The organism is Pelagibacterium halotolerans (genome assembly GCF_044811015.1).
GTDB lineage: Bacteria > Pseudomonadota > Alphaproteobacteria > Rhizobiales > Devosiaceae > Pelagibacterium > Pelagibacterium halotolerans_A.
Window position 1 is genome coordinate 2,447,335 of record NZ_CP085243.1, and the last position, 114,271, is coordinate 2,561,605.

Below are 114,271 nucleotides of genomic sequence, written 5' to 3' on the forward strand. Positions count from 1 at the left end.
CCTAAGCCGGCATGGTTAATCTAGAATTAGCGGGCGGGGGAAATTTGCGGGGTTAGTGTGGTGCCCGATCTACCGCCTAAACCAGCTTACGCTGGCACCCCCACCGCTAACCCCTCCCCTTGACGGGGAGGGACCAAGGGTGGGGTGGAGCAAAGAGTGCAAACGCCGATGTTTCGTGCGGTCCTGATGGCGAGGAACCCAAAAGCAAAGCCCCGCATGGATGCGGGGCCCTGGCTATTCCATCTCTCCCAGAGGGGATGCAGCCCATATCGTTTGCGAGTGGGAAGGCCTCAAGATGTGGGGTCAAGAGGGATATGGGCTGCATGCCGCCTGGGAGCGGGATGGCGCGGAGACCGCGCCATCGGAGTTCGGTGGTCCTGATCGGATCAGGAGAATTCGGGGTAGGCTTCGACGCCGATTTCGGCCTTGTCGAGTCCCAGCGCCTCGTCGTCCTCGGAGGGGCGCAGGCCGACCGTGGCCTTGAGGATCGCCCAGACAATGAGGCTCACCACGAAGACGAAGATGCCGACGATGATGATCGAAATCAGCTGGTTGACATAGCTGCCGTCCGGATTGGTCAGCGGCACAATGAGCGTGCCCCAAATGCCGGCGAAGAGGTGGACCGGGATGGCGCCCACAACGTCGTCGATCTTGAGCCGGTCGAGCAGCGGCACGGCGAAGACCACGATCACGCCGCCGACGGCGCCGATAAGGGTGGCGGTGCCGATACCAGGGGTGAGCGGTTCGGCCGTGATCGAAACCAGGCCGGCCAGAGCCCCGTTGAGGACGAAGGTCAGATCGACCTTCTTGTAGATGATCGCCGTGAGAATCAGTGCCGCAAGCGCGCCACCGGCGGCAGCGGTATTGGTGTTGACCATGATGCGGCCGACATCGGCGACGTCACCCACCGAGCCCATGGCGAGCTGGGAGGCGCCGTTGAAGCCGAACCAGCCCATCCACAGGATGAAGGTGCCGAGCGCGGCAAGCGGCATGTTGGAGCCGGGCATGGCGTTGACCGTGCCGTCGGCATTGTACTTGCCCTTGCGCGCGCCCAAGAGAAGAACACCCGCGAGCGCGGCCCAGCCACCGACCGAATGCACGACAGTCGAACCGGCGAAATCGAGGAAGCCCAATTGGCTGTCGAGGAAGCCGCCGCCCCACTTCCAGGACGCCTGGATCGGATAGATGAAGGCGGTCAGGACGAAGGTGAAGACCAGGAACGGCAAAAGCTTGATGCGTTCCGCCAGCGTGCCCGAAACGATCGAGGCGGTGGTGGCGCAGAACATCACCTGGAAGAAGAAGTCCGAGCTGGTCGCCGCATAGGAGAAATCGTCCGCGCCGTCCGCGGTGACGCCCACCGCTTCGAGAACGCCGATGCCGAAAGCCCCGAGGAAGCCGCCGGTCTCGTCAGCGCCGATCGACCAGTTGCCGAGCGGATACATGAGGTTGTAGCCCACGATGTAGTAGGCGACAGCAGCGATCGAAAAGAGCGCAATGTTCTTCAAAAGCTGCATTGAGACGTTCTTGGTGCGGACAAGGCCTGCCTCGAGCATCGCAAAGCCCGCGGCCATCCACATGACGAGTACGCCGCCAAAGATCATAAGGAACGAATTGAGGATGAAAACGACGTCGGCGGATACGCCTTCGGAAACCGTTTCCACGACCTCTTCGGTGGCCGCTGCGTCCTGGCCCAGCGCCGGCAGCGCGACGAGCAGGGACGCGAGCGCCGCCGTGCCGAGAAGTTTGGTTGTTCTGTTGGTCATAATGTTTCCCCTAAAAGTACGCCGGGCGATCAGAGCGCGTCCGTGCCGGTTTCGCCGGTACGGATGCGGATCGCCTGTTCGAGGTCGAGGATGAAGATCTTGCCGTCGCCGATCCGGCCGGTCTGTGCGGCGTCCTTGATCGCGGCGGCGACCGCGTCGACCTGTGCGGCGTCCACGGCGATCTCAACCTTCAATTTGGGCAGGAAGTGAACGGCGTATTCGGTCCCGCGATAGATCTCGGAATGACCCTTCTGACGCCCGTATCCCTTAACTTCGGTCACGGTCATGCCGTGCACGTCCAGCGAGTTCAATGCCTGACGCACTTCCTCAAGCCGTGACGGCTTTATGATTGCAGTAAGCAGTTTCATGGGTGCTCCTTTCCGATTCCGCACCTGACACGGGGTTTCTGGACTCAAAACTCGTGCCAAACCGTCCGAAATCCTCATAAGTCTTTGAAACAACGGGTATATGTCGGGATGCCCTTGCCTTGCCCAAGTCCTGACACATTCCTGAATGCACAAAAATTGTGCACGAAGATTCCTATCTTTAACAAGGGGTGAACAAATTTGCGGCGCTTGGGATGGTGCCCGACGCGCCTGCGGCCAAATGCGGCTTGCCCGTCCGGGCGGGGAGGTGCACTCTTGGAACCTCATCTCAGAGCCCGTCCGGCCCCGAAGGGCCGGACAAGCGAATTATCGGTTGGGCTCTCATGCGTGGACGGAACACGGCGAGGCGCTGACGGGAATGGCTGAAAAAACGGCACAGGGGACCCGGAGGGGTCATGATATCATCATCGTGGGCGGGGGACCGGCGGGGCTGACGCTGGCGGTCGCGCTGGTGCGCTCGGTGCCGGGGATCGACGTTGCGCTCGTCGACCGCCGCCCGCTTTCCGTGCCCAGGGACGCGCGGGCCTCGGCGATTGCCGCGGGAGTACGGCGGGTGTTCGAGGCGATCGACGTATGGCCGGGTATGGCGGACGCGGCCAATCCGATCCGGGCGATGAAGATCACCGATTCGGGGACGGGTGATATCGCGCGGCCCTTGTTCTTAAGCTTTGAGGGCGAGGTGGGGCCGGGCGAGGCGTTCGCGCATATGGTGCCCAATACCGCGAGCGCCGTGGCGCTGCTCGCAGCCGCCGAGGGACAGGTGACGCTTTATGCGCCGGTGGCGATATCAGGGTTTTCAGGACATGGCGCGCGGGCGGAGCTGACGCTCGAGGACGGACGCGTGCTGACAGCGCCTTTGGCGGTGGCGGCGGATGGGGGCAACTCGGCACTGCGCGGGATGGCGAAGATCGGGGTCTTCTCCCATGACTACAAGCAGTCGGGGATCGTCACGACCATCGGACATGAAATGCCGCATGAGGATACGGCCTACGAGCATTTCCGGCCCGCCGGGCCATTCGCGTCGCTGCCGCTGAAGGGCAATTTCTCATCGCTCGTCTGGACCGAAACACCCGACCGCGCGCAGGCGCTGGTTGCGATGGACGCTGCGGCGCTTGCGGGGGAAATCGAGGCGGCGATGGGCGCGAGCCTTGGGGCGGTCCATGTCGCCGATACGGTGCAGGCGTTTCCGCTGGGGTTGAAACTGGCGCGACAGTTCGTAGGCGCGCGGGTCGCGCTTATCGGGGATGCGGCGCATGTGATTCACCCGATTGCGGGGCAGGGGCTCAATCTGGGGTTGAAGGACGTGGCAGTGCTCGCCGAGGTGCTGGTCGATGCCATGCGGCTGGGGGAAGACCACGGCGCGGCGGATGTTCTGGCGCGCTACGAGCGGTTCAGGCGGTTCGATACCGCGTTGATGGCGGGGATGACCGACGGGCTCAACCGGCTGTTTTCCAATGACCTGGCGCCGGTGCGCGCGTTGCGGGATTTCGGGCTGTCGGTGGTCGACCGGCTCGGGCCGGTCAAGGAGGGGCTCATCCATCATGCCGCGGGGGCGGATGGCGCGAAGCTTTTGCGCGGCGTGGCACTCTAGGGTCCAGACCCCAGCCCGCATTTCGTTGGCACGGTCCTTCGGGTCTCACACTGGCTATGCCCTGCGCCGGTCCAAAAGGCGAGAGGGCAGGAAGAGCGCGCAGTGCGTATGGATATATGTACAAGCTCTCTGACGCACTCTGTCGCCATATTCGACCTCGCCAAAATCCGACGCAGGGCGCAAGGCGTGCGAGACCCGAAGGACCGTGCCAACGAAATGCAGGCTAGCGCAGCCTATCGATCTCGTCTTCCTCCACCACCCGTGCGGCGTCCTCGACCAACAGGGGTACACCCCTGACGATGGGGAAGGCGCGGCGGGCGACGGTGGAGATGAGTTCGGTCTTGTCCTCGGAGAGGACCAGCCGTGTTTTGGTGATCGGGCAGACCAGCATTTCGAGGGTTCGGGGGTCGAGTTGGTGACGCGGGTCTGCCGGCATGGCGGTTATTGCAGCACGGCGCCCTGGCGGGCGCGCGCCATTTCCATTTCGGCGAGCGCGATCAGGGTTTCGGCGCGCTCGAACTGGGTAGGGGCCTCCAGAAGCGCCTGCTTTTCCTTAGGCCCGTAAGGGCTGAGCATGGCGGCGAGGTTGACCAGTTCGCCCGTTCCTGTCTGTTCGACTTCTTCCCAATCGACCTCGATATCGGAAAATTCGGCGTATTCACGCAAGACAGCGAGGAGCCGGTCGCGGTCGATGCGGTCGACGCCGAGTTCGGGGTCGAAATCGTCGGCAAAGCGGGCGGTGGAGATTTTGGCTTGCCGGTAGGGGGTCGCGGTGGTCAGCTCCTCGACCAGATCGAAGCGGCAGAGGCCTTCAAGCACGATGAAATAGCGGTTTTCCGCCTGTTCTTCGAAATGAATGATGCGGCCGACGCAGCCGACCTCCTCGATGCCGACAGGGCCGCGCGGGGCTTCCTCGTCGGTGTGTTCGGTGGGCTGGATGAGCCCGATCAGGCGGTTGCCGGCGATTGCGTCGTCGATCATCTCGACGAAGCGCGGCTCGAAAATGTTGAGCGGGCGCTGCGCGCCAGGCAGCAGAAGGGCCTTGGAAAGCGGAAAGAGCGCCAGAAGGTCGGGCAGATCGGATATCGAACGGGGGTGGCGCATGAACAATCCTCGGTGGTCCGGCGTACGGCCAGTTTAGAGCATTTTTTGTTTCATCGCGTTTTTCGAACCGAAAAAGCCTATCAACTTTTCGCTTACACGGACCTACGGTTCCTGAAAACGCTCTGGTGAAGCGGGGCGCTAGCGGAAAAGCAGGCCCGAGAGCATGCGGCGGCCCTTGACCGTGGCGGGATCCTTTGGACCCCAGGCTTCGAACAGTTCGAGGAGCTTCAGCCGCGCGCCGTCTTCGCGCCATTCGCGGTCGCGCCGCATGATCTCGATGAGCGCCTCGGCGGCCTTGAGCTTTTCGCCGCGGGCGTTGAGGATCATCGCCAGATCGAAACGGGCGTCGTGATCGTCGGGGTTTTCGTAAAGCCGGGCCTCGAGCGGGACGGGATCTCCGAGTTTTTCGGCTTCCTCGGCGAGCGCTATGGCCTTTGCGAGAGCCCCGGCGTCAGCGTTCGCGGCGTCATCGGGCAGCATGGCCAGGGTCTGTTTGGCGGCGTCGATATCGCCGGTTTTGAACTGGACGGTCGCAATACCGACGAGCGCAGCCTGATTGTCCGGCATGTGCTGGAGGACGAGGGCGTAAATCTGGTAGGCGCGTTCGTAATCCTCGGCCTCGAGCGCCTGCCTGGCGCCTTCGAGCGCGGCTTCGATCTGGGCTTCGCCTTCGGACTGGTTTTTGACCCCGGACCGCGCCGCGCCGTCGATGAGTTTTTGACAGAACTTGACGATCTCGGATTCGGGGATGGCGCCCATGAACCCGTCAACCGGACGGCCACCGACAAAGCCGAAGACGGTGGGGATGGACTGAACGCCGATCTGGCCGGCGAGCGCCTGGTTCTCATCGACATTAATCTTGACGAGCCTGACCTTGCCCTTAAGCGCGGTGACGACTCGTTCGAGCGCCGGGGTCAGCGTCTTGCACGGACCGCACCAGGGGGCCCAGAAGTCGACGAGGACCGGCCCGGTGCGCGATGCGTCGATGACGTCGGCCTGAAAGCTTGCGGTCGACGATTCGACGATCAGTGCGGTTTGGGCGCCGGGATTGGCGTTCGCGTTCATCGTGAGGTCCATGGTCCGCCTGTCCTTTTGTTACGCAGTCGCGCCAAAGCGTTTCGCCAGACCCTTACACCATGGCCATGGGCTGTGCAAAGCGGTGCGGAACCGGGCGCATTAACCGAAGTTCGGTGCGCTTATCAAAACGCATAAAATATGGGTTGCAATTGGTCGCACGGTTGGGCATATAGGCGCCCATCGCGTCGCTGCCAAGGGCGCGCGACCATTATGGAGTGCGGGCGTAGCTCAGGGGTAGAGCACAACCTTGCCAAGGTTGGGGTCGTGAGTTCGAATCTCATCGCCCGCTCCAGTTTTCCGAGGCGCAAGCGCTCGGTTCAGAGGGTCCGCAAGGGCCCTTTTTGTTTGCGCGAAATTCCAGGTTGAGTGGGCCGGATAGCCAGACGGACCGGAAGCGCGTACACTCGGGCGCAAGACATATCCTCCAAACCCGCCAGCCAGAAAAAAGCGGGATCGGGGACGAGGTCTTGGACGTTTGGTCCGGGTTAGCTTTGCCGATGAGAAAGAGGGCCCGCTCTTTTGCTTACCGCGTTGGAGAAATTCCCGTTTCGGCGGGATTGAAGCGGGTGTTCGGGCTTTTCGGTTTGGTGTTGAAAAACGCTCACGGAGGAGAGAGATGTTCAAAGACTGGAAAGCGCACGCAGGCGCGATCGGAATGGCCATGGCGATGTTCGCGCCGGGTACGGCGATGGGACAGGAGGTTTCGGGCGACCCGGCGGCGGGCGAGCGGGTTTTCGCCCGATGCATGGCCTGCCACAAGGTGGGGCCGGGTGCGGCCAATGCGATCGGGCCCATGCTCAATGGCATCGTGGACCGGCCCGCGGGCAGCCTTCCGGATTTCAACTATTCGGACGCGATGAAGACTTCCGATCTTGTCTGGGACGTCGAGACGCTGATGGTGTTCCTCGAATCCCCCCAGCAATTCCTGCCGGGCACCCGAATGGCGTTTCCCGGGCTGCCCGACGAAGAGGACCGGGCGAATGTCATTGCGTATCTCGCGCAGTTCGATGCGGAGGGCAATCCGGTCGAGCCGTAGCGCGGATCTGCGGGCCCGGAGGCGGTTCCGCCTCCGGATCCGGTTGGACGGAGCTGAGTTGACACCCGTCCAAACCAATGAGATTATTGGTTAATCTAAAGTTCTTTCCATTCCGCTCGGGTGGGTAGGGAAGAATTGAGACGTTTCTTTCGCGTTTTCGCGTGCAAAGACCTTCGGGTCGAAAAGCAAAAGCTGCATTTCGTTTGCGTGCAGCATGCCCGACAGCGCCGGGTTTTTGCGCTGAATTAAAAATTGCGTCGAGTCTGTTCCAAGCATTCAGGTCACCGGGAGGGGTGATGCGCGGAGCGTGGCCATGCATACGACCACATCGCGACATCCGGGTGTCGCCCGCATTCCGCTCTCCGGAAACAAGGTGAGGGCACGATGGTTGTTGCATGGGTGATGGTTCTTGTCGTCGTGGGATCGATCGCGTTCCACCTTCTGAGCCCGTGGTGGTTCCCGCCATTGGCCTCGAATTGGGGCTATATCGACGATACGACGATCCTGACCTTCTGGATCACGGGGATCGTCTTTGCCGCCGTCATCCTTTTCATGGCCTATTGCCTCTTCCGCTTCCGCCATCGCGAGGGGGGCAAGGCGCGCTATGAGCCGGAGAACAAGCGGCTGGAAACCTGGCTCGTGACGCTGACGGCGGCGGGCGTGATCGCGATGCTCACGCCGGGGCTCTTCGTCTGGGCGCAATATGTCTCGGTGCCCGAGGACGCCATGGAAGTCGAGGTCATCGGCCAGCAATGGCTGTGGAACTACAGACTGCCCGGCGCGGACGGGCAGTTGGGGCGCGCGGACAACCGGTTCGTTACCTTCGACAATCCTTTGGGGATCGATCCGGACGATCCGGCAGGGCAGGACGATTATATGATCGTTGGCGGGGAATTGGTTCTGCCCACCGAGCGGCCGGTGCGTTTCGCGCTGCGTTCGGTCGATGTGCTGCACAATTTCTACGTGCCGGAACTCCGCGCGAAGATGGACATGATCCCCGGCTCGGTCACCTATTTCTGGGCCACGCTCACCGAACCGGGAACCTATGAGGTTTTGTGCGCCGAGCTCTGCGGTACTGGGCATTCGTATATGCGCGGCGGCTTCCGGGCCGTTACCCAGGAAGAGTACGACGAATGGCTGGGCGGCCAGATGACGTTCGCGGAGTTTTCGTCGTAAGCCGCTCCGAAACGGAGCAGCAAGGAGGAGGTAAATGGCCGATATCCATGATGCGAGCGCGTCGGCGCCGGCCGCCGAGCTCGGGGAAATGGAACTCTACCATCCGAAAAGCTGGTGGACGAAATACGTCTTCTCCCAGGATGCCAAGGTGATCGCGATCCAATATGCGGTGACCGCCTTTGCGATCGGGTTCGTGGCGCTTGTGCTTTCCTGGCTGATCAGGCTGCAGCTGGGGTTTCCCGGCACGTTCAATTTCATCAGTCCGGAAGCCTATTACCAGTTCATCACCATGCACGGGATGATCATGGTGGTGTACCTCTTGACGGCGCTGTTTCTGGGCGGGTTCGGCAATTATCTCATCCCGCTGATGGTCGGCGCGCGGGACATGGTGTTCCCCTACGCCAACATGCTCAGCTACTGGATCTATCTCCTCGCGGTCCTCGTGCTCGTCGCGAGCTTCTTCGTGCCGGGCGGGCCGACGGGGGCGGGGTGGACGCTCTATCCGCCGCAGGCCATCATGTCCAATACGCCAGGGCAGCAGGGCGGTATCATCCTGATGCTGGTTTCGCTCGCGCTCTTTATCGTCGGCTTCACGATGGGCGGGCTCAATTATACCGTCACGGTTTTGCAGGCGCGCACGCGCGGGATGACGCTGATGCGGATGCCCCTGACGGTGTGGGGGATTTTCGTTGCCACCGTCATGGCGCTTCTGGCGTTCCCCGCGCTCTTCGTTGCCGCGGTGATGATGCTTTTCGACAAAGTGCTGGGGACGAGTTTCTTCATGCCCACGCTCGTCGAATTCGGCCAGCAATTGAGCTATGGCGGGGGCAGCCCGATCCTCTTCCAGCACCTTTTCTGGTTTTTCGGGCATCCGGAGGTCTATATCGTCGCGCTGCCGGCGTTCGGGATCGTGTCGGACCTGATTTCCACCCATGCGCGGCGCAACATCTTCGGCTACCGGATGATGGTCTGGGCCATCGTCATCATCGGGGCGCTGAGTTTCGTCGTGTGGGCGCACCATATGTATGTGAGCGGGATGAACCCCTATTTCGGGTTCTTCTTTGCCACGACGACGCTCATCATCGCGGTGCCGACGGCGATCAAGGTCTATAACTGGGTTCTGACGCTCTGGCGGGGAGACATTCATTTCACGACGCCCATGCTGTTCGCGCTGGGGTTCATCGTCACCTTCGTCAATGGCGGACTATCCGGGCTGTTCCTGGGCAATGTGGTCGTCGACGTGCCGCTGTCGGACACGATGTTCGTCGTCGCGCATTTCCATATGGTGATGGGGGTGGCGCCGATCCTCGTCATTTTCGGGGCGATCTACCACTGGTATCCCAAGGTGACCGGTCGCATGCTGTCCGAGGGGTTGGGCAAGTTCCACTTCTGGGTGACCTTCCTGGGCGCCTATCTTATCTTCTTCCCGATGCATTATGTGGGGCTGACCGGGGCACCGCGGCGGTATTTCGAGACCACCGATATCGCGGTCGTCCCCGAATCGGCGATGGGGCTCAACGCGTTCATCTCGGTGATGGCGTTCATCGTGGGGTTCGCGCAGCTCGTTTTCATCTTCAACCTCGTCTGGAGCCTCAAGAACGGCAAGGAGGCGGGCGGTAATCCGTGGCGGGCCACCTCGCTCGAATGGCAGACACCCAAGACGCCGCCCGAGCACGGCAATTGGGGCAAGGAGCTGCCGGTCGTCTACCGCTGGGCCTATGATTATTCCGTGCCCGGCGCGGCCGAGGATTTCATTCCGCAGAACCAGCCCGCGGTCGCCGGGCGGGAGGCGACGACGTGATCGCCATCCTGGCCTTTCTCGCCGTCATTGCCCTCTTGGCGCTCTGGTGGATCTCGCGGCAGGGGCTGATGGCCAAGCCGTGGCTTGAAACCGACAGCGTGGCGACGCTCGCCGGGCCGGGAGACCCCAAGCTGCCGGCGGCGCAGATCGGCCTGGGGATCTTCATGGCGGTGGTGGGGGCGCTGTTTGCGCTCCTCGTTTCAGCCTATGTGCTGCGCGCCCAGCTTGGCGACTGGCGCGGGTTTCCGCTGCCCGGGATCGTCTGGGCCAATACGCTGCCGCTTCTCGCCGCTAGCCTCGCGCTCGAATGGGCGCGTGCCGGAGCGCGGCGCGGGGATATGGCGCGCGCGCAGGCCGGGGTGATCGGCGGGGCGGGCGCGGCGGCGGTCTTTATCGCCGGGCAGCTCTGGGCGTGGTCGATCCTCGTCTCGAACGGTTATGCGATCACTTCGGGGCCGGCGGGGAGCTTTTTCTATCTGATGACGGCGGCGCACGGGGTGCATGTGATTGGCGGGATTGTGGCTTTGGCGCGGCCGATCACGAAGATCCGGCGCAGGGACGAGATCGCCGCAATCCGGCTGAGCATCGATCTTGCGGCAACGTACTGGCTTTTCATGCTGCTCGTCTGGGTGGTTCTGCTGCTTGTGCTTTCGGGCTGGGCGGCTGCGTTCCTGGCGCTGTGCGGGCAGATCATAGCGGGGAGTGGCGTAAGATGAGTGAGACAACGACCGGTCGGCCCCAGCCGACCCTCGAGCCCGGCTTTAGGGGTGCGGTCAAGGATTGGTCCTCCGATCAGCGCTCGTTCAAGACCGCGTCCTGGGGCAAGGCGATGATGTGGATCTTCCTTGTTTCGGACACCTTCGTCTTCGGGTCGTTTCTTATCGGCTATATGACGGCGCGGTTGTCGACGACGACGCCCTGGCCCAACCCGTCCGAAGTGTTCGCGCTCGAGATTTTCGGTGCGCATGTGCCGCTCTTGCTGATCGCGATCATGACGTTCGTTCTGATCACCTCGAGCGGCACGATGGCGATGGCGGTCAATTTCGCCTATGCGCGGGACAAGGTGAAAACCACCGTGCTGCTGCTCGTCACTGCGCTCTTCGGCGCGACCTTCGTGGGGATGCAGGCCTTCGAATGGACCAAGCTGATCTCCGAGGGTGTACGTCCCTGGGGCAATCCGTTCGGAGCCGAGCAGTTCGGCGCGAGCTTTTTCATGATCACCGGGTTTCACGGCACGCACGTGACCTTTGGGGTGATCTTTTTATTGATTATGGCGCGCAAGGCCTGGCGGGGCGATTTCGACACCGTCCGGCCTGGCTTCTTTACGGCGCGCAAGGGCCGCTACGAGATGATCGAGATCATGGGCCTTTACTGGCACTTCGTCGATCTCGTTTGGGTTTTCATTTTCGCCTTTTTCTACCTGTGGTGAGCCACTCCAACCATGAGCAATGACAGGCCCCAAAATGGTACAAGCTGAAGCAGACATGGACACGCATGCCTCCAATCAATCCCACGCCGAAGGCCAGCAACACCCGATCCGGCTCTATATCACCGTCTGGATCTGGCTCTTCATCCTTTCGGTGGGCTCGTACATGGTCGATATCCTGCACGTCCAGGGCTATCTGCGCTGGGGGCTGGTGGCGACGCTGATGATGCTCAAGGCGGGGCTCATCGTTGCGGTGTTCATGCATGTCGCATGGGAGCGGCTGGCGCTCACCTACGTCATCCTGGTCCCACCGCTGCTCCTGATGGTTTTCGTCGCCATCATGGCGCTCGAGGGTAGCTACACCGAGTGGATGCGGCTTATCTTCATGTAGCCGCCCGCCGCGTACGGACGGTTCTGTCGGGCGGTGGGACGACCATCTTGCGGTAGAGGTGCCAGGAAGCGTGTCCGAGCGCGGGCATGATGATGACGAGGCCCAAAAACAGCGTCGCCATGCCGACGGCGATGAGGATGGCGATCAGCACCCCCCAGACGAGGATGGGCCAGGTGTTGAGCGATGTCGCCTTGATCGAGGTTTCGATGGCGGTACCGGCACCGACGTGCCGGTCGAGCATCAGGGGGAAGCTCACCACCGAAATCGAGAGCACCGCGAGCGCGAACGCCGCGCCGGCGAGATTGCCCACGACGATCAACGTCCAGCCTTCGCCGGTGGTGAGAATGCGCCAGAGCATGGCGGTGAGCGAGGCCGGGGGTTCGGGGCCGAGAAGCGTGGTGAAGAGGATTTGGGCCACGATCAGCCAGGCGATGAACAGCACGCACAGGACGAGACCCACGCCCAGCATGGCGGGCAAAGCCGGCGAGCGCAGCGCCTCGAAGCCGTATTTCCATGAGGTGTCGAGCCCGAGTTCGGCCCTGCGGCTGATTTCGTAGAAAATGAGCGCGACGAATGGGCCGATGAGCGCAAAGCCGGAGGCCAGCGGGTAGAGCAGGGGCAAAACGTTCTGGCCCGAGACCCAGAGCCCGACGACGATCATCACGACCGGATAGATCATTGCCGCAAAGGCGTAGTGCGAAGGGTGTTCCCAGAAATCCTCGAAGCCGTGACGCAGGGCGTCCATGACGTCGACGACGGTGATGTCGCGGATTTTGAGATTGGCGGCATCGTCCCCGATGGCAGTCGAAGCGCGGGCCTGGGCCATAATCGTTCCTCCCTGACGTGGCCGAAGCCGTCAGTTGCAGGAAACGCCAGGCAGCCGGCCCGGCATTGCAACCGCGGCCTATCGGGAGCGAGCATAACCCGATTTGGGTCTGTGCGGCCAGTCTTTGGTATCAGCGGTCCGGCTTGGTCGAAGGTGCGATTGTTCTTTTGAGGCTTTTCGGCTAGCAAACATTTTACCGCCCCGCCCGGGAGCGGTTGCGTCGTTTCTCCAGCCGCCTGGTCTTCGATATGGATTTCGCCACGCTCGCCATCGTGTTCGCCGCCATCGGCGCGGGGTCGATTTCCAAGGGCGCGACGGGGATGGGGATGCCGCTCATTGCCATTCCGTTTCTTGCGTCGGTTTTCGGGTTGCAGCACGCGGTGGCGGTGCTGGTGGTGCCGACGCTGGTTACCAATATCTGGCAGATCTGGCACTTCCGCGCCTATCGGCGGGACATCCGGATGCGGTTTCTGGCGCCGATGCTGCCGGCGGTGGTGGTCGGGGTGGCGATTGGAACATGGCTCCTGGATAGCATGCCCGAACGCGGGTTGACGCTGGCGCTGGGGCTGTTGCTCGTGGGATATGTCGTCTTCCGGCTGGCGCGGCCGAGTTTCATCGTCGAGGGCAGGGGTGCGTTTTACGGTGCGGTGCCAGCGGGGCTCGGGGCGGGCGTCCTGCACGGGGCGACGGGGATTTCCGCGCCGATCGGGGTGACGTTCATCCACGCCATGCGCTTCGAGCGGGGTCCGCACGTCTATGCGGTGTCGGCGATGTTTTTGACCCTTGTGTGCACGCAGGGTCCGGCGCTCTGGGTCGCGGGGATCATGCGGCCCGAATGGCTTTTGCAAGGGACGCTGGCCTTGGTGCCGATCACCTTGTGCATGCCGATTGGGCAGTGGCTGGCCTCGAAGCTGAGCCCGCAGGCGTTCGACAGGCTGATCCTGGCATTCCTGGGGGTGATCGGGCTCAAGATGGCGGTGGGAGTTTAGGGCACGCCGCGTAGAGCCACATACAAAAAGGGCGGCCTTTCAGCCGCCCTTCGTTTTGCTTTGCAGTCCAGCGCCCTAAGCCGCCACGAGGTTCCGCAGCACATAGTGCAGGATGCCGCCGTTCCTGTAGTATTCGAGCTCGTCGAGCGTATCGATGCGCAGGAGGACCGGGACGGTTTTGGTCTCGCCGTTGGCGTAGGTGATCTCGACGTCGAGCGTCTGGCGCGGCTCGAGTTCGGTGAGGCCCTTGATCGAGATGGTTTCATCCCCTGTGATGCCGAGGGATTGCCAGCTCGTGCCCTCCTCGAACATCAGCGGCAGGACGCCCATGCCCACGAGGTTGGAGCGGTGGATGCGCTCGAAGCTTTGGGCGATGACGGCGCGGACGCCCAATAGGCGCGTGCCCTTGGCCGCCCAGTCGCGCGAGGAGCCGGTGCCGTATTCCTTGCCCGCGAAGACGACGAGCGGGGTGCCCTGGGCCTTATACTCCATCGCCGCGTCGTAGATCGGCACGGTTTCGCCCTTGGGATCCTTGGTGAAACCGCCTTCGGTGCCCGGCACCATCTGGTTCTTGATACGGATGTTGGCGAAGGTGCCGCGCATCATCACTTCGTGGTTGCCACGGCGGGCGCCGTAGGAGTTGAAATCGACGGGCTTCACTTGCCGGTCGACGAGATATTGGCCCGCCGGGGTCGAGGGCTTGAACGAACCGGCCGGGGAGATGTGGTCGGTCGTGATCGAGTCGAGGAAGAGCGAGAGGATTTTCGCGCCCTCGATGTCGGTGATGGGCTCGGGTTCGGTGCCCATGCCTTCGAAATAGGGCGGGTTCTGGACGTAGGTCGAGGACGAATTCCACTTATAGGTTTCGCCGCCTTCGACCTTGATCTCCTGCCAGCGCTTGTCGCCCTTGAAGACGTCGCCATAGCGGCGCTTGAACATGTCGGTGGAGATCGCCGTGCGCAGCACTTCGGCAACCTCGCTCGAGCTCGGCCAAACGTCTTTGAGATAGACCGGCCTGCCGTCCGAGCCCGTTCCGAGCGGCTCGGTGGTGATGTCGCTGGTCATCGAACCCAAAAGCGCATAGGCCACCACGAGCGGGGGCGAAGCGAGGTAGTTGGCGCGGACGTCTGGGTTCACCCGGCCCTCGAAATTGCGGTTGCCCGAGAGCACCGAGACCGCGACGAGGTCGTTCTCGTTGATGGTGCGCGAGATGTTCTCGTCGAGCGGGCCCGAATTGCCGATACAGGTCGTGCAGCCATAGCCGACGGTGTTGAAGCCCATGGCGTCGAGCTCTTCCTGGAGCCCGGACTTTTCGAGATATTCGGTCACCACCTGGCTGCCGGGGGCGAGCGAGGTCTTGACCCAGGGTTTGACCTTCAAACCCAGTTCGCGGGCTTTCTTGGCGACCAGGCCGGCAGCGATCAGAACCGAAGGGTTGGACGTGTTGGTGCACGAGGTGATCGCGGCGATCACCACGTCGCCATCGGCGATGCGGTAGTCAGCGCCGTTGACCGGGTAGCCGTGATTGTCGTGATCCTCGGGGGTGTCGTGGGCGCCGGTAGCGCCTTCATCGACATAGCGGGATTCACCGCGCGAATCGGGGACGGCACCGTTCTTGCGGCCGCCGGTGATCTCGTCGAGCGCCTTGGCGAAGGCGGTGGCGGCGTCGGTCAGGGCGACGCGGTCCTGCGGGCGCTTGGGGCCGGCGAGCGAGGGCACGACGGTCGAAAGGTCGAGCTCGAGGGTGTCGGTGAAGACCGGGTCCTCGTCATTGTCGGCGCGGAACATGCCCTGCGCCTTGGCGTAGGCCTCGACAAGCGCAACGCGGTCGGGCTCGCGGCCGGTTTCCTTCAAATAGGTGATGGTTTCGCTATCGATGGGGAAGAAGCCGCAGGTGGCGCCATATTCGGGCGCCATGTTGGCGATGGTCGCCTTGTCTTCGAGCGAGAGCGAGGAGAGCCCCGCGCCATAAAATTCGACGAATTTGCCGACGACGCCCTTTTTGCGGAGCATTTCGGTGACGTAGAGCACGAGGTCGGTCGCGGTGGTGCCTTCGGGCATCTCGCCGTTGAATTTAAAGCCGATCACCTCGGGGATGAGCATGGAAATGGGCTGGCCGAGCATGGCGGCTTCCGCCTCGATGCCGCCGACGCCCCAGCCGAGGACGGCAAGGCCGTTGACCATTGTGGTGTGGCTGTCGGTGCCCACAAGCGTATCGGGATAGGCGATCTCTTCGCCGTCGACGGTCTTGGTCCAGACGGTCTGGGCGAGGTATTCGAGGTTCACCTGGTGGCAGATGCCGGTGCCGGGGGGGACGACGCGGAAGTTTTCAAACGCGGACTGGCCCCAGCGCAGGAATTCATAGCGCTCGCCATTGCGCTCGTATTCGCGGGCGACGTTCTGCTCGAAGGCCGTGGGAGAGCCGAAATAATCCACCATCACCGAGTGGTCGATGACGAGGTCGACGGGGACCTGCGGGTTGATCTTCTGGGGGTCGGCGCCGAGCGTCCGGGTCGCGTCGCGCATGGCGGCGAGGTCGACGACGGCGGGGACACCGGTAAAGTCCTGCATCAGCACGCGCGCGGGGCGGTAGGAAATCTCGTGGCCGGCCTTACCCTTGTCGTCGAGCCAGTTCTTGACCGCGGTGATGTCGTCTTTATTGACAGTGCGGTTGTCTTCGAAGCGCAGCAGGTTTTCGAGCACCACTTTGAGGGATTTCGGCAGGCGGGCGATGCCATCGAGCCCGTTCTTTTCGGCCTCGGCGAGCGAGAAAATCGTATAGGCCTTGTTGCCCACATTGAGCGTGGTCTTGGCTTTGAAGCTGTCGGGATGATCTGTCACGGGTCCGCCTATCGGGTTGTGAGGTGAATTCTTTGCTTTGTCGCGTTTCAGAACCAAAGAGCCGGTATCCACTTCGTTCTGGAAACGCTCCAATCCCCCCGCGTGTGCGGCCACCGGGCGCCACCGGGGTGGTTGCTCCCTCTATAATGAATCGCGTTCGGACTTGCCAGAGCCGAACCCGGTCCCATAGGAAGGTTCCTATGAGCCCGACCGTTCCATCTTCTCCGCTCAAATTAACCGTTTCGGACCTTGCCATCGCGCGGGGCGGGGTGGACGTTGTCGCGGGGTTTTCGGTGGATGTTTCGGGGGGTGAAGCGCTCGTCCTGCGCGGGCCCAACGGGTCGGGCAAGAGCACGACGCTTCTGGCTCTTGCTGGGCATCTGGCGAAAAAGACCGGTGTAATTCAATGGGTTGGACTTGATCCCGAGATGCGGGAACAGGCGCAGATGCACTTCTTGGGGCATTTGTCGGCGGTGCAGAAGGGACTGACGGTGCGCGAAAATCTCACCTTCTGGACGCGGGTCGGCGGGGGTGAGACCAGGGCGGTGGACGATGCACTGGACGCCGCCGGGCTTGGTGGTCTCGCGTCGGTATCGGCGGCCGTCCTCTCGGCCGGGCAAACCCGGCGTCTCGCATTGGCAAGGCTGATCGCGGCGAAAAAACCGGTGTGGCTCCTGGATGAGCCGACCGGTGCGCTCGATGCCGAGGGAAGCGATTGGGTCAATACGCTGATCGGTGCACATCTGGATGCGGGCGGGATGGCGATCATTGCAACGCATCTGCCGTTGGGGATCGAGGCGGATGCGCGGGCGCGGACCGTGACGCTTGAGAGGCATCTCCATTGAGCGCGTTCCTTGCCGTTATCGCGCGCGACCTCAAGCTGAGCCTGCGGCTCGGTGGAGATGTACTGACGCTGTTGCTGTTCTTTTTGAGCATCGGCGTCGTCGTGCCCTTTGCAGTGGGACCGGACCGGGTGCTTTTGTCGGCGATTGCGCCGGCGATGATCTGGGTCGCGGCGCTTCTGGCACAGCTTTTGAGCCATGACCGGCTGTTCCGGTCCGATTTCGAGGACGGCTCGCTCATTGCCTTCCGGCATGGGTCACTTTCGCTTGAAGCCGTTGTCTTTGCCAAGCTCGTGGCGCATTGGCTGCTTTCAGGCTTGCCGCTGATCGCCGCCACCCCGGTTCTGGCGCTTTTGTTCGGCATGGACGGGGCGATGCTGGGCGCGGCGCTTTTGGGGCTTTTGCTCGGCACGCCGGCGCTGGCGGCTTTCGTGGCGCTCTCGGCGGCGGTGACGGTGGGACTGAAACGCGGCGGACTTGTCGCACCCGTCCTTATCTTGCCGCTGACGCTGCCTGTGCTAATTTTCGGGGCCGGTACGATGAGCCGGTCGGCGTTTGCAGCGGCGGACCAGGCGATGCTGTTCCTTGCGGCGTTGAGTTTGTTGAGTGTGGCGCTCGTCCCCTTCGCGGCGGCGCTGGCGCTCAAGATATCTGGAGAATAGGCCCTGATGAGCGGGATCGATAACCCGGCGACCAATGTGGGGTGGTTCACGCGGATCGCGCATCCGGGGCTGTTTTTGAAATGGTCCCGGCATCTGGTGATCCCGCTGGCCGTTTTGACTGCGGTGCTGTTCGCCATCGGGCTCTATTACGGGTTCGCCGCCTCGCCGGGTGAGCGCTATATGGGCGATACCGTGCGCATCATGTATGTGCACGTGCCGACGGCGTGGCTGAGCCAGTTCTGCTATGCGGTGATGTTCATTTCCGCCATCGGCACGCTCGTTTGGCGGCATCCGATGGCCGATGTGAGCCAGAAGGCCGCCGCGCCGCTGGGGGCCGTGTTCACGGCGGTGGCGCTTTTTACCGGTTCGATGTGGGGGCGGCCGACCTGGGGGACGTTCTGGGAATGGGACGGGCGGATGACCTCGACGCTCGTGCTTCTGTTCATCTATCTGGGGATCATCGCGCTCTGGCGGGCGTTCGACGATCAACTCAAAGCCGCGCGGATCGTTGCGGTCTTTACGCTTGTCGGGGCGGTCAACATTCCGGTCATCAAGTTCTCGGTCGATTGGTGGCAGACGCTGCACCAGCCAGCGTCGGTGTTCCGGGTCGAGGGGCCCTCGATCGACGCGGCAATCCTCGTGCCGCTGTTCATCATGACGTTTTCGTTTTCGTTCCTGTTCCTGACCCTGCATCTTGTGCGCATGCGCACCGAGATCGGCAAGCGGCGGGTTCACGCGCTCGAGCGCGCGGCGGCGCGAGCGGCGGGAGGCGCGCAATGATCGCACTTGGAGCCCATTGGGAATTCATCGTCGCGGCTTATCTGGGAACGGCATTGGTCGTTGCTGCACTCATCGGCTGGACGGCCTTTGACGCACGGCGGACGCGGGCGCGGATCGCGCAACTCGAAGCGGCACGGCCGAAGCGGGGCGCGCAATGAGCCGCAAGGCGCGTCTGGTTCTGGCGCTCGCCCCGCTTTTCGTGCTGGTCGCTCTGGTCGGAATTTTCGCAACGCAGATGGGGCGGGATACCTCGCTGGTGCCTTCGGCATTGATCAACAAGCCGGTGCCCGAATTCGACCTGCCGCCAGTCGAGGGGCTGGATTTGCCCGGATTCGCGACGGCGGATCTTTCGGGCAATGGGGTCACGGTGGTCAATGTCTTTGCGAGCTGGTGCGTGCCGTGCCGCGCCGAGCATCCCTATCTGATGGAATTGGCTGAACGCGGGGAGGTCGCGCTTTACGGGATGAATTACGATGACCCGGCGGAAAGCGCACGCGCGTTCCTCTCCGAGCTCGGTAACCCCTACGACCGTGTCGGCGCCGACCGCGACCGGCGGGTCGGGATCGATTGGGGCGTTTATGGCGTGCCCGAGACGTTCGTGGTCAATAATGAGGGTGTGATCGTCTTCAAGCATACCGGGCCACTGGATGAGCGGAGCTATCGCGAGCGGCTGCTGCCGGCGATCGCGGCGGCGCGGGGGTAGACTACTTTTGGATGTTTGCTATAGAATATCCATACATGCAGGAAAGGGATATCCCCATGCCGCTCTATGTTCGAGACGATGAAGTGGACGCGCTTGCGGTTGAACTGCAAAAGCTTACGAAAGCACGGAACAAGACCGAGGCCGTGAGGCAAGCGCTCAAGCACGAGATCGGCCGTGCCAAGGCCGACATACCGCTGCGGGAGCGGCTCGAAGCGGCGAAGGCCATCGTGCGGAACATTGGGCCGACCGACCCGGATTTCGACATGAAGGCTTATACCGATGAGATGTGGGGCGGGAATTAGTGTTCATCGATGCCTCTGTCATTGTCGCTATTCTTTTGGGAGAATCCGACGCTGCCGCCTTCGAAACCCGCCTTGAGGAGGCTGGTGGTCCCTTCTTCATTTCGCCGCTTGTTCGATATGAGGCGACGGTTTCGATTGCACGCGCCAAAGCGATCGCAGGAAATCCTGATCGCGCAGCCAGTGCTGAAATAATGGTGGAAGTCCGTAGGGGCGTCGAAACGCTAATTGATACGTTGCAGGCGCGCGAAATTGCGATTTCGAGCGATATCGGACGATTGGCACTCGATGCCGCAGCACTCTACGGCAAGGCGGTGGGTCATCGCGCGCGCCTCAATTTCGGGGACTGCTACAGCTATGCCTGCGCGAAGGCGTATAGGCTTGAGCTTTTGTATAAGGGTGACGATTTCGCTCACACCGATCTGGCTTAGTGGTATCGCACAGAGATTATGACGGGTTGGCGCACTTGTTTGAGGCATGGCCTTTCCGTTCGCACGGCTTTCGTTCTCCCCTTGAGGGAGAAGGTGGGCCTCGCGAAGCGAGGGTCGGATGAGGGGTGCGCGTCGCAGCAAAGCTCGGCTTTTGTGCGGTTCGAGGTGCCGCAGGCACCCCTCATCCGACTGCTTCGCGGCCACCTTCTCCCCTTGAGGGAGAAGGAAAGCCGTGCTTGTGACCCGACCGGTACGCCACCGACACCCGCGTAAACCTGTCAAATCCCCTGCGCAGAGGGACTAGACGCTCATGTTTCCGTCTGCGCCGCCTCAACTGCGGCTTTTGCCGGGCTTTCGACTTCCTTGGGATCGGGCGCGTATCTGGTGAGGAGCGGGACTTGCGCCATGGCGAAGACCATGGTGATGGGCATGATGCCCCAGACCTTGAAGGCGACCCAGAAATCGTCGGAGAAATTGCGCCAGACGATCTCGTTGAGCGCGGCGAGGACGAAGAAGAAGAGGCCCCAGCGCAGGGTCATCAGATACCAGCCGCGGTCTTTGAGATGATAGACCTCGCCAAAAACGTAGCGCAGCAGCGATTGGCCGAACATAAGCCCGCCCAGAAGCACCGAACCGAAGAGCACATTGGTGATGGTGGGCTTTAGCTTGATGAACGTGCTGTCCTGGAAATAGAGCGTCAGCGAGCCGAAGATCAGGACGACGACGCCGGTTACCAGTGGCATGACGGGCACGCGCTTCATGATCAGTTTCGAGAGCACCAGCGAAATCAGCATGGCGACCATGAAGACCGCCGTGGCGAGGATGATGCCCTGGGAGAACCACGCCTGAAGCGCCGGGAACGCGCCGAGGATATTTTCGGCCTGCGCGTTGACGATGAAGAAGACGACAAGCGGGCCGAGCTCGAGCGCAAGTTTGGTGATCTGGGGCTTTAAGGTTTCCCAATCGGCTTCGGTCTGCCTGGTGTGGCTCTCTACCATCGTTTGTTTGGTTCCTATTGTTCGGCGAGGCCCGATATGGCCCGCGCGAAATCGTCTGCCTGGAACGGTTCGAGATCGCCGATGGCTTCGCCCACGCCGATGAAATGGATCGGCAGGCCGAACTTCCGCGCGATGGCAACGAGAATGCCGCCGCGCGCCGTGCCGTCGAGCTTGGTCATCACGAGGCCGGTGACACCGGCTTTCTGGCCAAAGATCTCAACCTGATTGAGTGCATTTTGACCCGTAGTGGCGTCGAGTGTCAAAAGCGTGGCGTGGGGCGCGGTTTCGTCGCGCTTTTTGATGACGCGGATCACCTTTTCGAGTTCATCCATCAATTCGGTGCGGTTCTGGAGCCGCCCGGCGGTATCGATGATGACGATGTCGGTGCCTTCGTCCTGCGCCTTTTTGACCGCATCGAAGGCGAGGCCCGAGGCGTCGGCACCGGTGGGGCGGGTCACCACCTCGACATCGTTGCGCTGGCCCCAGACCTGGAGTTGCTCGACGGCCGCCGCGCGGAAGGTGTCGCCGGCGGCCAGAAGCACGGACTTGCCCTCGGCCTTGTATTTGGCGGTCAGCTTGCCGATTGTCGTGGTCTTGCCCGAGCCGTTGACCCCGACCATGAGGATGACGAAGGGTTTTTTGGTGGTGTCGATTTCGAGCGGGGTCGCGACGGGAGCGAGCACGGACTGGACTTCTAAAGCCAGCGCGGCGCGGACCTCCTCGGGGGCGACGTCCTTGTCGAACTTTTCCGCGCGCAGTTTTTCCGTGATCGCCATCGCGGTGTCGATGCCGAGGTCGGCGGCGATCAGCGTATCCTCGAGATCCTGCAGCGTCGCATCGTCGAGCTTGCGCTTGGTGAAGATCGCGCCGATGGAATTGGTGAGATTGTCCGAGGAGCGTTTGAGGCCGTCCGAGAGGCGGCGGAACCAGCTTTTCTTTTCCGGCTCGGCGGGGGCGGGCGCCGCATCCGGGGTGACCGGGATGGGTTCGGCTTTCGCCTCGGCAGGCGTTTCAACCTCGGGCTCGTCGGCGGGGGCTTCGGGGTCGGCGGGCAGCCGGTCCTCGATCGCATCGGGCTTATCGAGCGGGTTCCAGATGTCGCCGGGGACGGGCGGCTCGTGCTCGGGCGGGTTGGGGTGACCGGCCTTGACCCATTCGGCCTGCATCTCGGGCGGGGCGGCATCGCGGGGGTCGGTCTCCTCGCTTTGCCGCTTGGCCTCGCGCTGCTCGCGCAGGGCGTCGAGCGTTTCGGTTTCGCCGCGTGGCTCATGGGTGGCGCGTTCGAGGGCGTCTTCAGCCTCGGATTTGCGCTTATCGGGCGAGACACCGAAGAGACGGCCCCAGATGCTTTTCTTGCCCGTCTCGCTCATGCCGCTGCCTTTTCGCGCTTTGCCACCAGCGTCTCGGCGGTGGCGCTTTCGATCTCCAGCCTGACGATCTCGCCGGGCTGGCCGACGGGCGTTTCGACCATGACGAACTGCTCGGTGCGCCCGAGGCCCTCGCGCTCGACGAGCACGGTTTCGGTGAGGCCGACGCGGGAGGCGCAGAGCTTGGCGAGCTGCGCATCGCCGGTGGCGCGCAAGCGGGCGGCGCGGGTCTTGGCGACGCGCTTTGCCACCTGCGGCATCTTCGCCGCCGGAGTGCCTTCGCGCGGGGAGAAGGGGAAGACGTGGAGATAGGTCAGGTCGGCCTCGGTGACGAAACTCAGGGTGTTTTCGAACATGGCGTCGGTTTCGGTGGGGAAGCCGGCGATGATATCGGCGCCGAAGACCATGTCGGGGCGCAAGCTCCGCAGCTTTTGGACGATACCGAGCGCGTCGGCGCGCAGGTGGCGGCGCTTCATGCGCTTTAGGATCATGTCGTCGCCCGACTGCAGCGAGAGATGCAGGTGCGGCATCAGGCGCGGGTCGGTGACCGCTTCGTAAAGCGCGGGATCGGCCTCGATGGAGTCGATTGAGGAGATGCGCAGGCGCGGCAGATCGGGGACGTGCTTCAAGATCGACTGGGTAAGCTTGCCCAGCGTCGGGGCGCCGGGGAGATCGCCGCCATAGGAGGTGATATCGACACCGGTCAAGACGACTTCGCGGTAGCCGTTCTCTACCAGCCGCTTGATCTGGTCGACGACGACGCCCATAGGCACCGAGCGCGAGGGGCCGCGGCCATAGGGGATGATGCAGAAGGTGCAGCGGTGATCGCAGCCGTTCTGGACCTGCACGAAGGCCCGCGCGCGGCCATCGAGCCCGTCGATCAGATGCCCGGCGGTCTCGGTCACGCTCATGATGTCGTTGACCTGAACCTTGTCGTTCAAGGGCACGCCGAAGGCGATGGGCTGATAGCTTTCGGCCTTCAATTTATCGTTGTTGCCGATGACGAGGTCGACCTCGGCCATGTCGCCGAAATCGCGCGCGCCCGTCTGCGCGGCGCAGCCGGTGACGATGATCTTCTTGCCCGGGTGTTCGCGATGGGCTTTGCGGATCGACTGCTTGGCCTGGCGGACGGCCTCGGCGGTCACCGCGCAGGTGTTGACGATGATGGCGTCGGACAAGCCCGACTTTGCGGCCTCGGCCTTCATCACTTCGGATTCATAGGCGTTCAATCGGCAGCCGAAGGTGATGGTTTCGATGCTCATGCGGCGGTCTCCCCCAGAAGGCCGGGGGCGATGATGCCCTCGCCATCGAGCGTCCATGGGCCGGTCATGAGGATATGATCGTCGGTTTCGCGCCAATCCATCCCAAGCGGGCCGCCGGGAAGTTCGATTGTGACCTTGCGGCCCGTGAGCCCTTTGCGCGCGGCGGCGACCGCGGTGGCGCAGGCGGCGGTGCCGCAGGCCTTGGTGAGTCCGGCGCCGCGTTCCCAGACGACCACCTCTATATAGTCGGGCGCCATCACCTGGGCGATGGTGATGTTGGCGCGCTCGGGGAAAATGGGGTGGTTTTCGAGGAGCGGTCCGAAACGCCCGAGGTCATGCGCTGCGAGGTCCTCGACCCAGAAGATCGCGTGGGGGTTGCCGACATTGACGACCGATGGGGTGTGCAGGACCGGGGCGTCGATGGGGCCGATCTGGAGTTCGATGCCGGTGGTGTCGGCGAAGGGCTCGGCGAGCGGGATCTGGTCCCAGGCGAACTTCGGGACGCCCATATCGGCGGTGACGCGGTCGCCGTCGATCGTTGCTACCAGAATGCCTGCATTGGTGCGGATGGTGACGGCGTCCTTGCCGGTTTCCCCCGCGATGAGCCCGGCGATGCAGCGCGTGGCGTTGCCGCAGGCGTCGACCTCGCCGCCTTCGGCGTTATAGATGCGCATGAAGAGATCGACGCCGTCGATGGTGTCTGGTTCCATGACGATGAGCTGATCGCAGCCGATGCCTGTGGCGCGGTCTGAGATGGCGCGGACCTGCTCGCGGGTGAGCTTTATGGCGCGCGCGCGGGCGTCGAGGACGACGAAATCGTTCCCGAGGCCGTTCATCTTGAGATAGGGTAGCGGCGCGGTCATGGTGGCTTTCGCGATACTCGTTTACATGTCTATCCGGCCTATATGGCGCAAAAGCGTTGCGATTTCCACCACCCGGCGATGCATGTGGCAATTGACTCCCGCGCACGGCGCTCCTATAAGCCGCCTCGACCTTCTGTCAGGAATTGATGGATTTCGAGTCACTGGGTTGCCCGAGAGGCAATCGGTCAACATCCGCCAGCGCGTTGCGCCCGCGGGTGCGTTTTGCATTTGGCCGTGCTTCTCGGTGGTCGCGCTCACGAACCGAAAAAGTGGTGCCCACTTTTTCTGAGAGCGCTCCGAACCCATATTCGACCCTCTACCCCCGACACGAGACAAACGAGCGAACGCCATATGTTTGAAAGCCTTTCCGATCGCCTTGGCGCCATATTCAACGGCCTGACGGGCCGTGGTGCGCTGAGCGAAGCCGATGTCGAGGCCGCGCTGCGGGAGGTCCGCCGCGCGCTCATCGAGGCCGACGTGTCGCTCGAAGTGGTGCGGGCGTTTACCGAGCAGGTACGCGCGCGGGCCGTGGGGGCCGAAGTCACGCGCTCGGTCAAGCCCGGCCAGCAGGTGGTCAAGATCGTCCATGACGAGCTTGTCGCCGTGCTGGGGGAAGAGGCGACGCCGATTTCTTTGAATGCGCCCGCGCCGGTGCCGTTCCTGATGGTCGGTCTGCAGGGTTCGGGTAAGACCACGACGACCGGCAAAATCGCCAAGCGGCTCAAGGACAAGGAGAACAAGCGCGTTCTTCTCGCCTCGCTCGACACGCGGCGCCCCGCGGCGATGGAACAGCTGGCGACGCTCGGGACGCAGATCGGGGTGGATACGCTGCCGATCGTTCCGGGGCAGTCCGCCGTCGATATCGCCAGGCGCGCGCTCACCGAAGCGAAACGCGGCGGGTATGACGTCGTCATGCTCGATACGGCGGGCCGGACGCATATCGATGAAGAATTGATGGCGGAGACGGCCGAGATCAAAAAGGTCTCGGACCCGCATGAAATCCTGCTCGTTGCCGACAGTTTGACCGGTCAGGACGCGGTCAATCTCGCGCGGTCGTTCGATGAGCGCGTGGATATTACCGGTATCGTTCTGACCCGCGTGGATGGCGATGGGCGTGGCGGTGCGGCGCTCTCGATGCGGGCGGCGACCGGCAAGCCGATCAAATTGATCGGTGTCGGGGAAAAGATGGACGCGCTTGAGGATTTCCATCCCAAGCGCATCGCCGACCGGATCCTTGGGATGGGCGACATCGTCTCGCTCGTCGAAAAGGCGGCGGCGAACGTCACCGCCGAAGACGCCGAGAAGATGGCCAAGAAGATGAAGAAGGGTCAGTTCGACCTGGACGATCTCAAAGGCCAGCTCCAGCAGATGAAGAAGATGGGCGGCATGGCCGCGCTCATGAACCTGATGCCGGGCATGGGCGCGATGAAGAAGAACCTGCCCGACGGACGAATGGACGACAAGATTTTCGACCGGCAGGTCGCGATCATCCAGTCCATGACGAAAAAAGAGCGCGCCAAGCCCGAGCTTCTGAACGCTTCGCGGCGCAAGCGCATCGCCAGGGGCGCGGGTGTCGAGGTTTCCGAGATCAACAAGCTCATCAAGATGCACCGCCAGATGGCGGACATGATGAAAAAGGTCTCGAAAAACGGTGCCGGCGGGCTTGCCGGCATGTTTGGCGGGGTGGGCAAGAAGATGCTTTCGGGCGGCGGTATGCCCGATATGGATCCGGCCCAGATCGAGGACATGGCCAAGAAAATGGGCGCCGACCCCTCGAAACTTCCCGACGATTTCTCGAAACTCGCCAAGCAAAGCGGTGGGCCGTCGCTCCCCGGGCTCGGCGGCAATCAGAAATTCCCCGGCTTGCCGGGGCTGCCCGGACTTCCGGGCAAAAAGAAATAGACCAATCCAACTTACGACAGCTGAGAAAGACCAAAAGCACATGGCCATTAAAATTCGTCTCGCCCGCGGCGGCTCCAAGAAGCGCCCCTACTACCACATCGTCGTCGCCGACGCGCGTTCGCCGCGCGACGGGCGGGTGATCGAGCGCATCGGCGCCTATAACCCGATGCTGCCCAAGGAGCGCGAAGACCGCGTGACCTTCGACGTCGAGCGCGCCAAGCACTGGCTCGAAGTGGGTGCCCAGCCGACCGACCGCGTCGAGCGGTTCTTCGATGCCGCAGGGCTTTTGAAGCGCACGCCCAAGACCAACCCCAATAAGGGCAAGCCCGGCGCCAAGGCGCTTGAGCGCCTCGAGGAAAAGAAGGCCGCTGAAGAGGCTGCCAAGGAAGCCGCCGCGGCTCCGGCTGAGGAAGCCCCTGCTGAAGAGGCTCCTGCCGCTGAGGAAGCGCAGGCCGAGTAAGGGCTTTTTGAGGTGGTCTTGCACGCTGGGGCGTGTGGGACTATCTTAATGGAGTGGCCGCCGGGCTTTTGCCCGACGACCTGAGCTTTAGATCAGAAACGAGACCCGGAAGTGCAGTTGCCAGCTGGTCCGGGTCTTTTTCATTCTAAAGCTGACGGTAATGGGTATGAACCACATTATCGTCCCTCCATTGAACGGCGAGGCTGTCGCCACAGCCGGGAGAGCCTATCTCTCCCGGTCACGCCTGCTGGCAAGACGCTGCTGCTTGTGCCGCTCACGCTCACCATAAACATTGACGCATCTTGATGGCTACAGCATAACCGCGCGCGGAGACATCCACGCATGTGCGTGGACGAAGTGATCTGTATGACAAGCAATCGCATCCTTCTCGGCAAAATCGGCGCGGCCCACGGGATCAAGGGCGAGGTGCGCGTGATGTCCTATACCGAAGACCCGCTCGCCATTGCCGACTACGACCCGCTCGAGACCGACAAGCCGGGGCTTTCGATCTCCATCACCAAGGCGCGCGTGAGCAAGAACCTGGTGATTGCAAGCGTGAAGGGCGTAACCGACCGGAACGCGGCCGAAAAGCTCAATGGCGTTTCGCTTTACGTCTCCCGCGACCGGCTTGAGGCGCCGGGGGAGGATGAGTTCTATCATGCCGATCTCATCGGGCTTGCGGTGCGGCTTGAGGACGGGTCGGAGCTGGGGACCGTCACGGCTGTGACCAATTTCGGTGCGGACGATCTTCTGGACGTGCGGCTTACGGGCACGCGGCGGTCCGTGTTCTTGCCGTTTACCCGGGCGGTGGTGCCCGAGGTGAAGCTTGCCGAGGGCTATGTTGTGGCCATTCCACCCGAGGGGTGGCTCGAGGAGACGCCGCGCGATCCCGAAGACGTCGATCCGGATGACGCGCAATGAGCTGGCGCGCGTCGGTTATCACGCTTTTTCCCGATATTTTTCCCGGTCCGCTCGGCGCTTCGGTGATCGGGCGCGGGCTCGCAACGGGGGCGTGGTCGCTCGATACGCATTTTCTGCGCGATTATGCGCACGACAAGCATCGCACGGTTGACGATACACCCGCCGGTGGTGGGGCGGGGATGGTTCTCAAGCCCGATATTCTCGCCGCGGCCATTGACGATGTCGCACCGGAAGACGATCCGCGCCCGAAGCTGGTGATGAGCCCGCGCGGGGTGCCGCTTACGCAGGCGCGCGTACGTGCGCTCGCGCAAGGGCCGGGTGCGGTGATCGTTTGCGGGCGGTTCGAGGGGATCGACCAGCGGGTCATCGATGCGCGGGGGCTCGAAGAGGTTTCTATCGGGGATTACGTACTCGCGGGCGGCGAAGTGGCCGCCATGGTGCTGCTCGAAGCGGTGGCGCGGCTCCTGCCGGGCGTGCTGGGCGCGCAAGAAAGCCACGAGGATGAGAGTTTCGAGGCTGGGCTTCTGGAGTATCCGCAGTATACCCGGCCGCAGGTATTCGAGGGCCGCGAGATTCCTGCCGTGCTGACATCGGGCGATCATGGCAAGGTCGAGAAATGGCGGCGGGCGCAGGCCGAGGCGCTGACACAGGCGCGGCGGCCCGATCTCTGGTCGAAATATAAGGGTGAAAAGCCCTAGACTCGGGGGCTTTTCCGGTTTATATGCGCCGCTTGACGAAAGTTCCGTCCAACCAAGACCGGGCACCTCAAGGTGCCCCAGTGAAAAGATCAGAACGGATAGATACGATGAACATCATCCAGCAGCTCGAAAAAGAGCAGCTCGACGCGCTTGTTGCCAAGCGTTCGATCCCCGAATTTTCCCATGGCGACACCGTCAAGGTGTGGGTGAAGATCCGCGAAGGCGAAAAAGAACGTCTTCAGGCCTATGAAGGCGTCGTGATCGCGCGCTCGGGCAGCGGCATCATGGAAAGCTTCACGGTGCGCAAGATCTCCTATGGTGAAGGCGTGGAACGTGTGTTCCCGGTCCACTCGCCGATGATCGACCGCATCGAAGTTCTCAAGCGCGGCAAGGTCCGGCGCGCGAAGCTCTACTACCTGCGCGATCGCCGCGGTAAGTCGGCCCGTATCTTTGAATCGACCAATGCGCGCACCAAGCGCATCGAGGCCGACGAGCGTCAGGCCGCCGCCGAAGCCCGCGCCGCCCGCGAGGCTGAGAAGGTCGCCGCCGCCGAGGCCCTTGCCGCCGAAAAGGCAGCCGAGGAAGCCGCCGCTGCAGAGGCTGCCGCCGCCGAAGCCGCACAGGCCGAAGCCGAGGCGCCCGCCGAAGAGAACAAGGGCGAATAAGCCGCCTTTCGTTTGGCTTTACAGAATTTGCGAAAACCCGGTTGCCTTTGGCTGCCGGGTTTTTTGATGCACCGAGGGGAATAAAAACGCTCCCCGCGGTGTCTTACGTCCCATGGCCGGGCATTCCGTCTCGTGCCATCATGCAAAACGAGGGAGAATTCGCATGCTGAGGAAATCGATTTCGTGCGTCGCGCTTGCCGCTGGCGCTCTTTTTGCCGCAACCGGGCTGGCCTTTGCCGCACCCGACGTCACCACCATCGAAACGGATCTGGGCCCTGTCCTTGCCGATGCCGAGGGCATGGTGCTCTATACTTTCCGCAATGACGAAGAGGGCGTTTCGAACTGCTACGACCAGTGCGCCGTCAACTGGCCGCCCTTCTATGCGGAGGAAGGCGCCATGGCCGAGGGGGCCTATACCCTGGTCGAACGCAATGACGGCACGGTGATGTGGGCCAAGGACGGCATGCCGCTCTACTACTGGATCAACGACACCGAACCGGGAATGACGTCCGGCGATGGGGTCGGCGGTGTCTGGGACGTGGCGCGGCCTTGATATAGGCTGGCCGAACATGGTTTTCGCGCGGGGGATGCCAATATGCCCTGCGCGGAACCCGGCCGAAGAGGGAGCGGGAATTGCGGGCTGAGCTCATGACCCATTTGCCCGCCTTAAGGCGCTATGCCTATGGGCTTACGGGTGATCGGGACGCGGCCGAGGATTTGTTCCAGGCCTCGGTGGCGCGCGCGCTCGAGCAGCAGCGGTCGTGGCGCGGGGTCAATCTCAGGGGTTGGCTTTTCACCATCATGACCAATCTCAACCGCAACACTCTCCGCAGCGGACGGCGCGCCCCCCAAAGCGTCCCGCTCGAGGGCGCACCGGCGGTCGCGGCGGACGGGGACGGCATAGACGGTGTGCCCGATCCCCTCTTGCAAAGGCGGCTGCTCGCGGCGCTCGAAACGCTTTCGCCGGATATGCGCGCGGTGCTGCTTCTCATCGTCCTCGAAGGCTACAGCTACGGAGAGGTTGCAGGCATCCTCGAGATCCCCATGGGAACAGTGATGTCGCGGCTTTCGCGGGCGCGGCGGGGGCTGGCTGCGGCGCTCAGGCAGGACAATATCGTTTCGATGACACAGCGATAACCACGATGACGGACAGGGATCAAATCGGGATTACAGAAGACGATCTGCACGCCTATCTCGACGGGCAGCTCGATCCTGCGCGCCGTCTTGCAGTCGAACGGCACCTTGAATCCCATCCCGCCATGTTGGCCGACCTGGAAGCCTGGCGCGCCAACGACGCTGCGCTGCGCGAGGTATTCGCGCCGTTCGCGACGGTACAGGGCGTGGACATGCCCGAGCCCCGGCGCGCTGCCCGGCGCTTATTGCCGGGCGCACTGATGGCGGCGGGCCTTGCGTTGGCGTTCGTTCTGGGTGGGGGGGCCGGCTATTTTCTCAACGACGCGTTGCGGGCGGAGGCGCCGCAGGCCGGGCTGAGTCTCGCCGATGGCGGGTGGCTTGCGCGCGAGGCCAGCGACGTCTTTTTGACCTATGTGCGCGAGGTGCGCCATCCGGTCGAAGTGGGGGCGGACGAGCAGGATCATCTTGTTGCCTGGCTGGGTAACCGGATCGACAAGCCGTTTACCGCGCCGCATCTGGAAGCGCTGGGGTTCACGCTTGTGGGCGGGCGGCTCTTGCCCATTGGCGGGGTGCCCGGCGCGATGCTGATGTACGAGAACGCGCAAGGGGAACGCGCGACGGTACTTCTGGCGCGCAATATCGGCGCGCGCGACACGGCGTTCCAGTTCTCTCAAGGTGACGGTGTCAACACATTCCGCTGGGTGGACGGTCCCTTGGCCTATGCGATCTCGGGTTTTATCGAGCGCCCACAGCTCGAGGCGCTCTCCCGGGCGGTTTACGATCATTTCGAAAGCACCTAGCCTGCACCTCCAATCTGCAGGACTGTCAGTGCCCAACGCCAAGTTTGAAACCATCCATGAGAGCCTCGGGCCGGATTTCTTCGATCCGGTCGAAGCCGCCGACTTTCCCAAGGCCATCCTGCGCTACCGCAATCAGCGCTGGGCCGAACGTGTGGGGCTTTCCGATCTTAGAGACGATGAATGGGTCGCCCGGTTCGGGCGGTTCGAGCCTTTTCCCGAAAGCTTCAGGACCCCGTTGGCGTTGCGCTATCACGGGCATCAGTTCCAGGTTTACAATCCCGATCTGGGCGACGGGCGGGGGTTCTTGTTCGCGCAGTTGCGCGATCTTGAGGACAACCGGCTGCTCGATCTTGGAACCAAAGGCTCGGGACAGACCCCGTGGTCGCGCGGCGGGGACGGGCGGTTGACGCTCAAAGGCGGCGTGCGCGAGGTGCTCGCGACCGAAATGCTCGAAGCGCTGGGGGTCGATACGTCGAAAAGCTTTTCGCTGATCGAAACCGGCGAATCCCTGATGCGCAACGACGAACCGTCCCCGACACGGTCCTCGGTGCTCGTGCGGCTGTCGCATTCCCATATCCGGATCGGGACGTTCCAGCGGCTCGCGTTTCTCGAGGAGACCGAGACTATAAGGCGGCTCGTCGACCATGCGGTTGCGCACTACTACCCGCATCTTGGCGATCTTGTGCAAGATGAGAAGGTGCCCGCTTTTCTGGGCGCAGTCGCCGAGGCGGTGGCGAAAACCGGTGCGCGTATGATCGCGGCGGGGTTTGTCCACGGTGTGCTCAATTCGGACAATATCAACATCACCGGCGAGGCCTTCGACTATGGCCCATGGCGGTTTCTCGACCGGTACGAAGCGGGATTTACCGCGGCCTATTTCGACCAGAGCGGGCTTTACGCCTTCGGACGGCAGCCCGACGCACTTGCGTGGAACCTGACGCGGCTTGCCGAGTGCTTGGTTCCTTTAAGCGAAATCGCCAAGCTCGAATCCGCGCTCAACCGGTTCTGGCCGGCCTTTCAGAGCGGGCTTGCGGCGGCGGTTCTCGACCGGCTGGCGCTTGTCCCGCAAGGCGAAAAGGCGGATCTGGAGGTCACGGCGGCATTCTTCAAATTCCTCGGGGCAGTCAATCCGCCGTTCGAGCGGGTTTTTTTCGATCTGCGCGGCGGGGTCGACGCGGATCGGCTGACGGCGAGCCCGGCCGCTTCAGCCTATGCCGCGCCGGAATTTCAGCCGGTGAGAACCGCGCTTTCAGGTTACGAGGCGCGGTCCGGCGCCCGCGCGCATCCCTATTTCGACCGCGCCGGTCCCCGCACCATGGTGATCGCGGAAATGGAGGCGCTCTGGGCGAGAATCGCGGAGGCGGACGACTGGTCAGCGTTCGCGGCGATGCTTGAAGAGATCGGGGAATTGAGGGCGGCTTACGCGCAATAGGTATTTTCTTAACCCCAAGCCTGTCAGTTTCACCGCGAATTGACTGGCTCGTGCACAATCGATTGCTTAGAACATTGCCATGATCGCGACCCGCCCCTTTAGCCCGCATTTCTCTCGCTCCTTGCGCCCTGCGTCGGATTTTGGCGAGTCGGATACGGGTGCGGAGCGAAAAAGCGTATTCGACATACGGTTTTCTCGCGCCGTGCCTGGAGGCGGCCGCCAAAATCCGACCCGGAGGGCCGGTCGAAAATGGCGACAGGGGGCGTCAGAGAGCTTGCACGTATGTCCAATACGCGCTGCGCTCTCTTCCTGCCCTGATCGCCATTTTGGACCGGCGCAGGGCGCAAGGAGCGAGAGAAATGCGGGCTAGAGCGCTCCTTGCAGCGTTATGGTTTGTCTTGGCCGCTCCGGCGGCTATGGCTTCGGAGATGAAATTGCGGTCAAGCCCGATCGCGGTCGTCGAGCTTTTTACAAGCCAGGGCTGTTCCTCGTGCCCGCCGGCCGATGCGCTTCTGGCGCGGCTGGGCGCGCGCGAAGACCTTATCGTGCTCGCTTATCACGTCGACTATTGGAATTATGTGGGCTGGGAAGACACGTTTGCGAGCCCGGCCAACACCGAATTGCAGCGCGCCTATGCCCAGAGTTGGGGCAAGAGCCGCGTCTATACCCCGCAAATGGTGATCAACGGCGCCCATGGACTGCCCGGCACCCACGAGGCCGAGGTTCGGGCGTTGCTCGGACAATCCTCCTTGCCGATCACTATCGATCTGGTCGTCAGTGAGAATGACGGCGAAGTCATCACGGCTTCGGCGGAGCCGCACGCGACGGGCAAAAATGCCATTATCTGGCTCGTCACCTACAGGGCCGCCGCGACCGTCGATATCGAACGGGGCGAGAACGGGGGGCGGGCGCTGAGCTATTCCTATATCGTTACCGGACGGCAGCCTATTGGCATGTGGTCGGGTGAAACGGGCATGGAAATCACCATTCCTTGCGACGAGGTGCTCGGCACCGAAAACGACGGTGCGGTCATCCTGATTCAGGAAAAGAACGGGGAGTTGCCCGGGGCCGTGCTCGGCGCGGCGGCGTTCGAGGAGATGTGATCTCCGTCCCAGCGCTGAATAAAAAAGCCCTCCGCCCGGCGCGGGGGCGAAGGGCATTGGCAATTGGAGGTCATGCTTCCAAAAAATGGAAACCCTCTCGAAAGGAGAGGGGGGCCGACCAACCAGGGTCAAGGTTTGGGGGCTCGGTGATCCTGGCGGCCGGCTACTGGAGGCAATGATCGGACGCTAGACGCGCAATGGGGCGCGAGAGCGGACAGATTGTGGCTCAATTTCGAAAATTTGGCGGAGATTTTGGGCCGGCTCGCTCACAGGGTTGCGCTCGGCAACGAACGCGGCAATCATGGTCTGTGACATTGTCATGACAGCGAGGGGCACGGGCTTGAATGAATTTGTGAGCGCAGGTGGTCTTGCCGGATATGATGGCACAAGGACCGGACACCCCAGTCGCGGTACTGGGGTTGTGAGTTTCGACCGGCGCGAACTGGCGCTCATCCTCAACGTTTACGGCAAAAAGGTTTCCGCCGGAGAATGGCGGGACTACGCAGTCGACATGCTGCGCGAACGGGCGCTGTTTTCGATCTACCAGCGCGCCTCCGAGCGCCCGCTCTATGTGGTGGAAAAGAACCCCAGGCTGGCGCGCAAGCAGGGCCAGTACATGGTTTTCGGCACGGACGGGCGGGTTCTAAAGCGCGGGCATGACCTCGCGAACGTCCTCAAGGTGCTCGACCCGCATCTTTACGTCGTGCGCTGAGAGGCGCGGCACCAGGACATGCAAAAAGGCCGCGGAGAGTATCCGCGGCCTTTTTTTGTTGTCTGGATGGCCCTGCGAGCACAGTGCTCCGGGCGTTCACCCCTCTGGAAGCTCCAATTGAGCTTACAGCCGAGACGGGGTTCACTACTCGCGGTTGCCGAAGAGCCGCAGCAGCATCAGGAAGAGGTTGATGAAGTCGAGATAGAGGCGCAGCGCGCCCATAAGGGCGAGCTTGCCGAGGCTTTCGTGGCCCATGCCCTCGACATAGGCTTCCTTGATCTTCTGCGTGTCATAGGCGGTCAGGCCCACGAAGATCAGCACGCCGATCGCCGAGATGGCGAAATCGAGCATGCTGCTCTGGAGGAAGATATTGACCACCATCGCGATGATCAGGCCAATCAGGCCCATCATCAGGAACGAGCCCATACCGGTGAGGTCGCGCTTGGTGGTGTAGCCGTAAAGGCTCATCGTGCCGAACGTGGCGGCGGTGATGAAGAACACCTTGGCGATCGAGGCGTCGGTATAGACCAGGAAGATCGAGGAGAGCGAAAGCCCCATGGCGGCGGCGAAGCCCCAGAATACGCCCTGGGCGGCGCTAAAGGAGAGCTTGTTGATCCCGAAGCTCAAGACCAGCACGAAAGCGAGCGGCGAGAGCGCCACGACCCACATCAGCGGGCTGCCATAAAGCAGCGCGCCCCACTGGGTGACGAGCGTGCCGTCGGCAAGCTGACCGGCGGCGGTTGCCTGGCTGTCGGCGATCGCGAGCTGGTTGGCAAAGAAAGCGATGACGCCGGTCACCACGAGACCGATGCCCATATAGTTGTAGACGCGCAGCATGTGCGCGCGCAGGCCCTCGTCTATGGCGGCGGCCGTGCCTACGCGACCGGCGTTGACGGTCTGACGGTCGTATTGTGCCATTTTCGTTCCATCCTCGTGAAATGTATCGTTCCGGCGGGACATATCCCACACCCGTTGGGTGACAATATGGAGACGGAGGGCTGAAATTACAAGCGAAACCGGCCTGGTGCACATGCGGTCAGCGTTTTGATACATCGAAAGGCTAAAGCTGTGTTACGCTTTGATTCGGAAGGCGTCCGCGGGCTGCCGGTTGGCGCGCGGAGAGTGCCAACAGGTTTCTTGTGGGGGGTGCGTTATGCCCAGGCTTTTTACCGGCCTTGAAATTCCTTCCGATATCGGTTTTGCGCTCTCCTTGAAGCGCGGCGGGGTTCCCGGGGCCCGCTGGATCGATCCGGCCAATTATCACATCACCCTGCGCTATATCGGAGACGTCGATCACCGCACTGCCGAGGAGGTGGACGACGTGTTGGGACGATTCGCTTATGCCGAGCCTTTCACCCTTACAATCGATCATCTTGGGGTGTTCGGGGGCAACAAGCCCCGGGCGCTCTATGCGGGGCTCGCCCCGAGCGAGGCACTTTCTCGCCTGCAGGCGAGCCAGGAGCGCATGCTGCAACGGGCGGGACTCGTGCCGGACGGGCGCAAATTCGTTCCGCACGTGACGCTCGCGCGTCTGAGGGACACGCAACCCGAGGAACTCGCTCATCATCTTTCACAGGCGGGCCGGTTTCCGCCCCTAAGCTTCACGGTCGATCACTTCGTTCTGTTTTCGAGCAAGGAGTCGGTCGGCGGCGGGCCTTATGTGGTCGAGCAGGATTATCCGCTGGCGGCGTGAAAGAACCCGTTCAGCGTGCATTCAGCCGTCAGCGATTACATCCTGGTTTCACTGGTGATCCGGACTAAGCCCAATTGGTGCCAAATTTGTTTCTCTTTATAACAAGTTGACCGGGTTTGGGCGATCTTTGCTCCCTTGAGCGTGTCCAGAAAAAGCGGGGACCGCTTTTTCGGTTCGGACGCGCGACAAAGCAAAGACTCTGGTAACCATAACGGTGCACACTCTCGCACCGGCAAAGACATTGTTTCGTATTGAGTAGAAGGAAGGGTTTGGCGATGACGTCAAGGATCGGCCGTTCATTGGGCCGCATTTTGGCTGGGGCGCTTGCCGCCACGAGTGTCGGCCTCTATGCCGGCGGGGCAATGGCGGCGGAAAATCTGGGGGTATTCGACTATTGGACTGCGTGGACCGATGATGCCGATAACGGCAAGATCTGCTACGTTTCCTCCACGCCGCGCTCCAGCGAGCCCACCAATGTGAACCGGGGGGCCATTCATTTTATCGTGACCATAAGGCCGACCAACCGCAACGAGGTTGCCACCATGGTGGGTTATCCGCTCCACCAGACCAATCCCAACGCATCGGCGAGCGTCGACGGACGGTCCTACCCGATGGTGACGCAGGGCGAATCGGCATGGCTGGCCTCGATCGAGGACGAGCCGGGATTTGTCGAGGCGATGAAGGCAGGGGCGACGCTTGTCGTTCGGGCGACCTCGCAGCGGGGCACCAACACGGTGGATACCTATTCGCTCGTCGGCGTCACTGCGGCGCTCAATCGGGCCGCCGAGGAATGTCCGCAATAGGCGGGCCGCTTGCCTTGGGATGGAGAGTTTGGCAAAGGTCGGAGGTTTCCGGCCTTTGTTTCATTTGAGTGATTGGTGACCCATGTCCTTCCTCCGCGCGCTTTTGGTCCTTCCGATGATGTTCGGCGCCGGGCTGGCGCCGGTCGCAGCCGCCGCGCAGTCGGTGCGGGTGCTGGGGGATCATAACGCCTGGTCGGCCTATGCGACGACCGAAAGCGCGGGGCAGATCTGTTTCGTCCTGTCCAAGCCGACGGCTACCGAGCCGGTGCCCGAGGGGTTCACCGAGGGGTATTTCTATATCACCCACCGGCCCAATGCCGGTGTCCGGTCGGAAATCAACCTTGTGGCCGGGTATGATTTTGCGCCCGATAGCCAAGCCGTGATGCGGGTCGGGGGTGAGGAATTTCCGATGTTCACGCAAGCCGACGCGGCGTGGCTTGCAGACCCCTCGCAATCGGATACGGCAGCCCGCGCGATCCGGGCCGGTTCGACCATGACGATCGTGGGCACGAGTCTGCGGGGCATCAAGGTGACGCAAACCTTCTCGCTTTCGGGCGCGACGGCGGCTTCGCGCGAGATCGATAGCGCGTGTTAGAGCGTGTCCAGAAAAAGTGGTTACCACTCTTTCGGTTCGGACACGCGACATCCTCTAGCGGCTTTGCGCGGACGCTCCAATATGGTATGGACGCGCCGCGCTTGACGCTTGGCGAAGCGGCGCGCACTGTCCAAATTCCAAAACAGCACTGGAGCGAGAGGCCCGATGAGCCTTGCGCTGAACATCGATCATTCCTCCGCGCCCCGCCCTGCCCCGAGCGGGCGGACGCCCATCGTCGGGCTTTCGAAGGCCGAGATCGCGGGCAAGCTCGGCGAGATGGGGCTTTCCGAGCGCGACCAGCGTATGCGCGCAAGCCAGCTCTGGAACTGGGTCTATGTCAATGGCGTCACCGATTTCGACCGGATGGCGAATATCTCGAAGGGGCTGAGAGCCGAGCTTGCCGCGGCCTTCGATGTGTCGCGGCCCGAAATCGTCTCCGAGCAGGTCTCCAACGACGGTACGCGCAAATGGCTTTTCCGCTTCCGCGACCCCGAGCATCCCAATATGCCGCCGGTCGAGGTCGAAACCGTTTATATCCCGGAATCCGACCGAGGGACGCTCTGCGTTTCCTCGCAGGTCGGATGCACGCTCACCTGTTCGTTCTGCCATACGGGCACGCAGAAGCTGGTGCGTAACCTTACGGCGGGGGAAATTCTCGCCCAGGTGATGATGGCGCGCGAGCGGCTGGGGGATTTTCCCGGCGGCGTACGGCCCACCGATGGGCTGGTGCCGGCGGGGGAAAGCCGGGCGATCACCAATATCGTCATGATGGGGATGGGCGAGCCGCTCTATAATTACGACAACGTCAAAAAGGCGCTGCTGATCGCCTCGGACGGGGCGGGGCTTTCGATCTCCAAGCGCCGGATCACGCTTTCGACCTCGGGGGTGGTGCCCAAGATCGGCCCGACGGGCGACGAGATCGGCGTGATGCTCGCGATTTCGCTCCACGCGGTCAGGGACGATCTGCGCGACGTGCTCGTGCCGATCAACAAGAAATGGCCGCTTAAAGAGCTGCTCGAGGCGTGCCGGACCTATCCGGGCGTTTCGAACGCCAAGCGCATCACGTTCGAATATGTGATGCTCAAGGACATCAACGATTCCGACGCGGACGCCAAGGAACTGGTGCGGCTCTTGGCAAAAATCCCCGCCAAGATCAATCTCATCCCGTTCAACCCGTGGCCGGGGTCGAACTATCAGTGCTCGGACTGGGACCGGATCGAGAGCTTTGCCGATATCGTCAACCGCGCGGGCTATGCCTCCCCGGTGCGGACGCCCCGCGGGCGCGATATCCTCGCGGCCTGCGGGCAACTGAAAAGCGAGACCGAGCGGCTCAAGAAGAAAGACCGCGACGCGTTTATGCTGTGATGGCGTGGGTTTCGGCGAAAACTAACGCTGCTGTTCGGCTTCAAGCTCCTGTTCGGCGTGAAACCGTGTCACCCATTCTTGGTTGGTGCTATCGGCCAGCTTTTTGACGCCGGGCGATACACCGTCCGCTGCAGTGCGGTCGAGGCCCAATCGGTCAAGGATGTCGCTCAATGTTCCAATGGGGTCGGCGGAAAGGCCGTCATATGTAATACGAACCGGTTTGACTCGTTCCTGCGTGAACCAGTCGTTCCAGTCTCGATCATATGCGGTCATGGTTTCAACGCAGGATCGGAGTTCCTCGCCGTCATAGAGCGGCTCGCGATGAGGTGCGAGACGCTCCAGTTCGGAGCCGTCCGGTGCCACATGCCATAGTCCGGTTTGCTGCGCCTTGAGGTAGGATACGGCTTGCTTGACCTTGTCAGCGCGCGTCAGATGCACAAACAGCGTTCTCCCGAAGGTGCGTTCGATCCGTTCGCAGTCGGTCAGATTGCCAGGGTGGAGAACAACCAGATTTTGGCAGAAGAACCTGAAGCTGTGCATCTGCATTCGCAGCCCGAACACGTCGGTTCCATCGCGTCCTTTGCGCTGCGCGGTCTTAAAGACCGCTTTGAGGATTTCGGGCTCTTTAGCTGTCTCATCGGGCGCGATGCCCAAATCATCCATCCACTCCTGGAGTGAATTCCCGAAAAAATAGGATTCCGGCTGTCCTGCAATGCCAGTCGCTGCGAGCATATGGCACAGCAATGTGCTGCCGCTACGCGGGGAGGTGCAGATCATGTAGGAATCATATTTCATAGTGCTGACTGCAATAGGCGTCTTATGTGATGGTCGGATGGCAGCTGGCAGAAGCCCACGTAACGCATATAGGCATGATCGGGCTATCCCGCATATTCAGGCTAATGCCGCGCCTGCGCGGTCAGGATCGTCGCTGCGAAAGCCGCAAAGACCGCGGCGAAGCTCCAGTTCAAGGCCTTCTGCACGGTTTCGCTTTTCATCAGCGTGTCGGTGAGCCAGCGCGCGCCGAGGACGATGGCGATGACGATGGGCAGCGAGACGATGACGAATTCGAGGCCGAGGAAGACGAGCTTGGCGCTGGCCGCCGGATCGCCGGGGGAGACGAATTGCGGCAGGAAGGTCACGAAAAACAGCGCTACCTTGGGATTGGTGAGGTTGATGCCCAGCCCGGTCAAATAGCTGGCTTTGAGCGAGGGCACTTTTGCGCCCGGCTTGGAAAGCCGCAAGCCAGCGCCCGAGCGGACGGCCTGGATGGCAAGCCAGATGAGATAGCCGGCGCCCAGGATCTTGAGCGCCATGAAGGCGGCGGGTGCGGCGATGATCAGGAGCGATATGCCGAAGGCGGCAAGCATGGTGTGGACCGCGATGCCCGTCAGCGCGCCGAGCACCGTCGCAAAGCCGTGTTTGGTGCCGAAATTGACCGTGCGCGAGATAAAGAGCGCCATGTCGGGCCCCGGGGTGATCGCAAGCACGATGGCCGCGAGCGCGAAAGCGAGGATGATGGTCAGGTCGGGCAGGAATTCCGGCATCGTCAGGTCTCCTCAAAGGGCACCGCTATGTTGATCGAAATTTGGCGCGCGTCCACCCGAAAACGGCGGTCTTTTCGCTCCGTGTTGCCAGCGCACGTCCGATCTGCTTAGTGTCGCGCGACAAAATTGTAATTTTGACTCTCTACCGCGGACGCCGCGCCGCATGAGCACAACGAAAAGCGTACATAATGAGCAAAGACATCAAAAAGGTCGTGCTGGGCTATTCGGGTGGCCTCGACACGTCCGTCATCCTCAAATGGCTGCGCAATACCTATAATTGCGAAGTCGTCACCTTTACCGCCGATCTGGGGCAGGGGGACGAACTCGAAGAAGCGCGCCGCAAGGCCGAACTCGTCGGGATCAAGGAGATCTATATCGAGGATCTGCGCGAAGAGTTCGTGCGCGATTTCGTCTTCCCGATGTTCCGCGCCAACGCGGTCTATGAAGGCGTTTATCTGCTCGGTACGTCCATCGCGCGGCCGCTGATTGCCAAGCGTATGGTCGAGATCGCTGAGCAGACCGGTGCGGATGCCATCGCACACGGCGCTACGGGCAAGGGTAACGACCAGGTGCGGTTCGAACTCTGCGCCTATGCGCTTAATCCTTCGATCCGGGTCATCGCCCCCTGGCGCGAATGGGACCTGCAGAGCCGGACGCGGCTCATCGAATACGCTGAGCAGAACCAGATTCCCGTGCCCAAGGACAAGCGCGGCGAGGCGCCGTTCTCGGTGGATGCGAACCTCCTGCACACCTCGTCCGAGGGCAAGGTGCTCGAGGATCCGGCGGTCGAGGCGCCCGACTATGTCTACCAGCGCACCGTCGATCCCGAGAAGGCGCCGGACACGCCCGAATACATCACCATCGGGTTCGAGAAGGGCGACGGGGTTTCGGTCAATGGCGAAAAGCTCTCGCCCGCCGCGTTCCTCGAAAAGCTCAACGCACTGGGCGGCAAGCACGGTATCGGGCGGCTCGATCTGGTCGAGAACCGGTTTGTCGGCATGAAGAGCCGCGGGATTTACGAAACGCCGGGCGGGACGATCCTTCTGGCGGCGCATCGGGGGATCGAATCGATCACGCTCGACCGTGGCGCGGCGCATTTGAAGGACGAAATCATGCCGCGCTATGCCGAACTCATTTATAACGGGTTCTGGTACGCGCCCGAACGCGAGATGCTGCAGGCGCTGATCGACAAGAGCCAGGAGTTCGTCACCGGCGAGGTTCGGATGAAGCTCTATAAGGGGTCCGCGCAGGTGGTGGGGCGCTCCTCGCCCTATTCGCTTTATTCGGAAGACCTCGTGACCTTCGAGGAGGGCACGGGCACCTACGACCATCACGACGCCGAAGGGTTCATCAAGCTCAACGGGCTGCGTTTGAAGACCTACGGCGCGCGCAAGCTCAGGACCGGAGCGTAAACGATTTCGCCGCCACCGCATAAAAGAAAGAAAAGCCCGGGAAACCGGGCTTTTTTATGTGTTTGCACTTTAAAACCCTGTTAAGTGCCCCGCCGCTACACTTTGCCGCAGCGACCAGAAGGGGGGTCCGGATCGCCTGAGTGGCGGGTTTGCGGGGCTTGCACTTTCGTCCGGTTGCGGGTGGTGCAAACACGGGGAATTTTGCGATCATGATGCAGGCGGAGACCGTCTCACCGCGCTCGGGCGAAGCGCTGTTGCTCGATGCGGCATTGCAGACGATTCCTTTCGGGTTCTGCGTCTGGAGCGGCGATTTCACGCTGGTTCTGTGGAACCAGCATTATCTCGACATTTACGGGTTTCCACGCTCGAAGATCCGGCGCGGCATGAGCCTTTATGAGGTGGTCGAGCTCTCGTGCGCGCTGGGTAATCATCCCGGCCTCGACCCGCGGGAATTTTACGAAGCCTATACCGCCGAACTGCTTTCGAATCGTTCGGGGCTGCGCGCGATCAGCCATGAACAGGCGGAGGGCAACCGCACGCTCGAGACCGCGCATGTCTATGCGGTGGGGCTTGGCTGGGTGGTGACGCACGAGGATGTCACCGACGAGATCGCGCGCTCGGACATGATGGCCGAGCGCAAGGCCGAACTCGAACGCCAATACGCGCTGATCGACGCGGCGATCAATAATATCAGCCACGGCGTCTCGATGTTCGACAGCAAGTTCAAGCTGGTCACCTGCAACAAGGCGTTCAAGGAAATGTACGGGCTGCCCGACCACCTCGCGGCGCCCGGGACATCCTTTGAAAAGGTGCTCGACCACCGGATTGACACCGGTCTGCATGCACCCACCGACCGCGAGGCCTATTACGCCGAGCGCAAGGCGATCATGAAGGGCGGGGCCTTTGTGCGCGAGGTCGTCAAGATGGCCAATGGCACCTATCTGACCTTGCGCCACCAGCCGCTCAAGGGTGGCGGGATGGTGACCACGCATGAGGACATCACCGAACAGCTCGCCGCCGAGGCGCGCATGCGCCATATGGCGACCCACGACGCGCTCACGGACTTGCCCAACCGCACGCTGTTCCGCGAATTGCTGGAAAAGGCGCTTGCAGGTACGGCGGACAAGAGCGCGTTCGCGCTCTTGTCGATCAACCTCGACTTCTTCAAATCGATCAACGACAGTTACGGGCACGCAACGGGCGATCAGGTGCTCTGCCAGGTCGCCGACCGTTTGCGCCGCGTTGTCGGGGGGCAGGGCGACGCAGCGCGGCTGGGCGGAGACGAATTCGCGGTGCTGACGCGCGCGCTCGAGGAACCCCGCGCGGCGGCGGATCTCGCGCGCACCATCGTCAAGGCCCTTTCCGAACCCTTCAGGTTCGGCCGCAAGGCAGTTGCGCTTTCCGCGTCCATCGGAATCGCCGTGGCACCGGGAGACGGGCGGTCCGCCGACACGCTGATGAGCAATGCCGACCTTGCGCTTTTGCGCGCCAAACGGGAAGGCCGGTCGACCTATCACTTCTTCGAAACGGGTATGGATGCGAGCCTGCAGCGGCGCCGGACCCTGGAAGCGGGGCTGCGCGACGCGATTGCGGTGCGGGCGCTCGATCTCGCATTCCAGCCGCTCGTCGATCTTGCCTCGGGCCGTATCGTGACGGGCGAAGCGCTGTTGCGCTGGACGCATCCCGAGCTCGGGCCGGTGCCGCCTTCGGAATTCATTTCCATCGCGGAGGAAACCGGCCTGATCGGGGATATCGGCGCATGGGTCATCGGCGAGGCCGCGCAGCGTGCTGCGGAGTGGCCCGGGGACGTCCATGTCGCGGTGAATCTCTCGCCTCTGCAGTTCAGGCGTCCGATGCTCGTCGACGTGGTCCGCAACGCATTGCGGAGTTCGGGGCTTGCGCCGGGGCGGCTCGAGCTCGAGATCACCGAGTCGCTTTTGCTCGAGGACAGCCAGACCAATCTCGATATTCTCCATACGCTCAAGGACATGGGTGTCCGGATCGCGATGGACGATTTCGGGACGGGGTATTCCGCGCTCTCCTATCTGCGTGCGTTCCCGTTCGACAAGATCAAGATCGACCGCTCGTTCATGACCGACATCGCCACGAAATCCGATAGCCGGGCGATCCTCAAGGCGATGATCGGGCTGGGCACGAGCCTCGGGATGACGACGGTGGCCGAAGGGGTGGAAACCGAAGCCCAGCTTGCCGTGGTGCGGGCGGAAGGCTGCACGCAGGTGCAAGGTTATGTTTTTTCCAAGCCGGTCGATGCGGCGTGTTTCGCCACGATGCTCGACGGGGGCATCGGGCAGATGGACAGAAAGACGGGCTGACCGGTCAGCATACCAGCATCCCGCGCATGGCACGGTTGCGCCGTTTTTCCTTGTTTGACCCGCCTCTCTGGGGTATGGGCTGGCGCAACGCCCAATTCCGAAATCTTTGGCGCACCCCAAATGCCCCGTCGGTCCATCCTGCGAGAGGGGCCCTGCTTTGGGCGCGCCGCAACGCATAGCGGCCCTTTTTATGACCCTGCGCAATATCGCGATCATCGCCCACGTCGACCATGGCAAGACGACGCTTATCGACGTCCTGCTGCGCCAGTCCGGCACCTTCCGGGAGAACCAGCGCGTCGACGAACGCGTGATGGATTCCAACGACCTCGAAAAAGAACGCGGCATCACCATTCTCGCCAAGGTGACGTCGCTCAACTGGAAAGACACCCGCATCAACATCGTCGATACGCCGGGCCACGCCGATTTCGGCGGCGAAGTCGAGCGTATCCTTTCGATGGTCGATGGCGCGGTAATCCTTGTGGACGCCGCCGAAGGCCCGATGCCGCAGACCAAGTTCGTGCTCTCCAAAGCGCTGGCGCTGGGGCTTCGGCCCATCGTTGCGATCAACAAGATCGACAAGCCCGAAGAGCGGCACAACGAGGTGCTCGACGAGATTTTCGATCTGTTCGTCTCGCTCGACGCGACCCCCGAACAGCTCGACTTTCCGGTGCTTTACGGTTCAGCCAAACAGGGCTGGATGGCCGACGAGCCGGAAGGGCCGAAAGACAGTGTCGGGCCGCTGCTCGACAAGGTGGTTGAACACTTCTCCGAGCCGGCGGTCGAAGAGGGGCCGTTCCGTATGCTGGTCACGACCATCGAGCGCAATCCGTTCCTCGGGCGCATTCTGACGGGCCGGATCGTTTCGGGATCGGTCAAGCCCGGCGAATCCGTCCATGCGCTGGGGCGTGACGGCAAGACGGTCGAAAAGGGCCGCATCTCGAAGGTTCTCGGTTTCCGCGGGCTTGAGCGCGAGCCTATCGAAGAGGGCAAGGCGGGCGATATCGTTGCGCTGGCGGGGCTTGAAACCGCGACGGTGGCCAACACCATCGCGGTGCCGTCCGTCACCGATCCGCTCGAAGCCAAGCCCATCGATCCGCCGACGATCTCGGTCACCTTCCGCATCAATGATGGCCCCCTGGCAGGCCGTGAAGGCGACAAGGTGCAGTCGCGCGTCATCCGCGAGCGGTTGATGCGCGAGGCCGAAGGCAATATCGCGATCCGGATCACGCCGGGGGACGACAACGATTCCTTCGATGTCGCGGGCCGGGGCGAGCTCCAGCTCGGGGTTCTGATCGAGACCATGCGGCGCGAGGGGTTCGAACTCTGCCTCGGGCGCCCCAAGGTGTTGTTCCGCGAGGAAAACGGGCAGAAACTCGAGCCTATCGAGGAGGTCATCATCGATGTCGACGATGAATACGCCTCGACGGTTGTCCAGAAGCTCACCGAACGGCGCGGCGATCTCGTCGAGATGCGCCCCTCGGGCACCGGACGCACCCGCGTGCGGCTGCATGTGCCCACGCGCGGGCTTATCGGCTATCAGGCTGAATTGCTGTCGGATACGCGCGGCACGGCGGTCTTCAACCGCGTGTTCCACGAATACGCGACGTTCAAGGGCCCGCTGCCCACGCGCCGCACGGGCGTTTTGATTTCCAACGGTACGGGAACCTCGGTCGCCTATGCGCTGTTTAACCTCGAAGACCGCGGGCCGATGCTGATCGAAGCGGGTGTCGACGTCTATGAAGGCATGATCGTGGGCGAGCACAACCGCGAGAACGATCTCGAGGTGAACGTGCTTAAAGGCAAGCAATTGACCAATATCCGCACGACTTCCAAGGACGAAGCTGTGCGGCTGACGCCGCCCAAGCGGCTGAGCCTCGAGCAGGCGCTCAGCTACATCGCGGATGATGAGTACGTGGAAGTCACGCCGCAATCGGTGCGCTTGCGCAAGATTCATCTCGATCCGCACGACCGCAAGCGGGCCATGCGGGCGGCGCAGGCCGAGGCAGGCTAACAAAAAGCCAAATGTGATCGTCAGGACGCTCACCCCGGTGGTCACGTCCTGCCGGCCACGCTATAGTGGTTTTGTCCTACGCGAAAATCCGCAGGCTTTTTGAACGGAGCCGGACGCATGAGCGATACATCCACCGAAAAACGCACGAAAACGATCACCAAGCCGGAAAAGCCGCGGCTGCATAAGGTGATCCTGGTCAATGACGATTTCACACCGCGCGAATTCGTCGTGACGGTTCTAAAGAAGGTCTTCGGGCTTTCCGAGGACGAGGCCTATGCGCGGATGATGACCGCGCATACCCAAGGGGTCTGCACCATAGCGGTCTATACCCGCGAGGTCGCCGAAACCAAGGCCGAAGACGCGATTGAAGCCGGCCAGCGCGCGGGCTTTCCCCTGATGGTCACCACCGAACCAGAGGAATAGGGCGCGTTGGGCCTTGCCCAGCTGACGAAGCCGAATAGTGTCGGGAGCGGCGCGAATGCGGTGGAAGAGTCCTTTTGCGCGCGGGATAGCGTGTGGCTGGATTCAAGGAACGAGTCCTGGAATGAGAGCGGTAGGGACGGGACGATGTCCACCCCACGCCCGATGACTATCCATACCAGGGGCCCCTGACGACCTCGGTCTCCACACTCTCCTCACCCAGCAGCGCTTCGAACAGGCCGAGATCGCTGCCCCTGTAGTGGTAGGGATAGACCACCGTGGGCGCGAAGGCGCCGACGCCTGCGGCGGCTTGGGCTTCGTCCATCGTATAGGGCAGGTTCATGGGTACGAAGGCGATGTCGATATTCTCGAGCGCCCGCATTTCGGGGATATCCTCGGTGTCTCCGGCGATATAGACCCGCTTGCCGTCGATTGTGAGGATATAGCCGTTGTCCCGGCCTTCGGGGTGGTATTGGAGGCGGTCTTCGGTGGTGTTGTAGGCCGGGATCGCGTCGATGCCGACCGCGCCGAAGCTGGTGCTCTCGCCGTTTCCAATCGCCTCGGCCTGCGCGGCGAGCGCTTCGGGCAGCATGTCGAAAACCGCAGGGTTGGCGACGATGTGGGTTTCGGGGCCGGCAAGCGCCGTGAGCGTGTCGGGATCGTAATGGTCGCCGTGCTCGTGGGTGATGAGGACGAGGTCGGGTGTTGGATGGTCCTCGTAAAGGGCCGCGCCACCCACAGGATCGGCATAGATCACCGCCGAGGGCGCGGCGAGGACGAGCGAGGCGTGGGAGATCGGGTAGACGGTCAACCTACCGTTGTCGGTCTGATATTCGTCGCCCATTGCATCCTGCGCAAATGCCATGCGCGGCATGATGGTGGAAAGGCCCAGCCCGGCCAGCGTCGTTGCACCCAGCCCAAGCGTGGTGCGTCTGGACATTGTCATGGAAATCCCTCCGTGCGAAAGCGATTGAGCGCGCCAAGAATGGCCCTCCGGCGCGATGGCGCAACGTCCGGCTTGCCCGTTCGATGCGTGCGGCGCGATCACCTTTGCGTTAGCGGGCGGGCAGCGGCGGTGTGAAAGGCCTCGATTTCGCCCGCTTGTCGCTGTTAACCCGGACTTCTCGCACTGGCTACGCTCTGCGTCGGATTTTGGCGAGTCGGATACGGGTGCGGCGCGAAAAAGCGTATCGGGCATACGGTTTTCTCGCGCCGTGCCCGGAGGCGGCCGCCAACATCCGACCCGAAGGGCTGGTTGAAAGTGGCGACAGTGTGCGCCGGAGAGCTTGCACGTATGTCCAATACGCACGGCGCTCTCCGCCTACCCTGACGCCACTTTGAACCAGCGCAGGGCATAGCCAGTGTGAGAAGTCCGGGTTAAGCTGCCGTCAACTTTCCCCTCTTTGGAGCCCGATGGACGCCCATGCCCAATCTCACCCCCGCCCTGAGGATCGGCCAGACGCTTTCGGGGCTCGAAACCACGACACGCTTTGCCCTGGCCGTTCTGGCGCTGGCGAGCGGTGTTTATACCTATCTTGGCGTGCGCGGACTTCTGGACGGCGACGCCAATTTCGTCTTTTTCGCCGCGATCATCTATTCGGCTGCGGTCTCGGTGGGGATCTATGTTTTCTGGAGTTATATGATGCGGCTTTTGCCGCTCATGACCGAGGTGGGCCAGCGGCTCGTCCTTGCCGCGGTGATGGCCTTGGGGTCGGTGATGATCATCGCCATGAGTTCCTGGCTCAATGCCGCCGCGCTGGCCGGTTCGGCGGCGCTCGAGCAGCATATGGCGGTGACGCTCGAAGACTATGCGGGCGATCTCGATGCGGCACACGCCAATGCGCTGTCCGCGCAATCGCTCATGCCGGACGTCCAGCGCGCCGCCGAGCGGTTCTCCGTGCTCGCCGAACAGGAACGTGAAGCCGGGGCGCTGACGGGATCGTCAGGTTCGGGGTCGGTGGTGCAGCTTCTCTCGCAGATGTCGGCACAGCTCCAGGCGCTGACCGGTTCGATCACGGCGTCGCAGGAGCGGGTGAGCGCGCTTTTCGAGACCGGATCGGAACACCTTTCGACGATGCGCGAACTCGTTTCGGGACCGGGGGAGGTGCAACCGCGCGCTGACCGGTTCGCCGCCGAGATCGTGCAACTGACCGGGGTGATTGCGGCGCTGCAGGAAACCTCGGTGGCGCCATCGGTGCGCCGGGCGGCGGAGGATCTCTCGCTCGGGTTCATCGCGCCGGTGGCCGATGGGCAGAGCGAGAACCTCGTTATCCGCCAGGATCTCGCCATGGCCAATATCCGCGACGCGGTGGCGGCGCAATCGACCGCCCTGGCGGATGCGGCCGATGCGATCCTTAATGAGGAACCCGTCGCGCCCCGGCGCTTCGTGCCGCTCTCGACGGCCGAAGCGGTGCTGCGCTATGCGGGCGACTTCATTCCCTCCTGGGCCGGCGCGATCTCGATCGATCTTTTGCCGGTCGTGCTCGTCCTCATCATGGCGGTCGCCCATAGCGCCATGCGGCGCGATACGGCGCTGCGCGAAGACGCTGAGACGATGACCGCCGGGGAGATGATGCGCGCGGTCGCGCTCCATAACCAGATGCTGGCGACACGGTCCCAGGCGGAGCCCGAACCCGATACGGATGCGGAAATCGCCGAAGGGGCCACCGAACCCGAGGACCGGGCATCGGAGGACGGGGAGGAAAGCGACGATACGGTCACTGCGCTGCCGTCGCGCGGCCAGCGGCGCGGGGACGGCCCGCAACGTCCATGAGCGCCACCGGTCCCCAGCGCGCTGCCAAAGGGCTCCTCGCGCGGCTGGCCGCGATCGAGGATGGCGATATCCTGCGCTTTGCCTTTTTCGCCATGCTCCTGGGCACGGGGTCGGTGCTTGCGATCGACTATATGGCGCTCAATGCCGATGCGCCGGTTCCCGATCCGGCCAATATCGCCAATCCCGTGCTGCCGGCGGTCGACCGGCCCGAGATCGATCCGTCCGACCCTGCGTTCCGCCCGCATGAAACGATCACGACGCCCGAAGCGATGCTCAAGGCGCCGCTCGAGATGGAACTGGGACCCGATGGCGTTCTCGCGCTGACCGGAACCATCGCGCCGGGTGCGGCGGAACGGTTTGCCGCCGAGATCGAGCGGAGGGGCGGGTATATCGAAACGGTCGCGCTCAACTCCCCCGGCGGGTCGCTCGACGACGCGCTCGCGATTGCCGAGGCCATCCGGGCGGAGGGTTACGGCACGTCGGTGCCCGCAGGTGCGCTGTGCGCGTCCTCGTGTCCGCTGATCCTCGCGGCGGGCGGCACGCGTTCGGTGGATATCGGCGCATCCGTGGGTGTGCATCAGATCTATGCGGCGTCGGCCACAGAGGTCGCGGAGATCGGTCCGGCGCAGGCGATGTCGGATGCCCAGACGTTGACGGCGCGGATCACGCGGCATCTGGCTGCGACGGGGGCCGATCCGGCACTCTGGGTTCACGCCATGGAGACCCCGCCGGACAGGCTTTACTATTTCACCCGCGAGGAGCTCGAGCGCTACAGGCTGACTGAGGCCGCTGTCGTCAACTGATCGCTTTGGGGCGGGCAAGTCCCAGCGCCGAGCGGGCCGAAAGGCGAACGCAATTGCCGCCGGCGTGCCGGGCTTCCTCAAGCGCCCAGTCGGCGCGCAGGATCATGTCCGAAAGCGCGTCGCCACGCTCTTTTTCGGTAATGCCGAAGCTCGCGGTGACGAAAACGCCGGGGGAGTTTTCCGCCTCGGCGATCTTGCGCCGGAGGGCCTCAGCGGTCTTACGCGCGCCGAGCAGGTTGGTTTCGGGCATGAGAATGGCGAACTGGGCCGGGCCCAGCCGGCCGATGCACAGCTCCGGCGGATCGAGCGCGTGGAGCAGCCCGGCGAAGGGGAGGATGCGTGTACTCCGCGCATCGTTCTCGATATTGACGTCGAGAGCGGCCAGGATCAGCGCAGCCTCGCTGGCGCCACCGTTGCCGAGTTGCCGCAACAGCGCGTCGCCGTGGTTCATGAAGCCGTTGCGGTTGAGAAAACCGGTGGCGCTGTCGCGCTCGGATTGGCGGATCAGCCGCGCCGCGGTCTCGCGCGCGAGCATTATGAGGATCAGCATCCCCACCATAAGAACGAGGATCGCGCCGGAGGATTGCGAGATCATCGCATAGACGGTCCGCGCGTAATCTTGCGCTTCGCTCCCGACACCGCCCACCATATTGGCGATGATCGATTTGCCGATGAAGACCACGGCGGCAAGGAGTAAAAGCACCATAAGGCACCAGTCGAGCACGGCGCGGCATTTTGAGCGCCAGACATGGCTCAGGGCCAAAAGGCTCACCAGCGCATAAGGCAGCTGATAGAGGACCTGGCGGACGGGATCGTTGCGCGGCATATCGAGGGTTAGTGCGTAAAGCATTGCCGAAGCGACGAAAATAACGCTCAGGCTCGCCCAGTCCTGGGCGGTGTTGTAATAGCGCGAAAGCGCCACGGTGACGCCGAGCATGGCTGCGAGGAAGGCCGTGGCGGTGGTCATGCGCGCGAGGGTGACGAAAATATCCGCGCTGATAATGAACTCGGCGGCAACGCTCAGCCCACCGAGCAGGAAGGCGAGCGCCATCCAGCGCGCGGCGGTATTTTGAGCGTCGAAACGGGCAACGGCGAAAAAGCCCGCGGCCATGACGAGCGCGAGCGTGAGGTTGATCGAAAAGATGAACAGCGCACCGCTCATAAAAGACCGTCGTTGGAGCGTGTCCAGGAAAAGTGGTTCCCACGTTTTCGGTTCGGACACGCGATAAAACACATGCTGGGGCCGAAGGCCCGGGGCCGGACGACGTTAGAAAAATCGTCCATAAGAATGGGTTAAAATCATCTAAAAGGCTTGCCAACCCCGGTCAATCGCGGCGTGAACCGGTAGCGGGCATCCGGCGTTGTTTCCTGAGTGTATATAAACTGAGGATAGAACCGCGATGGCTCGAATCTTAAGGGACGAAGAGGCGATTCGGCAGTGGACGGAGGCGCGCGGCGGGGCGCCGGTGATGATGGATGTGCCCGAGCCGGGCGGCGGCACCAGCCAGCTTTTACAGCTTACTTTCGGCCAGCATGCGCTCAACGCCGATCATAACGAAGGCGCCGACCGGCCCGTGCCGGGGTTCGAGCTTGCCGAATGGGGCGACTGGATCGACGCGCTGCGGCGGCAGGACCTGGTGCTTGTGGTGGATGACGATATGGATGAGGGCCGGCAGATCGATTATCGCTTCATGTCCTCGAGCGAAGCCCAGACGCTCGATCTCAACGGAGGGGATTAATCCCGTTCGTCGTCTATGGCGTACATCTCTTCGTCTGAAAGCCCGAAATGGTGGCCGATCTCGTGCACCAATACATGGGTGACGATAGCGTCGAGCGTGTCGGTGTGTTCGGCCCAATAGTCGAGAATGGGGCGGCGGTAGAGCCAGACGCGATTGGGCATCTGCCCGGTAAAGGCAGTGGCGCCGTTGTCGGTCATACCGATGCCTTCGAACAGACCCAGGAGGTCGAAGGGGCTTTCGATGCCCATCTCTTCGAGCACGGCGTCGTCAGGAAACTCCGCGACCCGGCACTCGACTTCCGCTGCGAGCGAGCGGAAAGGCTCGGGCAGGGCTTTTAGCGCCTTTGCGGCCAGGGCCTCGATGTCGTCGAGAGAGGGCGCCTCGCGGCGCCCCCAGAATTCTGGATCCTGCGGATCGCCCGCGGGGCTCACCCGCGCGGCCACTCGCGGATGTCGACGAAGTGCCCGCGGATCGCCGCGGCGGCGGCCATGATCGGGGAGACGAGGTGCGTGCGGCCTTTAAAGCCCTGGCGGCCCTCGAAATTGCGGTTCGAGGTCGAGGCGCAACGCTCACCCGGCGCGAGCTTGTCGGCGTTCATCGCCAGGCACATCGAGCAGCCGGGCTCGCGCCAGTCGAAGCCCGCTTCGATGAAAATCTTGTCGAGTCCCTCGGCCTCGGCCTGCGCCTTGACCAGCCCTGAGCCGGGAACGACCATGGCGTTGACCCGCTCGTGGACCTTGTGGCCCTTGACGATGGCGGCGGCGGCGCGCAAATCCTCGATGCGGCCATTGGTGCACGAGCCGAGGAACACGCGGTCGAGTTCGATATCGGTGATCTTGGTGCCCGGGACGAGGCCCATATATTCGAGGGCACGCTTTTTCGAGGCGCGGCGGTTGGCGTCCGGGATCGCGTCGGGGTCGGGGACGACGCCGGTCACCGAGACGACGTCCTCGGGCGAGGAGCCCCAGCTTACGATCGGGGGCAGGTTCGCCGCGTCGAGCCGCACTTCCTTGTCGAAATGGGCGTCGGGGTCCGAATAGAGCGTCTTCCAATAGTCGAGCGCCATGTCGTAGGCCGTGCCCTTGGGCGCGCGTGGGCGGTCCTTGACGTATTGGAAGGTCTTTTCGTCCGGCGCGATCAGGCCGGCGCGGGCGCCGCCCTCGATGGTCATGTTGCAGACCGTCATACGGCCTTCCATCGAGAGTTCGCGGATTGCCTCGCCGGCAAATTCGATGACGTGGCCGTTGCCGCCGGCGGTGCCGATCTCGCCGATGATGGCGAGGATGATGTCCTTTGCGGTGACGCCCTCGGGCAATTTGCCGTCGACGGTCACCCGCATGTTCCTGGCCTTGGACTGGATCAGCGTCTGGGTTGCCAGAACGTGCTCGACTTCGGAGGTGCCGATGCCGTGGGCGAGCGCGCCGAAGGCGCCGTGGGTCGAGGTGTGGCTGTCGCCGCACACAATGGTCATGCCCGGCAGCGTGAAGCCCTGCTCAGGGCCCACGATGTGGACGATGCCCTGGCGCATATCGAGTTCGTTATAATATTCGACGCCGAAATCCGCGGCGTTCTTGGCCAGCGTATCGACCTGGATTTTCGATTCCGGGTCGTCGATGCCATGGCTGCGGTCGGTCGTCGGGACGTTGTGGTCGACAACGGCGAGCGTGCGCTCGGGGGCGCGAACCTTGCGGCCGGCAAGGCGAAGACCTTCGAACGCCTGGGGGCTCGTCACTTCGTGAACGAGGTGACGATCGATATAAATAAGCGAGGTGCCATCCTCATTGTTGGCAACCAAGTGATCGTCCCAGATCTTGTCGTAAAGCGTCTTGCTCATGTCTCGTCGCGTTTCCCGTAAAGCCGGTAAAGTGAAGCCGGGCACGTTCTACGCCTGTGCCCGGCCATAGGTCAAGTAAACCGAGGGTGTGGAGTGCATGACAGAGGCGCCGGGATGCCCATTCACAAACGGGCATCTCATCGATCGCGTCTGGTGATCCATACTCTGAATAGTGCCACGAACAGCACAAGGCGAGAAACGATCTTGCCGCAATCGCCATCGCACGGTCTCGCATCTGGACGCGGGCTTACGTGTCCTCACCCCGGCGCGGCAGATCTGATGGCCCTGTGCTGGGCGGTGACTCAATGAAAAAACCAGGGTTTACAAAAGTAATACTATATGCAAATTTTAGCACCGCGACCGGAGAGGGAGGCTCGGCCGGCGCACAGAGGAGGAATATGCATGAGACTTGTCAAACAGCTCGGTCTGAGCGTGAGTACGCTTGTCATCATGGGCTCGACTGCCATGGCGCAAAGCGGCCTTGAAGGTATGACCATCGGCTTCTCGCAGATCGGATCGGAGTCCGGCTGGCGCGCCGCCGAAACGTCGGTCACGCGTCAACAGGCTGAAGAATGGGGCGTCAACCTGCAGTTTTCCGACGCCCAGCAGCGTCAGGAAAACCAGATCCGCGCCATACGCAGCTTTATCGCCCAGGGTGTTGACGCCATTCTCCTGGCGCCCGTCGTCGCGACCGGCTGGGAAGAAGTTCTCTCTGAAGCCAAGGATGCCGAAATCCCCGTGGTGCTGCTCGACCGTGGTATTGAAGCCCCCGAAGATCTCTATCTCACCTCCGTTGCCTCGGATCAGGTGCTGGAAGGCCGGGTTGCCGGCGAATGGCTGGTCGGGGAAGTGGACGGTGAGGATTGCCGCGTCGTCGAACTGCAGGGCACCGTGGGCTCGTCCCCGGCCATCAACCGCAAGCAGGGCTTCGAAGAGGCCATCGCTGGCGCCGACAACATCGAGATCGTGCGCAGCCAGACTGGCGACTTTACGCGCGCCCAGGGCAAGCAGGTGATGGAAGGCTTCTTGCGCGCCGAAAATGGCGGCCAGGACATCTGCGCTCTTTATGCCCACAATGACGACATGGCCGTTGGCGCCATCCAGGCCATCAGCGAAGCCGGACTGAACCCGGGCGAAGACATTCTCGTTGTCTCGATCGATGCCGTGCCGGATATCTTCACCGCTATCGCCGCGGGCGACGCCAACGCTACGGTTGAGCTGACCCCGAACATGGCCGGCCCTGCATTCGAAGCGTTGGATGCGTATCTCAACGATGGTGTCGAACCCGAAAAGTTCATCATCACCGAATCCAAGCTATACACCGCCGAAGACGATCCCGAAGGCGAGGCGGAACGCCGCCGCGATCTCGGCTACTAGCGCCGAATGGCCACCGGGTACCCGGTGGCGTCGTAACCCGGGGGCGCGGCTGCAGGACGGTCGCTCCCCCACCAGGGGCCTCAAGCCCATTTGCTCCAGCGGCGATGAGAGACGTTCCATGCCCGAGCCGGTCCTTAAAGCCGACCATATCGAAAAGTCGTTTCTCGACAACAAGGTGCTCGACGATGTCGGCATCGAGCTGTTTCCCGGCGAAATTCACGCTTTGCTGGGCGAGAACGGCGCTGGAAAATCGACGCTCATCAAAATCCTCACCGGCGCCTACACTCACGACGCCGGGACGATCACGGTCGATGGAACCCCCGTTCATCCGCGCGATACCAAGCACGCTCAGGAGATGGGCATCGGCACGGTTTATCAGGAGGTCAATCTCCTGCCCAACATGAGTGTCGCGGAGAACCTCTATATCGGCCGCCAGCCTATGAAATTAGGTTTCCTCGACAACCGGAGGATGGAGCGCGCCGCGCGCGAACTTCTCGCCAGCTATCAGCTCAAGATCGACGTCGGCGCGCAACTCGACACGTTTTCCGTTGCCGTGCAGCAGATCGTCGCTATCGCCCGCGCAGTCGACATCTCCGGCAAGGTCTTGATCCTGGACGAGCCGACGGCCAGCCTCGATCAGCATGAGGTCGACATTCTTTTCTCCATCCTCCGCCAGCTCAAGTCGGACGGGATGGCCATTGTCTTCATCACCCATTTCCTCGACCAGGTCTATGAGATCGCCGACCGCGTGACGGTTTTGCGCAACGGCCGCCGGGTCGGCTCGCGTCCCATAGCCGATCTTCCCCGCATGGATCTCGTCACGATGATGCTCGGGGAAGCTCTTGAACATGACGAGGCCATGCGCATCGGCGTCGGCAGACAGCCCGGCGAACTCTACGCTGCGTTCAGGAATTATGCCCTCGCCGGGAAGGCTGCCCCTTTCGATCTCGACCTGCATAAGGGCGAAATCGTCGGCGTGGCCGGTCTCTTGGGGTCAGGCAGAACCGAAATGGCACGCTTATTGTTCGGCATCGACCGGCCCGATAGCGGCGAGCTCGCCGTGGCCGGGCAAAACGCCACACTGCGCGAGCCGCGCGATGCGGTGGCACTGGGTTTTGCCTTTGCGCCCGAAGATCGCAAGGTCGACGGTATCGTCGGCGATCTCACAATACGCGAAAACATCGTGCTGGCCCTCCAGGCACACAGAGGCTGGACACGTCCCATCGGCCGCAGCGAACAGATCGAACTGGCCGAGCATTTCGTCAAGGCACTCGATATTCGGACCACGGGCATCGAGCAACCGGTCAAATTCCTCTCCGGCGGCAATCAGCAAAAGGTCGTTCTGGCGCGGTGGCTCGCCACCAATCCCAAACTTCTGATCCTCGATGAGCCCACGCGCGGAATCGATGTCGGCGCCCACGCCGAAATCATTCGCATGATCAACCGGCTTTGCGATGACGGCATGAGCCTCTTCGTCATTTCGTCTGAACTCGACGAGATCGTCGCCTACTCCTCGCGCGTGCTGGTTCTGCGCGACAGGGCCATCGCCGGGGAACTGCGTGGCGAAGAGATTACGACCGGCGCCATTATGGAAATGATCGCCCACGAGCCGGAGGCCAAAAACGCATGACCCGCCCCCTGCTTTCGATCGTCAAGCCGCAATTCATTGCGCTTGCCCTGATCCTGTTGCTCAACTGGATTCTGTTTCCAGGCTTTTTCAACCTCTTCATCCGTGACGGCCGCGTCTACGGGTCGCTCATCGACGTGCTCAACCGCGGGGCGCCGGTCGCCATTCTTGCCATTGGCATGACCGCAGTGATCGCCACGCGCGGTATCGACCTGTCCGTGGGCGCGGTCATGGCTATCGCAGGTGCCGTTGCGGCCACAATGGTGCAAGGCGATGGCAATGCGTTGGCGGTTGTTCTTCTTGCCGCCCTGGGCGTGGGGCTGCTGTGCGGGCTATGGAACGGCGTGCTCGTCGCGGTGCTCGACCTGCAGCCCATCATTGCCACCCTCATTCTCATGGTGGCAGGGCGTGGCATCGCCCAAACCATTACCGAAGGGTTTATCGTCACCTTCAACGACCCGGGGCTGATCTTCATCGGGTCGGGGTCAATCCTGGGCTTGCCGACGCCGATTCTCATCATGCTCGCGCTGGCCGCGGTTGCCACGCTCGTCTTCCGTCTCACGGCGCTGGGGCTGTTCATCGAATCCATTGGCGTCAATCGCTCTGCCTCCTCTTATGCAGGCCTGCGGGCCCGAGCCCTCTTGATCGGTGTCTACGCCTTTGCCGGCTTCTGCGCCGCAACCTCGGGCATCATCGCCGCCGCCGACATCCGGGGCGCGGATGCCAATAATGTGGGGCTCTGGCTCGAACTCGACGCCATTCTCGCTGTGGTGATAGGCGGAACTTCGCTGATGGGGGGACGGTTTTCCATTCCCATGTCGGTCGTCGGCGCCCTCATCATCCAGGCCATGAATACCGGTATCCTCGTTTCGGGCTTCCCGCCCGAATTCAATCTCCTGGTGAAAGCGGCGCTGATCATCGTCATCCTCGTGGTCCAGTCGCCGCTGGCCAACCGCATATGGCAATTCGCGGTATCGGCCCGGCGCCGCCCGCCGCATGTTTCTTCCGCAGCTTCCACAAACCGCGCCGGAGGCACGTCGAAATGAACCCGCGTTACTGGCCCCTCATCGCAACCGTCACGATATTCGTCGTCGCCTATGCGCTCGCCGTCATGCAGTTCCCGGCGCTGTTCTCCACCCGCGTTCTGGGCAACCTTCTGACCGACAACGCTTTCCTGGGGATTACCGCTGTTGGTATGACGTTCGTTATTCTTTCGGGCGGCATCGATCTTTCGGTCGGCTCGGTGATCGCCTTTTCCGGCGTTCTCGTCGCCGTGCTGGTCAGCCAGTTCGGACTGCATCCCCTGCCTGCCTTTGCCATTACCCTGGTTATCTGTACCTGCTTTGGCGGCACGATGGGGGCCATGATTCACTATCTCGAAGTGCCTGCCTTCATCGTCACCCTGGCCGGCATGTTTCTCGCGCGCGGGGTCACCTTTCTGCTCACCCAGGATTCCATCCCCATCGATCATGCCTTTTACGACTGGATCCGCCAGTTCTATTACGTCATGCCCGGTGGCGGGCGCCTGACCTTCAATGGCGGCCTGATGCTGGTTGTCTTCGTTATCGGCATCATCGTTGCTCACCGCACACGGTTCGGTTCGTATGTCTATGCCCTGGGCGGCAACGCCCAATCGGCGGCCCTGCTCGGTGTGCCCGTGGCCCGCACGACCATAGGCATTTACGCGGTGTCGAGCTTTCTGGCCGGGCTCGCGGGTATCGTATATTCGCTCTATACCTCGTCGGGTTACCCCCTTGCCGCCGTTGGCGTCGAACTGGAAACCATAGCCGCCGTCGTTATCGGTGGAACGCTGCTTTCGGGTGGTTTCGGCTTTGTGTTCGGCTCGCTCGTCGGGGTTTCGATTCAGGGGATGATCCAGACCTACATCGTCTTCGACGGTACGTTGTCGAGCTGGTGGACCAAGATCGTCATCGGCGGCCTGCTGTTCGGCTTCATCGTCATGCAACGATTCATCATCGCGGCCTCACGCCGTGATTGGCGCAAAAAGATAGCACCCCCGGCGCCCGCTCAATGAAACAGAGTGCGATCCGATCGTTTGTTATGTCCCCGCGGGCGTAAGGCATACCCAACCGCGCCGCTTGCCGGTTTTCGCGCATCGGCAATCGTAGGCCCGTGACAAAACAAAGATTTAGCGCCCGATTCTGATTTCATCAAAACCGGCAGGTCTAGGGCGTGCCCCTATCCATAACTGATGACACGCCCTAGTGCAGCTTGCGCGACACCTCTTCACCCAGCATCTGGTCATTGGCGATGCCGAACGATGAATGAAGCTGGACCAGTTTCCAGTCTCCGTTCTCGCGGTGGAATACGCCGCTCCAGCGCGGGGTGACCGTCTTGTGGTCGGGCAGAAGCTCGATCTCAGGCATGGCGAACGCCCATCCGTAATCGCCGTCGCTATAGGCTTCGCAATCCTTGATGCTGATTGAGCACATGTCCTTCATGGCCATGGCTTCGCGCTTCATGAAGTCGTGCGCGGCCTTGCCATGCAACATCTCCTCGGGATCCGAGCCGACGAGACAGAGGTCGGGGTCGGAGCTCATATGCGTATCGAGATAACGCGCGTCGCCATGGGCGACGGCGGCGAACCAGTCTTCTACGACGTGACGAAGTCCTTCATCCTTGTGCATTTCCTCCTCCTTCCATTGGCGACGGTCTTCCAACCGCACCAACAGGTTGTGGTCCGCGGGCCGAATTGGCGCGCAGACCGGTAGAAGAAGGCTAGGACTGGCCCCCGAGAGTGTCAAATCAAGTTCGCGCGCCTCAAGAGGGTGCGCACCCGATTATTTTTCGGCTTTTGCCCGCTCAATGGAGTCCAGGATCACCGTACGCGCGTCCTCGATGCCGCCGATCCGGTCGATCTTGGCCCATTTGCCCGGCTCGAGGTCCTTGTAATGGGTGAAGAAGTGCTTGACGCGCTCGACCTGGATTTCCGGCAGATCGCTGACGTCCTGGATCGCGTCATACATGCGGGTGAGCTTTGAGACCGGCACGGCGAGGATCTTTTCATCCTGCCCGCCATCGTCTTCCATAAAGAGCACGCCGACGGGCCGCGAGCGCACGATGGCGCCGGGGACGAGCGGGCGGGAGTTCAGCACGATGACGTCGAGCGGGTCGCCATCGCCGCACAGAGTATGGGGCACGAAGCCGTAATTGCCCGGGTAGCGCATGGGCGTATAGAGGAAGCGGTCGACGAACAGCGCGCCCGAATCCTTGTCGATCTCATATTTGATCGGCTCGCCGCCCAGCGGCACTTCGATGATGACGTTGAGGTCCTCGGGCGGGTTCTTGCCGACCGCGATGGCGTCGATATTCATGTGGTCTTCAATCCATGTGAGTTCGGGAGGAGGGATTGGATCGGGCGCTTTGTGCCTAGCAGCGCGCGACAATGCAAGTCATATTGACGTGGGAGGCCGCTTGAAGCCAACATCTCCACGCTTAGAGCGATCCCATGAAGTGATGTTCCATCTGCCCGGATGGACGTGTGCTCCGACGCTTCCACCTCCTCCTCGCCGCCCCCGACTTGATCGGGGGCCCATCAGCGCTTTGCCGAGCCGGAATCGTCGTACGACACACGGCAACGCCACCGACCCTTGCCGTGCCGAATGGTGAGGGCATCGGGTGCATTGGGCCGGCAACGCGCCCCTCGCGGCCTCACTATCCGGCACGCACCCGGTTCCCGGCAACGCATTGCACAGCACATCCAATTCGGGCGAGCAAACGCCGATGGGCCCCCGATCAAGTCGGGGGCGGCGAGGGGGAGGTGGGTGCGCCGGAACACATCCGTATGTAGGCAGAGAGAGATCGGACAGCAGTCGGTTGAACCCTTGGCACCGGATATGGGCGAAGCAATTATATCAGCGTTTCCGTCAAGTCGCGCCAATGTGGGTTGTCATGCTCGATCAACTGAATTTTCCAGGTGCGGTTCCAGCGTTTGATACGCCTTTCCCTAGTGTAGGCGGCGTCGACGGTGCCGTGCACCTCGTACCAGACAAGCCGCATCAGGTCATGTTCACGCGAAAAGCTTTTAACCGCCTTCGATCTATGCTCGAAAATTCTACGGGCAAGATCACCGGTCATGCCCGTATAAAGCGTTCCGTACTGCTTGTTGGTCAGGATGTAGACAAAGAACTGCCGGTCCCCGAGCATTTCTTTTCCTCTTGTCGCGCCATCGCCTGTAAATCCTCCTCGCTGTCCCGGCCTCACCCCTTGGCCAGGTCCGAGAGCAACCCGGCGGCTACCGAGAGTCGCGAGATCGTCAGCTCGCCCTCGATCAGATCGCCCACGGTCTCCGCCGTCCGGGCGATGGCGGCCTTGCGGGGCGCTTCCCAGGCTGCGAGTTGGGCTTCGACCGTCTTGCCGTCGGTCGTCAGCACGTCCGAGGTGACGTCGCGCAGGGCGCGCGTCAAATTGGCCATGGCGCGGTCGAGGGCCATGCGGTCGAAGCGTTCGGTGGCCTCGATTGCCGCGCCCTGTTCGGTGATGCGGCCCAAACGGAACATTTCGATCACCGCGAAGAAGACCTTCGCGGTGTCCGCGACGGGGCGGTTGCACCGGTTTGCGACGTAGACGACGTCGGAGGCGAGCGTCAGGACCGAGAGCGCGGCGATCCTGCGGGCGAGATCGGGCGGGGTGCCGGCGGCCTCGAAAGCCCGCTCCTGCTCGGCAATGGCGTTCGCGAGGAAGGGCGAGACGAGCTCGGGGAGCGCGGCGCGGATTTCGGCGACGCCCTTGCCATAGCGCGCGACCATGTCCGAAAGCCCGGTGTCGAATTTCTCGTTGCGCAGGAACCAGAGCGCCTGGGAGACCTGTAGGCGCTGGATTTCCGCATATAGCGCCAGCTGTGCAGCGCCCGAAATCTGGTTGTCGAGCGCCTCGACCGCTGCGTTGAGGTTCTGAAGATCGTATGCATCGCGCGCCGCGGCATAGGCGAAGGCCACTGCGCCCGCATCCGTCGAGGTCATGGTGACGAGCCGCGAGACGAAGGCCGGGCCGCCGCGGTTGATCATGGCGTTGGAGAGGACCGTCGCGATCACCTCGCGGCGCAGGCGGTGGGTTTCGATCTCTCTGGGATAGCGCTCTTTGAGTGTTTGCGGGAAATAGCGGAAGAGTTCCTTGGCAAGATACGGGTCGTCGGGGATCGAGGAGGCGAGGAGGTCCGCAAAGAGTGTATTTTTTGCGTAGGCCAGGAGCACGGAAAGCTCGGGGCGCGTGAGTGTCTGACCCGCCGCCTGACGTTCCGCGAGCGCGTTGGCGTCCGGCAGGTATTCGACCGCGCGGTCGAGCGCGCCTTCAGCTTCGAGCCCGTCCATCAGGTCGATCAGGTCGGGCAATTGCCGGCGCCCGGCGCGCTCGGTCAACGAGAGTGCAAGGGTTTGGAGGTAGTTGTTGCGCAGGCAGAGCCCGGCGACCTCTTCGGTCATTTCGACGAGGAAGGCGTTGCGGTCCTCCATTGCGAGCTGCCCGGAGCGCACGAGGCCCGAGAGCGCGATCTTGATGTTGACCTCAAGGTCGGAGGAATTCACACCGGCCGAATTGTCGATGGCGTCTGTGTTGATACGGCCACCATTGAGCGCGTATTCGATGCGCCCCAATTGTGTGATGCCCAGATTGGCGCCTTCGCCGATCACCTTGGCCCTGACCTGCTTGCCGGTGATGCGGATCGCATCATTGGCGCGGTCGCCCGCCTGTGCGTCGGTTTCGCTCGAGGCGCGGATATAGGTACCGATGCCGCCGAACCAGAGGAGATCAACCGACGCTTTCAGGATCGCGTTCATCACCTCGGAGGGCGTGGCTTTGGCGCCCAGCCCCAGAAGGTCCTGGGCCTGGGGGGACAGTTCGATCGCTTTGAGCGTGCGGGGATAAATGCCACCGCCTTCCGAGAGCTTGGACGTGTCGTAATCCTGCCAGCTCGAGCGGCCCATCCCGAAAAGGCGTTTGCGCTCGGCGAAACTCACCGCCGGGTCCGGATCGGGGTCGATGAAGATGTCGCGGTGGTCGAAGGCGGCGATGAGTTTGATCTTCTCACTCAAGAGCATGCCGTTGCCAAAGACGTCGCCGGACATGTCGCCGACGCCGGCGACCGTGAACTCTTCGGTCTGGATGTCGTGGTCCATCTCGCGGAAGTGCCGCTTGACCGCTTCCCAGCCGCCGCGGGCGGTGATGCCCATCTTTTTATGATCGTACCCCGCAGAGCCGCCCGAGGCGAAGGCGTCGCCGAGCCAGTAGTCGCGGGAGACGGAAATCGCGTTGGCGGTATCCGAAAAGCTCGCCGTGCCCTTGTCGGCGGCGACGACGAGGTAGGGGTCATCGTTATCGCGGCGATGTACCATCGTAGGGGGCACGATGGTGTCATCGTCGAGATTGTCGGTGACATCCAGAAGCGCGCCGATGAAAATCTTGTAGCAGGCGGTGCCTTCGGCAAAAAACGTTTCGCGGTCCGGGTTTACGGGCATCCTGCGCGGCACGAAGCCGCCCTTGGCGCCCACGGGCACGATCACCGCGTTCTTGACCATCTGCGCCTTGACCAGCCCCAGGATCTCGGTGCGGAAGTCCTCAGGCCGGTCCGACCAGCGAATGCCGCCACGCGCGATGGGGCCGCCGCGCATGTGGACGCCCTCAACCCGCGGAGAATAAACGAAAATCTCGCGGAAAGGCCGCGGGCGCGGCATGCCTTCGACGGCGCTCGCGTCGAACTTGATGGCGAGAGCCGGGCGGTCGTCCTGATAGAGGTTGGTACGCAAGGAGACCGCGACAAGATTCAAGAGCCGGCGGATGATCCGGTCCTCGTCGATTGAGGTCACCGCCTCAAGGTGCGTCGCGATATCCTGTTGCAACGCCTCGATCTTTTCTTCACGGGCGGGGTCGTCATGGGGCGTGTGCAGCGTATGGAAAAGCGTCACGAGCGCGCTTGCGAGCAGCGGCTGATTGGCGAGTGCGGTCCAGATATAGCGCTGGGAATAGGCGATACCGACTTGTTTGAGATAATGCGCGAGCGCGCGCAGGATGGTGATATCCGCGTGGCCCATTTCGGTGAGGGCGGTCAGCCGATTGAAGCCGTCATTCTCGATTTCGCCCAATGAGGCCGCGACGATGGCCGCCTCGAGCCGGGGGGCGAGCTTGGGCACGTCGAGCGTTCGTCCATCGGCTGGCACGACCGTCATATCGTGGAGATAGCGCGCTTTCGCCCCGTCGGGGGTGATCAGATAGGTGCGCTCGTCGATGACGCGGAAGCCGAAATTCTCCAGGAGCGGTACGCGGTCCGAAAGGGGAATGGGGTGCTCGCGATGGTAGAATTTGAGCGTCAGCGTCCCGGGTTCGATGCTGCCGGCCGCGAGGTGGACGGCGAGGGTCTTTTGGGGTCCGAGGCTTCTGAGAATGCCGATGTCAGCAAGCGCATCGACATGGGAGTAGGTGTGCTGGTAGTCGGCGGAAAACGCGTTCGCGTAGCTTGCGACCATTGCGGGATCTTCGGCTTCGCCCAGCATGCGGTCGGCAAAGGACCGGGTGATTTCGTTGACCTCGGCTTCGAGGTCGTCACGCTCGGGGCGCGGGGTGGGTCCGCCATTGCGCCCGATGATGAAGTGCACGCGCGCCAGGTCGCCTTCGGGGAAATCCGGGGTAAAGGCCGAGACGCGGCCGTCATAGCGCTCGGCAAGATAGGCTCCGATCTTGCTGCGCACGCTTGAATCGAAGCGGTCGCGCGGGAGGTAGACGAGGATCGAGACGAAATTGTCGAACCTGTCGATGCGCGGGAGGACGCGGACGCGCGGGCGGTCGGGGAGGGTGGCAATCACCGAGGCGAATTCGAAAAGCTCGTCGACCGAGATCTGGAACATCTCCGCGCGCGGGTAATTGTCGAGCGCGTTCATCAGTGCCTTGCCCGCGTGCCCGCGCGGGTCCAGCCCCGAACGCTGCATCACTTCGGTCACCTTGCGGCGGATAAGGGGGACCTCAGTGTGCGGGGTCGCGATCGACATGGAAGTGAAAAGCCCCAGAACGCGCAGTTCGCCAACCGTCTCGCCTGCCGCATCGAAGATCTTGATACCGACATAGTCCATATGCACGCGGCGGTGGACGAGGGCCCGCTTGTTGGCCTTGGTGACCATAAGCGGTTCGTCGCTGGCAAGAAACGCGGCGTGCTGGTCGGTGGTATGGACGTAGTTGGCACCCTGGCGCAGATAAACATAATCGGGGTCGCGCAGGATGCCCAATCCACTGCCTTCGACCGGCGCGAGCTGGCCGTTTTCGCCGGTGAGGCGATATTCGCGCATGCCGAGGAAGGTGAAATTGTGATCCGCGAGCCAGGCGAGGAAATGCATCGCCTCGGCAAGTTCCGGTTCGCGCATGTGGGGCGGATGCTCGCGGTATTCGACGACCACAGTGCGTAGCCTTTCGAGCATGTCGCGCCAGTCGATCACGGCGCGGCGCACATGGGTCATTGTCTCCTCGAGCTCGGCGCGGATGGCATCGAGCGTGTCGGCATTTGCGGGCGGGTCGATATGAACCTGAAGCACCGATTCGTTGCGCGATTCCGGGGTGGGCTTGTCCAGGATGTTCCAAGGGCTTTGGCTGGTATCGACCGGCACGACGGGGTGCGTCATGAAACGGATGACACCGCCGGCGGCGCGGATGGCGGCGAGCGCCGAATCGACGATAAACGGCGTGTCGGCGGAATAGATATCGACAACGATCACGCCATGCGCGCCGGGGGCGTCCGGGGTCCAGATGCGGATGTCGGCGGTGCCGGGCTTGCGCTCGCCGATATGGCTTGCCGTGCGGCTCAACAGGACTTCGAGGGTATCGACGTCGTAGATCAGGAGATCGTTTTCATCCGCCGATTTGAGCGCTCTTGAGATGAAGGTGGCGTCCCGGGGGGTTTTCGAAGCCAGCGTCGCAAGCCGGTCCTCCCAGGCGCTCATCAGGGTTTCGATAGTACGCGTCATTGAATTTTCGCCCTCGGCTGCGATCGGTACTCAGCGTTGCGGCCAGCGTAGGGCCTGTTAACACGAATGGATAGGGGTTTGACGGGTCATAGTCCGAGCACCTTTCGTGGAAAATGCGCCGCCGTAGGCTGATGCCTGCAAGGCGGATTTTTCGCGACAAGGGGCCGGACTATGCCCCGCCCGGAGGGTTTTGCATAAATCAAACCCCTATCCATTCGTGTTAACAGGCCCTGAACCCGGCCCCGTGCAATGTCCAATATCATGCTTAAGATTCAATGACATACGACTTTATACCAGTCAGCAATACTGACACTTTTACGGTACGAAAAAGCCGGCCCCGACCGGGCCGGCTTTCCAAAGTGCCTTCGTTTGATGATCAGTGCAGCACCGCGAGCAACAAGAGCGCGATGATGTTGGTGATCTTGATCATCGGGTTGACTGCGGGACCTGCCGTGTCCTTGTAAGGATCGCCGACGGTATCGCCGGTCACCGAGGCTTTGTGGGCTTCCGAGCCCTTATGGTGCACCTGGCCAGTGGAATCGGTGAACCCGTCTTCGAAGCTCTTTTTGGCATTATCCCAGGCGCCGCCGCCCGCGGTCATCGAAATGGCGACGAAGAGGCCGGTAACGATGACGCCCAGGAGCATGGCACCCAACGCCGCAAAGGCTGCGGCCTTGCCTGCGATCAGAAGGATCACGAGGAAGACGACGATCGGCGAGAGCACCGGCAGCAGCGAGGGCACGATCATTTCCCGGATCGCGGCCTTGGTCAGCATGTCGACCGCGCGGCCGTAGTCGGGCTTTTCCGTGCCCTCCATGATGCCCGGCTTCTCCTTGAATTGGCGGCGCACCTCGACGACGACCGACTGCGCCGCGCGTCCGACTGCGGTCATACTCATGCCGCCGAAGAGGAAAGGCAGAAGCCCGCCAAAGAGCAGCCCGACGACGACATAGGGGTCGGCGAGCGAGAAGCTGACCTGGCCGACACCGAAATAGAAGTCGCCCTCGGTGGCCTCGCCGATGAAGAAGGAAAGATCCTGCGTGTAGGCGGCAAAGAGCACCAGTGCGCCAAGGCCCGCCGAGCCGATGGCGTAGCCTTTGGTCACGGCCTTGGTGGTATTGCCGACGGCATCGAGCGCGTCGGTATTTTTGCGTACCTCGTCGGGCAGGCCAGCCATTTCGGCAATGCCACCAGCGTTGTCGGTCACCGGCCCGAAGGCATCGAGCGCGACGATCATCCCGGCGAGCGCCAGCATGGTGACGACCGCGACGCCGATGCCGAAGAGCCCGGCGAGCGAATAGGTCGCGATGATCCCGGCGATGATGACGAGCGCGGGCAGGGCGGTGGATTCGAGCGAGACCGCGAGGCCCTGGATGACGTTGGTGCCGTGCCCGGTGATCGAAGCCTCGGCGATCGAATTGACCGGACGGCGGCCCGTGCCGGTGTAGTATTCGGTAATCCAGATGATAAGACCTGTGATCACCAGCCCCGCGACGCCGCAGAAATAGAGTGAGAGCGGGGTGAAGGTCGTGGTGCCGACGGTGATCGGCATCATGATGTCGCCGAACATCAGCCAGACCACCGGCAAGAGGGCGGCGAGCGAGAGCACGCCGGTGCCGATGACGCCTTTGTAGAGCGCACCCATGATGTTGCTGCTGGCGCCGAGTTTAACGAAATACGTGCCGATGATCGAGGTGATCACACATGCGCCGCCAATAGCGAGCGGGAGCACCATGCCGACGAGTTTTAGCTCTGCGGGCAGGATGATCGCGGCAAGCACCATGGTGGCAACTATGGTTACGACATAGGTCTCGAAGAGATCCGCCGCCATACCTGCGCAGTCACCGACATTATCGCCCACATTGTCCGCTATGGTCGCAGGGTTGCGCGGGTCGTCCTCAGGGATGCCCGCTTCGACCTTGCCCACCATGTCGCCGCCCACATCGGCGCCCTTGGTGAAGATGCCGCCGCCCAGGCGGGCGAAGATGGAAATCAGCGAAGCGCCGAAGCCGAGCGCGACAAGCGCGTCGATGACGATGCGGTCGGTGGTGTCATAGCCGGCTACGGCGGTGAGGTAGAAGTAGTAGAGCGTGACGCCCAAAAGCCCCAGACCGGCAACGAGCAGGCCAGTCACCGCGCCGGATTTGAACGCGAGATCCAGCCCGCCGCCGAGCGATTTCGTTGCCGCCTGGGCGACGCGGACATTGGCACGGACCGAAACGTTCATGCCGATGAAGCCCGCCGCGCCCGAGAGGACCGCACCGATCAGAAAGCCGATGGCGGCATAGGCGCCGAGCAGAAAAAAGGCGACGATGAAGATGACGACACCGACGATGGCGATGGTCGTATATTGGCGTTTGAGGTAGGCGCTCGCGCCTTCACGGACGGCGGCGGAAATCTCCTGCATGCGGGCTGAGCCAGCATCTGCAGCGAGAACCGTGCGTGTCGTGACGATACCGTAGATGATTGAAAGCACACCGCTTGCAACGATGAGCCAAAGGGCTAGAGACATAGTGTATTCCCCTCAACATTGGTCAGCTATACTGCCCTGGTTACATGCGCACAAAAGCGTCCCCGCTCCCCTTACGCGTGTAATCTCCCCCCAAGGATGTTGAGAGGATAGGCAGATCATCGAGAGGCAAGCAAATGGAATTTATCGACTTTCCGTATTCGGCGTCGATAAGACAATGTTGTTGACGTAATATTTAAGCTGAACTTGAGGCGGTGTTTCTCAGCGCTTTGTCCCAATTGCGTCGAGCGCTACCGCGAGCGCGATGGGATCACCTGCGACGCCGATCGTCTTGAGCCGCGCGGTTGCGCCAGCTTCGATCTCAAGCGTGGATTTGGCGACGCCGAGCGCTTTGGCGAGGAGGGCGATGGCGGCCTTGTTGGCGCGGCCCTTGTCGGGTACGGCGCGGGTCCTGAGTTTGAGAACCGAGGTGCCGTCGGCGCGTTCCTCGATACCTTCGACGGCATCCAGGGACGCATTGGGCGTCACCCGCACGAAAACGAGCACGCCGTTTTTGGTCGGTTTGTACCAGTCCGGCACGTCAGCCGAAGCGGATCTGCGTCATCAACGGGTAGAGGATTACGAGCCGGATGAAGTAGATCACCAGGAACAGGATGATGGGGGAGATATCGAGGCCGCCGAAATTGGGCACGAACTGGCGGATGGGGCGCAGGAGCGGATCGGTGATCTGATAAAGCGCGTTGGCGACCATGGCCACGAACTGGTTGGACATGTTCAGGATGTTGAACGCCAAAAGCCAGCTTACGATGACCTGCCCGATGATGATGAAGATGATCAGGTTCAAGACCAGATCGACAAATTGCAGCAGGCCAAAGAGCATGATCGTAAATCCTTCTTGTCGGCATTCCGACGATATCTAGTCGTTCCCCCGCCCATGGGCAAGACCCGCAAGGGGCCAAGAAAAAAGGCCCGCCTCAGATTACGCGAGGCTGGGCCCAATAGGTCATCCGGTACGCAACACACAAAGATCCGGACAGACCCTATAATGCATGGAGCGTGCCAATTAAGGGTTAATCCAGATTGTGTGGGATCGTCTTGATTTGCATCAAAATGTAGGGAGCGGCGTGGTTAACCGGGCGTTACCGCGTTGCAGGATGCAATGTCCGGGATTTGCAAAATGCGAGGCGAGGGATTCTGTAGGGCCGATACCGCCTCCCATCCTCCCCGCTAGGCTACGGCGTTCACACATCTCCGTTTGTCGCGCCACTCCTTGAACCGTACACGGTTTCCCTTCTCCCCTTGAGGGAGAAGGTGGGCTTTCGCGTTAGCGAAAGGTCGGATGAGGGGTGCGCGGCTGCGGCAAGCGTGGACTCTGTGCTATTTGCAAGGCCGCAGGCACCCCTCATCCGACCGCTTCGCGGCCACCTTCTCCCTCAAGGGGCCTGTTGCACAATTTGCGAATTGTGATTCACTGCTTGTATCTGATTTGGGAGATCGTCATGGCGGTGAAGCGGACAGGTCAGCTTGGGTTTGCGGACGGGGTCGTCGGCGCGACGGCCGGGTCGACGGCGCTGGATCGGCTTTCGGGGCTGGTGAAGTGGTACCGGTTCGAGAAGTTTTTGGCGCCCTTGCGCGACAGCGGACCGGGCCGGGCGGCCTGGCCGCCGCTGGTGTTGTTCAAGGCGCTAATCCTGCAATCGCTCTATGGGCTTTCCGACCGGGAACTGGAGGAGGCGCTTTGCGACCGGCTGTCGTTCCGGCGCTTCTGTGGCCTATCGCTGGAGGAAGGCGTTCCCGACCACACGGTGCTGTGCCGTTTCCGCAACGAACTGTCCGCCGGCGGGCATGTGGAGCGGCTTTTCGGAGAACTCGACCGGCAGTTGGAGAAGGCCGGGCTGATCCTGAAGCGCGGCACGATGCTGGATGCGACGCTGATCGCGTCCGCCTCGGCGCGGCCAGGCGACGGGCGCCCGGCCGTCGACGCGGATGCCCGCTTCGCCAAGCGCCAGGGCAAGGGCGGCTCGGTCTACGGCTACAAGGCCCATGTGGGCGTCGACGAGGGCTCCGGCCTGGTGCGCGCAGTGATCACCACACCGGCCAATGTCAACGACACCACGCCGGCCGACCGGCTGATCCGCGGCGACGAGAAGGCGGTATGGGCGGATGCGGCCTACCACACCCATGCCCGCGAAGCAGCGCTCAAGGCACGTGGCGTCAAGGCACGGCTGGCGAGACGGCCCAACAAGCACCATCCCAAACTGTCACCAAGGCTGAAGCGCTTCAACCGCCTCGTCGCAAGACGCCGGGCGGCGGTGGAAACAACTTTTGCCACATGGAAGAACCGCATGCGCTTGACCCGCATTCGCTATCGCGGTCTCGCCAAGGCAACCGCCCAGGTGCTCCTCGCCGCCATCGCCTTCAACATGCGACGTTGGGCGGCGATCACGCCATAGCTGCGTCCGCCATCCGGCAAAACCGCAACAAAACAGCCGAAACCGCCCAATCAGGCAAACCGAAAACCGCCTCCGTCGCCGTTGCGCCTGCCGCATCAACCTTCCCGTAAACTGCGCAACAGGCCCTCAAGGGGAGAAGGGAAACCGGGCACGGTTCAAGCCCTGCGGTCTCAAACGGAGATGTGTGAATCTCTTTGCCCTTGTGGGGTGGGGGGTGAAACCCCAAACCCTAAATATGAATCGGCCCGTCATTGGCTCCGAGCGCGGCTTCGCGGACGGCTTCGCTCATGGTCGGATGCGCATGGCAGGTGCGGGCGAGATCTTCGGCCGAGCCGCCGAATTCCATCAGCACGGCCGCCTCGTGGATCATCTCGCCGGCGTTCTTGCCCACGATGTGGCAGCCCAGGACGCGATCCGTCGCCTTGTCGGCAAGGATCTTGACGAAGCCCTGGGTCGCCAGCATGGCCTTGGCGCGCCCATTGGCGGTGAAGGGGAATTTCGAGGCCTTGTAGGCGATGCCGTCGGCCTTCAATTCCTCCTCGGTTTTGCCGACCGAGGCGACTTCGGGGCTCGTATAGACCACTGAGGGGATGACGCCGTAATTGACGTGCCCGGCCTGGCCCGCGAGGATTTCGGCGACCGCGATGCCCTCATCCTCGGCTTTATGCGCGAGCATGGGACCGGCGATGACGTCGCCGATGGCGTAGATGCCCTCGACATTGGTCTTGTAGTGCCCGTCGGTCACAACCCGTCCGCGCTCGTCGAGCGCCACGCCGGCTTGATCGAGGCCCAGCCCCTCGGTGAAGGGTTTGCGGCCGATGGAGACGAGCGCGATGTCGGTTTGAAGCGTTTCCGCCTCGCCGCCCTGGGCGGGTTCGAGCGTGGCGGTAAGGCCATCGCCGGACTTTTCGATGCCGGTCACTTTCGTCGAGAGCTTGAATTCGATGCCCTGCTTGGCGAGCATACGCTGGAACTGCTTGGAAACCTCGCCGTCCATGCCGGGCAGGATGCGGTCGAGGAACTCGACGACGGTCACCTTGGCGCCCAGACGCGCCCAGACCGAGCCGAGCTCGAGCCCGATGACGCCGGCGCCGATCACGAGGAGGTTTTCGGGGACCTTTTTCAGTTTAAGCGCGCCGGTCGAGCTGACGATCTTGTCCTCGTCGATCGCGATGCCGGGAAGATCGGTGGAAACCGAGCCGGTGGCGATAACGATGTTTTTGGTCTCGATCTCCTGGGTTGCCCCATCCTCGGCGGTGACGATAACCTTGCCGGCAGCAGGAATCGCGCCGGTGCCGCGGAAGGCGGTGATCTTGTTCTTTTTGAAGAGATATTCGATACCGCCGGTGTTGGACGCAACGGTGTCGTCCTTGTGCGCCATCATGGCCGAAAGGTTCAGTTTGGGTTCGGCGATGTCGATCCCGAGCTGGGGGAAGAGGTGCGTGGCTTCCTCGAACATTTCGGAAGCGTGCAGCAGCGCCTTGGAGGGGATGCAGCCGATATTGAGGCAAGTGCCGCCGAAGGTTGCCCATTTCTCGACGACGGCGACCTTCATCCCGAGCTGCGCCGCGCGGACGGCGCAGACATAGCCCCCCGGGCCGGTTCCGATGATGGTGACGTCAAAACTCTCGGCCATGGCGAAATTTCCTTAAGCTGGGTTTTTGTTTGGTCGCGCTTTCGAACCGGAAAAGCGGTTCCCACTTTTCCTAAAAACGCTCTAGTTGGGCCGCGCTATGGCAACGCGGACGGCAAGTGCAATGAAGGTCAATCCGGTGACGCGGTTGAACCAGCGCCCCAGGCGGAAGAACCCGGCCCGGACCCGGGGCAGGGCGAAAAAGATGGAGACGAGCGCGAACCAGACGAAGAGCTCGATGCTCATGGTGACGACGTAACCGGCCTTGATCGTCGCCGGTGTCGCGGCGCTCACCAATGTGGTGAACAGCGCAACGAAGAACAGGACGGCCTTGGGATTGAGGAGGTTGGTGAGAAACCCCAGGGTAAACGCCGCGCCCCAGTGCATATCCGGTCGCGTAAGGGCATCGGCGATCTCGGGTTCGCGGGGCGGGTCGTCACGGAGCGCGGATACCGCGAGCCAGATCAGATAGGCGGCGCCCACGATCTTGACGATGGTGAAGGCCATGAGCGATTGCGAGATCAAAAGCCCCAGCCCCAGAATGGTGTAGGTTCCGTGCACGAGGATTGCGGTGGCGATGCCCGCGCTCGTGAAGAGCGCTGTGCGCCGGCCATGCGCGATCGACTGGCGCAGCACCATGGCGAAATCGGCGCCCGGGATGACGGCGTTGATGCCGAAGGCGACAAGAAGTGCGAAAAACTCGAATCCGTATTCGGCAGTCATAGCAAAAGCCCCAAAACCATCATGGCGAGCCCGCCGCTGGCAACGATCCAGGTGAGCGTGCGGATATAGGCGACGCCGGCAAGATAGAGCGGGATATAAAGAATGCGAAAACCGAAATAAACGCCCGCGCCCCATTGGGTGAGCCAGTTCGACGTGCCCAGCAATCCGGCTGCAAGCGCGAGACCGACGAAGGCGGGGTAGGTCTCGAGGAAATTATCGAGCATGCGTTTGGCGCGCGCGGCGTAGGGGCCGAGCGGCTTTTGTGCGTCGCGCGGGCTGACATTGTACGCGTGTCCGAGGTCGAGTGTGAGCCAGACCGCCTGAATGGTGATCTGGACGAACAGCAGGACGACGGACCAGACGAGGAGTGTGAGTTCGAGGGGCATGACGGGGCGGACGCAAAAAAGGGGAGGATCGCTGCGACGATCCTCCCCGTGTCTTTAAAGATCGAGCACCAGCCGTTGCGGGTCCTCGAGGCTTTCCTTGACGCGGACGAGGAAGGTGACCGCTTCCTTGCCGTCGACGATGCGGTGGTCGTAGCTCAAGGCCAGATACATCATCGGGCGGATGACGATCTGGCCGTCGACGACCATCGGGCGCTCCTGGATCTTGTGCATGCCGAGGATACCCGACTGGGGCGCGTTGAGGATCGGGGTACTCATCAACGAGCCATAGACGCCGCCATTGGAGATGGTGAAGGTGCCGCCCTGCATGTCGGCCATCGAGAGCTGGCCGTCGCGGGCGGCTTTGCCCAGCCGGCCGATTTCCTTTTCGATCTCGGCGATGGTCATCTGGTCGGCATCGCGCACGACGGGGACGACGAGGCCCTTCTCGGTGCCGACCGCCACGCCGATATGCGCGAAGTTCTTATAGATGATGTCGGTGCCGTCGATCTCGGCGTTGACCGCCGGGATTTCCTTTAAGGCATGGGTCACGGCCTTGGTGAAAAAGCCCATGAAGCCGAGCTTCACGCCGTGCTTTTTCTCAAAGAGATCCTTGTACTGGCTCCGCAGGTCCATCACCGGCTTCATGTCCACCTCGTTAAAGGTGGTAAGCATGGCGGCGGTGCTTTGAGCATCCTTCAGCCGCTTGGCGATGGTCTGGCGTAGGCGGGTCATCTTGACCCGTTCCTCGCGCGGGGCGTCCTCGGCTGGAGACGGGGCACGGGCGGCGGCCGGGGCGGGTGCGGCCTTGGCCTCTCCGCCTGTCTTTTCGAGCGCCTTGAGGACGTCTTCCTTGAGCACCTGACCGCGTTTGCCCGAACCCTCGACCGCATCCGCGGAGACGCCCTTTTCCTCCATCATCTTGGCGGCGGAGGGGGCCGCGGGCATGTCGCTCTTGGCGGCGGGTTGCGCTGCGGCGGCGGGAGCCGGTTCGGGCTTCTTTTCGGCAGCGGCGGGCTTTTCCTCCGCCTTTTTGGCGGGGGCGCCCTCGCCTGCGGCGATGGCGGCGATCAGGGCGCCGACTTCGACGGTGTCGCCTTCGTTGACGTTGACGGCTTCGAGCGTACCGGCCACCGGGGCGGGAACCTCGATGGTCACCTTGTCGGTTTCAAGCTCGACGATGGGTTCATCGGCGGCGACCGTGTCGCCAACCTTCTTGAACCATTGGCCGATGGTGGCTTCGGTGACGCTTTCGCCAAGTGTCGGGACGCGGACTTCGGTGGACATCGTTCTTAAGGTTTCCCTATTGATGTGAGGCGCTTTTCAAGCGGATTTCGGTCGATCTTTGTTTTAGTCGAAGGCTTCGTCGAGGAAGGCCTGGAGCTGGGCGATATGGGTGCGCATCAGCCCCGTGGCCGTGGACGCCGAGGCCGGGCGGCCGACATAGCGCGGACGCCCGCCGGGCTTGCCCATCTGTTCGAGCACCCATTCGATATAGGGCTGGACAAACGCCCAGGCGCCCATGTTTTTGGGTTCTTCCTGGCACCAGACGATCTCGGCATTGGGGAAGCGGGTCAGCTCGTCGATCAGGGCCTTGGCCGGGAACGGATAGAGCTGCTCGAGACGCATCAGATAGACGTCGTTGATGCCGCGCTTCTCGCGGTCTTCGAGAAGGTCGTAATAGACCTTGCCGGTGCAGATGACGACGCGGCGGATTTCGCTGTCGCTCTTGAGGTTGATCTCGGTCTTGGGCGTGCCCGGGGCCTCGGCATCGTCCCAGAGGAGACGATGGAAGAAGCTGTCGGCGCCCATTTCGGCAAGGCCGGAGACCGCCCGCTTGTGACGCAGGAGCGACTTGGGCGTCATGATAATGAGCGGTTTGCGGAAGTCGCGCTTCAACTGTCGGCGCAGGGCGTGGAAATAATTCGCCGGCGTCGTGCAGTTGAGGACTTGCATGTTGTCTTCCGCGCACAGTTGCAGGAAGCGCTCGGGGCGGGCCGAGGAGTGCTCGGGGCCCTGACCTTCATAGCCGTGCGGCAGCAGCATGACGAGGCCGCTCATCCGGAGCCATTTGCGCTCGCCCGCGGCGATGAACTGGTCGATGACGACCTGCGCGCCGTTGACGAAATCGCCGAACTGGGCTTCCCAGATCGTCAATGCGTTCGGTTCCGCGAGCGAATAGCCGTATTCGAAACCCAAGACCGCTTCTTCCGAGAGCATCGAATTGATGACCTCGTAGCGGGCCTGGTTCTCGCTTACATTGTTGAGCGGGGTGTAGGTCTCCTCATTCTCCTGGTCGTAGAGCACAGAGTGGCGCTGAGAGAAGGTGCCGCGTTCGACGTCCTGTCCGGAAAGCCGGACCGGGTGACCTTCGGCGACCAGCGAGGCAAAGGCGAGCGCTTCGGCGGTCGCCCAGTCGACGCCCTCGCCCGAAGCGATGATCTTCCTGCGGTTGTCGAGGAAACGCTGGATGGTGCGGTGGACGTTGAAGCCCTCGGGCACAGCGCAGAGCTTTTCGCCCAGCGCCTTGAGTGTGTCGTGCTCGACACCGGTGATGCCGCGGCGCGGACCGTCGACCTCGGCGAGCTTGATGTTCTTCCACGCACCGTCGAGCCAGTCGGCCTTGTTAGGGCGGTAGTCCTGTCCGGCCTCGTATTCGGCTTCGAGGTGGGCGCGCCAGTCGGCCTTGATCTTGTCGGACTCTTCGGCGCTGAGGACGCCTTGGGAAACGAGCTTTTCCGAATAGATCTCATAGGTCGTCTTGTGCGCGCGGATGGCCTTGTACATCAGCGGCTGGGTGAAGCTCGGCTCGTCGCCTTCGTTGTGGCCGAAGCGACGGTAGCAGAACATGTCGATGACGACGGGTTTGCCGAACTTCTGGCGGTACTCGACAGCGATCTTGGCGGCAAAGACAACCGCTTCGGGGTCGTCGCCGTTCACATGGAAGACCGGGGCCTCGATCATCTTGGCGACGTCGGTGGGGTAGGGCGACGAGCGCGAGAAGTGCGGGCTCGTCGTAAACCCGATCTGGTTGTTGATGACGAAATGGATCGAACCGCCCGTACGGTGGCCCTTCAATCCCGACAGTCCGAAGCATTCGGCGACGACGCCCTGACCGGCGAAGGCCGCGTCGCCGTGCAGAAGCAGCGGCAGTACGGTGGTGCGGTCGGTGTCGCGGGTGTTGAAGACGAAGCGGCCGTCGACAGCAGAGTTCTGGTCCTGCTTGGCGCGAGCCTTGCCCAGCACCACAGGGTCGACGATTTCAAGGTGCGAGGGGTTCGCGGTGAGCGAGAGGTGCACCTTGTTGCCGTCGAACTCGCGGTCCGAGGAGGCGCCCAGGTGGTATTTCACATCGCCCGAACCCTCGACGTCGTCGGGGTAGAAGGCACCGCCCTTGAATTCGTGAAAGAGCGCGCGATGGGGCTTGCCCATCACCTGGGTAAGGACATTGAGCCGGCCGCGGTGGGCCATGCCAAGGACGATGTCCTTGACCCCCAGCGCGCCGCCGCGCTTGATGATCTGTTCGAGCGCCGGAATCACGGCTTCGGCGCCGTCGAGGCCGAACCGCTTGGTGCCGGTATATTTGACGTCGAGGAATTTTTCGAAGCCCTCGGCCTCGGCGAGCTTGGAGAGGATTGCCTTCTTGCCGTTGGCGGTGAAGGTGATTTCCTTATCCGGGCCCTCGATGCGTTCCTGGAGCCAGGATTTGGCCTCGGGGTCGGAGATGTGCATGAACTCGACGCCCATGGTGCCGCAATAGGTACGGCGGAGGATGTCGAGCATTTGCGGGATCGTCGCGTATTCGAGCCCGAGATAGAAGTCGATGAAGATTTCGCGGTCGTAATCGGCTTCGGTGAAGCCGTAATTGGCCGGATCGAGTTCGGGGGCGTCTTCCTGCACTTCGAGCCCGAGCGGGTCGAGCTTGGCGTGCAAATGGCCGCGCATGCGATAGGCGCGGATCATCATGATGGCGTGGATCGAATCCCGGGTCGCCTGCATCACGGATTCGGTGGAAACGGGTGCGCCGGCGGCCTTGGCCTTTTCGGTCGCGGCCTTTTGCGCCTTGACCGCGATCTCGCCCCAGTCGCCGTCGAGCGCGGAAACGAGTTCGCCGTTGGTGACCCGCGGCCAGTCGGTGCGGCGCCAGCTCGGGCCCGAAGCGTTCTTTTTCACATCGTCGGGGCTGTCCGAGAGGTTGGTGAAGAAGTCGGCCCAGCTTGGGTCCACGCCCTTGGGATCGGTCTTAAAGCGGGCGTAGAGGTCCTCGATATAGTCGGCGTTGCCGCCATAGAGGAATGAGGTGAGGAGGAACGCTTCGTTCTGGTCCTGTCGTGCCATTTTTGCTCTCGGGCGGGGGTGCGGTCCCCGTTTTTTGCTGTCAAACCGGCATCCGCGCTGCCAGATGCCGATTGTGGTGCGAACCGTTGCCGGTTTTGTTCGTCCCCGTTTCGGGCGAGAGTGCGGCACAGCTACCGCCCGAAACGCGTTAATCGCCTAGTTTGCCCCGCCGCCCTTTGGGTTTGGTTAACCCTGGAGCCTTCTTTTCGACTGACGTCGAAACGGCTCCAGGTTTTTTTGTTTGTCCCGCTTCCGAACCGAAAAAGTGGTATCCACTTTTTCTGGAAGCGCTCCTAAACCCAAAGGTGGCGCCGGTCGGGGCAAAAGTGAAGGGTCAGCCCTTCAATACTTCCACAAGGGTCGCCCCGATCCGCGCGGGGGATTTCGACACCTTGATGCCAGCGGCTTCCATTGCCGCGATCTTGTCCTCTGCGCCGCCCTTGCCGCCGGAGATGACGGCGCCGGCGTGGCCCATGGTGCGGCCCTTGGGGGCGGTCAGGCCCGCGATGAAGCCGGCCATCGGCTTCTTGCGGCCCTTTTTCGCCTCGTCGATCAGGAACTGGGCGGCGTCTTCTTCCGCCGAGCCGCCGATCTCGCCGATCATGATGATGGATTCGGTGGCGTCGTCGGCAAGGAACATTTCGAGCACGTCGATGAACTCGGTGCCCTTGACCGGATCGCCACCGATGCCGACGGCGGTCGTCTGGCCGAGCTTTTCGTTGGTGGTCTGGAACACGGCTTCATAGGTCAGTGTGCCCGAACGCGAGACGATGCCCACCGAGCCCTTGGAGAAGATATTGCCCGGCATGATGCCGATCTTGCATTCCTCGGGCGTCAGGACGCCGGGGCAGTTGGGGCCGATCAGGCGCGATTTCGACTTTTCGAGCGCGGCCTTGACCTTGACCATGTCGGCGACGGGCACGCCCTCGGTGATGCAGACGATCAGCTCGATCTCCGCTTCGATGGCTTCAAGAATCGCGGCTGCGGCGCCAGCGGGCGGCACGTAGACCACCGAGGCGTTGGCGCCGGTCTTTTCCTTGCCCTCGGCGACCGAGGCGAAGACGGGTAATTCGGTGCCGTCGACGCCCGAGGACCAGGTTTCACCGCCCTTTTTGGGGTGAATACCGCCGACCATCTTGGTGCCGTAATAGGCGAGCGCCTGCTCGGTGTGGAAAGTGCCGGTCTTGCCGGTCAGGCCCTGGACGAGGACCCGTGTGTCTTTGTTGACGAGAATGGACATTGGATGCGGTTGCTCCGGAATTCCTTTGTGTGGCGAGACGGCGGCTTATTTGCCGTCCACTGCAGCGACGATCTTCTGGGCGGCATCGTCGAGATCGTCGGCGGAAATGACGTTCAATCCGCTCTCATCGATGATCTTCTTGCCCTCGGCGACGCGCGTGCCCTCAAGCCGCACGACGAGCGGGACGTTCAAGCCCACCTCCTTGACCGCGGCGATGACGCCCTCGGCGATCACGTCGCAGCGCATGATGCCGCCGAAGATGTTGACGAGGATGCCTTTGACGTTGGGGTCGGCTGTGATGATCTTGAAGGCCGCTGTGACCTTTTCCTTCGACGCGCCGCCGCCGACGTCAAGGAAGTTCGCCGGTTCGGCGCCATAGAGCTTGATGATGTCCATCGTCGCCATGGCAAGGCCTGCACCGTTGACCATGCAGCCGATATTGCCTTCGAGGGCAACATAGGCGAGGTCCCATTTACTGGCCTCGATTTCCTTTTCGTCCTCTTCGGAGAGGTCGCGCAACTCGACGATTTCGGGGTGCCGGAAAAGCGCGTTGCCGTCGAAGGAGACCTTGGCGTCAAGGACGCGAACATCACCGTTTTCCATGACGATGAAGGGGTTGATCTCCAAAAGGCTCATGTCCTTTTCGACGAAGGCTTTATAAAGGAGCTTGAAGACGTCCTTGGCCTGGTCGGCGGTCTTGCCCGAAAGCTCCAGCGCGGAAGCGAGCGTGTCGGCGTCCGCGTCCGTCACGCCGGTGTCGGGGTCGATCGGCAGGGTGAGGATCTTTTCGGGGGTTTCCTCGGCCACCGTTTCGATATCCATGCCGCCCTCGGTCGAGGCGACGAAGGCGACCCGGCCGGTCGAGCGGTCGACCAGGAGCGAGAGGTAAAGCTCGCGCGCGATGTCGGCGCCGTCTTCGATATAGAGGCGGTTGACCTGCTTGCCAGCCTCGCCGGTCTGCTTGGTCACCAGCGTATTGCCGAGCATTTCTTTTGCGTTGGCGACGACCTCTTCAACAGATTTGGCCAGCCGCACGCCGCCCTTGGCGTCGGGGCCGAGTTCCTTGAACTTGCCCTTGCCACGGCCGCCGGCATGGATCTGAGATTTGACCACATAGAGCGGTCCGGGGAGCGATTTGGCGGCGGCTTCGGCCTCGTCGGCCGAAAGGATCGCCACGCCCTGCGCGACGGGAGCGCCAAAGGACTTCAAAAGTTCCTTGGCCTGGTATTCGTGGATGTTCATTCTGTCTTGCCCTCGGGTGGGTTGGGGCGTTTCCGCCGGGGCGGAAACGCGACCGGCGGAATGGGTTTACGCGAGCTTCGGCGCGATCTTCGTGCAGGCCTCGACAAGGCCTTCGACGGCGGCGACGGAGGTGTCGAACATTTTCTTTTCCGCGCCGTTCAATTCGATTTCGACGACTTTTTCAGCACCACCGGCGCCGATCACGACCGGCACGCCGACATAGCGGTCCTTGACCCCGAATTCGCCCGAGAGATAGGCGGCGGCGGGAAGGATGCGCTTTTTGTCCTTCAAATAGCTTTCGGCCATTTCAATCGCCGAGGCGGCAGGCGCATAGAAGGCTGAGCCGGTTTTCAGCAGCCCGACGATCTCGGCGCCGCCATCGCGGGTGCGTTGGATGATCTCGTCGAGCTTTTCTTTGCTCATCCAGCCCATTTTGACCATATCGGGAAGCGGGATACCCGCGACGGTCGAATAGCGCGCGAGCGGCACCATGGTATCGCCGTGTCCGCCCATGACGAAGGCGGTGACGTCCTGGACCGAGACGTTCAATTCGTCGGCGATGAAGTGGCGGAAGCGGGCCGAGTCGAGCACGCCGGCCATGCCGACGACCTTGTTGGTGGGCAGCCCGGAGAATTTCTGGAGCGCCCAGACCATCGCGTCGAGCGGGTTGGTGATGCAGATGACGAAGGCGTCGGGGGCGTATTTGGAAATGCCAGCGCCGACCTGCTCCATCACCTTGAGATTGATTTCGAGAAGGTCGTCGCGGCTCATGCCGGGCTTGCGCGGAACGCCGGCGGTGACGATCACCACGTCAGCGCCTTCGATGTCCTTATATTCGGACGTGCCCTTGAGGCTGGCATTGTAGCCTTCCACCGGGCCGGACTGGGCGAGGTCGAGCGCCTTGCCCTGGGGGACACCGTCGACGATGTCGAACAAAATGACGTCGCCGAGTTCCTTGAGCGCGACCAAATGCGCCAGTGTTCCCCCGATCTGACCGGCACCGATCAGGGCGATTTTCTTCCGCGCCATGAGCAAGTTTCCCTATAGGTAAAGTTGGTTGTTCGTCGCGCTCTCCATAGCCCTTGTGACAAACGGACGCAAGTGAACCCTTCGTATAACCGGCTCGGAATATGCTGTTTTCGATGCAGCGTGGATCTGGCGGTTCCAAAAAAGGTCTGCATTGCTGTCAATTTCCCCGTCAGGGAAAGTAACATTTCAGGAGGAAGCCACCTGCCGCAGCGGCTGGGCAATGTATTCGGCAGACCGCATCTCCTCGAGGCGGGAGAGGCAACGGGCGAATTCGAAGCGGGTTTTGTCGTCCTGGGCGAGATCTTCGAGCGGGGCTTCGAAGCTGGCGGCGAGCTTGACGCCGCGGTCGTAGAGCGTGTCGACAAGAAGGATGAAGCGCTTGGCGGCGTCGGATTTGAGCTTCGAGAATACCGGAACGTGGTCGATGACCAGGGTGTGGAAGGCTTTGGCGAGCTTGAGATAATCCCGCGCGCCCAGGGGCCGTTCGCACAGATCGGCGAAGGAGAAGCGCGCGACGCCCATGGCTTGGGCGGGCACGGTGATGTGGCGTCCTAGGCTTTCAACCTGCATGGGCTGGGGTTCGGCACCGCCCGTCAAATGGGCAAAGAGCGCATCCATCGCTTCATCGATCTCGGGGCCGGTACCGATCCGATAGACGTCCTGGGCGTCAAGGCGTTCGCGGCGATAGTCGGTTTCGGAAGCGAGGTTGAAGACGTCCGTATGGGTCTTCAAAAGATCGATAAACGGGGTGAAAAGCTGGCGGTTGAGGCCGTTCCAATAGAGCCGCTCGGGCGGGATGTTGGAGGTCGCGACGACGACGACACCATCGGCGAAGAGGATTTCGAAGAGCCGCTTCAAAAGCATCGCGTCGGTGATGTCGGAGACAACGAACTCGTCAAAGCACAAGAGCCGCACCGCGCGGGTGATCGGCCGGGCGATGGCGGGGATGGGATCGCGGGCGCCCTTGGTGCCTGGGTTTTCGCTGCGGAATTTCGCGATCCCCTCATGCACCTCGTTCATGAACTCGTGGAAATGAACGCGCCGCTTGGCCTCGACCTGCACGGACGAAAAGAACAGATCCATGAGCATGGTCTTGCCGCGCCCGACATCGCCCCAGATGTAGAGGCCCTTGGGCGCGACGCGCTTGCGCTTAAAGAGCGCCGCGATCACCGAGCCCGATTGCGCCTCAAGTGCCTCAAGCCCACGTGCGACGGCGTCGAGCCGCGCGGCAGCCTCCTGCTGCGCGGGGTCGCGGCGGACCTCGCCGGCAACCACCATATCGGCGTAGCGATCGAGGACGGAGGTGTCCCCGGCGTCTCCGGATGCCAAAATGAATTCTAACCCGTCATCGTGATCGATTGACCACCGGCGAGCGTGCCCACGAGGCGGTTGTCGGGGGACTTGAAGACGGTGCCGATCAATTCGTTGGCGTCGTTGTAGAACTGGATCTGGCTGCCCAGAAGCTGCCAGGAGGTGATGCCCGCAAGCGTCTCCTGCGTACAGCCAGGGGTCGAGGCGCGGTAGCGGCCGGTCGAGCCCTTGGCGGTATAGGTGAGGTTCAAGCGGCATTGCTCGACGCCCGCGGTGACGGTCCAGCCGCCGAGGAGTTTTTCCATGGTCAGCGGCCCGGAGAGGTCGCGTCCGCCGGTCGAAGCGCCCGAAACGTCGTTGAGCGTGGTGAAGTCGCCTGACGCGGTGGTTTGGGTCGAGGGATCGTAGAGCCCGCTATTGGTCGTGCCGCCGATCGGGGGGAGATCGGAGCTCTGGACCGCGCCGGTCTGGACGGGGGTGATGGGCGCGGGTTGAGGCAGCGCGGTCGAGGTCGGACCGGCGCCGCCGAAGCGCTGGCTCGAGCAGGCGCCGAGCGTGGTGCTTGCGAGCAGAACAGCGGCAAGGGCGAGGGCGGTATTACGTTTGACGATCATTTTGTGCGCTCCATGCCGGCGGCGACCGGACATATTCTGGCTAAATCGATAATGGATCGCCGCACTTAACCGGCAGCGAGAGGTAAAGGCAAGATTAACGTCTCTTGTTTTGTGGGCCAAGGCTTTGGGGGTTACCCCGTATCTATCACGTATCGGATGGCATCTTTTTGTCGCTCACGCTCTTTTCATCGCGCTTCGGACGGCTTATCGACGGCGCTAAGAGGCTGACCCGCCAAGCCGGCCCGTCGGACTTTTGGGTCAGCCTCTAAAGCGCAACGAAAGATGAAAACCACATGATCCTCGCGCCATTGCTGATCCTGAGCGCGCTCGGCTGGGCCGGAGCGGAAATCGCCATGCTTGCGACGGGCGGGGTGGGCGCCGTCCCGGGCACTGTCGCGACGCTTGCGCTTTTTCTTCTCGGCGCGGGCATTTTCGCCGCGCGCAGCGAGCCGGATATGGTGCGGGCGGGGCGTGTGGGGATCGTCATGACCGCCTTTGCGGCGCTTTCCTATGGCATGGTGATGATCATCGTCCTGACCTCGGGCACATTGGGGGCCATCGCTGCGGGCGAGATCGGGTATGGCGATGTGGTCTTGACGCCGTTTTACCTTCTGGCGCTGGTTTTTCTTGAAGCCGGGCTCATTGGATTTGCGGTGCACTTCGCCAAAGCCGCGTCGGCACCGCGGTGGCTGGCGCGGGGTTTTGCGGCGCTGGCGATCGCCCATGCGGTGCGGCTGTTTATCCCCGGGGTCTTCTGGTGGCACGCGGCGGCCAATATCGCCCTGGCGCTGATGCTCGCCTATCTCGGCCTCAGGGCGCTCGACCGCGTCAGGCGCCAGAGCGTTCTCAGGAAACGTTGACAGACTTTTCCGGTTCGAGAACGCGACAAAACAAAGAGTTGGAGCATGATGGCGATTCAGCGGATCGCCATCATGCTCCAGGGAGCCCGTTTATCTTCCTTGCAAGCGCGATATCGTTTTCGGTGACGCCACCCTTGGAATGCGTCGAGAGCGCTATATCGACAGTATTGTAGCTGTTGGACCAGTCCGGGTGGTGGCCGGCCTTCTCGGCCAGAAGCGCGACCTGGGTCATGAAGCTGAAGGCTTCGACGAAGGTCTTGAATTTAAAGCTTTTTGTGATCGCGGGGCCTGAAGCCTCGGTCCAGCCCGGGCAATCCTTCAATGCCAGGGTCAGCGTTTCTGCGTCGAGGACGCCGGATGTGGTCTCGCTCATGGCCGTATCTCCTTTATCGCTTGCCGACGCGGGAACGCCGGCGTACGGGCCCGCGTTTCATAAAATGGGCCGCGGGGCATTCATTTCCTCTTTACCAAAGCACAATTTTGCAGGGATTTGGGAGGCTTGCGCGGTTCAAACTTAACTCAATTACAGGAAGACTCTGGTCAAATGCTCCTGGGGCAAAAGGCGCTCCGACCGGCCAGATCGATACTTGCATGATGTTTCACGGAATGCGCAAATCACTGCCAGCGCTCGACTATGTTTCCATCGTCGCGTCGCTTTACAAGGACCGGCGGGGGATGCTGCTGGGGACGCTGGCCAGCGCCGTCGGTGCTGCCGCGTGCGCGTTCAAGGCCGGGTCGCCGGTCCTTTATGTCCACGCCGCGCTGCTTCTCGCTCTGGTCGTCGCGCGCGACTACAATATCCGGGCCTTCTACAAGGCCGATATCGCACCCGACGATGTCGATGCCGCCGAATATTGGGAAGGCAGGGCCGTCTTTTTCGGCTATTTCGCCGCACTGGCCTATGGCAGCTGGTGCTTTTCCTCTGCGGTTTTCGTCGACGATGTCTTTGCCGAGCTGGTGAGCATCACGGTTACGGTTGCTGCCATGGTGGGGATCGTCACGCGCAATTTCGGCTCGGACAAGCTCATGACCGTGCAGGTGCTGGGCATGGGCGGGCCGATGGTGCTGGGGCTTCTGCTTTCAGGGGACATCTATCAGGCCATCCTCGCCTCGCTGTTCCTGCCCATGCTCATCAGTTTCCGGTCCCTTGGCGCGGACGTCCGCAACCACTTGCTCTCGGCGGTGCATGAGCGCGTTGCGGCGAAAAAGCTCGCCGACCAGCTCGATACCGCGCTTGCCACCATGCAGCACGGGCTATGCATGATCGACGAGAACGGGGTGATCGCGCTGGTTAACGGCCGTGCCGAGCAGACCTTTGCCTCGATTGCCGAGGGCGCCTGGGTGGGGCGTACGGTAGCGGAGCTTCTGAGCGAGGCGATTTCCCGCCGGGCGTTACCGCATGCCACGGCAGACCGGTTGCTGCGCATGATCGAGCGGCAGATGGGCGGCAAGGTGATCATGAAGCTGTCCGACGATTTCCACTGTGAGGTGACGATTTCCTCGCGCGGAGACCGCACGGTGCTGCTGCTTGAAAACGTCACCGAGCGCGTCCGGACGCAGGAGCGCATCAATTATATGGCGCGTTACGACCGTCTGACGGGGCTGCCCAACCGCGTGCAGTTCACCGAACTCGTCGAAGCGGATCTCGCGCGTCGCCGCAGCCTGAACCGGCACGAGCCGGCCATGCTGATGATCGTCGATCTCGACGATTTCAAGCACGTCAACGATTCCCTCGGGCATCTGGCGGGCGACAAGGTCCTTGCGGAAACGGCCAGACGCATCGGCTCCGTGATTGGGCGCAAGAGCCATATCGCACGCTTTGGCGGCGATGAATTCGTTATCTACCGATCGGTCAACACCAGCGGGACGAGCGGTGCCACTGAAGCCGAAGAGATCCTCTCGGCGCTCTCGCGGCCGTTTGTGCTCGACGGAGAGAATGTCGACCTCAAGGCAAGCATCGGCTTCGTCCGGCTTATCGAGGATGCATCGGATCTCGACGAGCTGATCAGCCGCGCCGATCTGGCGCTTTACAAGGCCAAGGCGCGTGGCAAGGGGCAGTGGCAAGAGTTCCACGACGCGCTGGACGTCGAGTTCCGCTACCGCCAGCGGCTCAAGGCCGACCTGCGCGAAGCGATTGCGAGCGAACAGATCAAGCTCGTTTATCAGCCCATGGTCTCGCTCAAGGACCGTTCGGTGGTGTGCTGCGAGGCGCTGGCGCGCTGGACGCATCCGGAACTCGGGCCGATCCCGCCCATGGTGTTCATCGAGCTCGCCGAGGAGACCGGCATCGTCGATGAGATCACCCGCCATGTTCTGACCACGGCGACGGCGGAATGCGCGAACTGGCCCGAGACGATTTCGGTTTCGGTCAATGTTTCGGCGCGGGACCTGTTGTCCGATATGCTTGCCAAGGATGTCTCGCGCGCGCTCAAGGCGAGCGCGTTGCCGCCTTCGCGGCTCGAGATCGAAGTGACCGAAACCGCGCTTATCGAAGACAGGGAAATGGCATCACGGCGGCTTCGGGCGCTTGCCGATCAGGGCATAGGCATTGCATTGGACGATTTCGGCACGGGGTATTCGTCGCTCTCCTATCTGCACGAAATGCCGTTCTCCAAGCTCAAGATCGACCGTTCGTTCGTCGCCGATATCACCACCGACGCGCGTTCAGCGCAGCTCATGGCCAATGTGGCGCGGCTGGGCAAGGATCTCGACCTGACGCTCACCGCAGAGGGCGTGGAAACCGAAGAGCAACTCGCGCTTTTGAGCGCCCACACGCAGGTCGACCAGGTCCAGGGCTTCCTCTTTGGCATGCCGCTGCCGGCGGGTGAAATCCGATCGCTTATCGGCTCCATAGGGGCCACGCCGAATGCCGCACCGCAATTACGGTTAACGCGCGGCTAAACTCCTATTTTCCCAAGCAAATTTTTATCTCTGCGCGGCCATACGCGGGGGGCGACGGGCACCGCCATTTCCGTAAATGCAAAAATGCCGTTCAAATTTGGTTAAAAATCGATTAATATCGCCCCTATCAGTCACGGGGACGATAAGTAATGCGTACACAGCAGACTGCGGACCGCAGGCAGGTGACGACGTCTCGTTTTGCGACGACACTTATGGATATCCTCGATCGCGTCGAATACCGCCGCGTGCGGCTCGACGAGGAGCTCGATCCCGTCTATCGGCTGCGCTACGATGCGTATCGACGCGAGGATTTCATTCCCGCCAACAACGAGCATGTTGCGCGCGACGATCTCGATCTCGTGCCTAACGCTATGTGCTATGGTGTTTATATCGACGGCCAGCTCGTGAGTTCGCTGCGGCTTCATCACCTTACTGCCGAGCACCGGTATTCCCCTTCGATGACGGCCTATGCCGATATCTTGCATCCCAAGCTCGATGCCGGCATGCATTTCGTCGATCCTTCGCGGTTCACCGCCGACCGGGATGCCGCGCTCGCCTATCCGGCGCTGCCCTTTTTGACGATCCGGCTCGCGGCGATGGCGTGCGAATATTTCAAGCCCGATTATTGCCTCTCCTCGATCCGCGAGGAGCACGCGGCGTTCTACAAGCGTGTGTTCGGCTCGGTCGAATGGGAAGGCGTGCGGTATCTGGGCGGTGGGCTCAAATTCCCCGTTCGGCTCTATGCGGCAAAATACAGCGAAATCCGCGACCGTGTCGCCGACCGGTTTCCGTTCTTCATGTCAACGCCCGAGGAGCGCGATGCGCTGTTCGCGCCGGGTTCGGAAGCCAATTACGTTGCGGCGATCCACCCGACCGCGCGCAAGGCAGCGATCGCCGAGCACCGGTTCGCACCCACCGAGGCGGCGGAGTAGGGCGAGGCGGGGTTCGCCCGTCTAATGCCAGTGCGGGATGGGCTCGCTGAGCGTCTGGAGGTTCTCGGGCATCTCGCCTTCGATGCGGCGGAGCAGGAGCCGCGTCAGTTCGGTGCCGGCGAAATAGACGTCCTCTTCGAGGCTGTCGACGTCCGGGAAGACCGTGGGCAGGATGTCGGTTGTCTGCTTTGAGATCAGGTCGAACTCGCGCCCGATCCGGAGGCCGCCTTCGTAAAGGCCGCTGATCAGTGCAATGGCCCGGGTTTCGCTGTCGCAGATGATGCCGTCGGGCCGCTCGGGGGACGCAGCGAGCGCGATGCCGAACGCGCGCAATTCGGCGCTGCGGCCGCGTGCGGCGCGCGTATCCATCAGCGTTCCGGAAATCCCCGCGCGGGTCACTTCGCCTTTAAATGTCGTGACGATGTTGTGGTAGTTCGTCGTGGAATCGTCGCCGATCGCGAGCATCAGCTTGCGCCGGCCCTTCGAGACGAGCCGCTCGACGGCGAGCCGGGCGAAGGCCTCCGAATGGAAGTCGTGATAGGCGTGAGGGGTGAAGAACTCCGTGCGCCCGTGGGTGACGAAGGGGAAATCGGCGTCCATCATCAATTGCACGCGGGGGTCCCGCGGAGCGGTGTGGGTGATGATGACGCCGTCGGCTGTGCGATTGTCGAGAATGTAGCGGATCGAGTCCACCGAGGCCGTGCGCTCGAATTCCGGGGTTACGGTCAGATGATAGCGTGTCCCCTTTATGGCGTGCCCGACTCCCTGGATCATGTTCTGCGCGAAATCGATCGAATCGGGGGCGCCGTCGAGCACCAGCGCGATGACATTGGTCTTGCCGGTCCTTAGCCGCACGCCGGCGCGGTCGGGTACATAGCCGACGGCACGCGCGGCCTCCTCCACCTTGCGCCGGGTTTCCTCCTTGAGGCTCGCACCGCCGCGCAGTGAAAGCGAAACGGTCGACAGGCTCAGTCCCGTAATCTCGGCGATGGTGCGTAGCGTCGCACGGCTTTTCGATTTATTCTCGGTTTTGGCGGCGTCCCGCGTATCTCGCATGAATGACCCTTGCTCCCTGGTCCTTTTATCTACACGTGGAAGGGCTGTCGTCAAACTGGTAAATTTATAACGATGCATCGTTGACGAAGAAGCCTCCGCAGTAGCAACATTTTCATTAACATCATGAAATTAATCATGAAATTGTCACTTCAGCTGTGCTATGGCAAGTGTTTTGAGATTTCTATTGCAACGTTGCAATTATTCTGATTTGCTGGCGGTGACGCTGGAGAGGGATTCAGCGCACTTGGAGGAGGAACCGATGCTCAAAAAGAGCCTGGCGGCCAGTGTCGCCGTTCTGGGCATGGCCGGGATGGCCCTGCCTGCCCACGCGGAAGTGTCGATCATGTATGCGGACTGGCTGAGTTCGCTGGTCGAGCCCGGAATTGCGGATTTCGAAGCGGCGACGGGGGAAACCGTCAACGCGATCAAATTGCCTGGCGAGGGTTATGTCGAACGCGTGGCGCTCGATCTCGCCGCCGGTACGGCGGCCGATGTCATCCAACTCGATAGCTTCGTGGTTTCCGAGCTGGCCTCGGCGGGCTATCTGATGCCGCTCGGCGAGATGGGCAGCGGCTGGGATCAGTACCAGCACTATATGCCCGCGCTTCTGGATGTCGTTGCCTATGACGGCGAAGTCTATGCGCTTCCCACCGACACCGACGTGCGCATGCTCTGGTACGACAAGTCGGTCTTTGAAGCCGCTGGCATCGAAATGCCCTGGGAGCCGCAGAGCTGGGATGATGTGCTTGAAACCGCCCGGACCATCAAGGCGGAAACGGGTATCGACAACGCCTTCCTTCTTCCCGCCGGCACCAAGCAGGGTGAAGCGGCGACCATGCAGGGCTTCTATATGGCGCTTTTGGGCGCCGATACGCCCGAGGATGACCGCAACCGGCTGCGCAACTGGGCCGAGGGCAAGTGGATCGGCGACAGCCCGGCGATCCGGCGGACGCTTGAGCTTTATCACGATGTTTACGCCGAGGACGAACTGGCGACCGCTTCGATCAACTATGCGACCGATATCGGCGCCGCGGTGCGCGAGGCCATGGCCAACGACCAGATCGGCATTCTCGCCAGCGGGTCGTGGGAATTCACCTGCCTTTGGGACTGCAATGGCGGTCCGGCACTGCCCAGTGCGGACGAGCGCAACGCATTGATCGGCTGGACGCCGTGGCCGGGTTCGGGCCTGCCGGACACCAAGGCAACGACCAATATCTCGGGCGGCTGGGCGATTGGCGTCAACGAGAACGCTCAGGATCCCGAGCTTGCCTTCCAGCTTCTGACGACGATCTTCGATGCGGGCAATTTTGGCGACTGGACGGTCGAGAACCGCCGCATGGCGGTGCGCACCGACATTGCGGAATCCGAGGCTTATGCGTCCGACCCTTACCTTGCCGAAGCCACGCAGCTTGCCGCCGATACGACCGGCCGCGATACCTATCCCGGTTATCAGGTCGTCTCCGCGCTCGTTCAGCAGATGACGGCGGACATCCTTGACGGGGTGAGCGTCGAAGATGCGATCAGCGAATATCACGCCTCGCTGGTGGACGAGTTCGGGGAAGAAAACGTCATAACCTACGAATAGTCCTCCCTGACTGGATGCGCGGGGAGCTCCACCCGCGCATCCGCTTCTTGTTTCAGATTTTCCCGGGCCCCGCCATGAAGCACCAGCTCCACCCCTGGCTGGCATCCAATCTCTGGCTGCTTGTCGCACTCGCCATCCCGGCGGTTCTTCTGATCGGCGCGCTCTTGTATTTCACAGGCTGGGCGCTGGCGTTCAGCTTCACCGATCTCGAACTGGTGGGGCGCAAGGCGATCAACTGGAGCTGGGTGGGGTTCGACAATTACGAGCGGCTCTTCACCCGGCGCGGATTTCTCGAATCACTCTGGACCACCACCATCTTCTCGTTCTTTTCGGCCATTGTCGGCCAGTCGGTGCTTGGCTTCCTGCTCGCGGCGACGCTGAGGACCCAGCGCTCGGTGCTGCGCGGGGTGATCGAAGCGACGATCATGCTCGGCTGGCTGGTGCCAGACATCGTCGCGGCGTTCCTGTGGTCGGCGACCACGGCGCAAACCGGGCTCATCAACAATCTCATCATCGTGCCCCTGGGGTTCGAGCCGGTCAATTTCATCAACGAATTCGCGCTGCCGGTCGTCATCATCGCCAATATCTGGAAGGGTATGGCGTGGTCGTATCTCTTGTTCTCCGCCGCGCTCGACTCGGTGTCCCGCGAGGTTGTGGAGGCAGCGAAGGTCGACGGCGCGACGGCGTTCCAGCGGGTGTGGCGGGTCATCCTGCCGATCATCCGGCCGCATATCGCGACCAATATGCTCTTCATCACGATCTGGACCTTCACCTATTTCCCGCTCATTTACGCGCTTACGGGCGGCGGTCCGGGGCGGCAGACCGAGGTGCTCGCGATCTTCCTTTATAAGCAGGCCTTTACGGTCGGGAAGCTCGGCTATGGCAGCGCGATTTCAGTGGCGATGCTGGTGATCGTCGGGGTGCTGTCCCTTTTCTATCTGCGTCTTTTGAGGGAGCCCAAATAATGGCCCAGCAAGTGATGGACCAGGACCGGCCCTCGCGATTGACGGCGCTCGCGCTCGCCTTTCTCGCGCTCATCTGGGTCAGCCCGTTCTTCTGGCTTTTGACCAACGCCATCGACCCTGCGGCGACGGGGCAGCTCGCCGTGCCGCAAACGGTCGGGATCGACAATTTCGTCCAGGCGGTGAGCGGGTCGGCGGGCCGCCAGTTCATCAACTCGATGATGATCGCCGCGGGCACGGCGACGCTTACGGTCCTCGTCGCGATCTCGGCGGCCTATCCGCTTTCGCGCATGCGGATCCCAGGGCGCAATGCCTTTTTGTGGGCGCTGGTTCTGTTGCGCATGCTGCCGGCGACCGGCGTCATCGTGCCGATGTATTTCGCCGCGCAGGCTGCCGGGCTTTTGAACATGATGGGCATCATTCTCGCGCTCACCATTTTGAACCTCCCCTTCACGCTCCTCTTGCTCAAGAATTTCTTCGATACGGTGCCCATCGAGCTCGAGGAGGCGGCCTATGTCGAGGGCGCATCGCTCTGGGAAATCCTCATCAAGATCGTCCTGCCGCTCTCGAAAGCGGGGATCGCGGTGGTGTGGTTCTTTTCCTTCACCGGCGCGTGGAACGAATTCCTCCTGCCGCTGATCTTCTCGCGCACCGAGGCGGGGTTCCCCATGTCGATTGGGCTCTATAGCGCGTTCGGCCGGCAGGGCTCGATCGATTACGGGTTCCTGGCGGCTTTTTCCATCATTTACGCAGCGCCGGCGGTCGGCGTCTATTTCCTGTTGCGGCGAAACATGAACACAGGGTTCGCCGGTGTCGGAGTTAAAGGATGACGTATACCAATCCCCTCACCCACAAGCTCGGGCTCTTGACCGACGACCTCAAGGAGGAAGCGAAGCTTTTGCGGCTTTGCGCGGACCTTGAGACCAAGATTCTCTCGCCCGTGCCCGGGGAGATTGCCTGGCACTACAACGAGACGGGGCTTTCGGCGCCCGAGGCGCTCGAGGCGGATTGGTGCGGCTGGCCGGCCTTCACCCAGCGCACGGTCTGGAGCCAGCATCAGGGGCATACATGGTTTGCGGCGGAAATCGAGGTACCGAAGGAGGCTGAGGGCAAGACGTTCCTTTTGCGGTTTTCCTCGCAATGGCAGGAGCGGCCCGGTTCGACCGACCCGCAATGCCTCGCCTATATCGACGGCGCCATCGCGCAGGCGATCGATGGCAACCACACTGAACTCGTCGTCGCGCGCAACGCGGTGCCGGGGGAAAAGCACGTCGTCCACGTCAACGCCTTCACCTTCTTCGACCGCCCGCTGGCGGGGTTCAAGGTCGCGTTCTTCACGCGCAGCGAGCGGGTGGAAAAGCTCTACTATGACCTTATCACCCCGCTCGAAGTCGCTATCCGCCTGCCACAGACCGACGGGCGGCGGCACGCAATCCTCAATTGTGTCGACCGGGCGCTACGCGCGCTCGACCGGCGCGGTGCAAGCGTCTCGGGGCTCGATGAAGCCGAGGCGATCGCTTCGGAAATCTACGGGCTCACCGACACCGAGGTGCAGCCGACGATCACGGCGGTGGGGCATACGCATATCGACGTGGCGTGGCTCTGGCGGGTCACGCACACCCGTGACAAGACCGGGCGCAGCTTTGCGACGGTTTTGAACCTCATGGCCGAATTCCCCGGCTTTATCTTCATGTACAACCAGGCGGTGCTCTTCCACTTTCTCAAATCCGACTATCCGGAGATCTGGGAGGGCGTGAAGCGGGCCGTCGCGCGGGGGCAGTTCGAGATCGAAGGGGCGATGTGGGTCGAGCCGGACGCCAATATCGTTTCGGGCGAATCCATGGTGCGGCAGATCATGCATGGCATGCGGTTCCACCGCGAGGAGTTCGGGGTCACCCCGCGCTGCGTCTGGCTGCCCGACACCTTCGGGTATTCGGCGAACATGCCGCAGATTCTCAGCCGCTCGGGGCTCGAATATTTCATCACCTCGAAACTCAGTTGGAACGATACCGACCGGCACCCCTACGACACTTTCTTCTGGCGCGGCATCGACGGGTCGGAGACCAAGGCGCAGTTGATCACCGCGCAAGCGTTCGAGTCCGAGCAGATTTTCACGACCTATAATTCGGATTTGTCGGTCACCGAGGTCATGGGCGCGTGGAAGCGGTACGAGCCCAAGGCGGTCAATGACGATCTTGTGCTCTGCTATGGCTATGGCGATGGCGGCGGCGGGCCGACCCGCGCGATGATCGAGCGCGGCATGCGCTTGGAGCGCGGTATTCCCGGCGCGCCCAAGGTGAAGCTCGAGGGGCTGGGGAACTTCCTCGACCGGCTGGGGCCGAAAATGGATGCGGAGAAAGACCGTTTCCCGCGCTGGAACGGCGAATTGTACCTGCAATATCACCGGGGCACGCTCACCAACATTGCGGCCAACAAAGCGAACAACCGCCGCGCCGAGCGCGAGATGCGCGAGCTCGAATTTCTCTCGGCGATGGCGAGCGTGCTCGCGGGCGCGGATTATCCACGTGCGACGCTCGACGAGTTTTGGCGCACGGTGCTCATCAACCAGTTCCACGACATCCTGCCGGGCACCTCGATCCCCGAGGTCTATGCGGATTCGGACGCCGAATATGAGGAGCTGTTCGCAACGCTCGCGTCGCAGAACGGCCCGCTCTTGACGGCGGCGCGCGTTGCGACGGGGATCAGCCAGGGCGGCGCGCGGCTCGTGAATTTCACGAGCCAGGACCGGACAGGCGAGCTTGCTGGGTTCGCTGCACCTGCTTTGGCCGGCAAGGCGTTACGGCAGGGCGATGAGGCTCTGGCGTTCCAGGAGATCGCCCGTGCCGATGGGGCGACCGAGCAGGCCGTGCCGGTGACGGTGCCGTCTCTGGGATGGGCCAGCGCAGCGGTTGCCGAAGGCGGCGCGGCGCAGAGCTCAAGCCTGTCGGTGTCGCCGACGCATCTGGAAAACAGCCTCATCCGCGTAAGCTTCGATCAGAAGGGCGAAATCACCTCGGTCTTCGACAAGGCGGGCAACCGAGAGCTGATTGCGCCGGGTGAAACGGCCAATCGGCTGGTGGCTTACGAAGACAAGTCGATGAACTGGGATGCCTGGGATATCGACTGGTATTTCGAGGAGCAGTTCTGGCCACTCGCGGACGGGGTTGCGGACATTACGGTGGTTGAAACCGGACCGTATCGGGCCGCTCTGCGGATCGCGCGGACATATCAATCCTCAAAATTCGTCCAGATCGTCTCGATCACCGAGGGCGCGCGGCAGGTCGAATTCGATACCTTCATCGACTGGCACGAGCAGGCAACGGTGGTCAAAGCGCTGTTCCCGTTCGATCTCAACGTCTCGGAGATCCGTTCGGAGATCCAGTTCGGCCACGTCACGCGCGCCACGCACCGCAATACGTCCTGGGATCAAGCGCGGTTCGAAGCCTCGATGCACCGCTGGGTGGACATGAGCGAGGCCGATTTCGGCGCGGCGCTGCTCAATGACTGTAAATATGGCTATGACGCCCACGAGCAGCTTATCCGCCTGACGCTGGTGCGCGGGTCGACCCATCCGCACCCCGAGGCCGATCAGGGCGAGCACCGGCTGCGTTATGCGCTTTACGTGCATGAGGGCGTATCGGACCTCGAAACGGTCCACCGCGCCGCCGAGCGGTTCAACAATCCCGTCCGGCTCATCGGCGATCTTTCAATTTCCGATGGGCCGGCGGGCGAGCCGTTCAGCCTGGCACGATGCGACGCGGCCAATGTGACCATCGAAACGGTCAAGCTCGCCGAGGCGAGCGACGCGCTGGTGCTCCGGGTTTTCGAAACCGCGAACAAGCGCGCCGAAGCGACGGTGACGTTCGGGGTGCCGGTCAAGTCCGCGAAGCTGGTCAATCTGATGGAACAGGGCGGCGAGGCGGTTCCGGTTACCGACAACGCGATCGCGCTGAAGCTCCGGCCGTTCGAAATCGCAACCGTGATGATCGAAACCTAGGGAGGTCGCCATGTCCAATGTGACGCTCAAGAATGTGCGCAAATCCTATGGCGCGATGGAGGTCATCCACGGGATCGATCTTGATATCCGTTCGGGTGAGTTCGTGGTCTTCGTCGGACCGTCGGGGTGCGGGAAATCGACGCTTCTGCGCATGATCGCCGGGCTCGAAGCCATCTCGGGCGGCGACATAGGGATCGGTGGCAAGATCGTCAACACCGTACCCTCGCCCCAGCGCGGCATCGCGATGGTATTCCAGTCCTACGCGCTTTATCCACATATGACTGTCTACGAGAACATGGCTTTCGGGCTGCGGCTTTCCAAGGCACCGCAGGCGGAGATCGACCGGCGCGTCAACGAGGCGGCGCGCATCCTGCAGATCGAAAGCTATCTTTCGCGCATGCCCAAGGCGCTTTCAGGTGGTCAGCGCCAGCGCGTCGCCATCGGACGGGCCATTGTGCGCGACCCGAAGGTGTTCCTGTTCGATGAGCCTTTGTCGAACCTCGACGCAGCATTGCGCGCGCAAACCCGGGTCGAGATCGCCAAGCTCCATGAAACGCTCGATGCGACGATGATTTACGTTACGCACGATCAGGTCGAGGCGATGACCTTGGCCGATAAGATCGTGGTGCTCAACGCGGGCGTGATCGAACAGGTCGGCTCCCCGCTCGAGCTCTACCGCGCTCCGGCGAACACCTTCGTTGCCGAGTTCATCGGCGGCAACAAGATGAACCTTCTGCCGGTCAAGGGCGACGCGTCGGGCGTGGCTTTGCCCAATGGCAAGATAGTGCCGTTCGTCGGGAGCGATCTATCGCGCGCGGTGACGCTGGGGGTCCGGCCCGAGCATCTTGAGCGTGTTGGCGCGGACAGCGCCCAGCTGTCCGGCGCGGTGGAGGTGATCGAGCAATTGGGCGAATTCGCCATCGTCCATTTCCGCACGCCCCAGGGCGACGAGATGACGATCAAGCTCGGCGGCGCGCCCGACATCGCGCTGCATGAGGATATTCACGTGGCGGTGGATCCTTCGCTGGGACATGTGTTCGATGACGCGGGCCGCGCGCTGCGGGCGCCGGCGGGGTAGAGCGAGGGGAATTCAGCAACAAGCGGAAGCCTTTAGCGCAAACTTATCCCCGCCCCCGAAACCGCGCTTATGATGTTCGTTACGGACCCGCTTGATGGGCGCAGGCGCAACGCACGTTTGGGCGGGACCGGTCCGGGTCCGATGGGAGTCGTCCCAGCGGAGGTCCGAACGTCACCAGAGCCAGTCGCGGCAGCACCGCGGCATACCGGGGAAACCCGGAGGGGATTGGCCCTAGCCTGTTGCGGACGCCAAGCCAAAAATCCCGGGCGTATGCGGCGAGGCTCGCCTCGCATTTATATAATCAGTATGAGGCGCGTCTCGCCGCATACCGTCCACGCTATTTGACACCGGGGCTCGAGGGTCGCCGGATGAACAGGCATGCCTGAAGCGCAAGAAAAAGGCCCACGCGGGGCGGGCCTTTTCCGAATTTTACCGCTTGCCTGTCTGCAGCCAGGCGATGTCTTCGGGGGTCAATTCGATCTCGAGGGCTTCGAGGCTCGAATCGAGTTCCCAGAGGGTGCGCGGGCCGATCAATGGCACCACCGGGAAGGGCTGGTAGAAGCAATAGGCGAGTGCGATGTGGATCGGGTGCTTGCCGAGCTTTTCCGCCATCTCGATGGCCCGGTCGCGGCGGCCGAAATTGTCTTCCGTGTACCAGGTCTCGACCAATTCGGCGTTGTCGGTCTTGTCACGGCCCGCGCGCTCGGTGAAGAACCCGCGACCCTGGCTCGACCAGGCGAAGTTGGGGATCTGCCGATCGGTGAGCCATGTGCGCCATTCGGCATCGGATGAGGCGACGCAGCCCGGCCAGAGCGGCTTTTGCATCTCGGCGAGCGAGAAATTGTTGGAAAGCACGCCTGGCGCGGTCTTGCCGTTCTTTTTGGCGTACGCAATCGCTTCGTCGAAGCGCTCGCGCGTCCAGTTCGAGCCTCCGAAGGGACCACGGATGCGGCCTTTTTTCACCTCGGCGTCCATGGCGTCGACGAATTCGCCCACCGGGATGTCGAGATTGTCGCGGTGCATGAAGTAGACGTCGACATAATCGGTCTTCAACCGGTCGAGCGTCACATCGAGCTGTTTGGCGATGACGTCGGGATAGCAGAGCGGGGAATGCGCGCCCTTGCCGATGATGACGATATCCTCGCGCAGCCCCCGCGAGGTGTGCCAGTCGCCGAGAAGCGTTTCGGTGACGCCGCCGCCATAAATGAAGCCGGTATCAAATGCGTTGCCGCCCTTTTCGTAAAAGGCGTCGAGCAGGATCGAAACGCTCGAAAAGCTGCGGAAATCCTCAAAGCCGATGGCGACCCTGGAGATTTCGCGGGCGAGGCCGGGAATGGTGTGGCGCTTGATGGCGTCGGACCGTTTCTCGAGCGGCTCGCCCTTGAGCGTCATGGTGCGGCGAGCAGGCTTTTCGATCTCGTATTCGAGCCCGATTGCGGCGCGCCATTTGTCCATGACGCGCAGATTGTTAAGGCTGTCGGCGCGGGTCATGCCGGGATAGGCGAATTCCGTGCGGCCCGCCCGGATCGCTTCGCCGGCGGCATCGACCTCGAAGGAATAGAGCCAGCGGTCTTCCTTGACCTCGACGGTCTCGCGGCTGCCATTGGGGCGAACGATCTCGATCAGCCCCGTACCGCCTTCATGGCCCGAGGCGAACCAGAAGTCCTTGACCTCGATGCGGCCCGTGGTGCCGAGGATGCGGAGAATGTTGTCCTGGTTGAGCGAAACCGAGCAGGAGACTTCCGCGACGATCCCGTTTTCGAATTTGAGGACTGCGGACGCCCATTCATCGACGCCGGATTGGCCCAGATGGCCCGAGCCAGAGACTTCGACGGGTTCGGAAACCTCCCTGCCGTCGACCGAGCCGGCGATCAGGCGCGCCATCGAAACCGGGTAGCCGCCGACATCGAGGATGCCGCCGCCGGCGAGGTCGTTGGCGTAAAGCCGGTGTTCGGGGTCGAATTTGGGCATGGCGAAGCCGAAGCTCGACTTGATCATGCGCACTTCGCCAATGGCGCCGGATTTAACGAGGTCGACGATTTTTTGCGTCTGCGGGTGCAGCCGGTACATATAGGCTTCGCCCATGAAGGTCCCCGCCTTGAGCGCGGCATGGAACATGGCGTCGGCTTCGAAAGCGGTGAGCCCGATGGGCTTTTCACACAGAACGTGCTTGCCGGCTTCCGCGGCGCGAATGCCCCATTGGGCGTGGTAGGGGTGCGGCACGGAGATATAGATCGCGTCGATCTCGGGATCGTCGAGGAGCGCCTGATAGCCCTCGACGACACGCACGCCGGGGAACGCTTCGGCGAGCCCGGCGCGACCAGGATTGCGCGTGGCAATCGCAGCCAGTTCGCCGGTTTCCGAATGGAGGACGCCGCCGGCGAAGGCTTTGGCGATAGTGCCGGGTCCGAGGATGCCCCAACGGATCTTCGGTGCTTGGGTCATTTCTATACGTCTTTCCTAAAGCAAGAGGGTTCGGGTGTGTCGATTATCGGACCAGGGCGGCCTGCAAACGGCGGCATTCTGCGCTTCCGGTGCTCACGTACTTAAGTACGCTCCGCTCCGGTTCTCGAAAACCACCGTTTTCGGCGCCCCCTGATCCGATTCTCAACACACCCCTATTTCAGCCGCACCCCGGCGCTATCGAAAAGATAGGCGCGGGCGGACGGAATGGTGACCGTGATCTCCTCACGGCCGAGTTCGGCGCGGGATTCCTCGCGCTCGATGATCAGTTGTTCGGTGGCGGTGTTGGCGTAGATATAGCTCGTCGCGCCAAGGTGTTCGGCAACGTCGATCTTGAGGCTGAGCTTCGAACCTTCGGCATTTTCATCCCCGAAATGCTCGGGGCGCACGCCGAGGGTGATGTCGTCACCGGGTTTGAGTGGGCCGGTCACAGGGACGGTCAGTTGAGCCTTGCCCTGGTTGACCAGTTCGAGGGTCGCGGTGTCCGCGCCGGTTTCAATGACCTTGGCGGCCATGAAGTTCATGCGCGGGGAGCCGACGAAGCCGGCGACGAACTGGTTGGCCGGGTCGTCGTAAAGATCGAGCGGAGCGCCGATCTGCTCGATCCGGCCGTCGCGCAAGACAACGATCTTATCGGCAAGCGTCATCGCCTCGATCTGGTCGTGGGTGACGTAGATCATCGTGGTGCCGAGTTCGGCGTGGAGCCTTGCGATTTCGACGCGCATCTGAACGCGCAACTCGGCATCGAGGTTCGAGAGCGGTTCGTCGAAGAGGAACACCTGCGGCTCGCGCACGATGGCCCGCCCGATGGCGACGCGCTGGCGCTGGCCGCCCGAGAGCTGGCGCGGACGGCGGTCGAGCAGAGATTCGATCTGGAGGATTTCCGCCGCGCGGTCGACGCGGCGTTTGGTATCCGCCTTATCGTTGCCGGTCATGCGCAGCCCGAAGGAGAGGTTCTGCTCGACCGTCATGTGCGGGTAGAGCGCGTAGGACTGGAACACCATGGCGATGCCGCGATCGGCCGGCTCGACGTCGTTGACCGTCGTGCCGCCGATGGCGATCTCACCCTCGGTGATATCCTCGAGCCCGGCGATCATTCTGAGGAGCGTCGACTTTCCGCAGCCCGAGGGCCCCACGAAGACGACGAACTCGCCATCGGTAACGTCCAGATCCGCGCCGTGGATCACTTCGACCGAGCCGAAGCGCTTCTTGACGTCTTTAAGCGTAACGCCTGCCATTGGCACCCTCCCTTATTTGATGGCGCCGGCGGCGATGCCGGCCACGAAATGGCGTTGGAGAAGAACGAAGACGACGAGCATGGGGGCGGTGAGGATCACCGCGCCGGTCATGATGCCGCCCCAGGAGACCCGCGTCACCCCAATGAGCGAACCCAATGCAACCGGCGCGGTCATCATGTCGGGGCGGTTGTTGATGAGCAAGGGCCAGAGATAGTTGTTCCAGCTTGCAAGGAACAGGATGATGCACAGCGCCGCAATCGTCGGGCGCGCCATGGGCAGGGCGACGCGCAGGAAGATCTGCCATTCCTTCACCCCTTCGACCCGCGCGGCGTCGAAGAGCTCGCCCGGCATCATGGAGAAGGATTGGCGCATGAAGAGCACGCCGAGCGCGTTGAAAAGCGGCGGGACGATCAGCGCGAACCACGTATTGGCGAGCCCGAAGGTGCGGGCGACCATGATGAATTGCGGAATCACGACGACGAAATAGGGCAGGGTCAGTGTCCCGAGGATGATGCCGAGCACGACACCCTTGCCCACGAATTGGTAACGCGCGAGCGCCCAGCCGGCCATGGAGGTCAGGAGCACGGAGGTGGCCGTATAAACGAGCGCGACGACAACAGAGACGAAGACCGTTCGCAAAAAGCCGGTATCCTCTTCGAGCAGCACGAAATTGTTCCAGAACTGGTCGGACGGGATGAGGTTGATTGCGGGGGAGAAAATGCCGTTCTCGGGCATGGTGGAAAAGATCACCATCATCCAGATGGGGAAGAGCCAGATGAGCGCAAGTGGCACCAGAACGGCATGAAGCGCGATGGTGCGGTAGAGCGTCGAGGTGGATTTCGATCTCATTTGGGATCCCTCCCGAGCCAGAGATTGAGCACGGAGATGACGACCGCCAGCGCGGCGATGGTGTAGGCGACCGCCGAGGCGTAGCCGAAGTTCAAGACCGTGAAGCCTTGCCGGTAGAGGAAGAGCCCCAGCGTTTCGGTCGCGCCGCCCGGCCCGCCGCGATTGGTGATGAGGAATGGTTCGGCGAAAAGCTGCATGGTGCCGATCACTGACAGGACGACGCAGACGAGGATGATGGGTCTTAAGAGAGGCAGGGTGATGAAGAAGAACTGCTTGGTCTTGGAGACCTTGTCGAGCGTTGCGGCCTCGTAGACGTCCTCGGGGATCGATTGCAGCCCTGAAAGGATGATGATGGCGTTATAGCCGACCCAGCGCCAAGTGACAGCCATGATGATCAGGGCCATCGCGGCGGTGGGGTTGGAAAACCAGGAGACCGGCGGAATACCGAGAGCGCCAATGAGCTTGTTTATGACGCCGAAATCGGTGTTGAACATCAGCCGGAACACTGCGGCGTAAGCCACTTCGCCCACAACGACCGGCGCGAAGAAGGCAAAGCGCATGATGCCCCGGGCGCGCAGGAGGTGCGAATTGAGCAGCACCGCCAGGAGCGTCGCGAGCGCAATCATCACCGGCACCTGAATGAGGAGGATGACGAGTGTATTTTTTAGCGCGTTGGCAAAGGCCGGGTCGATGACCAGCCTGCCCCAGTTGATCGTTGGGTTGAACGTCCAGGGTTGGGCGCGGGTCGAGAGGAAGGAGAGGTAGAACGAATAGATGATCGGCCAGATCCAGAACCCGGCGAAGATCAAGAGATACGGCGCCAGGAATCCGTAAGCCGTCCGCGAACGTACGCGCATCGTTTTGTCCTCCTCCTGCAAAATCCGGCGCGCAGATGCCCCCTCACCCGCGCGCCGAAAAAGCGAGTTTTAGTTCGCGATCGGCAACCCGGTTACCAACGCGATCTGGTTGGCTGCGTCTTCGAGTGCGGCCTGGGCGCTCTCGTACCCACCATTGAGATATTGCGTCTGGACCGACCGCATCACCCCATCGGCGTCGCCGAAGAAGGGCGTACCGCGGCTGGGGACGACGTTTTCGAGCGTGCCGAGGATATCAACCCACACGGCCTGATCGCCCCAGAAGGGCAGAGGTTCGTTGACATAGGGGTCGTCGAGTGCCGAGAGCAGCGAGGGCACGAGGCCGTATTCGCGCAGCATGGTCACCTGACCCTCGTTGGTGCCGAGGGTATAGTTGACATAGGCCCACGCGGCTTCCGGATTGTCCGATGCCGAGGTTATGGCGAGCGAGGAACCGCCCAGGTTCGCGGCGTGCGGACCGTCTTCGGTCATCGAAGGCATGACGTAGACGCCCCAGAGGCCATTCTGATCTTCGGGCGCGGTCGAGCGGATCGTTCCTTCGTACCAGCCGCCATAAAGCTGGGACGCTACGGTGCCGGCATTGTTGGACTGGATCTTTTCGTTCCAGTCGGCCGCTGTGATCAGACCGCCATTGACCATCTCGCCGACCTTTTCGAGTGCGGCGACGCAGCCGGGCTGGGCGACGGTGATGGCCGAGCCGTCCTGCGCGAAGTAGCCGCAGCCCTGCTCGTTGGCGAGCATGCGGAACCATTCGGTGTCGCCGTTCAAATCCGCCTGCGCCATGACGACACCGGGGTTGGCTTCCATCACCGCTTGACCGGCTGCGATGAAGTCGTCCCAGGTCGAGATCGAAGCGGGGTCGACGCCGGCGTTCTCATAGAAATCGCGGCGATAGAACATGACGACCGGGCCGGAATCCCAAGGCATAGCATAGGCGGCGTCGCCGACTTCGAGCTCGGTGCGTTTGAAATCCGGGAAGCCCGAAGCGATCTCGTCGGTGTAGCCGAGGGTTTTGAGATCGACGAAGCAGTCGGGGAACTGAGCCCAGAAGATCTCGGCTTCGTGGTTTTCAATCGAAACGATATCGGGCAGGCCCGAGCCGCCGGCGGCGCAGCCGGCGAGGAGGCGGTCGAAGACCTGCTGGTTGCCCAAATCCTCCACGGTGACGGAGACGTCCGGATATTGGGCGTTGAAGCCTTCAATCACGGATTCGAGCGAGGACGCCGCGATATTCCAGCTCCAGATGGTCAATTCGCCCGATTGGGCGTTCGCACCGGTCGCCGTCATGGCAACGCCAAGCGCCAACCCGGCGCAGATCACTTTCGTGCGCATTCAAAATCCTCCCTTTTTCATTTGCCCGGATGCCGGGCCAAACCTAAACTAGCAGTTCAGGGATCGGCGTCTCGCAGGATGGGAAGGGGGAGTCGTTGGATCGTAAGATAAGTGGCAAGCGGTATTGGAATCCGCGTCTGAGTACGGTTGAGAAAGTGCCCAACCGCCTGATCGTCAGCCACGAACAGCCTGGGATTATGGCAACCGCGCACTGGCACGCGCAGGTCGAAATCAATTACGTCTTTTCGGGCACCGTCGATTATCAGATGCAGGGGCATATGACGCATCTGGCGCCCGGCGATCTGTGCTTGTTCTGGGGCGGACTGCCGCACCGGGTGGTCGATACGAGCGACGATGCGTTCTTCATCGCCATTCATCTTCCGCTTCTGTACTTTTTCCGCCTGCGGCTGCCCGAGGACATCCAGCAGCGGCTGATGACTGGGGCGACGCTTTTAACGCGCCAGCACGATCCGGGTGACGACGCCAATTTCGCGCGCTGGTCGGACTATCTGCGCTCGGAAGATTCTGCACGGGTCGAGCACGCGATTAGCGAGGTGCTCTTGCGTATCGAACGCATCCAGTTCGAGCGCTATTGCCTGCTTGAGGCCGAGGGGGCCACCGATTCTGTCCCGCTGGAAGCGCCCGACAGGCAGAGCTTCCACAATATCGGTCGGATCTGCTCGTTCGTGGCGGCGAATTTCCGGCATGACATCGACTCCAACGCCATCGCATCCTCGGCTGACATCCATCCCAAATACGCCATGAGCGTGTTCAAGAAATCCACCGGCATGACGCTCAACGAATATGTGAGCCTGTTGCGGCTTTCCTATGCCCAGGCGCTTTTGCATTCTGAAGAAATAAGCGTGTTGCAGGTGGCGATGGATAGCGGCTTCGGTTCGCTCTCGGCTTTCAATACGAGCTTCCGGAAGCTCGCAGGCATGAGCCCGAGCGATTTCCGCCGTGCACTGAGGACTCGCCTGCCGCTAGGGGACGATCCGTTGCCCGAGGGGCTGGGCACGGCCCATTGATGTGGGCTGGTTGCAGGTGAAGGCCGGGCGAGAAAAGTGGTGCCGCTTGCGTGACTCGAACACGCGACCCCATCATTACGAATGATGTGCTCTACCAACTGAGCTAAAGCGGCCCAATAGGGCTGCTGGCAGGACGGAAAAGCCAGCCAGCGCGATTGCCCGCGTCTTTTACTGATGCGGGCGGTTTTGCGCAAGGGCCGAGATCGGGCTTGCGTGCACTTTCTTTGCTCCGGCTATGCGGTGGATGCTGAGGGTGAAAGGCTTTGTCGTTCGGCGGGGAGTGCCTCGATGGATTCTTCGGTATCGGCCGATTCGGCGCCCTCTTCAGATGCGCGGGATTCGAGCGCGCGGGCGGTCCGGGTGGTGACGGGGACTTTCCACTCGAATGCGTCGAGCCGTCCGGTGACGGGGGATGCAGGTGCCCATTCGTCGCTCGTGACGCCATCGGCGGTCCAGATGGGGTCGCGGGGGGCGTTGACGGCGCGGGCGAGCCATTCGCGGGCCCTGCCCTGATCGCCCGACTGGCCTTCCTCGATTTCGGCCATCAATAGACAGATCTGCTGGGTCGGTTCAGCGGAGGCGAAGGGGGCGAGCGTGTTGCGGGCGAGCGTCCATTCGTAAGCGTCGATGGCGGCGCGGGCGAGCACTATGGCGGCGGTGCGGTCTTCGCGGGGGGCTTCAACGAGCGCTCGGATGCGCTTCAGGCGCTCGACCGCTGAGGCGCCGGGTTTGACATGGGCATAGAGTGTGGCGATGTGCGGATGGCCCGTCGCCCGCCAGATGCGGCGCAGAAGGCCCGAAGCGCGGCGCGTGTCGCCGCGGTTGATGTAGATGCGGCCTGCAATCAAAGCGGCGGGCGGGAAATCGGGGATCGATTTGAGCGCCGAAAGTGCGTGCTCGAGTGCAGCGTCGGGCTCGGTCTCTTCGAGCGTGCCGGCGAGGGCAGTCTGGAGAACGCCCTGGCGGCGCTTCTTGTCGGCGCGCTGGGCGCGGGTATGGGCAGGAAGCGAGCCGGACATGTCGAGTGCTTCGGCCCATGCGCCTTTGGCAGCGAGGTTCTCGAACACTGCCTGACTGGCCCAATCGAGCGAAGGCGCAAGCACGAGGGCCTTGCGCGCGAAGGTGAGCGCGGCATTGGGGCGGTTCTGCGCGATGGCCTGCTCGTGCAGGCCTGCGAGGGCGGCGACGGCGGTTTTGGGGTTGGAAATCAGCGCCCGGTAGTGCTCGCGGGCGGCGGCGAGGTCCCCCAGCGCCAGTTCGGCACGGGCTTCGAGCAGTTGTGCTGCAGCGTTTTCGGGGAGTTTTGAGCGGGCATCGCGGGCGAGGCTGCGGGCTTTGGTCAATTCGCCGGCCTGAAGTGCGATCAGGCCGTCAGAGAGCGCTTCGACGCCAGCCTCGTGGCGGCGGTGGGCGGCGTGGCGCGCGAGGGTTCGGGGCGCTTCGAGGATACGGCGGACGATGGCCCAGGCGAGAATCGTGAGCACCATGAAGGCAATCACGACGCCGATGGCCGTGCCGAGACCTGGTTCGAGGCGGTAGCTGCCGAAATCGATCAGCACCGTGCCGGGCATGGCAATGAGCCAGGCGATGCCGAGTGCGAGAATGAGGCTCAGGGTGAGGTAGACGACGAGACGGGTCATTGCACGGCCTCTCCGTTGCCGTTGCCGGCGTTGCGCGCGGCGTCGAGCAGGGTCCGTGCTGCGAGTGCGGCATTGACCTTGTCGATAAGCGGGGTGGCTTTGCTCTGCATGGGCTCAGGCAGGGCCGTAAGCGCATTTCGTGTACCCGCCAGATCGCCGTCTTCAAGGGCCGTCTCGGCACGAGCCAAAAGCGCGTCGGCGCCGTTGCCGGAGATTTCACCCGCCGGGCGCAACGCTATCGCCGCTTGCGCCTGGCTCATCAGCGTTTCGAGAAATCCGGCGTCCGGATCGAGCGGCCTTGCGGCAAGAAGTTCTGGCATCAGGGCGCGGAATTCGTGGATCATGGCGTCGGTCGAGGCGATCCCGGTTGCACTGGCGGCACGGAGCGGCGCGGGGATGTCGAGATCGGGCAGGATGGCTTCGAGGTTCGCCAGGGCTGCCGCAAACGGCTCCCCGGCGGCGATCCGGCGCTCAAGGGCCGCGATGGTGCCGGGGATTTGGGCGAAGCGGTCGCGCTCGGCAGTGATTTCGGCGACTTCGGGCTGGTCGGCGAGCGCGGCTTCGAGTTCGGCGATGCGGCTGTCGAGACTTTGGAGATCGCTGGTCGCGGTATCGAGCGTCGGGGCGATCGTGCCCAAATCGTTCTCGACGGCGCCGATACGGTCTTGAAGCGTCGCGATATCGGCGCCGATCTGGGTTGCGTCGCGGCCGGAGGTTCCGGCGCTTACGGCGCTGAGAGCATTGGCGAGTTCGTCCACACGGGCAGTGAGGGCGTCGATGTCGGATTGGGCCGTCGCAGGCGGCGTGTCGCCGAGTGCGGAAATCTCGGTTTCGAGGGTCTGAAGGCGAGTATCGAGATCGCCAAGCTGGGTATTGATTTGGGCACCGCTGCCCGAAATCTCGGAAAATGCGGCTTCGAGATCGGAGATTCTGGATTCGAGCGCTGCCGTGGGGTCGATCTGCGGCTGTGTCGTGGGCCAGAACCCCGTTGCAGCCAGCCCATAAGCGAATGCGAGGCCGAGCGCGGCGCCGCCCAAACCGGTCACAACCAGCGCACCGGTACCGACGGCCGCTGGGCGCGGGGGTTCGGGGGTGGCCGAACCGGTTTTGGGCTTTTGTTCGCCGGCCGCCGCCTGCGCATCATCGATTTTATGCGCGCTGGCGCCGGCTGGCTTGGACGTATCTGATGCTTGGCTGGGGGAGGCCGCCGACGGTTTTCCCTTGTCGGTAGACGGTGTTTCGGCGCGCGTTCTGGTATTGTCCGTATCCTCGGACTGGCGTGCCTTCGCGTCGATGATCGGAGGTTTGACCGGGCCGGTTTTTTTGTCCGCCATTTAGAAAGAGCCTCTTGCAAGCATTACGAACGGGGCCTTGAAGCTTCGGTTCCAACGGTATCGGAATCGAAGCTCCGACTCTTTGTTAGTCGCGTATTCGCTGACGCGGCCCTTCGGGTCGAACCGCAAAAGTGGTTTCCACTTTTTCTGAAAACGCTCTGGCATCATGACCTGATTTGCTCGCGGGCAAAAGCCAGGGCGAGGGTTTCCATCGCCTCGCGATTGGGCTCGTCCGCAAGTGAGATGCGGAGGAAATGATTTGCTACCAGGGGTTCGGCGCAGCTTTCGGACATGCACAGGGCTTCGAGCCGGGCGCGGATCGGCGCAAAATCCTTGCCCCTGCACAAGGATGCGAACACTTGGGCAGTGCGGCGGGAATAAAAGAGTGCGCCGGTGATGGCGCCATCCATCAGGTGCTTCAGGATGCCCGGCGGAAAAGCCGTGGCAGGCACCATTTCGTAGAGCACATGGGTTTCCACCGCTATGCCGGACGCTGCCAGGAGCCCGGCGAGGTCACCGCTTTGGTGGTGGGCGGCGGGATAGAAGATCGGACCATCCAGCCTGTCGTTCGCGATGAGCCGGGCGAGGTCGCGCAGCGTACCGTGGGCGCTCCGGATGTCGGAAAAGCCGGCTCGTCCCGCTTCGAGTGCGGTTTGGTCGCCGACCGTATAGAATGGGCGGGCATTCAGTTTTTCGAACCCGGCGTGGCGCGCGAGGAAGCGGATGGCGTTTGCGCTGGTGGCAGCGGTGGCGGCAAAGGTGGAAAGATCGGGCAGTTCGGCTCCGCTTGGCCGTGCTTCGAGCATAGGGGCGATTGCGCAGTCGATCTCGAGCGCGCGCAGATGCGCGGCAGTTCGGTCGGCATCGGGCTGGGGACGGGTGATGAGCAGGACCGGGGCCATGGGCTCTCCCTTGCCGGCTAGGCGCGCTTGAGCGTTTCGAGAAAATCGGTTCCAGCCTCGGACTTTAGCTTTTCCCCAAGTGTGTGGCCAAGGGCTTCGGCATCGTCGGCGTTGCCGGAGATTTCGTCCTCGAATGCCTCTTTCCCGTCGGGCGAGAGGATTTGGCCAAAAAGCGTTAGCCGACCGCCTTCAAATGCGGAGAGGGCGGCGATAGGGGTCTTGCATGAGCCGTCGAGGGTATCGAGGAAGGCGCGTTCGGCGTGGATGCGCACCGCGGTTTCCGTGTGATTGAGCGCGGCGACGAGTTCGGTCGTGCGGGTGTCGTTTTCGCGGGTTTCCACGCAGATGGCGCCTTGCGCGGGGGCGGGCGGGAAATCCTTGGTGTCGAGCACGAGCGTCGCGCGGTGGGCTTCGCCGAGCCGATTGAGGCCCGCGAGCGCGAGGAGCGTGGCGTCGGCGACCCCGTCGGCAAGCTTTTTGAGCCGGGTCGCGACATTGCCGCGGAAATCGACGATTCGGAAATCGGGGCGGAAGCGCTTAAACTGGGCGCCGCGGCGGAGCGATGAGGTTCCGATCCTAGCGCCTTCGGGCAGGTGGTCGGGACTTTTGGCGATCAGGGAAATGAAGGCGTCGCGGGGGTCTTCGCGTTCGAGGAAGGCCGAGAGCACCATACCGTTCGGCAGATGTGTCGGCATGTCCTTGGACGAATGCACGGCAAGATCGATGTCGCCGTCAAAAAGCGCCTTCTCGATCTCCTTGGTGAAAAGCCCCTTGCCGCCGACTTCGGATAGTGGGCGGTCCTGGATGATGTCGCCGCTCGTCTTGATGACCTTGATCGCGATGGTATCGCGCTCTAGTCCGTGAGCGGCGGCGAGCTTTTTGCGGACCTCTTCGGCTTGGGCGATGGCGAGGGGGGAACCGCGGGTGCCGATGGTGACAGATTGCAAAGTGACCTCGTCCTACTTAAGAGATAAACGCGTAACGCATTAACGCAACAACGGGATTTTCTGATCCCCTTTAGACACCACCCGAGCGCCCAAGGCCAGAGTCAGAACGCCGCAATGGACAGCCCCGCCCTCATCCTCGGCATCGAAACGAGCTGTGACGAGACAGCCGCGGCGGTGGTGCGGCGCGATGCCGGCGGGTCGGGGGCGATCGTCTCGAATATCGTGCGCTCGCAGATCGCGGAGCACAAGGATTTCGGCGGTGTCGTACCGGAACTCGCGGCGCGTAGCCATATTCTCCATCTCGATATGATTATCCAAGCCGCTCTCGATGAGGCGGGAATAGGTTTTGACGAACTCTCGGCGATTGCTGCCACTGCGGGGCCGGGGCTGATCGGGGGCGTGCTTGTGGGGTTGACGACCGCCAAAGCGCTTTCGAGCGCCACGGGTAAGCCTTTGATTGCAGTCAATCATCTGGAGGCGCATGCGTTGACGGCGCGGTTGACGGATGGGGTGGATTTTCCCTATCTGATGCTGCTGGTTTCGGGCGGGCATTCGCAATTCGTGCTGGTCAAGGGCGTCGGGGATTATGAGCGTTGGGGCACGACGATTGATGATGCGCTGGGGGAAGCCTTTGATAAGGCTGCGAAATTGCTCGATCTCGGGTATCCTGGTGGACCTGCTGTAGAAGCTGCTGCTGCATCTGGTGACGGGACACGGTTCGCGCTGCCGCGCCCGCTTTTGAAAGAAGACCGGCTGGATTTCTCGTTTTCGGGGTTGAAGACGGCTTTGCGGCTTGCTGCCGAGTCCGTGGCGCCGGTGAGTTCGGAGGACATCGCGGATCTTTGTGCGAGCTTTCAGGTAGCGGTGACCGATATCGTGGCGGCGCGGTCGGCCAAGGCGCTGGAGCGGTTTTCCGCCCGGTTTCCAAGGGCTCCGGCGCGGTTTGTGGTGGCCGGCGGGGTGGCGGCGAACAAGGCGATCGGGGCGGCGTTGAGGGATGTCGCGGATGCGGCGGGAGCAATGCTGATCGTGCCGCCGCCGGCGCTTTGTACCGACAACGGGGCGATGGTGGCCTGGGCAGGGGCGGAGCGGTTCGCGCTCGGGGTGAGGGACGATTTCTCCGTCATCGCGCGGCCACGATGGCCGCTCGATGAAACAATCGTGGAGGCGCGCGCGTGAGCCGGGTGCATGTGGTCGGAGCGGGTGCGTGGGGGACGGCGCTGGCGCAGGCTGCGGCTTTTGCGGGTCATGAGGTGGCGCTCTTCGGGCGCGATCCCGATTCAGCGCGCGAAGTGACGATGACGCATCGATTGACGCGCTATCTGGGCGATATCGATCTGGCTCCGTCGCTGGTCGCGCATTCGGATTATTCCGCATTCGACGGTGCCGATCTCGTGCTTATGGTCGTCCCCGCGCAAGCGACGCGCGCGACGCTTGAAGCGATCGGGCCGGACCGGCTGGCGGGGGTGCCCGTGATCTTGTGCGCAAAGGGATTCGAGGCGGACACAAACTTGCGGCAGAGTCAGATTTTGGCCGAGGTCGCGCCGGAGGCCGAGCCTTTTGTGCTATCGGGGCCGAGTTTTGCCCATGACGTGGCGAGCGGGCGGCCGACGGCGGTGACGCTGGCCGGGCGCACGATCGAACGGGCGGAGACGGTCGCATCGCTTCTGGCGAGCGGGAGCTTCCGGCCCTATGCGAGCGGCGATCTTGTCGGGGTTGAGCTGTGCGGCGGGCTCAAGAATGTCTATGCGCTTGGGTCCGGGGCCATCGAGGGTGCGGGGCTGGGGCTTTCGGCGCGCTCGGCGTTTCTGGCGCGGGCCTTTGCCGAACTCGGTCGGCTGATTGGGGCGATGGGCGGGCAGGAGGCAACGCTTGGAGGACTGGCGGGGATCGGCGATCTCGCCTTGAGCTGCACGTCGGATGCTTCGCGGAATTACCGGTTCGGCGTTGCGCTTGGGGGTGGCGCGAGCGTTGCCGAGATCCGGGCGCGCGGGATCGGGCTTGCCGAGGGGGTTTATACAGCGCCAGTCGCCGAGGCGCTTGCGAAAGAATTCGGTATCGACGCGCCGCTTGTTCACGCGGTCAATCTGGCGCTTTCGGGAGCGCAGGATATCTCGTCGATCGTCCATATGCTCATGACCCGTCCGCTCAAACGTGAAGGATAATCCAATGTTGTTTGCCGTCAGTGCCCTCGACAAGCCCGATGCACTGGAATTGCGCATGGCGACGCGTCCGGCGCACCTGAAATTCTGGGAAGATAATGACGCCGCACTGGTTCTGGCCGGTCCTTATCTCGATGCGGACGAGAAGCCCTGCGGATCGATGCTCGTCATTCGTGCCGAGAACATCGACACCGCCAAGCTATTGATGGGCAAGGACCCTTACGCGGAGGCGGGGTTGTTTCAATCGATCGATATCCGGCCCTGGAACTGGGCCCTTAAACGTCCGGAGGATATCTGAATTGGCGTACTGGCTTTTTAAGTCCGAGCCCGAGACCTGGGGCTGGCATCATCAGGTGGCAAAAGGCGCGCCCGAGGAATGGAACGGGGTGCGCAACTATCAGGCGCGCAACAATATGCGCGAAATGAAGAAGGGCGAATTGGGGTTCTTCTACCATTCGGTTAAGGAAAAGGCCGTGGTCGGGATCGTGCGCGTGGCCAACGAGGTGCATCCGGATTCAACGACAGATGATCCGCGTTGGGAGTGCGTGGATGTCGAAGCGGTCAAGCCGTTTGAAAGACCCGTGACACTCGACGAGATCAAGGCGCATCCGGAGCTTTCGGACATGGTGCTGGTCAACAATTCGCGGCTTTCGGTGCAGCCGGTTTCCGAAGCCGAATGGAAGATCATCTGCCAGATGGGCGGGGTTGAGGCGTAGCCTGCATTTCTCACACTCCCTGTGCCCTGCGCCGATCCAAAATGGCGAGAGGGCACGAAGAGAGCGCAGCGCGTATTGGAGACATACGTGCAAGCTCTCTGACGCCCCCTGTCGCCATATTCGCTGACGCGGACCTTCGGTTCGACCGGCCCTTCGGGTCGGATTTTGGCGGCCGCCTCCGGGCACAGGCCGAGAAACCGTATGTTGAATACGCTTTCCCGTCCCGCCCCCGTATGCGACTCGCCAAAATCCGACGCAGGGCGCAGGGAGTGTGAGAAATGCAGGCTAGGACCTTCTGACTCCTTGAAAAAATCCCTCGGCAGAGCCGTGCGCTGCGTTACAATGCCGCAGGCGCGAATCACTGGCGTGCGTGGGGTGCGCCGGCGCCTCTGTTGAGGGGAAGTCCTATGGGAATAACGCATTTTGACGTCAATTGGCTCGCCGTCGTCCTGGCGATGGTGGCTTCAATGGCCTTGGGCGCAGCGTGGTACTCGGTTTTATCCAAGCAATGGCTGGCGGCAACGGGAAAGACCATCGAAGATATCCAGGCAGGCTCCGGCGGATCGGTGACGCCGTTTATCTGGGCTGCCGGGTGCCAATTGATCATGGCCTATTTTCTGGCGCTTTTGACGCCTGCCATCATGGGTGGGATGAGCGTTTACAATGCGGTTTTGATCGGCGTGCATATGTGGTTCGGCTTCATGCTGACCGCGATGGTGCTCAATCACCGTTATGAGGGGCAAAAATGGTCGCTCGCCTTTATCAATGGCGGGTATCTGCTCGGGGTTATGATCGTACAAGGAATTGTGCTGGGGCTGCTGGGATAAGCGACGCATTCACGGTCAAAAAAAGGCGACCCTAGTGGCCGCCTCTGAGGCACGTCCTTGCCGTTCGCACTGCTTCCCTTCTCCCTCAAGGGGAGAAGGGGAACCGTGCGCGTGGCCGGTCGGTGCGCTACGATCGCCGTGTGAACCCGTCCCATTCTCTGTGCGGGGCCATCAGTGCCGGAAATGCCGCATACCGGTAAAGACCATGGCGAGACCGGCCTTGTTTGCCGCCGCTATGACGTCCTCGTCGCGGATCGAGCCGCCGGGCTGGATGACGGCGGTGGCGCCGGCTTCGATCAGGGCTTCGAGACCATCAGCGAAGGGGAAGAAGGCGTCCGAGGCGACAACCGAACCTTCGGTCAAAGCGCCCTTGAGCTTTGCGGCCTTTGCGGCGTCTTTGGATTTGCGGTGCGCGATGCGGGCCGAATCGACCCGACTCATCTGGCCTGCGCCGATGCCGACGGTCGCACCGTCCTTGACGTAGACGATGGCGTTGGATTTGACGTGCTTGGCGACTTTCGCCGCGATCAGGAGATCGCGCATTTCCGCCTCAGTCGGCTGGCGCTCGGTGACGACCTTTAACTCGCAATCTTCGGCATTCTTGTTGTCGCGGGTCTGGACCAGAAGCCCGCCAGCGACCGATTTGACGGTCAGTCCATCGGATCTGGGGTCGGGCAAGGCATCGGTCAGGAGCAGACGCAGGTTCTTCTTGGCTTCGATGATGGCGATGGCTTCGTCGGACGCGCCCGGCGCGATGATCACCTCGGTGAAGAGTTTGACGATCTCGGTGGCGACCTCTTCGTCGAGCGGGCGATTGAGTGCGACAATGCCGCCGAAGGCGGAGACGGGGTCGCACACAAGTGCGGCCTTGTACGCTTCGAGAAGCGTCTTGCCTTCGCCCACGCCGCAAGGGTTGGCGTGCTTGATGATGGCGACGGCCGCGGATTTTTTCGGGTCGAATTCGGCAACGAGTTCGAAGGCGGCGTCGGTGTCGTTGATGTTGTTGTAGGAAAGCTGCTTGCCCTGGACCTGGGTGGCGGTGGCGACACCGGGGCGGTCCGAGCCATCGGTATAGAACGCCGCCCATTGATGGGGGTTTTCGCCATAGCGCATTTCCTGGCGGAGCTTGCCGGGAAAGCTGCGCCATGTGAGGTCGGGCATTTCGAGGGTTTGGGCAAACCAGTTGGAGATTGCCGCATCATAGGCGGCGGTGCGCGAGAAGGCCTTTGCGGCGAGCTTCTGACGGGCAGGATAGGGGACTTCGCCCTTGTCCTTCAATTCATCGAGGACGAAGGCGTAGTCTTCGGGGTCGACGATGACGGTGACGTCACCGTGGTTCTTGGCCGCGGCGCGGATCATGGCAGGGCCGCCGATATCGATGTTTTCGATAATTGTGTCGTAGTCGGCACCCGATTTCA

The 114,271-nt window shown here is 62.3% G+C and carries 104 protein-coding genes and 2 tRNA genes (1 of these 106 cut by a window edge); 57 read left to right on the forward strand and 49 right to left on the reverse strand.

Annotated elements, in window-relative coordinates; all coding sequences use genetic code 11:
• Positions 1-386: 386 nt before the first annotated feature.
• The gene (locus LG281_RS12020; protein ID WP_404400986.1) at positions 387-1,763 is read right to left on the reverse strand and encodes an ammonium transporter; all 1,377 of its coding nucleotides are present in this window, start codon (positions 1,761-1,763) and stop codon (positions 387-389) included.
• Positions 1,764-1,792: 29 nt separating this feature from the next.
• Positions 1,793-2,131, reverse strand: coding sequence for a P-II family nitrogen regulator (locus tag LG281_RS12025; RefSeq protein ID WP_404400988.1), 339 nt, complete (start codon positions 2,129-2,131; stop codon positions 1,793-1,795).
• Positions 2,132-2,507: 376 nt separating this feature from the next.
• Between LG281_RS12025 and LG281_RS12030 the strand changes: the two genes are divergently transcribed.
• A complete protein-coding gene (locus LG281_RS12030; protein WP_404400990.1) occupies positions 2,508-3,740 on the forward strand; it encodes an FAD-dependent monooxygenase in 1,233 nt (410 codons plus the stop codon).
• A gap of 223 nt (positions 3,741-3,963) precedes the next feature.
• Here LG281_RS12030 and LG281_RS12035 read toward each other — a convergent pair whose 3' ends face one another.
• From LG281_RS12035 to LG281_RS12045, 3 genes are all read right to left on the reverse strand, one after another.
• The gene (locus LG281_RS12035) at positions 3,964-4,176 is read right to left on the reverse strand and encodes a Trm112 family protein (RefSeq protein WP_404400992.1); all 213 of its coding nucleotides are present in this window, start codon (positions 4,174-4,176) and stop codon (positions 3,964-3,966) included.
• A gap of 5 nt (positions 4,177-4,181) precedes the next feature.
• Positions 4,182-4,844, reverse strand: a complete 663-nt coding sequence (locus LG281_RS12040; RefSeq protein WP_404400994.1) for an LON peptidase substrate-binding domain-containing protein — start codon at positions 4,842-4,844, stop codon at positions 4,182-4,184.
• Between the two features lie 138 nt (positions 4,845-4,982).
• Positions 4,983-5,921 (reverse strand): tetratricopeptide repeat protein, encoded by a 939-nt coding sequence (locus LG281_RS12045; RefSeq protein WP_404400996.1) that lies wholly within the window; start codon positions 5,919-5,921, stop codon positions 4,983-4,985.
• A 217-nt stretch (positions 5,922-6,138) separates the two neighbouring features.
• On the opposite strand from LG281_RS12045, the gene LG281_RS12050 reads away from it, so the two are divergent.
• Positions 6,139-6,213, forward strand: a tRNA-Gly gene (locus tag LG281_RS12050).
• Between the two features lie 324 nt (positions 6,214-6,537).
• Complete coding sequence (locus LG281_RS12055; RefSeq protein ID WP_404400998.1) at positions 6,538-6,957, forward strand: c-type cytochrome; 420 nt, start codon at positions 6,538-6,540, stop codon at positions 6,955-6,957.
• Between the two features lie 90 nt (positions 6,958-7,047).
• On the opposite strand, the gene LG281_RS12060 is transcribed toward LG281_RS12055, so the two are convergent.
• Entirely contained in the window at positions 7,048-7,233 is a 186-nt protein-coding gene (locus LG281_RS12060) for a hypothetical protein (RefSeq protein WP_404401000.1), read from the reverse strand.
• 108 nt (positions 7,234-7,341) lie between these two features.
• On the opposite strand from LG281_RS12060, the gene coxB reads away from it, so the two are divergent.
• The 5 genes from coxB to LG281_RS12085 are packed head-to-tail and all read left to right on the forward strand — an operon-like array spanning position 7,342 to position 11,751.
• Entirely contained in the window at positions 7,342-8,133 is a 792-nt protein-coding gene (gene coxB / locus LG281_RS12065; protein WP_404401002.1) for a cytochrome c oxidase subunit II, read from the forward strand.
• A 34-nt stretch (positions 8,134-8,167) separates the two neighbouring features.
• Positions 8,168-9,934: a cbb3-type cytochrome c oxidase subunit I gene (locus tag LG281_RS12070; RefSeq protein WP_404401004.1), complete on the forward strand. Its 1,767-nt coding sequence runs from the start codon at positions 8,168-8,170 to the stop codon at positions 9,932-9,934.
• Positions 9,931-10,650, forward strand: a complete 720-nt coding sequence (locus LG281_RS12075) for a cytochrome c oxidase subunit 3 (protein WP_404401006.1) — start codon at positions 9,931-9,933, stop codon at positions 10,648-10,650. The genes LG281_RS12070 and LG281_RS12075 overlap by 4 nt, the downstream gene beginning before the upstream one ends.
• Positions 10,647-11,363 carry a heme-copper oxidase subunit III family protein gene (locus tag LG281_RS12080; protein WP_404401008.1) on the forward strand — a complete coding sequence of 239 codons (717 nt, stop codon included), beginning with the start codon at positions 10,647-10,649 and terminating at the stop codon, positions 11,361-11,363. The genes LG281_RS12075 and LG281_RS12080 overlap by 4 nt, the downstream gene beginning before the upstream one ends.
• 55 nt (positions 11,364-11,418) lie before the next feature.
• Positions 11,419-11,751, forward strand: a complete 333-nt coding sequence (locus tag LG281_RS12085) for a cytochrome C oxidase subunit IV family protein (RefSeq protein ID WP_404401010.1) — start codon at positions 11,419-11,421, stop codon at positions 11,749-11,751.
• Here the strand turns inward: LG281_RS12085 and LG281_RS12090 are convergent.
• Complete coding sequence (locus tag LG281_RS12090; protein WP_404401012.1) at positions 11,744-12,577, reverse strand: DUF2189 domain-containing protein; 834 nt, start codon at positions 12,575-12,577, stop codon at positions 11,744-11,746. The genes LG281_RS12085 and LG281_RS12090 overlap by 8 nt on opposite strands.
• 215 nt (positions 12,578-12,792) lie before the next feature.
• Here LG281_RS12090 and LG281_RS12095 point away from each other — a divergent pair, with 215 nt between their 5' ends.
• Entirely contained in the window at positions 12,793-13,566 is a 774-nt protein-coding gene (locus tag LG281_RS12095; RefSeq protein ID WP_404401014.1) for a sulfite exporter TauE/SafE family protein, read from the forward strand.
• A 75-nt stretch (positions 13,567-13,641) separates the two neighbouring features.
• On the opposite strand, the gene acnA is transcribed toward LG281_RS12095, so the two are convergent.
• Positions 13,642-16,407, reverse strand: a complete 2,766-nt coding sequence (gene acnA / locus LG281_RS12100) for an aconitate hydratase AcnA (protein ID WP_404401016.1) — start codon at positions 16,405-16,407, stop codon at positions 13,642-13,644.
• A gap of 200 nt (positions 16,408-16,607) precedes the next feature.
• On the opposite strand from acnA, the gene ccmA reads away from it, so the two are divergent.
• The 7 genes from ccmA to LG281_RS12135 are packed head-to-tail and all read left to right on the forward strand — an operon-like array spanning position 16,608 to position 20,124.
• Entirely contained in the window at positions 16,608-17,252 is a 645-nt protein-coding gene (ccmA, locus tag LG281_RS12105; protein WP_404401017.1) for a heme ABC exporter ATP-binding protein CcmA, read from the forward strand.
• On the forward strand, positions 17,249-17,911 hold the full coding sequence (ccmB, locus tag LG281_RS12110) for a heme exporter protein CcmB (protein ID WP_404401019.1): 663 nt from the start codon (positions 17,249-17,251) through the stop codon (positions 17,909-17,911). Before ccmA ends, ccmB begins: the two co-directional genes overlap by 4 nt.
• A gap of 15 nt (positions 17,912-17,926) precedes the next feature.
• Positions 17,927-18,691 carry a heme ABC transporter permease gene (locus tag LG281_RS12115; RefSeq protein WP_404406723.1) on the forward strand — a complete coding sequence of 255 codons (765 nt, stop codon included), beginning with the start codon at positions 17,927-17,929 and terminating at the stop codon, positions 18,689-18,691.
• Complete coding sequence (gene ccmD / locus LG281_RS12120) at positions 18,688-18,849, forward strand: heme exporter protein CcmD (RefSeq protein ID WP_404401021.1); 162 nt, start codon at positions 18,688-18,690, stop codon at positions 18,847-18,849. The genes LG281_RS12115 and ccmD overlap by 4 nt, the downstream gene beginning before the upstream one ends.
• Positions 18,846-19,394, forward strand: coding sequence for a DsbE family thiol:disulfide interchange protein (locus tag LG281_RS12125; RefSeq protein ID WP_404401024.1), 549 nt, complete (start codon positions 18,846-18,848; stop codon positions 19,392-19,394). The genes ccmD and LG281_RS12125 overlap by 4 nt, the downstream gene beginning before the upstream one ends.
• 56 nt (positions 19,395-19,450) lie before the next feature.
• Positions 19,451-19,696 carry a type II toxin-antitoxin system VapB family antitoxin gene (locus tag LG281_RS12130; RefSeq protein ID WP_404406725.1) on the forward strand — a complete coding sequence of 82 codons (246 nt, stop codon included), beginning with the start codon at positions 19,451-19,453 and terminating at the stop codon, positions 19,694-19,696.
• Positions 19,696-20,124: a type II toxin-antitoxin system VapC family toxin gene (locus tag LG281_RS12135; RefSeq protein WP_404401026.1), complete on the forward strand. Its 429-nt coding sequence runs from the start codon at positions 19,696-19,698 to the stop codon at positions 20,122-20,124. The genes LG281_RS12130 and LG281_RS12135 overlap by 1 nt, the downstream gene beginning before the upstream one ends.
• Before the next feature lie 308 nt (positions 20,125-20,432).
• Here the strand turns inward: LG281_RS12135 and LG281_RS12140 are convergent, their stop codons facing one another.
• Genes LG281_RS12140 through dapF form a run of 4 tightly spaced genes read right to left on the reverse strand, consistent with a single transcriptional unit; the run spans position 20,433 to position 24,614 of the window.
• The gene (locus LG281_RS12140; protein WP_404401028.1) at positions 20,433-21,122 is read right to left on the reverse strand and encodes a septation protein A; all 690 of its coding nucleotides are present in this window, start codon (positions 21,120-21,122) and stop codon (positions 20,433-20,435) included.
• Between the two features lie 14 nt (positions 21,123-21,136).
• Entirely contained in the window at positions 21,137-22,492 is a 1,356-nt protein-coding gene (gene ftsY, locus LG281_RS12145) for a signal recognition particle-docking protein FtsY (protein WP_404401030.1), read from the reverse strand.
• On the reverse strand, positions 22,489-23,751 hold the full coding sequence (gene mtaB / locus LG281_RS12150; protein ID WP_404401032.1) for a tRNA (N(6)-L-threonylcarbamoyladenosine(37)-C(2))-methylthiotransferase MtaB: 1,263 nt from the start codon (positions 23,749-23,751) through the stop codon (positions 22,489-22,491). The genes ftsY and mtaB overlap by 4 nt, the downstream gene beginning before the upstream one ends.
• The gene (gene dapF / locus LG281_RS12155; protein ID WP_404401034.1) at positions 23,748-24,614 is read right to left on the reverse strand and encodes a diaminopimelate epimerase; all 867 of its coding nucleotides are present in this window, start codon (positions 24,612-24,614) and stop codon (positions 23,748-23,750) included. The genes mtaB and dapF overlap by 4 nt, the downstream gene beginning before the upstream one ends.
• Positions 24,615-24,965: 351 nt before the next feature.
• Between dapF and ffh the strand changes: the two genes are divergently transcribed.
• The 11 genes from ffh (at position 24,966) to LG281_RS12210 (ending at position 34,441) form a co-directional block, all read left to right on the forward strand.
• Complete coding sequence (gene ffh, locus LG281_RS12160; protein ID WP_404401036.1) at positions 24,966-26,516, forward strand: signal recognition particle protein; 1,551 nt, start codon at positions 24,966-24,968, stop codon at positions 26,514-26,516.
• A gap of 40 nt (positions 26,517-26,556) precedes the next feature.
• The gene (gene rpsP / locus LG281_RS12165; RefSeq protein ID WP_404401038.1) at positions 26,557-26,976 is read left to right on the forward strand and encodes a 30S ribosomal protein S16; all 420 of its coding nucleotides are present in this window, start codon (positions 26,557-26,559) and stop codon (positions 26,974-26,976) included.
• A 366-nt stretch (positions 26,977-27,342) separates the two neighbouring features.
• The gene (rimM, locus tag LG281_RS12170; RefSeq protein ID WP_404401040.1) at positions 27,343-27,897 is read left to right on the forward strand and encodes a ribosome maturation factor RimM; all 555 of its coding nucleotides are present in this window, start codon (positions 27,343-27,345) and stop codon (positions 27,895-27,897) included.
• Positions 27,894-28,595, forward strand: coding sequence for a tRNA (guanosine(37)-N1)-methyltransferase TrmD (trmD, locus tag LG281_RS12175; protein WP_404401042.1), 702 nt, complete (start codon positions 27,894-27,896; stop codon positions 28,593-28,595). The genes rimM and trmD overlap by 4 nt, the downstream gene beginning before the upstream one ends.
• A 107-nt stretch (positions 28,596-28,702) precedes the next feature.
• Entirely contained in the window at positions 28,703-29,260 is a 558-nt protein-coding gene (rplS, locus tag LG281_RS12180; RefSeq protein WP_404401044.1) for a 50S ribosomal protein L19, read from the forward strand.
• A gap of 178 nt (positions 29,261-29,438) precedes the next feature.
• Positions 29,439-29,813 carry a hypothetical protein gene (locus tag LG281_RS12185; protein WP_404406727.1) on the forward strand — a complete coding sequence of 125 codons (375 nt, stop codon included), beginning with the start codon at positions 29,439-29,441 and terminating at the stop codon, positions 29,811-29,813.
• A gap of 95 nt (positions 29,814-29,908) precedes the next feature.
• Complete coding sequence (locus LG281_RS12190; protein WP_404401046.1) at positions 29,909-30,397, forward strand: RNA polymerase sigma factor; 489 nt, start codon at positions 29,909-29,911, stop codon at positions 30,395-30,397.
• Between the two features lie 5 nt (positions 30,398-30,402).
• Positions 30,403-31,194 (forward strand): anti-sigma factor family protein, encoded by a 792-nt coding sequence (locus tag LG281_RS12195; RefSeq protein ID WP_404401048.1) that lies wholly within the window; start codon positions 30,403-30,405, stop codon positions 31,192-31,194.
• A gap of 28 nt (positions 31,195-31,222) precedes the next feature.
• Positions 31,223-32,626 (forward strand): protein adenylyltransferase SelO family protein, encoded by a 1,404-nt coding sequence (locus LG281_RS12200; RefSeq protein WP_404401050.1) that lies wholly within the window; start codon positions 31,223-31,225, stop codon positions 32,624-32,626.
• Between the two features lie 428 nt (positions 32,627-33,054).
• On the forward strand, positions 33,055-33,729 hold the full coding sequence (locus LG281_RS12205; RefSeq protein WP_404406729.1) for a DUF1223 domain-containing protein: 675 nt from the start codon (positions 33,055-33,057) through the stop codon (positions 33,727-33,729).
• Positions 33,730-34,069: 340 nt separating this feature from the next.
• The gene (locus LG281_RS12210; protein WP_404401052.1) at positions 34,070-34,441 is read left to right on the forward strand and encodes a DUF2794 domain-containing protein; all 372 of its coding nucleotides are present in this window, start codon (positions 34,070-34,072) and stop codon (positions 34,439-34,441) included.
• Between the two features lie 144 nt (positions 34,442-34,585).
• On the opposite strand, the gene LG281_RS12215 is transcribed toward LG281_RS12210, so the two are convergent.
• Positions 34,586-35,359 (reverse strand): Bax inhibitor-1/YccA family protein, encoded by a 774-nt coding sequence (locus tag LG281_RS12215; protein ID WP_404401054.1) that lies wholly within the window; start codon positions 35,357-35,359, stop codon positions 34,586-34,588.
• Positions 35,360-35,594: 235 nt separating this feature from the next.
• Between LG281_RS12215 and thpR the strand changes: the two genes are divergently transcribed.
• The 4 genes from thpR (at position 35,595) to rlmN (ending at position 38,897) form a co-directional block, all read left to right on the forward strand.
• Entirely contained in the window at positions 35,595-36,134 is a 540-nt protein-coding gene (gene thpR / locus LG281_RS12220) for an RNA 2',3'-cyclic phosphodiesterase (protein ID WP_404401056.1), read from the forward strand.
• Between the two features lie 275 nt (positions 36,135-36,409).
• Positions 36,410-36,937 carry an invasion associated locus B family protein gene (locus tag LG281_RS12225; protein ID WP_404401058.1) on the forward strand — a complete coding sequence of 176 codons (528 nt, stop codon included), beginning with the start codon at positions 36,410-36,412 and terminating at the stop codon, positions 36,935-36,937.
• Between the two features lie 82 nt (positions 36,938-37,019).
• Positions 37,020-37,532, forward strand: coding sequence for an invasion associated locus B family protein (locus LG281_RS12230; RefSeq protein WP_404401060.1), 513 nt, complete (start codon positions 37,020-37,022; stop codon positions 37,530-37,532).
• Between the two features lie 165 nt (positions 37,533-37,697).
• Positions 37,698-38,897, forward strand: coding sequence for a 23S rRNA (adenine(2503)-C(2))-methyltransferase RlmN (rlmN, locus tag LG281_RS12235; RefSeq protein WP_404401062.1), 1,200 nt, complete (start codon positions 37,698-37,700; stop codon positions 38,895-38,897).
• Positions 38,898-38,918: 21 nt separating this feature from the next.
• Here rlmN and LG281_RS12240 read toward each other — a convergent pair whose 3' ends face one another.
• Together LG281_RS12240 and LG281_RS12245 are read right to left on the reverse strand one after the other, a co-directional pair.
• Positions 38,919-39,692: a Stf0 family sulfotransferase gene (locus LG281_RS12240; RefSeq protein ID WP_404401064.1), complete on the reverse strand. Its 774-nt coding sequence runs from the start codon at positions 39,690-39,692 to the stop codon at positions 38,919-38,921.
• Between the two features lie 101 nt (positions 39,693-39,793).
• Positions 39,794-40,441, reverse strand: a complete 648-nt coding sequence (locus LG281_RS12245; protein WP_404401066.1) for a LysE family translocator — start codon at positions 40,439-40,441, stop codon at positions 39,794-39,796.
• Positions 40,442-40,629: 188 nt separating this feature from the next.
• Between LG281_RS12245 and LG281_RS12250 the strand changes: the two genes are divergently transcribed.
• The 4 genes from LG281_RS12250 to LG281_RS12265 all read left to right on the forward strand — a co-directional run bounded on the left by LG281_RS12250 (position 40,630) and on the right by LG281_RS12265 (position 46,620).
• Complete coding sequence (locus tag LG281_RS12250) at positions 40,630-41,853, forward strand: argininosuccinate synthase (RefSeq protein ID WP_404401068.1); 1,224 nt, start codon at positions 40,630-40,632, stop codon at positions 41,851-41,853.
• A gap of 209 nt (positions 41,854-42,062) precedes the next feature.
• On the forward strand, positions 42,063-44,186 hold the full coding sequence (locus LG281_RS12255) for an EAL domain-containing protein (protein WP_404401070.1): 2,124 nt from the start codon (positions 42,063-42,065) through the stop codon (positions 44,184-44,186).
• 190 nt (positions 44,187-44,376) lie between these two features.
• Positions 44,377-46,197: a translational GTPase TypA gene (gene typA, locus LG281_RS12260; RefSeq protein ID WP_404401072.1), complete on the forward strand. Its 1,821-nt coding sequence runs from the start codon at positions 44,377-44,379 to the stop codon at positions 46,195-46,197.
• Positions 46,198-46,314: 117 nt separating this feature from the next.
• Positions 46,315-46,620, forward strand: a complete 306-nt coding sequence (locus tag LG281_RS12265; protein WP_404401074.1) for an ATP-dependent Clp protease adaptor ClpS — start codon at positions 46,315-46,317, stop codon at positions 46,618-46,620.
• A gap of 166 nt (positions 46,621-46,786) precedes the next feature.
• On the opposite strand, the gene LG281_RS12270 is transcribed toward LG281_RS12265, so the two are convergent.
• Entirely contained in the window at positions 46,787-47,563 is a 777-nt protein-coding gene (locus LG281_RS12270) for an MBL fold metallo-hydrolase (RefSeq protein ID WP_404401076.1), read from the reverse strand.
• A gap of 477 nt (positions 47,564-48,040) precedes the next feature.
• Here LG281_RS12270 and LG281_RS12275 point away from each other — a divergent pair, with 477 nt between their 5' ends.
• Both LG281_RS12275 and LG281_RS12280 read left to right on the forward strand, forming a co-directional pair.
• A complete protein-coding gene (locus LG281_RS12275; RefSeq protein ID WP_404401078.1) occupies positions 48,041-49,390 on the forward strand; it encodes a hypothetical protein in 1,350 nt (449 codons plus the stop codon).
• Positions 49,387-50,193, forward strand: a complete 807-nt coding sequence (locus tag LG281_RS12280; protein WP_404401080.1) for a hypothetical protein — start codon at positions 49,387-49,389, stop codon at positions 50,191-50,193. The genes LG281_RS12275 and LG281_RS12280 overlap by 4 nt, the downstream gene beginning before the upstream one ends.
• On the opposite strand, the gene LG281_RS12285 is transcribed toward LG281_RS12280, so the two are convergent.
• Positions 50,186-51,355, reverse strand: a complete 1,170-nt coding sequence (locus LG281_RS12285) for a diguanylate cyclase domain-containing protein (protein WP_404401082.1) — start codon at positions 51,353-51,355, stop codon at positions 50,186-50,188. The two genes, LG281_RS12280 and LG281_RS12285, sit on opposite strands and share 8 nt — an antisense overlap.
• 238 nt (positions 51,356-51,593) lie before the next feature.
• On the opposite strand from LG281_RS12285, the gene LG281_RS12290 reads away from it, so the two are divergent.
• Positions 51,594-51,932: a hypothetical protein gene (locus LG281_RS12290; protein ID WP_404401084.1), complete on the forward strand. Its 339-nt coding sequence runs from the start codon at positions 51,594-51,596 to the stop codon at positions 51,930-51,932.
• Here the strand turns inward: LG281_RS12290 and LG281_RS12295 are convergent.
• Both LG281_RS12295 and leuC read right to left on the reverse strand, forming a co-directional pair.
• A complete protein-coding gene (locus tag LG281_RS12295; RefSeq protein ID WP_404401086.1) occupies positions 51,929-52,375 on the reverse strand; it encodes a metallopeptidase family protein in 447 nt (148 codons plus the stop codon). The two genes, LG281_RS12290 and LG281_RS12295, sit on opposite strands and share 4 nt — an antisense overlap.
• Positions 52,360-53,766, reverse strand: coding sequence for a 3-isopropylmalate dehydratase large subunit (gene leuC, locus LG281_RS12300; protein WP_404401088.1), 1,407 nt, complete (start codon positions 53,764-53,766; stop codon positions 52,360-52,362). Before leuC ends, LG281_RS12295 begins: the two co-directional genes overlap by 16 nt.
• Positions 53,767-54,216: 450 nt before the next feature.
• Here leuC and ytfQ point away from each other — a divergent pair, with 450 nt between their 5' ends.
• The 4 genes from ytfQ (at position 54,217) to yjfF (ending at position 58,805) form a co-directional block, all read left to right on the forward strand.
• Positions 54,217-55,143, forward strand: a complete 927-nt coding sequence (gene ytfQ / locus LG281_RS12305) for a galactofuranose ABC transporter, galactofuranose-binding protein YtfQ (protein WP_404406730.1) — start codon at positions 54,217-54,219, stop codon at positions 55,141-55,143.
• A gap of 118 nt (positions 55,144-55,261) precedes the next feature.
• Positions 55,262-56,773 (forward strand): sugar ABC transporter ATP-binding protein, encoded by a 1,512-nt coding sequence (locus tag LG281_RS12310; RefSeq protein WP_404401090.1) that lies wholly within the window; start codon positions 55,262-55,264, stop codon positions 56,771-56,773.
• On the forward strand, positions 56,770-57,816 hold the full coding sequence (locus LG281_RS12315; protein WP_404401092.1) for an ABC transporter permease: 1,047 nt from the start codon (positions 56,770-56,772) through the stop codon (positions 57,814-57,816). The genes LG281_RS12310 and LG281_RS12315 overlap by 4 nt, the downstream gene beginning before the upstream one ends.
• The gene (gene yjfF / locus LG281_RS12320) at positions 57,813-58,805 is read left to right on the forward strand and encodes a galactofuranose ABC transporter, permease protein YjfF (protein WP_404401094.1); all 993 of its coding nucleotides are present in this window, start codon (positions 57,813-57,815) and stop codon (positions 58,803-58,805) included. Before LG281_RS12315 ends, yjfF begins: the two co-directional genes overlap by 4 nt.
• Positions 58,806-58,992: 187 nt before the next feature.
• Here the strand turns inward: yjfF and LG281_RS12325 are convergent, their stop codons facing one another.
• From LG281_RS12325 to LG281_RS12355, 7 genes are all read right to left on the reverse strand, one after another.
• The gene (locus tag LG281_RS12325; protein ID WP_404401096.1) at positions 58,993-59,418 is read right to left on the reverse strand and encodes a nuclear transport factor 2 family protein; all 426 of its coding nucleotides are present in this window, start codon (positions 59,416-59,418) and stop codon (positions 58,993-58,995) included.
• A gap of 153 nt (positions 59,419-59,571) precedes the next feature.
• Complete coding sequence (gene ppa / locus LG281_RS12330) at positions 59,572-60,105, reverse strand: inorganic diphosphatase (protein ID WP_404401098.1); 534 nt, start codon at positions 60,103-60,105, stop codon at positions 59,572-59,574.
• A gap of 535 nt (positions 60,106-60,640) precedes the next feature.
• Positions 60,641-60,937 carry a GIY-YIG nuclease family protein gene (locus LG281_RS12335; RefSeq protein ID WP_404401100.1) on the reverse strand — a complete coding sequence of 99 codons (297 nt, stop codon included), beginning with the start codon at positions 60,935-60,937 and terminating at the stop codon, positions 60,641-60,643.
• 53 nt (positions 60,938-60,990) lie between these two features.
• Entirely contained in the window at positions 60,991-65,733 is a 4,743-nt protein-coding gene (locus LG281_RS12340) for an NAD-glutamate dehydrogenase (RefSeq protein WP_404401102.1), read from the reverse strand.
• A 376-nt stretch (positions 65,734-66,109) separates the two neighbouring features.
• A complete protein-coding gene (locus tag LG281_RS12345; protein ID WP_404401104.1) occupies positions 66,110-68,245 on the reverse strand; it encodes a sodium-translocating pyrophosphatase in 2,136 nt (711 codons plus the stop codon).
• 219 nt (positions 68,246-68,464) lie between these two features.
• The gene (locus LG281_RS12350; protein ID WP_404401106.1) at positions 68,465-68,782 is read right to left on the reverse strand and encodes a DUF167 family protein; all 318 of its coding nucleotides are present in this window, start codon (positions 68,780-68,782) and stop codon (positions 68,465-68,467) included.
• A gap of 1 nt (position 68,783) precedes the next feature.
• Entirely contained in the window at positions 68,784-69,083 is a 300-nt protein-coding gene (locus tag LG281_RS12355; RefSeq protein WP_404401108.1) for a YggT family protein, read from the reverse strand.
• Positions 69,084-69,702: 619 nt separating this feature from the next.
• On the opposite strand from LG281_RS12355, the gene LG281_RS12360 reads away from it, so the two are divergent.
• Entirely contained in the window at positions 69,703-70,656 is a 954-nt protein-coding gene (locus LG281_RS12360) for an IS5 family transposase (protein WP_404400976.1), read from the forward strand.
• 229 nt (positions 70,657-70,885) lie between these two features.
• On the opposite strand, the gene lpdA is transcribed toward LG281_RS12360, so the two are convergent.
• The 10 genes from lpdA to LG281_RS12410 form a co-directional block, all read right to left on the reverse strand.
• Positions 70,886-72,292: a dihydrolipoyl dehydrogenase gene (gene lpdA / locus LG281_RS12365; RefSeq protein WP_404401110.1), complete on the reverse strand. Its 1,407-nt coding sequence runs from the start codon at positions 72,290-72,292 to the stop codon at positions 70,886-70,888.
• Between the two features lie 81 nt (positions 72,293-72,373).
• Positions 72,374-73,012 (reverse strand): LysE family transporter, encoded by a 639-nt coding sequence (locus LG281_RS12370; protein WP_404401112.1) that lies wholly within the window; start codon positions 73,010-73,012, stop codon positions 72,374-72,376.
• Positions 73,009-73,398, reverse strand: a complete 390-nt coding sequence (locus LG281_RS12375; protein WP_404401114.1) for an MAPEG family protein — start codon at positions 73,396-73,398, stop codon at positions 73,009-73,011. The genes LG281_RS12370 and LG281_RS12375 overlap by 4 nt, the downstream gene beginning before the upstream one ends.
• Before the next feature lie 54 nt (positions 73,399-73,452).
• Positions 73,453-74,682: a 2-oxoglutarate dehydrogenase complex dihydrolipoyllysine-residue succinyltransferase gene (odhB, locus tag LG281_RS12380; protein WP_404401116.1), complete on the reverse strand. Its 1,230-nt coding sequence runs from the start codon at positions 74,680-74,682 to the stop codon at positions 73,453-73,455.
• A gap of 63 nt (positions 74,683-74,745) precedes the next feature.
• Positions 74,746-77,733 carry a 2-oxoglutarate dehydrogenase E1 component gene (locus LG281_RS12385; protein ID WP_404401118.1) on the reverse strand — a complete coding sequence of 996 codons (2,988 nt, stop codon included), beginning with the start codon at positions 77,731-77,733 and terminating at the stop codon, positions 74,746-74,748.
• A gap of 334 nt (positions 77,734-78,067) precedes the next feature.
• A complete protein-coding gene (sucD, locus tag LG281_RS12390; RefSeq protein WP_404401120.1) occupies positions 78,068-78,973 on the reverse strand; it encodes a succinate--CoA ligase subunit alpha in 906 nt (301 codons plus the stop codon).
• 45 nt (positions 78,974-79,018) lie between these two features.
• On the reverse strand, positions 79,019-80,215 hold the full coding sequence (gene sucC / locus LG281_RS12395) for an ADP-forming succinate--CoA ligase subunit beta (RefSeq protein ID WP_404401122.1): 1,197 nt from the start codon (positions 80,213-80,215) through the stop codon (positions 79,019-79,021).
• A gap of 66 nt (positions 80,216-80,281) precedes the next feature.
• Positions 80,282-81,244 (reverse strand): malate dehydrogenase, encoded by a 963-nt coding sequence (gene mdh / locus LG281_RS12400; protein WP_404401124.1) that lies wholly within the window; start codon positions 81,242-81,244, stop codon positions 80,282-80,284.
• Positions 81,245-81,430: 186 nt separating this feature from the next.
• Positions 81,431-82,573, reverse strand: a complete 1,143-nt coding sequence (gene zapE, locus LG281_RS12405; RefSeq protein WP_404401126.1) for a cell division protein ZapE — start codon at positions 82,571-82,573, stop codon at positions 81,431-81,433.
• 8 nt (positions 82,574-82,581) lie between these two features.
• A complete protein-coding gene (locus LG281_RS12410) occupies positions 82,582-83,169 on the reverse strand; it encodes an AprI/Inh family metalloprotease inhibitor (RefSeq protein WP_404401128.1) in 588 nt (195 codons plus the stop codon).
• A gap of 293 nt (positions 83,170-83,462) precedes the next feature.
• Here LG281_RS12410 and LG281_RS12415 point away from each other — a divergent pair, with 293 nt between their 5' ends.
• Complete coding sequence (locus tag LG281_RS12415) at positions 83,463-84,029, forward strand: hypothetical protein (protein WP_404401130.1); 567 nt, start codon at positions 83,463-83,465, stop codon at positions 84,027-84,029.
• 70 nt (positions 84,030-84,099) lie between these two features.
• Here the strand turns inward: LG281_RS12415 and LG281_RS12420 are convergent, their stop codons facing one another.
• Positions 84,100-84,402, reverse strand: coding sequence for a 4a-hydroxytetrahydrobiopterin dehydratase (locus tag LG281_RS12420; protein WP_404401132.1), 303 nt, complete (start codon positions 84,400-84,402; stop codon positions 84,100-84,102).
• A 233-nt stretch (positions 84,403-84,635) separates the two neighbouring features.
• On the opposite strand from LG281_RS12420, the gene LG281_RS12425 reads away from it, so the two are divergent.
• Complete coding sequence (locus tag LG281_RS12425) at positions 84,636-86,930, forward strand: putative bifunctional diguanylate cyclase/phosphodiesterase (protein ID WP_404401134.1); 2,295 nt, start codon at positions 84,636-84,638, stop codon at positions 86,928-86,930.
• A gap of 149 nt (positions 86,931-87,079) precedes the next feature.
• A complete protein-coding gene (locus LG281_RS12430; protein WP_404401136.1) occupies positions 87,080-87,862 on the forward strand; it encodes an N-acyl amino acid synthase FeeM domain-containing protein in 783 nt (260 codons plus the stop codon).
• A 21-nt stretch (positions 87,863-87,883) separates the two neighbouring features.
• Here the strand turns inward: LG281_RS12430 and LG281_RS12435 are convergent, their stop codons facing one another.
• Positions 87,884-88,918 (reverse strand): LacI family transcriptional regulator, encoded by a 1,035-nt coding sequence (locus tag LG281_RS12435; protein ID WP_404401138.1) that lies wholly within the window; start codon positions 88,916-88,918, stop codon positions 87,884-87,886.
• A gap of 259 nt (positions 88,919-89,177) precedes the next feature.
• Here LG281_RS12435 and LG281_RS12440 point away from each other — a divergent pair, with 259 nt between their 5' ends.
• The 5 genes from LG281_RS12440 (at position 89,178) to LG281_RS12460 (ending at position 96,540) form a co-directional block, all read left to right on the forward strand.
• Positions 89,178-90,503 carry an extracellular solute-binding protein gene (locus tag LG281_RS12440; protein WP_404401140.1) on the forward strand — a complete coding sequence of 442 codons (1,326 nt, stop codon included), beginning with the start codon at positions 89,178-89,180 and terminating at the stop codon, positions 90,501-90,503.
• Positions 90,504-90,577: 74 nt separating this feature from the next.
• Entirely contained in the window at positions 90,578-91,468 is an 891-nt protein-coding gene (locus LG281_RS12445) for a carbohydrate ABC transporter permease (protein WP_404401142.1), read from the forward strand.
• Positions 91,468-92,295 carry a carbohydrate ABC transporter permease gene (locus LG281_RS12450; protein WP_404401144.1) on the forward strand — a complete coding sequence of 276 codons (828 nt, stop codon included), beginning with the start codon at positions 91,468-91,470 and terminating at the stop codon, positions 92,293-92,295. Before LG281_RS12445 ends, LG281_RS12450 begins: the two co-directional genes overlap by 1 nt.
• The gene (locus LG281_RS12455) at positions 92,292-95,462 is read left to right on the forward strand and encodes an alpha-mannosidase (protein ID WP_404401146.1); all 3,171 of its coding nucleotides are present in this window, start codon (positions 92,292-92,294) and stop codon (positions 95,460-95,462) included. Before LG281_RS12450 ends, LG281_RS12455 begins: the two co-directional genes overlap by 4 nt.
• Positions 95,463-95,472: 10 nt before the next feature.
• The gene (locus LG281_RS12460) at positions 95,473-96,540 is read left to right on the forward strand and encodes an ABC transporter ATP-binding protein (RefSeq protein WP_404401148.1); all 1,068 of its coding nucleotides are present in this window, start codon (positions 95,473-95,475) and stop codon (positions 96,538-96,540) included.
• A gap of 429 nt (positions 96,541-96,969) precedes the next feature.
• Here the strand turns inward: LG281_RS12460 and LG281_RS12465 are convergent, their stop codons facing one another.
• The 5 genes from LG281_RS12465 to LG281_RS12485 form a co-directional block, all read right to left on the reverse strand.
• The gene (locus LG281_RS12465; RefSeq protein WP_404401150.1) at positions 96,970-98,985 is read right to left on the reverse strand and encodes an aldo/keto reductase; all 2,016 of its coding nucleotides are present in this window, start codon (positions 98,983-98,985) and stop codon (positions 96,970-96,972) included.
• A 173-nt stretch (positions 98,986-99,158) separates the two neighbouring features.
• Positions 99,159-100,241 (reverse strand): ABC transporter ATP-binding protein, encoded by a 1,083-nt coding sequence (locus tag LG281_RS12470; RefSeq protein WP_404401152.1) that lies wholly within the window; start codon positions 100,239-100,241, stop codon positions 99,159-99,161.
• A 12-nt stretch (positions 100,242-100,253) separates the two neighbouring features.
• Positions 100,254-101,090 (reverse strand): carbohydrate ABC transporter permease, encoded by an 837-nt coding sequence (locus LG281_RS12475; protein ID WP_404401153.1) that lies wholly within the window; start codon positions 101,088-101,090, stop codon positions 100,254-100,256.
• On the reverse strand, positions 101,087-101,947 hold the full coding sequence (locus LG281_RS12480) for a carbohydrate ABC transporter permease (RefSeq protein ID WP_404401155.1): 861 nt from the start codon (positions 101,945-101,947) through the stop codon (positions 101,087-101,089). Before LG281_RS12480 ends, LG281_RS12475 begins: the two co-directional genes overlap by 4 nt.
• Before the next feature lie 69 nt (positions 101,948-102,016).
• Entirely contained in the window at positions 102,017-103,297 is a 1,281-nt protein-coding gene (locus LG281_RS12485) for an extracellular solute-binding protein (protein WP_404401157.1), read from the reverse strand.
• A gap of 95 nt (positions 103,298-103,392) precedes the next feature.
• Between LG281_RS12485 and LG281_RS12490 the strand changes: the two genes are divergently transcribed.
• Positions 103,393-104,325: a helix-turn-helix domain-containing protein gene (locus LG281_RS12490; RefSeq protein WP_404401159.1), complete on the forward strand. Its 933-nt coding sequence runs from the start codon at positions 103,393-103,395 to the stop codon at positions 104,323-104,325.
• 37 nt (positions 104,326-104,362) lie between these two features.
• Here LG281_RS12490 and LG281_RS12495 read toward each other — a convergent pair.
• From LG281_RS12495 to hemC, 5 genes are all read right to left on the reverse strand, one after another.
• Positions 104,363-104,438 (reverse strand) — tRNA-Thr (locus LG281_RS12495).
• A 120-nt stretch (positions 104,439-104,558) separates the two neighbouring features.
• A complete protein-coding gene (locus LG281_RS12500) occupies positions 104,559-105,965 on the reverse strand; it encodes a heme biosynthesis protein HemY (RefSeq protein ID WP_404401161.1) in 1,407 nt (468 codons plus the stop codon).
• Positions 105,962-107,299, reverse strand: a complete 1,338-nt coding sequence (locus tag LG281_RS12505; RefSeq protein ID WP_404401163.1) for a mitofilin family membrane protein — start codon at positions 107,297-107,299, stop codon at positions 105,962-105,964. Before LG281_RS12505 ends, LG281_RS12500 begins: the two co-directional genes overlap by 4 nt.
• Before the next feature lie 164 nt (positions 107,300-107,463).
• Positions 107,464-108,201: a uroporphyrinogen-III synthase gene (locus tag LG281_RS12510; protein WP_404401165.1), complete on the reverse strand. Its 738-nt coding sequence runs from the start codon at positions 108,199-108,201 to the stop codon at positions 107,464-107,466.
• 17 nt (positions 108,202-108,218) lie between these two features.
• A complete protein-coding gene (gene hemC / locus LG281_RS12515) occupies positions 108,219-109,148 on the reverse strand; it encodes a hydroxymethylbilane synthase (protein ID WP_404401167.1) in 930 nt (309 codons plus the stop codon).
• Positions 109,149-109,262: 114 nt separating this feature from the next.
• Between hemC and tsaD the strand changes: the two genes are divergently transcribed.
• The 5 genes from tsaD to LG281_RS12540 all read left to right on the forward strand — a co-directional run bounded on the left by tsaD (position 109,263) and on the right by LG281_RS12540 (position 112,853).
• On the forward strand, positions 109,263-110,327 hold the full coding sequence (gene tsaD / locus LG281_RS12520; RefSeq protein ID WP_404401169.1) for a tRNA (adenosine(37)-N6)-threonylcarbamoyltransferase complex transferase subunit TsaD: 1,065 nt from the start codon (positions 109,263-109,265) through the stop codon (positions 110,325-110,327).
• Entirely contained in the window at positions 110,324-111,313 is a 990-nt protein-coding gene (locus LG281_RS12525; protein ID WP_404401171.1) for an NAD(P)H-dependent glycerol-3-phosphate dehydrogenase, read from the forward strand. The genes tsaD and LG281_RS12525 overlap by 4 nt, the downstream gene beginning before the upstream one ends.
• 4 nt (positions 111,314-111,317) lie before the next feature.
• Entirely contained in the window at positions 111,318-111,608 is a 291-nt protein-coding gene (locus LG281_RS12530) for a YciI family protein (RefSeq protein ID WP_404401173.1), read from the forward strand.
• Position 111,609: 1 nt separating this feature from the next.
• Positions 111,610-112,026 carry an EVE domain-containing protein gene (locus LG281_RS12535; protein WP_404401175.1) on the forward strand — a complete coding sequence of 139 codons (417 nt, stop codon included), beginning with the start codon at positions 111,610-111,612 and terminating at the stop codon, positions 112,024-112,026.
• A 407-nt stretch (positions 112,027-112,433) separates the two neighbouring features.
• Positions 112,434-112,853, forward strand: a complete 420-nt coding sequence (locus LG281_RS12540) for a DUF1761 domain-containing protein (protein ID WP_404401177.1) — start codon at positions 112,434-112,436, stop codon at positions 112,851-112,853.
• A 171-nt stretch (positions 112,854-113,024) separates the two neighbouring features.
• On the opposite strand, the gene purH is transcribed toward LG281_RS12540, so the two are convergent.
• Positions 113,025-114,271: the 3' portion of a bifunctional phosphoribosylaminoimidazolecarboxamide formyltransferase/IMP cyclohydrolase gene (purH, locus tag LG281_RS12545; protein ID WP_404401179.1), read on the reverse strand. 334 nt of this gene lie beyond the right edge of the window; only the last 1,247 of its 1,581 coding nucleotides appear in the window; its start codon lies beyond the right edge, outside the window — the gene reads right to left on this strand; it ends in the stop codon at positions 113,025-113,027.

Excerpts from the sequence above, each read along its gene's own strand:
- LG281_RS12230 (WP_404401060.1), top strand. The coding sequence starts at position 37,020 with ATGTCCTTCCTCCGCGCGCTTTTGGTCCTTCCGATGATGTTCGGCGCC.
- LG281_RS12020 (WP_404400986.1), bottom strand. The coding sequence starts at position 1,763 with ATGACCAACAGAACAACCAAACTTCTCGGCACGGCGGCGCTCGCGTCC.
- LG281_RS12375 (WP_404401114.1), bottom strand. The coding sequence starts at position 73,398 with ATGCCCCTCGAACTCACACTCCTCGTCTGGTCCGTCGTCCTGCTGTTC.
- LG281_RS12325 (WP_404401096.1), bottom strand. The coding sequence starts at position 59,418 with ATGCACAAGGATGAAGGACTTCGTCACGTCGTAGAAGACTGGTTCGCC.
- ytfQ (WP_404406730.1), top strand. The coding sequence starts at position 54,217 with ATGGGCTCGACTGCCATGGCGCAAAGCGGCCTTGAAGGTATGACCATC.
- leuC (WP_404401088.1), bottom strand. The coding sequence starts at position 53,766 with ATGAGCAAGACGCTTTACGACAAGATCTGGGACGATCACTTGGTTGCC.
- LG281_RS12195 (WP_404401048.1), top strand. The coding sequence starts at position 30,403 with ATGACGGACAGGGATCAAATCGGGATTACAGAAGACGATCTGCACGCC.
- ppa (WP_404401098.1), bottom strand. The coding sequence starts at position 60,105 with ATGAATATCGACGCCATCGCGGTCGGCAAGAACCCGCCCGAGGACCTC.
- LG281_RS12070 (WP_404401004.1), top strand. The coding sequence starts at position 8,168 with ATGGCCGATATCCATGATGCGAGCGCGTCGGCGCCGGCCGCCGAGCTC.
- LG281_RS12530 (WP_404401173.1), top strand. The coding sequence starts at position 111,318 with ATGTTGTTTGCCGTCAGTGCCCTCGACAAGCCCGATGCACTGGAATTG.
- LG281_RS12420 (WP_404401132.1), bottom strand. The coding sequence starts at position 84,402 with ATGAGCGAGACCACATCCGGCGTCCTCGACGCAGAAACGCTGACCCTG.
- LG281_RS12270 (WP_404401076.1), bottom strand. The coding sequence starts at position 47,563 with ATGACAATGTCCAGACGCACCACGCTTGGGCTGGGTGCAACGACGCTG.
- LG281_RS12510 (WP_404401165.1), bottom strand. The coding sequence starts at position 108,201 with ATGGCCCCGGTCCTGCTCATCACCCGTCCCCAGCCCGATGCCGACCGA.
- LG281_RS12440 (WP_404401140.1), top strand. The coding sequence starts at position 89,178 with ATGCTCAAAAAGAGCCTGGCGGCCAGTGTCGCCGTTCTGGGCATGGCC.
- LG281_RS12265 (WP_404401074.1), top strand. The coding sequence starts at position 46,315 with ATGAGCGATACATCCACCGAAAAACGCACGAAAACGATCACCAAGCCG.
- ccmA (WP_404401017.1), top strand. The coding sequence starts at position 16,608 with ATGAGCCCGACCGTTCCATCTTCTCCGCTCAAATTAACCGTTTCGGAC.
- trmD (WP_404401042.1), top strand. The coding sequence starts at position 27,894 with ATGAGCTGGCGCGCGTCGGTTATCACGCTTTTTCCCGATATTTTTCCC.
- yjfF (WP_404401094.1), top strand. The coding sequence starts at position 57,813 with ATGAACCCGCGTTACTGGCCCCTCATCGCAACCGTCACGATATTCGTC.
- LG281_RS12455 (WP_404401146.1), top strand. The coding sequence starts at position 92,292 with ATGACGTATACCAATCCCCTCACCCACAAGCTCGGGCTCTTGACCGAC.
- LG281_RS12125 (WP_404401024.1), top strand. The coding sequence starts at position 18,846 with ATGAGCCGCAAGGCGCGTCTGGTTCTGGCGCTCGCCCCGCTTTTCGTG.
- odhB (WP_404401116.1), bottom strand. The coding sequence starts at position 74,682 with ATGTCCACCGAAGTCCGCGTCCCGACACTTGGCGAAAGCGTCACCGAA.
- LG281_RS12030 (WP_404400990.1), top strand. The coding sequence starts at position 2,508 with ATGGCTGAAAAAACGGCACAGGGGACCCGGAGGGGTCATGATATCATC.
- LG281_RS12425 (WP_404401134.1), top strand. The coding sequence starts at position 84,636 with ATGCGCAAATCACTGCCAGCGCTCGACTATGTTTCCATCGTCGCGTCG.
- LG281_RS12190 (WP_404401046.1), top strand. The coding sequence starts at position 29,909 with ATGACCCATTTGCCCGCCTTAAGGCGCTATGCCTATGGGCTTACGGGT.
- LG281_RS12415 (WP_404401130.1), top strand. The coding sequence starts at position 83,463 with ATGATCCTCGCGCCATTGCTGATCCTGAGCGCGCTCGGCTGGGCCGGA.
- mtaB (WP_404401032.1), bottom strand. The coding sequence starts at position 23,751 with ATGAGCATCGAAACCATCACCTTCGGCTGCCGATTGAACGCCTATGAA.
- LG281_RS12060 (WP_404401000.1), bottom strand. The coding sequence starts at position 7,233 with ATGCTTGGAACAGACTCGACGCAATTTTTAATTCAGCGCAAAAACCCG.
- LG281_RS12225 (WP_404401058.1), top strand. The coding sequence starts at position 36,410 with ATGACGTCAAGGATCGGCCGTTCATTGGGCCGCATTTTGGCTGGGGCG.
- ffh (WP_404401036.1), top strand. The coding sequence starts at position 24,966 with ATGTTTGAAAGCCTTTCCGATCGCCTTGGCGCCATATTCAACGGCCTG.
- LG281_RS12250 (WP_404401068.1), top strand. The coding sequence starts at position 40,630 with ATGAGCAAAGACATCAAAAAGGTCGTGCTGGGCTATTCGGGTGGCCTC.
- LG281_RS12310 (WP_404401090.1), top strand. The coding sequence starts at position 55,262 with ATGCCCGAGCCGGTCCTTAAAGCCGACCATATCGAAAAGTCGTTTCTC.
- coxB (WP_404401002.1), top strand. The coding sequence starts at position 7,342 with ATGGTTGTTGCATGGGTGATGGTTCTTGTCGTCGTGGGATCGATCGCG.
- LG281_RS12045 (WP_404400996.1), bottom strand. The coding sequence starts at position 5,921 with ATGGACCTCACGATGAACGCGAACGCCAATCCCGGCGCCCAAACCGCA.
- LG281_RS12315 (WP_404401092.1), top strand. The coding sequence starts at position 56,770 with ATGACCCGCCCCCTGCTTTCGATCGTCAAGCCGCAATTCATTGCGCTT.
- tsaD (WP_404401169.1), top strand. The coding sequence starts at position 109,263 with ATGGACAGCCCCGCCCTCATCCTCGGCATCGAAACGAGCTGTGACGAG.
- LG281_RS12240 (WP_404401064.1), bottom strand. The coding sequence starts at position 39,692 with ATGAAATATGATTCCTACATGATCTGCACCTCCCCGCGTAGCGGCAGC.
- LG281_RS12430 (WP_404401136.1), top strand. The coding sequence starts at position 87,080 with ATGCGTACACAGCAGACTGCGGACCGCAGGCAGGTGACGACGTCTCGT.
- rplS (WP_404401044.1), top strand. The coding sequence starts at position 28,703 with ATGAACATCATCCAGCAGCTCGAAAAAGAGCAGCTCGACGCGCTTGTT.
- LG281_RS12470 (WP_404401152.1), bottom strand. The coding sequence starts at position 100,241 with ATGGCAGGCGTTACGCTTAAAGACGTCAAGAAGCGCTTCGGCTCGGTC.
- sucD (WP_404401120.1), bottom strand. The coding sequence starts at position 78,973 with ATGTCCATTCTCGTCAACAAAGACACACGGGTCCTCGTCCAGGGCCTG.
- LG281_RS12435 (WP_404401138.1), bottom strand. The coding sequence starts at position 88,918 with ATGCGAGATACGCGGGACGCCGCCAAAACCGAGAATAAATCGAAAAGC.
- ccmD (WP_404401021.1), top strand. The coding sequence starts at position 18,688 with ATGATCGCACTTGGAGCCCATTGGGAATTCATCGTCGCGGCTTATCTG.
- LG281_RS12205 (WP_404406729.1), top strand. The coding sequence starts at position 33,055 with ATGAAATTGCGGTCAAGCCCGATCGCGGTCGTCGAGCTTTTTACAAGC.
- ftsY (WP_404401030.1), bottom strand. The coding sequence starts at position 22,492 with ATGAGCGAGACGGGCAAGAAAAGCATCTGGGGCCGTCTCTTCGGTGTC.
- LG281_RS12385 (WP_404401118.1), bottom strand. The coding sequence starts at position 77,733 with ATGGCACGACAGGACCAGAACGAAGCGTTCCTCCTCACCTCATTCCTC.
- LG281_RS12140 (WP_404401028.1), bottom strand. The coding sequence starts at position 21,122 with ATGGTAGAGAGCCACACCAGGCAGACCGAAGCCGATTGGGAAACCTTA.
- LG281_RS12450 (WP_404401144.1), top strand. The coding sequence starts at position 91,468 with ATGGCCCAGCAAGTGATGGACCAGGACCGGCCCTCGCGATTGACGGCG.
- LG281_RS12540 (WP_404401177.1), top strand. The coding sequence starts at position 112,434 with ATGGGAATAACGCATTTTGACGTCAATTGGCTCGCCGTCGTCCTGGCG.
- rimM (WP_404401040.1), top strand. The coding sequence starts at position 27,343 with ATGACAAGCAATCGCATCCTTCTCGGCAAAATCGGCGCGGCCCACGGG.
- LG281_RS12485 (WP_404401157.1), bottom strand. The coding sequence starts at position 103,297 with ATGCGCACGAAAGTGATCTGCGCCGGGTTGGCGCTTGGCGTTGCCATG.
- LG281_RS12025 (WP_404400988.1), bottom strand. The coding sequence starts at position 2,131 with ATGAAACTGCTTACTGCAATCATAAAGCCGTCACGGCTTGAGGAAGTG.
- rpsP (WP_404401038.1), top strand. The coding sequence starts at position 26,557 with ATGGCCATTAAAATTCGTCTCGCCCGCGGCGGCTCCAAGAAGCGCCCC.
- LG281_RS12465 (WP_404401150.1), bottom strand. The coding sequence starts at position 98,985 with ATGACCCAAGCACCGAAGATCCGTTGGGGCATCCTCGGACCCGGCACT.
- LG281_RS12290 (WP_404401084.1), top strand. The coding sequence starts at position 51,594 with ATGGCTCGAATCTTAAGGGACGAAGAGGCGATTCGGCAGTGGACGGAG.
- LG281_RS12480 (WP_404401155.1), bottom strand. The coding sequence starts at position 101,947 with ATGCGCGTACGTTCGCGGACGGCTTACGGATTCCTGGCGCCGTATCTC.
- LG281_RS12090 (WP_404401012.1), bottom strand. The coding sequence starts at position 12,577 with ATGGCCCAGGCCCGCGCTTCGACTGCCATCGGGGACGATGCCGCCAAT.
- LG281_RS12370 (WP_404401112.1), bottom strand. The coding sequence starts at position 73,012 with ATGACTGCCGAATACGGATTCGAGTTTTTCGCACTTCTTGTCGCCTTC.
- rlmN (WP_404401062.1), top strand. The coding sequence starts at position 37,698 with ATGAGCCTTGCGCTGAACATCGATCATTCCTCCGCGCCCCGCCCTGCC.
- LG281_RS12280 (WP_404401080.1), top strand. The coding sequence starts at position 49,387 with ATGAGCGCCACCGGTCCCCAGCGCGCTGCCAAAGGGCTCCTCGCGCGG.
- LG281_RS12355 (WP_404401108.1), bottom strand. The coding sequence starts at position 69,083 with ATGCTCTTTGGCCTGCTGCAATTTGTCGATCTGGTCTTGAACCTGATC.
- LG281_RS12410 (WP_404401128.1), bottom strand. The coding sequence starts at position 83,169 with ATGATCGTCAAACGTAATACCGCCCTCGCCCTTGCCGCTGTTCTGCTC.
- LG281_RS12285 (WP_404401082.1), bottom strand. The coding sequence starts at position 51,355 with ATGAGCGGTGCGCTGTTCATCTTTTCGATCAACCTCACGCTCGCGCTC.
- dapF (WP_404401034.1), bottom strand. The coding sequence starts at position 24,614 with ATGACCGCGCCGCTACCCTATCTCAAGATGAACGGCCTCGGGAACGAT.
- LG281_RS12055 (WP_404400998.1), top strand. The coding sequence starts at position 6,538 with ATGTTCAAAGACTGGAAAGCGCACGCAGGCGCGATCGGAATGGCCATG.
- LG281_RS12335 (WP_404401100.1), bottom strand. The coding sequence starts at position 60,937 with ATGCTCGGGGACCGGCAGTTCTTTGTCTACATCCTGACCAACAAGCAG.
- LG281_RS12130 (WP_404406725.1), top strand. The coding sequence starts at position 19,451 with ATGCCGCTCTATGTTCGAGACGATGAAGTGGACGCGCTTGCGGTTGAA.
- LG281_RS12255 (WP_404401070.1), top strand. The coding sequence starts at position 42,063 with ATGATGCAGGCGGAGACCGTCTCACCGCGCTCGGGCGAAGCGCTGTTG.
- sucC (WP_404401122.1), bottom strand. The coding sequence starts at position 80,215 with ATGAACATCCACGAATACCAGGCCAAGGAACTTTTGAAGTCCTTTGGC.
- LG281_RS12475 (WP_404401153.1), bottom strand. The coding sequence starts at position 101,090 with ATGAGATCGAAATCCACCTCGACGCTCTACCGCACCATCGCGCTTCAT.
- LG281_RS12360 (WP_404400976.1), top strand. The coding sequence starts at position 69,703 with ATGGCGGTGAAGCGGACAGGTCAGCTTGGGTTTGCGGACGGGGTCGTC.
- LG281_RS12035 (WP_404400992.1), bottom strand. The coding sequence starts at position 4,176 with ATGCCGGCAGACCCGCGTCACCAACTCGACCCCCGAACCCTCGAAATG.
- LG281_RS12340 (WP_404401102.1), bottom strand. The coding sequence starts at position 65,733 with ATGACGCGTACTATCGAAACCCTGATGAGCGCCTGGGAGGACCGGCTT.
- LG281_RS12040 (WP_404400994.1), bottom strand. The coding sequence starts at position 4,844 with ATGCGCCACCCCCGTTCGATATCCGATCTGCCCGACCTTCTGGCGCTC.
- LG281_RS12505 (WP_404401163.1), bottom strand. The coding sequence starts at position 107,299 with ATGGCGGACAAAAAAACCGGCCCGGTCAAACCTCCGATCATCGACGCG.
- LG281_RS12080 (WP_404401008.1), top strand. The coding sequence starts at position 10,647 with ATGAGTGAGACAACGACCGGTCGGCCCCAGCCGACCCTCGAGCCCGGC.
- LG281_RS12215 (WP_404401054.1), bottom strand. The coding sequence starts at position 35,359 with ATGGCACAATACGACCGTCAGACCGTCAACGCCGGTCGCGTAGGCACG.
- LG281_RS12245 (WP_404401066.1), bottom strand. The coding sequence starts at position 40,441 with ATGCCGGAATTCCTGCCCGACCTGACCATCATCCTCGCTTTCGCGCTC.
- lpdA (WP_404401110.1), bottom strand. The coding sequence starts at position 72,292 with ATGGCCGAGAGTTTTGACGTCACCATCATCGGAACCGGCCCGGGGGGC.
- LG281_RS12460 (WP_404401148.1), top strand. The coding sequence starts at position 95,473 with ATGTCCAATGTGACGCTCAAGAATGTGCGCAAATCCTATGGCGCGATG.
- LG281_RS12085 (WP_404401010.1), top strand. The coding sequence starts at position 11,419 with ATGGACACGCATGCCTCCAATCAATCCCACGCCGAAGGCCAGCAACAC.
- LG281_RS12500 (WP_404401161.1), bottom strand. The coding sequence starts at position 105,965 with ATGACCCGTCTCGTCGTCTACCTCACCCTGAGCCTCATTCTCGCACTC.
- LG281_RS12275 (WP_404401078.1), top strand. The coding sequence starts at position 48,041 with ATGCCCAATCTCACCCCCGCCCTGAGGATCGGCCAGACGCTTTCGGGG.
- mdh (WP_404401124.1), bottom strand. The coding sequence starts at position 81,244 with ATGGCGCGGAAGAAAATCGCCCTGATCGGTGCCGGTCAGATCGGGGGA.
- LG281_RS12345 (WP_404401104.1), bottom strand. The coding sequence starts at position 68,245 with ATGTCTCTAGCCCTTTGGCTCATCGTTGCAAGCGGTGTGCTTTCAATC.
- thpR (WP_404401056.1), top strand. The coding sequence starts at position 35,595 with ATGCCCAGGCTTTTTACCGGCCTTGAAATTCCTTCCGATATCGGTTTT.
- typA (WP_404401072.1), top strand. The coding sequence starts at position 44,377 with ATGACCCTGCGCAATATCGCGATCATCGCCCACGTCGACCATGGCAAG.
- LG281_RS12445 (WP_404401142.1), top strand. The coding sequence starts at position 90,578 with ATGAAGCACCAGCTCCACCCCTGGCTGGCATCCAATCTCTGGCTGCTT.